General features: G+C 60.4%; 80 protein-coding genes, 2 tRNA genes, 3 rRNA genes and 2 pseudogenes (2 of these 87 cut by a window edge). 47 read left to right on the top strand and 40 right to left on the bottom strand.

The window, feature by feature from the left end:
- Nucleotides 1-668, top strand: partial view of a hypothetical protein gene (locus tag M8Q45_RS21475; RefSeq protein WP_249876300.1) — the 3' portion only. 157 nt of this gene lie to the left of the window's left edge; the window shows 668 of its 825 coding nt (coding positions 158-825); its start codon lies off the left edge, out of view; the stop codon is at nucleotides 666-668.
- A 5-nt stretch (nucleotides 669-673) separates the two neighbouring features.
- Here M8Q45_RS21475 and tspR read toward each other — a convergent pair whose 3' ends face one another.
- The 8 genes from tspR to prmA form a co-directional block, all read right to left on the bottom strand.
- Entirely contained in the window at nucleotides 674-1,270 is a 597-nt protein-coding gene (tspR, locus tag M8Q45_RS21470; RefSeq protein WP_181287315.1) for a type III secretion system genes modulator TspR, read from the bottom strand.
- Nucleotides 1,271-1,333: 63 nt separating this feature from the next.
- Nucleotides 1,334-4,108 (bottom strand): hybrid sensor histidine kinase/response regulator, encoded by a 2,775-nt coding sequence (locus tag M8Q45_RS21465; protein WP_249876299.1) that lies wholly within the window; start codon nucleotides 4,106-4,108, stop codon nucleotides 1,334-1,336.
- A gap of 102 nt (nucleotides 4,109-4,210) precedes the next feature.
- Nucleotides 4,211-5,503: a phosphoribosylamine--glycine ligase gene (gene purD / locus M8Q45_RS21460; protein WP_249876298.1), complete on the bottom strand. Its 1,293-nt coding sequence runs from the start codon at nucleotides 5,501-5,503 to the stop codon at nucleotides 4,211-4,213.
- A gap of 151 nt (nucleotides 5,504-5,654) precedes the next feature.
- On the bottom strand, nucleotides 5,655-7,262 hold the full coding sequence (gene purH, locus M8Q45_RS21455; RefSeq protein ID WP_249876297.1) for a bifunctional phosphoribosylaminoimidazolecarboxamide formyltransferase/IMP cyclohydrolase: 1,608 nt from the start codon (nucleotides 7,260-7,262) through the stop codon (nucleotides 5,655-5,657).
- An 83-nt stretch (nucleotides 7,263-7,345) separates the two neighbouring features.
- Entirely contained in the window at nucleotides 7,346-7,666 is a 321-nt protein-coding gene (gene fis / locus M8Q45_RS21450) for a DNA-binding transcriptional regulator Fis (protein WP_025211617.1), read from the bottom strand.
- Nucleotides 7,663-8,670: a tRNA dihydrouridine synthase DusB gene (dusB, locus tag M8Q45_RS21445; RefSeq protein ID WP_249876296.1), complete on the bottom strand. Its 1,008-nt coding sequence runs from the start codon at nucleotides 8,668-8,670 to the stop codon at nucleotides 7,663-7,665. The genes fis and dusB overlap by 4 nt, the downstream gene beginning before the upstream one ends.
- A 185-nt stretch (nucleotides 8,671-8,855) precedes the next feature.
- Nucleotides 8,856-10,082 (bottom strand): DUF3426 domain-containing protein, encoded by a 1,227-nt coding sequence (locus M8Q45_RS21440; RefSeq protein WP_249876295.1) that lies wholly within the window; start codon nucleotides 10,080-10,082, stop codon nucleotides 8,856-8,858.
- Nucleotides 10,083-10,112: 30 nt separating this feature from the next.
- A complete protein-coding gene (gene prmA / locus M8Q45_RS21435; RefSeq protein WP_249876294.1) occupies nucleotides 10,113-10,991 on the bottom strand; it encodes a 50S ribosomal protein L11 methyltransferase in 879 nt (292 codons plus the stop codon).
- A 195-nt stretch (nucleotides 10,992-11,186) separates the two neighbouring features.
- Between prmA and M8Q45_RS21430 the strand changes: the two genes are divergently transcribed.
- On the top strand, nucleotides 11,187-15,095 hold the full coding sequence (locus tag M8Q45_RS21430) for a dermonecrotic toxin domain-containing protein (protein WP_249876293.1): 3,909 nt from the start codon (nucleotides 11,187-11,189) through the stop codon (nucleotides 15,093-15,095).
- Nucleotides 15,096-15,174: 79 nt separating this feature from the next.
- On the opposite strand, the gene accC is transcribed toward M8Q45_RS21430, so the two are convergent.
- The 5 genes from accC to M8Q45_RS21405 form a co-directional block, all read right to left on the bottom strand.
- Entirely contained in the window at nucleotides 15,175-16,530 is a 1,356-nt protein-coding gene (accC, locus tag M8Q45_RS21425; protein WP_249876292.1) for an acetyl-CoA carboxylase biotin carboxylase subunit, read from the bottom strand.
- Nucleotides 16,531-16,547: 17 nt separating this feature from the next.
- The gene (gene accB / locus M8Q45_RS21420; RefSeq protein WP_053118072.1) at nucleotides 16,548-17,012 is read right to left on the bottom strand and encodes an acetyl-CoA carboxylase biotin carboxyl carrier protein; all 465 of its coding nucleotides are present in this window, start codon (nucleotides 17,010-17,012) and stop codon (nucleotides 16,548-16,550) included.
- Nucleotides 17,013-17,060: 48 nt separating this feature from the next.
- Nucleotides 17,061-17,513 carry a type II 3-dehydroquinate dehydratase gene (gene aroQ, locus M8Q45_RS21415; protein WP_018605716.1) on the bottom strand — a complete coding sequence of 151 codons (453 nt, stop codon included), beginning with the start codon at nucleotides 17,511-17,513 and terminating at the stop codon, nucleotides 17,061-17,063.
- Between the two features lie 514 nt (nucleotides 17,514-18,027).
- Nucleotides 18,028-19,071, bottom strand: coding sequence for a methyl-accepting chemotaxis protein (locus M8Q45_RS28690; protein ID WP_431147425.1), 1,044 nt, complete (start codon nucleotides 19,069-19,071; stop codon nucleotides 18,028-18,030).
- Between the two features lie 955 nt (nucleotides 19,072-20,026).
- Nucleotides 20,027-21,697, bottom strand: a complete 1,671-nt coding sequence (locus tag M8Q45_RS21405) for a response regulator (protein WP_249876290.1) — start codon at nucleotides 21,695-21,697, stop codon at nucleotides 20,027-20,029.
- A 426-nt stretch (nucleotides 21,698-22,123) separates the two neighbouring features.
- Here M8Q45_RS21405 and M8Q45_RS21400 point away from each other — a divergent pair, with 426 nt between their 5' ends.
- From M8Q45_RS21400 to M8Q45_RS21375, 6 genes are all read left to right on the top strand, one after another.
- Nucleotides 22,124-23,191 carry a DUF2333 family protein gene (locus M8Q45_RS21400; RefSeq protein ID WP_030138032.1) on the top strand — a complete coding sequence of 356 codons (1,068 nt, stop codon included), beginning with the start codon at nucleotides 22,124-22,126 and terminating at the stop codon, nucleotides 23,189-23,191.
- 3 nt (nucleotides 23,192-23,194) lie between these two features.
- Nucleotides 23,195-23,752 (top strand): NUDIX hydrolase, encoded by a 558-nt coding sequence (locus M8Q45_RS21395; protein ID WP_249876289.1) that lies wholly within the window; start codon nucleotides 23,195-23,197, stop codon nucleotides 23,750-23,752.
- Between the two features lie 171 nt (nucleotides 23,753-23,923).
- Nucleotides 23,924-24,295, top strand: coding sequence for a translation initiation factor Sui1 (locus tag M8Q45_RS21390; protein ID WP_249876288.1), 372 nt, complete (start codon nucleotides 23,924-23,926; stop codon nucleotides 24,293-24,295).
- 212 nt (nucleotides 24,296-24,507) lie between these two features.
- The gene (gene speA, locus M8Q45_RS21385) at nucleotides 24,508-26,421 is read left to right on the top strand and encodes an arginine decarboxylase (protein WP_181287302.1); all 1,914 of its coding nucleotides are present in this window, start codon (nucleotides 24,508-24,510) and stop codon (nucleotides 26,419-26,421) included.
- A gap of 227 nt (nucleotides 26,422-26,648) precedes the next feature.
- Nucleotides 26,649-27,956 carry a contractile injection system protein, VgrG/Pvc8 family gene (locus tag M8Q45_RS21380; protein ID WP_249876287.1) on the top strand — a complete coding sequence of 436 codons (1,308 nt, stop codon included), beginning with the start codon at nucleotides 26,649-26,651 and terminating at the stop codon, nucleotides 27,954-27,956.
- Nucleotides 27,953-28,750 carry a DUF4123 domain-containing protein gene (locus tag M8Q45_RS21375; protein ID WP_249876286.1) on the top strand — a complete coding sequence of 266 codons (798 nt, stop codon included), beginning with the start codon at nucleotides 27,953-27,955 and terminating at the stop codon, nucleotides 28,748-28,750. Before M8Q45_RS21380 ends, M8Q45_RS21375 begins: the two co-directional genes overlap by 4 nt.
- A 3-nt stretch (nucleotides 28,751-28,753) precedes the next feature.
- Here M8Q45_RS21375 and M8Q45_RS21370 read toward each other — a convergent pair whose 3' ends face one another.
- Nucleotides 28,754-30,103, bottom strand: coding sequence for an MATE family efflux transporter (locus M8Q45_RS21370; protein WP_249876285.1), 1,350 nt, complete (start codon nucleotides 30,101-30,103; stop codon nucleotides 28,754-28,756).
- A 232-nt stretch (nucleotides 30,104-30,335) separates the two neighbouring features.
- Complete coding sequence (locus tag M8Q45_RS21365) at nucleotides 30,336-30,629, bottom strand: hypothetical protein (RefSeq protein ID WP_030138039.1); 294 nt, start codon at nucleotides 30,627-30,629, stop codon at nucleotides 30,336-30,338.
- Nucleotides 30,630-30,793: 164 nt separating this feature from the next.
- Here M8Q45_RS21365 and M8Q45_RS21360 point away from each other — a divergent pair, with 164 nt between their 5' ends.
- From M8Q45_RS21360 to M8Q45_RS21345, 4 genes are read left to right on the top strand one after another with little or no spacing between them, the layout of a single operon-like run.
- Nucleotides 30,794-31,102, top strand: coding sequence for a MazG-like family protein (locus tag M8Q45_RS21360; RefSeq protein WP_181287298.1), 309 nt, complete (start codon nucleotides 30,794-30,796; stop codon nucleotides 31,100-31,102).
- Nucleotides 31,095-31,844 (top strand): methyltransferase, encoded by a 750-nt coding sequence (locus M8Q45_RS21355; protein WP_249876284.1) that lies wholly within the window; start codon nucleotides 31,095-31,097, stop codon nucleotides 31,842-31,844. Before M8Q45_RS21360 ends, M8Q45_RS21355 begins: the two co-directional genes overlap by 8 nt.
- A gap of 24 nt (nucleotides 31,845-31,868) precedes the next feature.
- Nucleotides 31,869-32,477 carry a DUF4136 domain-containing protein gene (locus M8Q45_RS21350; protein ID WP_249876283.1) on the top strand — a complete coding sequence of 203 codons (609 nt, stop codon included), beginning with the start codon at nucleotides 31,869-31,871 and terminating at the stop codon, nucleotides 32,475-32,477.
- A gap of 20 nt (nucleotides 32,478-32,497) precedes the next feature.
- Nucleotides 32,498-33,055: a DUF4136 domain-containing protein gene (locus tag M8Q45_RS21345; protein WP_249876282.1), complete on the top strand. Its 558-nt coding sequence runs from the start codon at nucleotides 32,498-32,500 to the stop codon at nucleotides 33,053-33,055.
- A gap of 118 nt (nucleotides 33,056-33,173) precedes the next feature.
- Here M8Q45_RS21345 and M8Q45_RS21340 read toward each other — a convergent pair whose 3' ends face one another.
- Both M8Q45_RS21340 and M8Q45_RS21335 read right to left on the bottom strand, forming a co-directional pair.
- Nucleotides 33,174-34,028, bottom strand: coding sequence for a MaoC family dehydratase (locus tag M8Q45_RS21340; RefSeq protein WP_249876281.1), 855 nt, complete (start codon nucleotides 34,026-34,028; stop codon nucleotides 33,174-33,176).
- A 2-nt stretch (nucleotides 34,029-34,030) separates the two neighbouring features.
- Nucleotides 34,031-35,383 (bottom strand): 3-oxoacyl-ACP reductase, encoded by a 1,353-nt coding sequence (locus tag M8Q45_RS21335; protein ID WP_249876280.1) that lies wholly within the window; start codon nucleotides 35,381-35,383, stop codon nucleotides 34,031-34,033.
- A gap of 145 nt (nucleotides 35,384-35,528) precedes the next feature.
- Between M8Q45_RS21335 and M8Q45_RS21330 the strand changes: the two genes are divergently transcribed.
- Nucleotides 35,529-36,806, top strand: coding sequence for an acetyl-CoA C-acetyltransferase (locus tag M8Q45_RS21330; RefSeq protein ID WP_249876279.1), 1,278 nt, complete (start codon nucleotides 35,529-35,531; stop codon nucleotides 36,804-36,806).
- On the opposite strand, the gene M8Q45_RS21325 is transcribed toward M8Q45_RS21330, so the two are convergent.
- Nucleotides 36,793-37,821, bottom strand: coding sequence for a bile acid:sodium symporter family protein (locus M8Q45_RS21325; RefSeq protein ID WP_249876278.1), 1,029 nt, complete (start codon nucleotides 37,819-37,821; stop codon nucleotides 36,793-36,795). The two genes, M8Q45_RS21330 and M8Q45_RS21325, sit on opposite strands and share 14 nt — an antisense overlap.
- 79 nt (nucleotides 37,822-37,900) lie before the next feature.
- Here M8Q45_RS21325 and M8Q45_RS21320 point away from each other — a divergent pair, with 79 nt between their 5' ends.
- Nucleotides 37,901-38,692, top strand: a complete 792-nt coding sequence (locus M8Q45_RS21320; protein WP_249876277.1) for an AraC family transcriptional regulator — start codon at nucleotides 37,901-37,903, stop codon at nucleotides 38,690-38,692.
- Nucleotides 38,693-38,902: 210 nt separating this feature from the next.
- Nucleotides 38,903-39,796, top strand: a complete 894-nt coding sequence (locus M8Q45_RS21315) for a PA4780 family RIO1-like protein kinase (protein WP_249876276.1) — start codon at nucleotides 38,903-38,905, stop codon at nucleotides 39,794-39,796.
- Between the two features lie 412 nt (nucleotides 39,797-40,208).
- On the opposite strand, the gene cueR is transcribed toward M8Q45_RS21315, so the two are convergent.
- The 3 genes from cueR to M8Q45_RS21300 form a co-directional block, all read right to left on the bottom strand.
- Complete coding sequence (gene cueR / locus M8Q45_RS21310) at nucleotides 40,209-40,604, bottom strand: Cu(I)-responsive transcriptional regulator (RefSeq protein WP_249876275.1); 396 nt, start codon at nucleotides 40,602-40,604, stop codon at nucleotides 40,209-40,211.
- Complete coding sequence (locus M8Q45_RS21305) at nucleotides 40,601-42,994, bottom strand: heavy metal translocating P-type ATPase (protein ID WP_249876274.1); 2,394 nt, start codon at nucleotides 42,992-42,994, stop codon at nucleotides 40,601-40,603. Before M8Q45_RS21305 ends, cueR begins: the two co-directional genes overlap by 4 nt.
- 314 nt (nucleotides 42,995-43,308) lie before the next feature.
- Nucleotides 43,309-43,692 (bottom strand): hypothetical protein, encoded by a 384-nt coding sequence (locus M8Q45_RS21300; RefSeq protein WP_030138052.1) that lies wholly within the window; start codon nucleotides 43,690-43,692, stop codon nucleotides 43,309-43,311.
- A 147-nt stretch (nucleotides 43,693-43,839) separates the two neighbouring features.
- Between M8Q45_RS21300 and M8Q45_RS21295 the strand changes: the two genes are divergently transcribed.
- Together M8Q45_RS21295 and M8Q45_RS21290 are read left to right on the top strand one after the other, a co-directional pair.
- A complete protein-coding gene (locus M8Q45_RS21295) occupies nucleotides 43,840-44,037 on the top strand; it encodes a heavy-metal-associated domain-containing protein (RefSeq protein WP_249876273.1) in 198 nt (65 codons plus the stop codon).
- A gap of 95 nt (nucleotides 44,038-44,132) precedes the next feature.
- Complete coding sequence (locus M8Q45_RS21290) at nucleotides 44,133-45,335, top strand: multidrug effflux MFS transporter (RefSeq protein WP_249876272.1); 1,203 nt, start codon at nucleotides 44,133-44,135, stop codon at nucleotides 45,333-45,335.
- A 1-nt stretch (nucleotide 45,336) separates the two neighbouring features.
- On the opposite strand, the gene M8Q45_RS21285 is transcribed toward M8Q45_RS21290, so the two are convergent.
- Nucleotides 45,337-45,507: a hypothetical protein gene (locus M8Q45_RS21285; RefSeq protein ID WP_181287283.1), complete on the bottom strand. Its 171-nt coding sequence runs from the start codon at nucleotides 45,505-45,507 to the stop codon at nucleotides 45,337-45,339.
- 156 nt (nucleotides 45,508-45,663) lie between these two features.
- A complete protein-coding gene (locus M8Q45_RS21280) occupies nucleotides 45,664-46,677 on the bottom strand; it encodes a zinc-binding alcohol dehydrogenase family protein (RefSeq protein WP_249876271.1) in 1,014 nt (337 codons plus the stop codon).
- Between the two features lie 398 nt (nucleotides 46,678-47,075).
- Here M8Q45_RS21280 and M8Q45_RS21275 point away from each other — a divergent pair, with 398 nt between their 5' ends.
- On the top strand, nucleotides 47,076-47,810 hold the full coding sequence (locus tag M8Q45_RS21275) for an ArsR/SmtB family transcription factor (protein WP_249876270.1): 735 nt from the start codon (nucleotides 47,076-47,078) through the stop codon (nucleotides 47,808-47,810).
- An 86-nt stretch (nucleotides 47,811-47,896) separates the two neighbouring features.
- Nucleotides 47,897-49,279 carry an MFS transporter gene (locus tag M8Q45_RS21270; RefSeq protein WP_249876269.1) on the top strand — a complete coding sequence of 461 codons (1,383 nt, stop codon included), beginning with the start codon at nucleotides 47,897-47,899 and terminating at the stop codon, nucleotides 49,277-49,279.
- Between the two features lie 117 nt (nucleotides 49,280-49,396).
- Here the strand turns inward: M8Q45_RS21270 and M8Q45_RS21265 are convergent, their stop codons facing one another.
- Nucleotides 49,397-50,350 (bottom strand): adenosine deaminase, encoded by a 954-nt coding sequence (locus M8Q45_RS21265; RefSeq protein WP_249876268.1) that lies wholly within the window; start codon nucleotides 50,348-50,350, stop codon nucleotides 49,397-49,399.
- A gap of 199 nt (nucleotides 50,351-50,549) precedes the next feature.
- Between M8Q45_RS21265 and M8Q45_RS21260 the strand changes: the two genes are divergently transcribed.
- Nucleotides 50,550-51,641: a calcium:cation antiporter gene (locus M8Q45_RS21260; protein ID WP_249876267.1), complete on the top strand. Its 1,092-nt coding sequence runs from the start codon at nucleotides 50,550-50,552 to the stop codon at nucleotides 51,639-51,641.
- Nucleotides 51,642-51,759: 118 nt separating this feature from the next.
- Here M8Q45_RS21260 and M8Q45_RS21255 read toward each other — a convergent pair whose 3' ends face one another.
- The 5 genes from M8Q45_RS21255 to M8Q45_RS21235 all read right to left on the bottom strand — a co-directional run bounded on the left by M8Q45_RS21255 (nucleotide 51,760) and on the right by M8Q45_RS21235 (nucleotide 56,770).
- Entirely contained in the window at nucleotides 51,760-53,118 is a 1,359-nt protein-coding gene (locus M8Q45_RS21255) for an 8-oxoguanine deaminase (protein WP_249876266.1), read from the bottom strand.
- A gap of 263 nt (nucleotides 53,119-53,381) precedes the next feature.
- A complete protein-coding gene (locus tag M8Q45_RS21250; protein ID WP_249876265.1) occupies nucleotides 53,382-54,068 on the bottom strand; it encodes an SDR family oxidoreductase in 687 nt (228 codons plus the stop codon).
- A gap of 429 nt (nucleotides 54,069-54,497) precedes the next feature.
- Nucleotides 54,498-55,088 (bottom strand): IMPACT family protein, encoded by a 591-nt coding sequence (locus tag M8Q45_RS21245; RefSeq protein ID WP_030138062.1) that lies wholly within the window; start codon nucleotides 55,086-55,088, stop codon nucleotides 54,498-54,500.
- A 6-nt stretch (nucleotides 55,089-55,094) separates the two neighbouring features.
- Entirely contained in the window at nucleotides 55,095-55,745 is a 651-nt protein-coding gene (locus M8Q45_RS21240) for a TetR/AcrR family transcriptional regulator (protein ID WP_249876264.1), read from the bottom strand.
- Between the two features lie 104 nt (nucleotides 55,746-55,849).
- Nucleotides 55,850-56,770 (bottom strand): LysR family transcriptional regulator, encoded by a 921-nt coding sequence (locus M8Q45_RS21235; protein ID WP_249876263.1) that lies wholly within the window; start codon nucleotides 56,768-56,770, stop codon nucleotides 55,850-55,852.
- 122 nt (nucleotides 56,771-56,892) lie between these two features.
- Here M8Q45_RS21235 and aptA point away from each other — a divergent pair, with 122 nt between their 5' ends.
- The 13 genes from aptA (at nucleotide 56,893) to yfiB (ending at nucleotide 77,511) form a co-directional block, all read left to right on the top strand.
- Nucleotides 56,893-58,242 (top strand): omega-aminotransferase AptA, encoded by a 1,350-nt coding sequence (gene aptA / locus M8Q45_RS21230; RefSeq protein WP_249876262.1) that lies wholly within the window; start codon nucleotides 56,893-56,895, stop codon nucleotides 58,240-58,242.
- 61 nt (nucleotides 58,243-58,303) lie between these two features.
- Nucleotides 58,304-59,797: a CoA-acylating methylmalonate-semialdehyde dehydrogenase gene (locus tag M8Q45_RS21225; RefSeq protein WP_249876261.1), complete on the top strand. Its 1,494-nt coding sequence runs from the start codon at nucleotides 58,304-58,306 to the stop codon at nucleotides 59,795-59,797.
- Nucleotides 59,798-60,436: 639 nt separating this feature from the next.
- Nucleotides 60,437-61,973, top strand: a 16S ribosomal RNA gene (locus M8Q45_RS21220).
- An 81-nt stretch (nucleotides 61,974-62,054) separates the two neighbouring features.
- A tRNA-Ile gene (locus M8Q45_RS21215) sits at nucleotides 62,055-62,131 on the top strand.
- 30 nt (nucleotides 62,132-62,161) lie between these two features.
- Nucleotides 62,162-62,237: transfer RNA gene (locus M8Q45_RS21210), tRNA-Ala, on the top strand.
- Between the two features lie 246 nt (nucleotides 62,238-62,483).
- Nucleotides 62,484-65,375, top strand: a 23S ribosomal RNA gene (locus tag M8Q45_RS21205).
- Nucleotides 65,376-65,524: 149 nt separating this feature from the next.
- Nucleotides 65,525-65,640 (top strand): 5S ribosomal RNA (gene rrf / locus M8Q45_RS21200).
- The 16S, 23S and 5S rRNA genes sit together here with 2 tRNA genes alongside, the layout of an rRNA operon.
- A gap of 155 nt (nucleotides 65,641-65,795) precedes the next feature.
- Entirely contained in the window at nucleotides 65,796-69,248 is a 3,453-nt protein-coding gene (gene recC, locus M8Q45_RS21195) for an exodeoxyribonuclease V subunit gamma (RefSeq protein ID WP_249876260.1), read from the top strand.
- Nucleotides 69,245-72,934: an exodeoxyribonuclease V subunit beta gene (gene recB / locus M8Q45_RS21190; RefSeq protein ID WP_249876259.1), complete on the top strand. Its 3,690-nt coding sequence runs from the start codon at nucleotides 69,245-69,247 to the stop codon at nucleotides 72,932-72,934. Before recC ends, recB begins: the two co-directional genes overlap by 4 nt.
- Entirely contained in the window at nucleotides 72,931-75,027 is a 2,097-nt protein-coding gene (gene recD, locus M8Q45_RS21185) for an exodeoxyribonuclease V subunit alpha (RefSeq protein ID WP_249876258.1), read from the top strand. Before recB ends, recD begins: the two co-directional genes overlap by 4 nt.
- Before the next feature lie 138 nt (nucleotides 75,028-75,165).
- Nucleotides 75,166-75,738 carry a regulatory sequestration protein YfiR gene (yfiR, locus tag M8Q45_RS21180; protein WP_249876257.1) on the top strand — a complete coding sequence of 191 codons (573 nt, stop codon included), beginning with the start codon at nucleotides 75,166-75,168 and terminating at the stop codon, nucleotides 75,736-75,738.
- Entirely contained in the window at nucleotides 75,735-77,003 is a 1,269-nt protein-coding gene (dgcN, locus tag M8Q45_RS21175; protein ID WP_249876256.1) for a diguanylate cyclase DgcN/YfiN, read from the top strand. The genes yfiR and dgcN overlap by 4 nt, the downstream gene beginning before the upstream one ends.
- A gap of 4 nt (nucleotides 77,004-77,007) precedes the next feature.
- Nucleotides 77,008-77,511 (top strand): outer membrane lipoprotein YfiB, encoded by a 504-nt coding sequence (gene yfiB / locus M8Q45_RS21170; protein ID WP_249876255.1) that lies wholly within the window; start codon nucleotides 77,008-77,010, stop codon nucleotides 77,509-77,511.
- Here the strand turns inward: yfiB and M8Q45_RS21165 are convergent.
- Nucleotides 77,508-78,455, bottom strand: a complete 948-nt coding sequence (locus tag M8Q45_RS21165; RefSeq protein WP_030139717.1) for a LysR family transcriptional regulator — start codon at nucleotides 78,453-78,455, stop codon at nucleotides 77,508-77,510. The genes yfiB and M8Q45_RS21165 overlap by 4 nt on opposite strands.
- A 139-nt stretch (nucleotides 78,456-78,594) precedes the next feature.
- Here M8Q45_RS21165 and M8Q45_RS21160 point away from each other — a divergent pair, with 139 nt between their 5' ends.
- Together M8Q45_RS21160 and mmsB are read left to right on the top strand one after the other, a co-directional pair.
- Nucleotides 78,595-80,121, top strand: coding sequence for a CoA-acylating methylmalonate-semialdehyde dehydrogenase (locus M8Q45_RS21160; RefSeq protein WP_249876254.1), 1,527 nt, complete (start codon nucleotides 78,595-78,597; stop codon nucleotides 80,119-80,121).
- A gap of 10 nt (nucleotides 80,122-80,131) precedes the next feature.
- A complete protein-coding gene (gene mmsB, locus M8Q45_RS21155; protein WP_249876253.1) occupies nucleotides 80,132-81,019 on the top strand; it encodes a 3-hydroxyisobutyrate dehydrogenase in 888 nt (295 codons plus the stop codon).
- A 202-nt stretch (nucleotides 81,020-81,221) separates the two neighbouring features.
- Here the strand turns inward: mmsB and M8Q45_RS21150 are convergent, their stop codons facing one another.
- Both M8Q45_RS21150 and M8Q45_RS21145 read right to left on the bottom strand, forming a co-directional pair.
- A complete protein-coding gene (locus tag M8Q45_RS21150) occupies nucleotides 81,222-81,566 on the bottom strand; it encodes a cupin domain-containing protein (RefSeq protein WP_003177747.1) in 345 nt (114 codons plus the stop codon).
- A gap of 99 nt (nucleotides 81,567-81,665) precedes the next feature.
- Nucleotides 81,666-82,547, bottom strand: a complete 882-nt coding sequence (locus tag M8Q45_RS21145) for a LysR substrate-binding domain-containing protein (protein WP_249876252.1) — start codon at nucleotides 82,545-82,547, stop codon at nucleotides 81,666-81,668.
- A gap of 213 nt (nucleotides 82,548-82,760) precedes the next feature.
- Between M8Q45_RS21145 and M8Q45_RS21140 the strand changes: the two genes are divergently transcribed.
- Nucleotides 82,761-83,525: a sulfite exporter TauE/SafE family protein gene (locus M8Q45_RS21140; RefSeq protein WP_249876251.1), complete on the top strand. Its 765-nt coding sequence runs from the start codon at nucleotides 82,761-82,763 to the stop codon at nucleotides 83,523-83,525.
- On the opposite strand, the gene M8Q45_RS21135 is transcribed toward M8Q45_RS21140, so the two are convergent.
- Complete coding sequence (locus tag M8Q45_RS21135) at nucleotides 83,515-83,829, bottom strand: putative quinol monooxygenase (RefSeq protein ID WP_249876250.1); 315 nt, start codon at nucleotides 83,827-83,829, stop codon at nucleotides 83,515-83,517. The two genes, M8Q45_RS21140 and M8Q45_RS21135, sit on opposite strands and share 11 nt — an antisense overlap.
- 199 nt (nucleotides 83,830-84,028) lie before the next feature.
- Between M8Q45_RS21135 and mdaB the strand changes: the two genes are divergently transcribed.
- The 3 genes from mdaB (at nucleotide 84,029) to M8Q45_RS21120 (ending at nucleotide 86,701) form a co-directional block, all read left to right on the top strand.
- On the top strand, nucleotides 84,029-84,619 hold the full coding sequence (gene mdaB / locus M8Q45_RS21130; protein WP_249876249.1) for an NADPH:quinone oxidoreductase MdaB: 591 nt from the start codon (nucleotides 84,029-84,031) through the stop codon (nucleotides 84,617-84,619).
- A 174-nt stretch (nucleotides 84,620-84,793) separates the two neighbouring features.
- Nucleotides 84,794-85,705: a LysR substrate-binding domain-containing protein gene (locus M8Q45_RS21125; protein ID WP_249876248.1), complete on the top strand. Its 912-nt coding sequence runs from the start codon at nucleotides 84,794-84,796 to the stop codon at nucleotides 85,703-85,705.
- Between the two features lie 102 nt (nucleotides 85,706-85,807).
- Nucleotides 85,808-86,701, top strand: coding sequence for an NAD-dependent epimerase/dehydratase family protein (locus M8Q45_RS21120; protein WP_249876247.1), 894 nt, complete (start codon nucleotides 85,808-85,810; stop codon nucleotides 86,699-86,701).
- A 199-nt stretch (nucleotides 86,702-86,900) separates the two neighbouring features.
- On the opposite strand, the gene M8Q45_RS21115 is transcribed toward M8Q45_RS21120, so the two are convergent.
- Nucleotides 86,901-88,346 carry a SulP family inorganic anion transporter gene (locus tag M8Q45_RS21115; RefSeq protein WP_249876246.1) on the bottom strand — a complete coding sequence of 482 codons (1,446 nt, stop codon included), beginning with the start codon at nucleotides 88,344-88,346 and terminating at the stop codon, nucleotides 86,901-86,903.
- 335 nt (nucleotides 88,347-88,681) lie between these two features.
- On the opposite strand from M8Q45_RS21115, the gene M8Q45_RS21110 reads away from it, so the two are divergent.
- From M8Q45_RS21110 to M8Q45_RS21095, 4 genes are all read left to right on the top strand, one after another.
- On the top strand, nucleotides 88,682-90,031 hold the full coding sequence (locus M8Q45_RS21110; protein ID WP_249876245.1) for a GntT/GntP/DsdX family permease: 1,350 nt from the start codon (nucleotides 88,682-88,684) through the stop codon (nucleotides 90,029-90,031).
- 21 nt (nucleotides 90,032-90,052) lie between these two features.
- Nucleotides 90,053-90,913 (top strand): MurR/RpiR family transcriptional regulator, encoded by an 861-nt coding sequence (locus M8Q45_RS21105; RefSeq protein ID WP_249876244.1) that lies wholly within the window; start codon nucleotides 90,053-90,055, stop codon nucleotides 90,911-90,913.
- Nucleotide 90,914: 1 nt separating this feature from the next.
- A complete protein-coding gene (locus M8Q45_RS21100) occupies nucleotides 90,915-92,381 on the top strand; it encodes an N-acyl-D-amino-acid deacylase family protein (protein WP_249876243.1) in 1,467 nt (488 codons plus the stop codon).
- Nucleotides 92,382-92,522: 141 nt separating this feature from the next.
- Nucleotides 92,523-92,891 carry a glyoxalase superfamily protein gene (locus M8Q45_RS21095; protein ID WP_030139730.1) on the top strand — a complete coding sequence of 123 codons (369 nt, stop codon included), beginning with the start codon at nucleotides 92,523-92,525 and terminating at the stop codon, nucleotides 92,889-92,891.
- 103 nt (nucleotides 92,892-92,994) lie between these two features.
- On the opposite strand, the gene M8Q45_RS21090 is transcribed toward M8Q45_RS21095, so the two are convergent.
- The 6 genes and pseudogenes from M8Q45_RS21090 to M8Q45_RS28680 all read right to left on the bottom strand — a co-directional run.
- Nucleotides 92,995-95,784: an RHS repeat-associated core domain-containing protein gene (locus M8Q45_RS21090; protein ID WP_249876242.1), complete on the bottom strand. Its 2,790-nt coding sequence runs from the start codon at nucleotides 95,782-95,784 to the stop codon at nucleotides 92,995-92,997.
- On the bottom strand, nucleotides 95,781-100,268 hold the full coding sequence (locus M8Q45_RS21085) for a SpvB/TcaC N-terminal domain-containing protein (protein ID WP_249876241.1): 4,488 nt from the start codon (nucleotides 100,266-100,268) through the stop codon (nucleotides 95,781-95,783). Before M8Q45_RS21085 ends, M8Q45_RS21090 begins: the two co-directional genes overlap by 4 nt.
- Entirely contained in the window at nucleotides 100,265-104,050 is a 3,786-nt protein-coding gene (locus tag M8Q45_RS21080; protein WP_249876240.1) for a Tc toxin subunit A-related protein, read from the bottom strand. The genes M8Q45_RS21085 and M8Q45_RS21080 overlap by 4 nt, the downstream gene beginning before the upstream one ends.
- A 29-nt stretch (nucleotides 104,051-104,079) precedes the next feature.
- Nucleotides 104,080-106,596: a Tc toxin subunit A gene (locus M8Q45_RS21075; protein WP_249876239.1), complete on the bottom strand. Its 2,517-nt coding sequence runs from the start codon at nucleotides 106,594-106,596 to the stop codon at nucleotides 104,080-104,082.
- A 178-nt stretch (nucleotides 106,597-106,774) separates the two neighbouring features.
- Nucleotides 106,775-107,371, bottom strand: a pseudogene (locus M8Q45_RS28685) (methyl-accepting chemotaxis protein); the annotation flags it as partial.
- Between the two features lie 309 nt (nucleotides 107,372-107,680).
- Nucleotides 107,681-108,661: pseudogene (locus M8Q45_RS28680) on the bottom strand (methyl-accepting chemotaxis protein); the annotation flags it as partial.
- 291 nt (nucleotides 108,662-108,952) lie between these two features.
- Here M8Q45_RS28680 and pmrG point away from each other — a divergent pair.
- The 4 genes from pmrG to M8Q45_RS21050 form a co-directional block, all read left to right on the top strand.
- Complete coding sequence (gene pmrG / locus M8Q45_RS21065; protein WP_249876237.1) at nucleotides 108,953-109,624, top strand: lipopolysaccharide core heptose(II)-phosphate phosphatase PmrG; 672 nt, start codon at nucleotides 108,953-108,955, stop codon at nucleotides 109,622-109,624.
- Between the two features lie 24 nt (nucleotides 109,625-109,648).
- Complete coding sequence (locus tag M8Q45_RS21060; protein ID WP_249876236.1) at nucleotides 109,649-110,497, top strand: phosphatase PAP2 family protein; 849 nt, start codon at nucleotides 109,649-109,651, stop codon at nucleotides 110,495-110,497.
- 312 nt (nucleotides 110,498-110,809) lie between these two features.
- Complete coding sequence (locus M8Q45_RS21055; protein WP_283939064.1) at nucleotides 110,810-112,516, top strand: ShlB/FhaC/HecB family hemolysin secretion/activation protein; 1,707 nt, start codon at nucleotides 110,810-110,812, stop codon at nucleotides 112,514-112,516.
- A gap of 22 nt (nucleotides 112,517-112,538) precedes the next feature.
- On the top strand, nucleotides 112,539-115,343 hold the start of the coding sequence (locus M8Q45_RS21050) for a two-partner secretion domain-containing protein (RefSeq protein WP_249876235.1). The gene runs 4,632 nt beyond the window's last position; the window shows 2,805 of its 7,437 coding nt (coding positions 1-2,805); the start codon lies at nucleotides 112,539-112,541; its stop codon lies beyond the right edge, outside the window.

Here is a 115,343-nt window from a genome sequence, read left to right as displayed (position 1 = left end):
TCATGCTGGGCGATGCGTTGGTAGGCTATGGCAATAACATGTCGCTCAATAACATGGCGATCATGGAGAACGTCATGACCATGGCAATCATGGAGGCCAACTATCTTGTGCCTGGCGGGAAAAATACCCATGCGTGGTACATCGAGTTCATCCAGTGCCTGCAAGAGCTCGGCTGTTTCGTGGCGGATGACGGTTACTCCCGTTACACCGAGAGTTCCCTGCAGGTGGATATGGACTTGGTGATCAGCGATATCGTCAAAGGAATCATCGATGGCGTGAAAGCCAGCATCCCGGCGGCGACGGTGTTGGGTTCCGTGGTCAACACGACAATTGATGGCTTGAAGCAGGATAAGGAAATCCTCAATCTGTTCGGCAGCCAAGCCAAGTCGGCCGATGGCGCACGCTTATCCGTCATCCCCTGTGAGCAACTGGCCAACGGTGTTCTGATTGCCTCTTCCAGCTCGATAAAACAGACCGGTACTTCGAATAACGGTGGCGTTCTATTTGTGAACTGGCGCTCTTCGGCGCGAGAAATTTTCCGGGGCAAGTCGTTCGTGACCTTCAACCCGGCGCGCTATGAAGACTTCAGGCAGGACATCGAGGAGTACCTGGGCGAACATCGCCGGGAAGTGTTGAGCAAGCGCTTCAGCCGTCGCAAGCGCGCCTGAGTCGGTCACTGCACCAAGTAACCTCTTACCCCGGTGAAGATGATCTGCGCTGCCAGGGCACAGACAAATAGCCCCATCAAGCGGCTGACAATCTGCAAGCCCTGGTCGCCGAGAATCCGCTCGATGCGGCTGGACAGGTACAGCACCACGCCAACGGTGAAGCTGGCCAGGGCGATACTGATGATGGCCATGAGTTTGTCGTCCCAGTGTGGCTGGCTTACGCCCATTACCAGCAGGGCGCCGATGGTGCCGGGGCCGACGGTCAACGGAATGGTCAGCGGGACGATGGTCACGTCCTGCTGCACATTATCGGTCTGTACGGCCGATTTGCCCTGGGCCATGCCCAACGCCGAAATGAACAACACGCTGCCAGCGCCGATGCGGAAAGCATCCACCGTAATGCCGAACACACTGAAAATCACCCGCCCGAACAGATACAGCAACACGCTGGAAACCAGCGTTGCGGTCGCGACCTTCCAGGCCAGGCGACGTTGTTCCTTGCGTGAATAGCCACGCGTCAGGCCGATAAAGCACGACAGGACGAAGAAGGGGCTGTAGAGCACCAACATTTTCAGGTAAACGCTGAACAGCACGTGAAGCATGGTCGAGGGCTCAGGGCGGAGGAAGACGACCGGAGTCTATCAGGCGTTTTGGCGTCTGTCGGCTCAGGACGTATGTGCTGTACGGTTCTGCTGGTCGCGCTGTGCCACCCAATGCTCGATCAGCTCGCGCAGTTGCGACAATTCGACCGGCTTGGCCATGTGCCCGTCCATGCCTGCCTGGCGGGCGCGCTCCTTATGCTCGGCCAGGATATGCGCCGTGAGTGCAACCACCGGGGTGCGGGTGCGCTTGTTGCCGACTTCCCAGGCGCGAAGTTGCTGGGTGGCGGAAAACCCGTCGAGGATCGGCATTTCACAATCCATCAAGACCAGGTCGTAGCGTTGTTCCTTCATGGCCTTGAGGGCTTCCTCGCCGTTGCTGGCCGTGTCGGGTTGCAAGTTGAGCTTGCCGAGCATGCCGCGGATGACCTTGGTGGAAATGGTGTTGTCTTCAGCCACCAGGATGCGGAAGTCGGCGGGGACTTTCACTGGCGCGGGAACGCCGGCACTGGCCGGGACGTTTGGTGCCTGGCCTTTGTTGCGCTGGTTCAGTTCATCCGCCAGGGTGGTCTTGAGCGTATAGCCGGCCACCGGTTTGGCGAGGATGCGCTTGACGCCGCTGTTGCGCGCCACGATCTTGCTCGGGGCGTTGCTGATGCCAGTCAGCATGATCAACAGGATGTCGTGGTTCAGGCTCGGGTCTTCCTTGATCTTGGCGGCCAGTTGCGTGCCGGTCATGCCGGGCATGTTCTGGTCAAGCAGTACCACGTCGAAGTAGTCGCGCAGGTGGGCCTTGGTGCGCAACAGCGCCAGCGCCTCCTTGCCCGATGGTACGGCGCTGACGTTCAAGCCCCAGGCGCTGCATTGCTGGACCAGCACCTTGCGGCAGGTATCGTTGTCGTCAACGACCAGCACCCGTGCCCCTTGCAGCGGGCCATCGAGGTCGGAAGTCGGGTGTTCGAGGCGATCCGGGTCCAGTGGCAGGGTCAGCCATAACGTGCTGCCCTGGCTGCTGCCGCTCTTGATGCCGAATTCGCCATGCATCAGCATGATCAACTGACGGGCGATGACCAGGCCCAGGTTGCCCCCCAGGCGCGTGGCCGAAAGGAAATTCTTGCTGTGCAGTTCCGCGTGCATCAGCGTATCGCGCTCCTCGGCATCCATGGGCGACCCGCTGTCCTGCACGGCGATGCGCAGGCGAGGCTGGTTGCTGCGTTCATCGAGGGCCACGACGATCAGCACTTCGCCTTCGTCGGTTTTCTTCAGGGCATGCTCCAGCAGGCTCAGCAGCGCCTGGCGCAGCCTTGTGGGGTCACCGCTGATGACCCGTGGCACCTGGGGCTGAATGAAACTGATCAGCTCGACGTTCTGCTGTTCGGCCTTGGCGCGGAAGATGCTCAGGCAGTCCTCGATCAGCGCGTTGAGGTCGAACTGCACGTCATCCAATTCGATCTGGCCGGATTCGAGACGGGAAATGTCGAGTATCTCGTTGATCAGGGTCAGCAGTTCATTGCCTGCGCTGTGGATCGTCTGCACATAATCACGCTGCTTGACCGACAGTGGCGTGCCCAGCAGTAGTTCGGTCATGCCCAGCACGCCGTTCATCGGGGTGCGAATCTCGTGGCTGATCTTGGCCAGGAACTCCGCCTTGGCATTGATTTCCGCGTTGCTAGCCGCCAGATCGCGGCTGATGCTGAAACGGCTCTCGTTGATTGATCGCTGTCGTTCGCCCAGGGCAACGCTCATCAGCAGGCCGCTGATGCAGATGAACACCAGTAGGGTGATGATCAGCCCTTGGGGCGCGACTTCCGTCAGCCCTTGCAGGGCCGGCAGAATGATCAGCGTGCCGAGGTTGAACACGACCATGGCCGCGACAAACAGCCGTGCCGGGCGGTAGCCTTTCTGCCAATGCCAAGCGCTGACGAACAGCATGCTAAGGCCGGCCAGTGCCACCAATGTGTAGGTCATGATGTTGAGGGGCAGCGTGTTGACGAACAGCAGCAACAGGCTGCATAGCATGATGAAGACGATTTCGCCCAGCAGCAGCCGGTTCAGCGGGTGCGGCCCTAGCGGCGCGAAGTAACGATAGGCGAACATCAAGCCGCAGGGCGCTGTCAGCAACAGCGCCAGATAGGCCCCCGGCGTTTGGATCGCCGGCCAGTCCGGAAACCAGGCCCCAGCCAGGTTCAACAGCAATATCAGGCTGAGCATCAACAGCCCTTCGCAGGCTGCCAGCCACAGGCAACTGCGTGAGCGGGTGTAGGCGTAGCGGGTGAGGTTGTGCAGGATCAGCATTGCGATACAACCGAACAGCAGCCCATAAACCAGGGTCTGGTTCTGGTTGGCGGCTGCCATCACCGCCGGTTGCAGTGAGACGAACGGGCGCAATTCATATCGCGAGGCCAAGCGCAGGTAGACGTCGAGTGGTTTATCGCTGCGGGGCAGCGCCAGCATGAAATCGCTGCTGGGCACGGACTGTTCGGTGCCTGCCGTGGCGTTGCCGCTGATCTGCTGGTCGACCAGGGTATCGCCGTCCAGCACATAGAGATTGAGGCGTGAGAGGTCCGGCGCGAAGATGCGCAGTATCTGTTCATGCTTGTCGGGTGCCAGCCGGAAGCGCAGCCACAATGCGCCGCCAGGTTCGGCGGCCTTGAGGTGATCAAGGTCGATGGGGCTGAATTGATTGGTGTAGCGAACAGAGCGAATGTCGCTCAGTTTCAGGTCGCCCTGTTCGTCGAGCAATACCGCCCAGGCACTGCCCGGCGCGGCCTGGGCCGGGAGCACGCAGAGCAGCGTCAGCAGGGTAACGGTCAAGCCTATGGCAATCCTGAGCCAGCGCACGGCGAAATCCCTTCGTAGGTTGATGCCAGATTATAACTATGCGCGGCGCCCGAGCCGACAGGCAAGGGCCATGGACCCTTGCCCGGCTGAATGGCCAGGTTATTACAGGTTTTCGCCACGCTCGCGGGCAATGGCGCGGTAGCCAATGTCCTTGCGATAGAAACAGCCTTCCCAATCAATCTGTGCGGCTAGCTTGTAGGCCTGCTCTTGAGCGGCACCGACACTGTCGCCCATGGCTGTGGCGCACAACACGCGACCGCCTGCGGTAACCACTTGGCCATCCTTCAATGCCGTACCCGCGTGGAACACCTTGCCTTCCAATTGTGCCGAGGCTTCCAGGCCCTTGATCGCACGGCCCTTGGCATAGTCGCCAGGGTAACCACCGGCGGCCAGTACAACGCCGACGCTCGGACGCGGATCCCATTGAGCTTCAACCTTATCCAGCGCCTGGGCCAGGGCGGCTTCCACCAGCAGCACCAGGCTCGATTGCAGGCGCAACATGACCGGCTGGGTTTCAGGATCGCCGAAACGGCAGTTGAATTCGATGACTTTTGGGTTACCAGCCTTGTCGATCATCAGGCCAGCATAGAGGAAGCCAGTGTAGACGTTGCCTTCCTCGGCCATGCCACGCACGGTTGGCCAGATGACCTGGTCCATGACGCGCTGGTGCACGTCGGCGGTGACCACTGGAGCTGGGGAGTAGGCGCCCATGCCGCCGGTGTTCGGGCCGCTGTCGCCATCGCCGACACGTTTGTGGTCCTGGCTGGTGGCCATTGGCAGGACGTTCTTGCCATCGACCATGACGATGAAGCTGGCTTCTTCGCCATCGAGGAATTCCTCGATTACCACGCGGGAACCCGCGTCACCGAAGGCATTGCCGGCCAACATGTCGCGCACGGCGTCCTCGGCTTCGGCCAGGGTCATGGCCACGATCACGCCTTTACCGGCGGCCAGGCCGTCGGCCTTGATCACGATCGGTGCGCCTTTTTCGCGCAGGTAAGCCAGGGCCGGTTCGATTTCGGTGAAATTCTGGTAGTCGGCGGTCGGGATCTTGTGGCGTGCCAGGAAATCCTTGGTGAAGGCTTTGGAGCCTTCCAGCTGCGCTGCGCCGGCGGTCGGGCCGAAGCAGTCCAGGCCGCGGGAGCGGAACAGGTCGACGACGCCGGCCACCAGCGGTACTTCCGGACCGACGATGGTCAGCGAGACGTTTTTCTCGGCGAAATCAGCCAGCTGTTCCAGGGCCAATACATCGATGGCTACGTTTTCGCACTTGGCTTCGATGGCGGTGCCGGCATTGCCCGGCGCGACAAAAACCTTTTGCACGCGGGGATCCTGAGCCACTTTCCAGGCCAGGGCGTGTTCGCGGCCACCGCTGCCAATGATCAAAACATTCATTTCAAAAACCTCAAAACTGTGGGAAGCGCTGCAATCCCCTGTAGGAGCTGACGAGTGAAACGAGGCTGCGATCTTTGATTTTGCTTTTACAGCCAGATCAAAAGATCGCAGCCTCGTTTCACTCGTCAGCTCCTACAAGGGGAGCGGTGTATCAGTGACGGAAGTGGCGCATGCCCGTAAAGACCATCGCGATGCCAGCCTCGTCGGCTGCGGCAATCACTTCAGCATCACGCATCGAACCGCCCGGCTGGATCACCGCAGTGATACCCACCTTGGCCGCATTGTCGATGCCATCACGGAACGGGAAGAACGCATCGGAAGCCATGACCGCGCCCTGTACCTGCAAACCGGCGTGTTCAGCCTTGATGGCGGCGATGCGGGCCGAGTTCACGCGGCTCATCTGGCCGGCGCCGACGCCGATGGTCTGGCGGTTCTTGGCGTAGACGATAGCGTTGGACTTGACGTACTTGGCGACTTTCCAGGCGAAGATCAGGTCGTTGATTTCCTGCTCGCTCGGAGCGCGCTGGGTCACGACCTTGAGGTCTGCGCTGCCAATCATGCCGATGTCGCGGCTCTGGACCAGCAGGCCGCCGTTGACGCGCTTGTAGTCCCACGCCGGCGCACGATCAGCCGACCATTGGCCGCAGGCCAGCAGGCGCACGTTGGCCTTGGCGGCGACGATGGCGCGGGCTTCTTCGCTGACGGAAGGGGCGATGATCACTTCGACGAACTGGCGCTCGACGATGGCCTTGGCGGTCTCGGCGTCCAGCTCACGGTTGAAGGCGATGATGCCGCCGAAGGCCGACTCGGTGTCGGTGGCGTAGGCCAGTTCGTAGGCCTGGCGGATGCCGCCTTCGGCGTCCGGGCTCACGGCCACGCCGCACGGGTTGGCGTGCTTGACGATCACGCAGGCCGGCTTGACGAAGCTCTTCACGCATTCCAGCGCGGCGTCGGTGTCGGCCACGTTGTTGAACGACAGTTCCTTGCCTTGCAATTGCGTGGCGGTGGCGATGCCGACTTCGGCAGGCTTGGCTTCCACGTAGAACGCCGCGCTCTGGTGCGGGTTCTCGCCGTAGCGCATTTCCTGGGCCTTGACGAATTGGGTGTTGAAGGTACGCGGGAATTCGCTGCGGCCTTCGGTACTCAGGGTGTCGGCCGCCTGGTTCACGGTGCCCATGTAGTTGGCGATCATGCCGTCGTAGGCGGCGGTGTGTTCGAAGGCCTTGAGCATCAGGTCGAAACGCTGGGCGTAGGTCAGGCCACCGGCCTTGAGGTTTTCCAGGACGCTGGCGTAGTCGCTGGCGTTGACCACGATCGCCACGTCTTTATGGTTCTTGGCGGCCGAGCGGACCATGGTTGGACCGCCGATGTCGATGTTCTCGATGGCGGTCGGCAGGTCGCAGCCAGGCTTGTTGATGGTGGCTTCGAACGGGTAGAGGTTGACCGCAACCAGATCGATCGGCTTGATGCCGTGCTCGTTCATGATGGCGTCGTCGATGCCGCGACGGCCGAGGATGCCGCCGTGGATTTTCGGGTGCAGGGTCTTGACGCGACCGTCCATCATTTCCGCAAAACCGGTGTAGTCCGCGACTTCCACTGCGGCGACGCCATTGTCCTGCAGCAACTTGAAGGTCCCGCCGGTAGAGAGGATCTCGACGCCCAGCTGTTGCAGCTCGCGGGCGAATTCAAGGATCCCGGTCTTGTCGGAGACGCTGATCAAGGCGCGGCGGATCGGCAGGCGGGTGGTCTGGTCGGTCATTTCAAGTTCCATCAAAAGCAAGGGAAGTCAGCAAAAAAGGCGACCGTTTTTTACGCGGGCGCCTTTCTGGTTTGATTGAATGCTTACAGCAGATCGTACTGCTTGAGTTTCTTGCGCAGGGTGCCGCGGTTCAGGCCCAGCAGCTCACTGGCCTTGGTCTGGTTGCCCTTGACGTAGTTCATCACGCTTTCGAGCAAAGGCGCCTCGACTTCGGAAAGCACCAGGTTGTACACATCCGTGACGGCAGCGCCCTCAAGGTGGGCGAAATAATTGTGCAGCGCTTTCTCGACACTCCCGCGAAGGGTCTGGCCTTCTTCGCTGGGCGTGTTGAGGTGCTGTTTCAAATTCACGTTGTCGCTCACGGGTGTTATTCCACTCACTAAAGTCTCGGTCATCATCGTCATGCGGCCACCCCTTCGTCCCCTGTCAGGCTCTTGTAACGTTCGGCGAAGAACGCCTGAACGTCGGCGCATTGTGCTTGCGTACCATCCAAACGATTGAAACGGGCGCGAAACTCCCTGGCGCCCGGCAGGGTTGCGAGATACCAGCCCACATGCTTGCGAGCGATGCGTACGCCCATGACTTCTCCATAGAAGGCATGCAGCGCGGCCAGATGCTCTAGCAGAATACGTTCCACCTCGGACAACAACGGCGCAGCGAGCTTTTCGCCGGTGCGCAGATAGTGTTCGATTTCACGAAAAATCCATGGCCGCCCTTGGGCGGCCCGGCCGATCAACAGGCCATCGGCACCGGTCGCGTCCAGCACGTACCGGGCCTTCTCGGCCGAATCGACATCGCCGTTGGCAAAGACCGGGATCGACACCGCCCGCTTGATCGCAGCAATGGTGTCGTATTCGGCCTCGCCGGTGTACAGGTCGGCACGGGTGCGGCCATGGACCGCCAGCGCCGTGATGCCAGCCTGTTCGGCGATCTTCGCCACCGTCAGGCCGTTCTTGTTCTCCCGGTCCCACCCGGTGCGGATCTTCAGCGTCACCGGCACATCGACTGCGGCGACAACCGCCTGCAGGATCTCGGTGACCAGCGCTTCGTCCTTCAATAGCGCCGAGCCCGCGGCCTTGTTGCAGACCTTCTTTGCAGGACAGCCCATGTTGATATCGATAATTTGCGCCCCCAGCTCTACGTTGGCCCGGGCCGCTTCCGCCAGCATCTGCGCGTCGCCACCGGCGATCTGTACCGAGCGGGGCTCGGGATCGCCTTCGTGGATCATGCGCAGACGCGATTTGCGGGTGTTCCACAAACTCATGTCGCTGGTGACCATTTCCGACACCACGAGACCGGCACCCAATCGTTTGCATAACTGACGAAAGGGCTGGTCGGTGACGCCCGCCATGGGGGCGAGGACCAGACCGTTCTGCAATGTATAAGGGCCGATGCGTACCGCCGACATAGGACTTCCCTGAAGTGGGGCCGGATCATGAGACTTCGAAAAAGGGTTGGCATGATACCCGCTCTCGATGACTGGATAAAGGTCGAATTGGATAAAATCTGAACAGCTATTTTGTTATCGCCAGCGGTTTGGTCCGGGCGGGGTGAGTCAGAAAGCTGCCGTCAACGGATCGACCCTGGCGCGTCTCATTCAGGCGAATGGAAGCTCAGGCTGTAGTTCACCGCTTTCGGGCCAGGGTCCAGGATGTCCAGCGCGATATGGATCGGCGTCTGCGGTGGCATTTCCCCCAGGCCTTCAAGGTCGCCGCCCAGGTATTCGCCCGGCTTGAAGCGCCGGCTGGCGATCAGGTGGCCGTTGAGGTCGGCAAAGCGCAGTTCCAGCAGCGGGAAGGGCTGGGAGAAGGGCGCACGGTTGTAGATGATCGCGTCGACGATCAGCGCACCGCTGAATTCCGGATGGCTGCGCACCACCAGGTTGCTGCTTTTGATCTTGGCGATGTCGACCTTGGACGGTACGTCGCAGCCAAGGGTCGGACAGATTTGCAGGAACCATGGACGATACTGGTCCTGGCGGGCCAGCTCCTCGAAGTGGTAGGCAATGTACTGGCCGGCCAGGGCTGCGGCACCCAACAGGATCAATAGGCTCCAGAGCAGGCGTCGGCCCCAGGGCGAGCGGCGTTTGCGCCAGTCCAGTTGCAGCGGATCATCGTCCAGGTCTTGAAGGGCTTCGGCGCGTAGGCCCGGTTCTTGGCGCTCGCGTTTCCTGGGTGACGTTTCCAGTGGCTCCGGTTCGTCGTCCAGATCGTCCGTGGCCGACAAGCGCTCGAGGTGTTCGTGAGGCTCGTCATCCGGCGCGAGGCTGAGCGGGGCGACAGGGTCGTCGTCCGGTTCCAGCGGTTCGAGGGCCAGGGACAAGGACGGCTCGGTGCGTGGCGGTCGGGCAGGTTCATGGGGAGCGAATGGCTCGACGGGGGGCAGGGTAGCGGCTTCGGCGCGTTCGACAGGGGATTCGCTATACAGGCTGTCGACCCAGGGCTCCTGCTCGTTCGAGGGATGCTCGCGCTGAGCGCTCAGGTTGTCCTCACGGCGTCGCCCAAAGGTGTCGGGCGCGCGTTTGTCGCGCCGTTCCAGGCGAGCCAGTTCCTTGTCCAGGTCATCAAGGTCCAGCTCGGCGGCCGTCCATTGTTTCTGGCTGATGGCGCGGGGCGGTGCGTCGACGGCAGGCTTGGGGGGCGGAGCCAGGGGGGGCGCGCCGTTATTGCCCGTGCGTTGCTCCAGCAGTTGCCGCGCGGCATTGAACACTTGCAGGCACGAGCCACAGCGAACCACCCCGCGGGCCACGCTCAATTGAGCATGGCTGACGCGAAAACTGGTGTGGCAATGCGGGCACTGGGTGACGAAGCTGTCGGTCATGCGGCAATCCGGTTGATACAGGCGGCCATTCTAGCGCCGACGTCCGGTGATGCGCACCCAGCCATCACGATTGGCGATCGGGTCCAGGTCAAAATCCGCAGCATAAGCGGCGGCGACTTCTTCGCCCTGTTCGGCGAGGATGCCCGACAACGCCAAGCGTCCGCCGGGCTTGACCAGGCTCGACAATTGCGGCGCCAGCGACACCAGCGGGCCAGCGAGAATGTTGGCCACCAGTACGTCGGCCTGCACGTTCGGCAGATCCTGCGGCAGGTACAGCGGGAACAGATCTTCGGCAATGTTGTTGCGTCCGGCGTTGTCGCGGGATGCTTCCAAGGCCTGGACATCGATGTCGGTGCCGACCGCTTCCTTGGCGCCCAGCAGCAGCGCGGCGATGGCCAGGATTCCCGAGCCGCAGCCGAAGTCCAGCACATTGCAGCCCTTGAGGTCCTGGCCGTCGAGCCATTCCAGGCACAGCGCGGTGGTGGGGTGGGTGCCGGTGCCGAACGCCAGGCCCGGGTCCAGCAGCAGGTTCACCGCGTCAGGTTCCGGCGCGGCATGCCAGCTCGGCACGATCCACAGGCGCTGGCCGAAACGCATCGGCTGGAAGTTATCCATCCAGCTGCGTTCCCAGTCCTGATCCTCAATCACTTCGCTGTGATGCTCGGGCAACGGGCTGCCGGTCAGCAGCTCCAGATGGGCGAGCACGCTGGTCGCCTCGGTGCCACCTTCAAACAGTGCCAGCAGGTGAGTGTGGGACCACAGTGGAGTGGTATTGAGCTCGGGCTCGAAGATCGGCTGGTCTTCGGCGTCCATGAAAGTCACCGAAACGGCACCTACTTCAAGAAAAGCGTCTTCGTAGGTTTCGGCTTGTTCCGGGCTGATGGCCAGGCGTACTTGCAGCCAAGGCATGGTGGGCACCTTTGAAAAAATCGACAGGGGGCAGCGCGGGGCTGCAAAGGCGCGCAGTGTACGCCAGGTCGCTATCAAAGTGGATAAGCGAGTCCTGGCCGGTCCGGTTGGTGTTTCGATATATATATATATGTATGGCATCGGCGTGTTGCAGGCCGGATAAGGTGCGCGTCCACACAACAGGGAGGAATGTGTATGGGCAATACGGCCGAATGGCAACGAAACAGGGATGGCGTGGGGGCGGTATCGTCCTCACAAGAGGCCACTGCTCAAGCGGTTCTGGACAAGCTGACGCGTTGGCGGGCTGTTATCGACGCCCGGATGCAGGCGCAAATGACCTTGCTTGAGGTGCTGGAGGAGTTTCTGCTGGTCCAACTGCGCACCCATTATTATCAAGGTAACGTAGACGTTCACTTTCTCGGCGCCTTGCTCGATACCACGCTGCTCCGGATGAGCGGCCAGGCATTCGAAGCTTATGACGCGGAGCGAGATGCACCCTACCGCTGGCCCGGGGGAGCTGATTTCAGTTTTCCGGCCGAGCGCAGGGATGTCGTCACCCAGGCAGTGGAGGGTGCTGCCTTCGGCTTTATCAATCACTACGAGGACTATCTGCGCCGGCATTGGAAACTGTCGGGGGGCGATGCCTCGCTCCACGATGTACTCCACGAAAAACTTGAAGGCCATATGGCGGGAGTCGCCGCGATTTTCCAGCCAGATCGCCTGGCTGGGCGAGACGTGGACGAACTGCGCGAGGCAATTGAGGCGAGGGAAGACGCGTGGCGTCGCATGGGGCAACTGAGCGCGCTGGCAACCCGCCAGGAACGTCACGAATTGGCGGCGCTGGCGAGCCGGCAGGTACCTGATTGGTTGCGCGGGCTGGGCGAAGCTGACCGTAAACGGCTGGAAGACTTGCACGAGGAGGCCTTGCAAGCACAGGCACTGGTCGACGAACAGCTCGACGGCTTGGGCTCGCTGAAGGATTTTGCCCGAAGCCTGGCCAAGGACTATGTCCGGCATGAGTTGGACATGGAGGTCGAGCCGGATGGCGTTCGTGTGAAATTACAGTGGCGAACCATCATGGGGCAGCCAATGCGAACCTACAGCCTGAGCGAGCTGGTGGCTGGCGGGGCGATCAGGCCGGACGCGATATCGGTGGTCCTGGTTGAAAACGGCACTATGCTCCGCAACGAGCCCATTTCAGCCCCGTTCATGGCGCAACTGTTGGCGAACGTGGACGCCCCGGCCGAATATCTTCCTGCACTCTCGACCCGATATCACCGGGCGGACCTGAAGAACGCCATGTTCGATTGGTTTTTGGCGCGATTGCAGCACAGCGCGTTTGTCGCGCGGTGCGCCGGCCAGATGACGACGGCCAGCCATGATCGTCTTGGCACTGCATGGAGCAGTGAATCCTCGGAGCAAGCCATCGGTGGGCTGCGAGTCTCCAATGTCGAGCTGCCTGACAGGTCCGGATGTGCGGACCTGTTGTTGTTCTACTGCGAAGATCCGCGGGAGGGCGTCACCAACCTGTTGCTCTACGCCCCCGGCAAACCGGATGGCCAGGAGTGGATTTCCTTGCCGTCGCTGCGTGCCGTGAGTGCAGAGATTGGCGGGTGGGCCGCCAGCGAAGCCGGCCGTGAATATTTGCTGCAGCAAATGACGCCAGGCGATCGGGTCCGGGCTCGGGAATATCTCGTCAATGTCATGCAGAAACCGACGTCATGGGACTTGAGCAAGGATCCCCGAAGGGCGGCAAGTGGTTTCAAGACCTGTATTGAACAGGCTGTGCTGACAGGGCTGAGCAACAACCTGATGCAGGTGGAAATGAGCGAATCGCCTCGCTGGTACTCAAGGCTGTCCCTTGATTCGCGCAGGACCATCAGTGGCTTGGGCCAAGAGCTTCTGGTCCATCAGCAGCTTTTCGGGGAGCAGTTGGCCGGTTATGAAGTCTTCCTGGATTTCGCCAAGCGTACTGTCACACAAGCCATTGCGCCTTATATGCGCAGCAAGGGCGTGGACGAATCGGTGGATCCTTCGACGGTTCTCATCGAGTTCTACCCAGGGCTGACGGGCAGCAAGAAGGTCGCCAGTCTGCTGGAGCTCGCCATTTATGGCTACGACGACAACGCGGGAATCGACCACCCCGCGAGGGGCGTGCGCTCCACGGTTGGACAGGACCTGAGGCAGGTTCGCAGCGCCGATCTGGCGCGCTACATTCGTAGTGCCTACTTGGGAGAGCGGTACGCCAGGGAGGTTCGCAGCAGGTTCCTTGATGCCAATGACCCCGCGTACCTGAGGCGTCGCGATGTTCACCGCTACATGTTGCTGGCGAGGATGGAACGCGACCTGCGCATCGCCTACGGCCAGTCGGCGTTAAGCGTCGATGCGTTTCGCTGGCTCACCCGGCAAATCACATTATTGGGCGAGAGGAAAGTCGTTGGCGGCCCCACGTCTCCATCGGCTGTTGTGGCGCGAGAGGGTGTGCACAGGCTCACGGTCAATGGCCATGTGGTCCTGGGCGTCTACCTCTTCACTTACTTCGACCCGAAGGGCGTCTGCTGGCTATACACGCCCGATGCTCCGGACGGCCTATTGTTTCGCAACTACGGAGCGTTTCGTGGACGCACCGCAGCGCAACTGCATGACTACATCCTGGAACGAGTGGCATTGACCGCGCGTGCCTCAGTGGCGCGCTCGCTGCTGGCCCTGGCGGCCGACGCTTCGCCGGTCGATACGTTGCGTGAATTCAATCGGGTGGTTGATATCGGTGCCGAGTTTGACGCTTTTATCGAGCGTGCCATTACCGATGTGGAGGACATCACCACCAGTCGTGCCGAGGTCATCCAGCATCAGGTCGTCAAGGGGCTGCTCTTTGCGGCTGCGCCCGCCTGCATGATCTATCCGCCCTTTGCCGTGCTTTTGGACGTCGCCTTTGTCGGCATCAGCACGTCGCAGGCAATCGAGGCGCATGCGCGGGGCGATACGCAGGAGGCGCTCGAGCAGTGGCTGGTCGCGTCCTGGGGATCGCTGTTCGCCGTGCTCGGCGCGGCCAGCGTGGCTCCACTGCTCGGGCGCTCGGCAATGAATCTGAAACTCATGCTCAGGCCGCTGTCGTTGTCGGCGCAGCGCTTGAGGAGGGCGACACCGGTCGCGGCCAAGGAAACCGGTCTGCTGATCCGGCCCATACGCTTGAAGCCAAGACAGGCGGTCCAGGCAGTGCCTGAAAATCTGCAGCCCGTGGTCGATGATGGGATTTTCCACGGCACCTACCGCAGCGCACCCAGCGCATCGCAACCGCGAGCGACTTATTACATTCGGAGCCAGGGGCGATATTTCCAGGTGCGGGAGGACCCTTACTTCGGCGGCCTGTGCCTGGTGGATTCCAGTCGTCCCGGCGCGCTATACCAGTTGCCCATACGCAGGATGACGGATGGTAGGTGGGTCCATGACAAGGTTGGCTTGAGAGGGGGCAACAATGTTCGCAACCTGGGCCGAGTGAGAAGTCTGCACGAGGCGTTTCCTGGGCATGTATCGCCGAATGTGACAAGGGGCGCGTTACAGGGCGAAGCTGTGGTGGCAGCGTCCAACGCCGCGGCAGCGGACAATTATCTGTTTTCCCTGAACGCTCAGACGTGCGTCGTCGCTTCGCTGTACAACCCGACCACGCGGGTGGGCGCCGTTATTCATTTCGACCACAATATCCATTCACTGATCGAGCGAAGTGTGCGGGACGTGATGGGACGTCTGGGAGGGCGTGGAAGAGATATACGAGTCACCTTGGTGGGGGGTGACTGGCTGACGGGGGGCGATATTGGTGGGGTCGTCAGGTCCGTGATGAGGCGCCGGGGCCTGAGGCCAACCTGGGATTACTGGTCGTATTCTTCCTGTTTCGGCAATACCTATGGCATATCACTGGATCTGGGCACGGGCGTTACCTCTGTATTCAAGATGCAACCGGCACTCACCTCGCATTATCTCTGGGGGCAGCAAGGCCTGATAAGAAGTCGTATGGATAGGTTCAAAACCCGTTTCCGGAGGCCCGCCCTGCCAACGACGCCCGAGGAGACGGAACTCTATGCCTTCCCTACGGTGGTGCTGCGCTGACCCTGATACCTGTCCGGCAAGAGACAAAAAAGGCCCCGGTCCAAATGGACCGGGGCCTTTTTCTACATCCCTTGGAGCATTAGTGCTGGTTGCCCAGCTTGTGTTCCAGGTAATGAATGTTGACGCCACCTTTGCAGAAACCTTCGTCACGGACCAGGTCGCGGTGCAGCGGGATGTTGGTCTTGATCCCGTCTACCACGATTTCGTCCAGCGCATTGCGCATGCGCGCCATGGCTTCGTCACGGGTCGCCCCGTAGGTGATCAGCTTGCCGATCAGCGAGTCGTAGTTCGGCGGAACCGCATAACCGCTGTACAGGTGCGAGTCGACGCGAACGCCGTTGCCGCCTGGTGCGTGGAAATGCTTGACCGTACCTGGGCTCGGCATGAAGGTCTTCGGGTCTTCGGCGTTGATCCGGCACTCCAGCGCGTGACCGCGGATGACCACGTCATCCTGGGTGAACGACAGCTTGTTGCCGGCGGCGATGCTGAGCATCTCCTTGACGATGTCGATACCGGTGACCATTTCCGAAACCGGGTGCTCCACCTGAACACGGGTGTTCATTTCGATGAAGTAGAAACGACCGTTTTCGTACAGGAACTCGAAGGTACCCGCGCCACGGTAGCCGATGTCGATACAAGCCTTGACGCAGCGGGCCAGGACTTCCTGGCGAGCCTGCTCGTCGATGCCCGGTGCCGGCGCTTCTTCGAGGACCTTCTGATGACGACGCTGCAGCGAGCAATCGCGGTCGCCCAGGTGGATGGCATGGCCTTGACCGTCGGACAGAACCTGGACTTCGACGTGACGCGGGTTGGTCAGGAATTTTTCCAGGTAGACCATCGGGTTGCCGAACGCCGCGCCTGCTTCGGAGCGGGTCAGTTTGGCCGAGGAAATCAGGTCTTCTTCCTTGTGGACAACACGCATGCCGCGACCACCGCCGCCGCCAGCGGCCTTGATGATCACCGGATAACCGACTTCGCGACCAATGCGCAAAGCAGTTTCTTCGTCTTCAGGCAGCGGGCCGTCGGAACCCGGAACGGTCGGCACGCCGGCAGCGATCATGGCGTGCTTGGCCGATACCTTGTCGCCCATCAGGCGGATGGTGTCGGCTTTCGGGCCGATGAAGGCGAAACCGGAGTTTTCCACCTGTTCGGCGAAGTCGGCGTTTTCCGCCAGGAAGCCGTAGCCAGGGTGAATGGCGGTGGCACCGGTCACTTCGGCGGCGGCGATGATCGCCGGGATGTGCAGGTAGGAATGCGCAGCCGACGCCGGACCGATGCAGACGGATTCGTCCGCCAGGCCCAGGTGCATCAGTTCTTTGTCGGCCTTGGAGTAAACGGCGACGGTCTTGATGCCCATCTCTTTGCAGGCACGCAGAATCCGCAGGGCGATCTCACCGCGGTTAGCGATCAGAACTTTTTCCAACTTCGCAGTCATCAAAGGCTCTCCGCGGTTCAAACGATGGTGAACAGCGGTTGGTCGTACTCAACCGGCTGGCCGTCTTCAACGAGGATGGATTCGATCACACCGCTGGTTTCAGCTTCGATGTGGTTCATCATCTTCATGGCTTCGACGATGCACAGGGTGTCGCCTTTCTTCACGGTCTGGCCGACTTCAACGAAGGACGGCGAGGATGGCGAGGACTTGCGATAGAACGTACCCACCATTGGCGAACGAGCGACGGTGCCGTTCAGCGTTGGCGCCGCAGGTGCGGCTGGTGCGGCAGCGGCTACTGGCGCGGCGGCCGGAGCCGGTGCGGCAGCCGGGGCTTGCATCGGGGCCGGTGCATAGAACTGCTGGGCCGGGGTCTTGCTGTGGCGGCTGATGCGTACGGACTCTTCGCCTTCCTTGATCTCGAGCTCGTCGATGCCGGACTCTTCCAGCAATTCGATCAATTTCTTAACTTTACGGATATCCATGAATCATCAACTCCCAAGGGTCGGTCAGGGGCGTTTAACGCTTGTTGTTCAAGCTGTTGCCTGTTTTTCAAGCTGCTCTAGAGCGGCCTCCAGGGCCAGTCGGTAACCGCTGGCGCCAAGGCCGCAGATCACTCCCACCGCTACATCCGAGAAGTAGGAGTGATGGCGGAAAGGTTCGCGTTTGTGCACGTTGGACAAATGCACTTCGATGAATGGGATGCTCACCGCCAGCAGCGCGTCACGTAATGCGACACTTGTATGTGTAAAAGCTGCTGGATTGATCAAAATGAAATCCACGCCTTCGCCACGCGCGGCATGGATGCGGTCGATCAGCTCATATTCGGCGTTGCTTTGCAGATAGAGCAAATGGTGGCCGGCGTTGCGGGCCCGCTGCTCCAGGTCCTGGTTGATCTGGGCCAGTGTCACCGCGCCGTAGACGCCCGGTTCGCGGGTGCCCAGCAGGTTCAGGTTGGGTCCGTGCAGGACCAAGAGGGTCGCCATCTGCTGTTCCTTGTTATCTGTGAGCAGGTATCAGAACCCGGCGACTATGCCGCAAAGCCTTAATGACTGTCCAGTTCTCAGCAATAGCCAGCACGATGACCGATGTTTGCGCGAAATTTATGACCAAGGTCTCTTATCCGGTCATGTCGCTGGAAACCGAGTCACTGCGGGAGCGAGCCCGCTCGCGAAGACGGCGGCACATTCAACATCGATGCAGGCTGAACCCATCCTTATCGCGAGCAAGCTCGCTCCCACAGGCGGTGGCGGTTGACGGTGAGTGTTCACTTTCTCTCGGAATCGACCCTGTGGCGAGGGAGCATGCTCGCGCTGGGCTCTGTAGGCGCTGGCGAATCCTCGGGCCGCGTTCGGACGATCTTTTGATCTTGATCTTGATCTTTCGCTTGATATTCAAGTGTCCTTGGAAAGATCGCAGCCTCGCTTCGCTCGGCAGCTCCTACACGCCACCGAGCGGGAGCAAGCTCCCTCGCCACGGTGATTCATAGGGTGCCTAGTGCTAAACCCGAAACGCCTGCACTGCGGTATGCAGCCGTCCGCCGAGCACCAGCAGGTTGTCGCCCTGCTCTCGCCCTTGGCCGATGCGCTGCAGATTGTCTCCACCCAGTTGATGTATCCGCTCGCTGTGGTCGCGGATCTCGCTGACGGCGTCGCTTTGCTGGGCGGTGACATCGGCGATGCGCACGGCCGTATCGGCAATGGTCTGGATGGCCCCGACGATGGTATCCAGTGCGCCGTCGGCTGCTTGTGCCTGGTTGGCGGTGGCTTCGGCGTGCTCGACCTGGGCACGCATGCCGTCCACCGACTGGCGCGCGGCCAGTTGCAAGCGGGCGATCAGCGCCTGGATTTCCGAGGTGGCGCCAGCCGTGCGCTGGGCCAGGGAGCGGACTTCCTCGGCCACCACCGCAAAGCCACGGCCCATTTCCCCGGCGCGGGCGGCTTCGATGGCGGCGTTGAGGGCCAGCAGGTTGGTCTGGTCGGCAATCGAGCGAATCACGGTCAGCACACCGCCAATGGTCGCCGACTCCTCGGCCAGCTGTTCGATCATCTGCGCATTGCCCTGTACCTCGCCTACCAGCGCATGGAGGCCAGCGAGGCTCTGGCCGATGACTTTCTGGCCGTGCTCCACGGCGTTCCCGGCGCTGCGGCTGGCATCTGCGGCCTGGCTGGCGTCGCCGGCCACCTGTTGGATGGTCGCCTCGAGTTCGCTGAGGGAGTCACGAATCAGCGCAGTATCGCCCGCCTGGTGTTCGGCGCCGCTGTGCAGCTCGCCGCTCAGTTCGGCCAAGGCCCGGCTGCTGCCGGCCACTTGCTCGGCGTTCTGGCGGATGGCGCCCACCAGGTCCACCAGATAAGCCCGCAGGCGGTTGAGAGAGGCTTCGATATCCTTCAGTTCGCGGTTGCTGGCACCCACGTGGATATCGCCGCTGAAATCTCCTTCTGCCCAAGTCGACAAGGCTGGAGCGAGGCGGGTCAACGTCCGGGCCAGGCGCCGCTGCAGGGTATCGATGAGCAGTGCGATCAGCAGGATCAGGCCGATCATCACGCCTTGGATCATGCGCACCTCGCCCTGGATTCGTCCATGCTGGGCGCGCACCGCGGGCTCCATGGCATCGATCGCTTGTTGCACATCGGTGGTTTTCAGGTGCGAAGCATTGCTCAGTTCGGTGCGTTTCTGAATCAATTCGCGGGTGCGGGCCAGTTCCGCCGGGTAACGTCCGAGCAGGCTGTTGAGCTCACGCTTGAGCGCGATACCGGCGTCTTCGGTAGCGGTCTTTTCCTTGGACTCCAAACCCATCATGGCGGCAAAATCATCGCTGCCCGATTCGCTGCTGGCGGTGACGCCGAGCAATGGCAGGCTATCGAGCCGTTGGGCCTGGGCGCGGATACTGGCAAGTTCCCTTTCGACGTCGTCGGCCAATTCACTGCGGCCACTGCTGACGAGTTTGTCTCGGGCGAGGGACAACCGGCCCAGATGCTGCGACGCGGCGAACAGCGGCGGCAGATAAGCTGGCGCGCCGTTGGCGTACTGGGCCAACTGATCGAGGCTGGCGCTCAGCTCTCGTTCGGCCTGTAGCAACAGGGCCTGAGGATCGCCGGCCAGTTTGCCGGCGGCCAGCAGGTCGGTCTTGCTGAAGCTGTCGAGGTTCGCCAGGCTCGGGCGCAGGGTCTTGGCCAGGTCCGGCGGGAACTGGTCCAGCTCTTTTTGCAGGTTTTCCAACGCCTGGGTGGCCGCGCTGAGGCGCAGGGCGTCGCCGCTGGCCAGGTAATCTTCGATGTTGCGTGCCACTTCGCCCTGGAACTGCCGCGACAGGCCCAGGTAGCGTTCCATTAGCAGATACGGACGTTCCAAGGCGATCTGCGACCACCAAAGGGTGGCGCCGAGGCCAAGGCACACGGCAACCAAAAGAAGGGTGTTGAGATTGGTCAGCAGCTTCAGGCGCATCAAGGGTCTACCGGGGGCAGAATCGTAAGTGCCTGAAGTTATTGCGTTTGCGTTACACGTTTATGACCGAATCAGTGGATTCCGATGAAAAAGTGGCACTTTGCTTTGATTGCCTGGCGCTCTGTACGCGGTTGCGCCCGGCATGCTTGGCACGGTACAGCGCTTCGTCCGCCTGGCTGGCCATCATCAGGCTGTCGGACTCTTCGGTCATCTCCACCACCCCGGCGCTGAAAGTGCACCACAGGTCTTGCGGTTGGGCCGGGTAATGGATTTCGGCAAAGCGCTGGCGTATTTCGTCCAGTACCTTGCAGGCCGCATCGATGTCGGTATCGGGCATGACGATGGCAAACTCTTCGCCGCCGTACCGTCCGATGAAATCGGTCTTGCGCAGCCGCTGCTTGAGGAACAGCGCCAGGCTCTTGATCACCCGGTCGCCCATGGGGTGGCCATGGCTGTCATTGACTCGCTTGAAATGGTCGATGTCCAGCATGGCGAAGCTCAGGGGCTTGCCTTCGCGACGAGCGCGGAAACTGCAGTCTTCGAGCAGTTGCAAGATGTGGGTGTGGTTGTAGAGGCCGGTGAGGCTGTCGCGGACCATCCGCGCCTTGAGATTGCGCGCCCGGGCCGCGCGGTTGCGCACCGTGGTGATCAGGTGCCGGGGCTTGATCGGTTTGGTCAGGAAGTCATCGCCACCTTCGCTCATGGCGTCGAGCTGCTTGTCCAGGTCGTCTTCGGCGGACAGGTAGATGATCGGCACGCTGACATAGCGGTCGTTGTGGCGAATCACCTTGGCCAGTTCCGTGCCGGTGCAAGCGGGCATGTACATGTCGAGAATGATCAGGTCGGGCTGGAAATCCGCCAGTTCGGCCATGGCCTGGATCGGCTCGATGAGCGTGCGGGTGACGATGCCGGCGCTGTTGAGCAAGCGCTCGGTGTGCAAGGCCTGGGCGCGGGAGTCATCGATGATCAGTACTTTATAAGGTTCGTACTGGGCGACGCAGGTCAGCACTTCGATCTTTTCCAACAGGCTCGAGGCTTCGAGCGTGCCGGTGAGAAATTCCTGGCCACCGGCGCGCACCGCTGCCAGGCGGGTGGGCGTATCGGTTTCAAGCAGGCTGAAGAACAGCAGTGGAATGGCCTGGTCGAGTCCTTCCTGGGCTTGGGCCGCCAAGGTCAGGCCCGCGCCGGGGCCACTGAAATCCACATCCATGACAATCGCCGCGGGCAGGCGCTCGATCATCGAGGCCCGGAACGCCGCGACGCTGTCCAGCGCCTGGGCACTGAGGCCGAAGAACTCCAATTGCTTGGCTAGCCGTTCGGCGCGGTCGTGGTCTTGCAGCATCACGTAGATCGGCTTGCGCAGCGGCGGCAGGAACGTTTGCTCGAGCTGGTCGCCGTGGCGCAGGCCGGTGCGGGACAGGCGTTGCATCAAGCGATTGATCTCGGTGATCAAATGGCTGCTGAGGCGCCCACGATTGGCGTCCACTGCCTGCAGCGACTGGCTGATGCCTTGGGCAAGCTGGCAATGCTCGGGCTGTTCGAAACGCTCGGCAAAGCGCAGCAGGCGCAAATTGGCTTCGCTGAGCTCGGACAGGTCGTTACTCGACCACTCGCTGCGTTGCAGGCGCTGCCATATCTCGAGGATCTGGCGAGCCTGATGAATTACCCGCTGGGCAAAGTGGTGCTTGAGGCGCTCACGGCTGGGGTCTTCTGACTCGGTCATATCCTGACTACTAGTTAGGGGGCATGCTGAGGTCGACTGGTGGCTCTATGCTAGCACCTCTTTTCCCTTACATGAGTGTCGTACGTCAATAAACTGCCAAGAGATGCCATTCAGTTTCTGACCGAGCGGTTTCCAATCGGCTGGCCACTGTCCGTCAATGCCCTGGAATCAACAGGTGTAGCGGTTTTTTGGATCCGATTTGCATGCCGGCTCCGCTGTGTGAAAAGAACCGACCTGCCCGCACGTAGGTGTATGTGGAGATGACCGCCCTGAATTTTCGGCCGGCAGAGTTAAGGGAAACCCTTAGGAGTCACTAGGCTTACTGGTGGTAATTCTCCGATAAGCCCAACGACGGATGCCGGCCAAGGCACGTTGATGTAAGGTTGTGGTCGAACCGTGAACTCAAGTGATTGAAGGGACATCGCCATGCTGGACTGGAAAAACCGCGCGGGCAGCGCGCCTGAACGCGCCGCCGAGCCGAAATCGGACACCCGCAGCTACCTGGGCGGGCTGTTTTTCAGCCGGGCACTGGCCACGCTCATCGGTCTTTATCTGCTGGTGACCATTGCGGTGGGCTGGTACTGGAGCCAGGAGCCGGCGTTGTTCCCGGTGCAGCAGAATGCCCAGGCAGCGGCCGAGAAGGATGGCAAACAAATGGTGGTCGGCTACACCACCGTCGAAACCCTCAAGACCGTGGCCGGAACCCTGCTGACCAAGCAGGGCGGCTACATCTCCAACGACCGTTTCCCCCCAGGCCTGTGGATGGACAACATGCCGAGTTGGGAATACGGCGTCCTGGTCCAGGTTCGCGACTTGAGTCGCGCCCTGCGCAAGGATTTCGCCCGTTCCCAATCGCAGTCCGCAGAGGACGCCGACCTTGCCAAGGCCGAGCCGCGCTTCAACTTCGACAACCGCAGTTGGGTGCTGCCCTCCAGTGAGTCGGAATACCAGGAAGGCATCAATTCCCTGAGCCGTTATCAGGCGCGCCTCTCCGATCCGGCCCAAAAGAGCGCCTTGTTCTATGCCCGCGCCGACAACCTGAACAACTGGCTGGGCGATGTCGGCACTCGCCTGGGTTCGCTGTCCCAGCGGCTGTCCGCCAGCGTGGGCCGGGTGAAGCTCAACACTTCGCTGAAAACCGAGGTCCCGGCTCCAGGCCAGGTACCGCAGGTGGATGAAGAAGTGGTCGAGACGCCATGGCTGCAAATCGATAACGTGTTCTACGAAGCACGCGGCCAGGCCTGGGCACTGTCCCATTTGTTGCGCGCCATTGAAGTGGACTTCGCCGATGTATTGGCGAAGAAAAACGCCACGGTCAGCGTGCGGCAGATCATTCGCGAGCTCGAGGCTTCCCAGGAACCGGTGTGGAGTCCGATGATCCTCAACGGCAGCGGTTTCGGTGTGTTGGCGAACCATTCGCTGGTCATGGCCAATTACATCTCCCGTGCCAACGCAGCGGTAATCGACTTGCGGCAATTGCTGAACCAGGGCTGACCGATGGACGAAAGCACCCGGGAGGTCGCTCACCGAGCGGCCTCGGATGCCGAGCTGATCGCTTGGGTCGATGAGCATGACAACCTGCTCGGCAGCCTGGTGCGTTCGGACTTGCGCGAGCGCGGCCTGATCGGGCGCGGCACCTACATCATGCTGTTCAATTCGGCCGGTGAGTTGTGCGTTCATCGCAGGACGTTGAGCAAAGCCATCTATCCCGGCTATTGGGACGTCGCGGCCGGTGGCATGGTGCAGGCGCACGAGAGCTACGCCGAGTCGGCCGCCCGTGAGCTTGAGGAGGAGCTGGGTGTAAGCGGGGTGGAACTGGTTGCCCATGACCATTTCTATTTCGAGGACACCGGCAGTCGCCTGTGGTGCTCGGCGTTTTCGGCCGTGTGGGATGGTCCGTTGATCCTGCAGCCGGAAGAGGTGCTGGAGGCGTGTTTCCTGCCCGTCGAACAAGTGCTGGAGGAAATCCGCCACAAGCCTTATTGCCCGGACTCCCTGGCGGCGCTAGGACGCTATTTGCGAGCCCGGGAGGCCGGTGTCGCAAAGAAGCTGTAAATTGGCGCCGATTGGCCCTTAGCAAGTCGCCTTTTTGTCGTTACACTGCGCGACTTTTCAAGCTTGGCCGACATCGTTCGGCCCAGTTGCGCTGCCCCTGCCTGAGTGGGGCTTCGCGGTCGAGGCACTTTCGCCCCTCGACCAGTCTTTGTCCTCCCAAGAGGATTGCCGGTGGCCAAAAAAGCCGCATCCTTCGCCGCCCTGGGCGGCCTGGTATTTTCTACCGACGCCGGTCGTCATTGCCCTGATTGCCGCCAGCCGGTGGATGCCTGCATCTGCAAACAGACCGCCATTCCCGCCGGCGACGGTATCGCGCGCGTGCGCCGCGAAAGCAAAGGTCGCGGTGGCAAGACAGTGACTACCATTACTGGCGTGCCGCTGGCCGAAGACGCCCTCAAGGAACTGGCGACGACGTTGAAGAAACGTTGCGGCACGGGTGGCGCGTTGAAGGACGGCGTCATCGAGATCCAGGGCGATCACGTCGAGCTGCTGTTGGCGGAACTCACCAGGCACGGCTTCAAGGCAAAGAAATCCGGCGGCTAGCAGCCTCTGTGAAAACCACCCCCGGCTTGATCCGAACCCCCGGGTTCGCCAGTCGCCCGCATGGTTTTCACAGAGCCTGTTCTGAACGGGTTTTAAACTCAGCGCTGCGGGCAGGGTCTACCTTGCTTACAGGCAAATCGTCATTTCCATTCTCTAGACTGCGCCAGCCTCCGATCGGATGGTGCTTTTTGACTTCTTTATAGGGGACTTCGATGTCCGTACGACGCACACGCAAAGACGATGGCAGCCAATGGACAGTTGCGGACAGCCGCAGTGTTTACGGGATTCGCCATTGGGGGGCCGGGTATTTCGCGATCAACGACGCCGGTCGCGTCGAAGTCCGTCCGAATGGCCCCGACAGCTCGCCGATCGATCTGTACGAGCAAGTCGACCAGTTGCGCCAGAGTGGCCTTTCCCTGCCGTTGCTGGTGCGCTTCCCGGATATCCTGCAAGACCGGGTGCGTCAGCTCACCGGCGCGTTCGACAGCAACATCGCGCGCCTGGAATACCAGAGCCAGTACACCGCGCTTTACCCGATCAAGGTGAACCAGCAGGAAGCGGTGATCGAGAACATTATCGCGACCCAGAACGTCTCCATTGGCCTGGAAGCCGGTTCCAAGCCCGAGCTGCTGGCGGTGCTGGCCCTGGCGCCGAAGGGCGGGACCATCGTCTGCAACGGCTACAAGGACCGGGAGTTCATTCGCCTGGCGCTGATGGGCCAGAAGCTCGGCCATAACGTCTTCATCGTCATCGAGAAAGAATCCGAAGTCGGCCTGGTGATCGAAGAAGCCGCCTCGCTCAAGGTCAAGCCACAGGTTGGCCTGCGGGTGCGCCTGTCATCCCTGGCCTCGAGCAAGTGGGCCGACACCGGTGGCGAGAAATCCAAGTTCGGCTTGTCGGCCGCGCAGTTGCTCTCGGTGGTCGAGCGCTTCCGCGCCGCCGGCCTGGACCAGGGTATTCGCCTGCTGCACTTCCACATGGGTTCGCAGATCGCCAACCTGGCGGACTACCAGCATGGCTTCAAGGAAGCGATCCGTTATTACGGCGAGCTTCGCAACCTTGGCCTGCCGGTGGATCACATCGACGTCGGCGGCGGCTTGGGCGTGGACTACGACGGTACGCACTCGCGTAACGCCAGCTCGATCAACTACGACATGGACGATTACGCCGGTGTCGTGGTGGGCATGCTCAAGGAGTTCTGCGATGCCCAGAGCCTGCCGCATCCGCACATCTTCTCCGAAAGCGGCCGTTCGCTGACTGCACACCACGCCATGCTGGTGGTGCAGGTGACCGACGTCGAGAAACATCACGATGACGTGCCGGTGATCGAAAACAAGGAAAGCCTGCCGGAAACCGTGCAATGGCTGGTGGACCTGTTGGGGCCGACCGACATCGAGATGGTCACCGAGACCTACTGGCGCGCCACCCACTACATGAGCGACGTGGCTGCCCAGTACGCCGACGGCAAGCTGACCCTGGCAGAAAAAGCCCTGGCCGAGCAGTGCTACTTCGCTGTGTGCCGCCGCCTGCACAACTCGCTGAAGGCCCGCCAGCGCTCGCACCGCCAGGTGCTGGACGAGCTCAATGACAAGCTGGCCGACAAGTACATCTGCAACTTCTCGGTCTTCCAGAGCCTGCCGGACACTTGGGCCATCGGCCAGGTGTTGCCGATCCTGCCGTTGCATCGCCTCGACGAAGAGCCATTGCGCCGTGCCGTGCTGCAAGACCTGACCTGCGACTCCGATGGCAAGATCAAGCAGTACGTCGACGAACAGAGCATCGAGACCAGCTTGCCGGTCCACTCGCTCAATCCGGGTGAAGACTATCTGCTGGGTATTTTCCTGGTGGGTGCCTACCAGGAAATTCTCGGCGACATGCACAACCTGTTCGGCGACACCGACTCGGTGAACATCTACCAGAACGCCGACGGTAGCGTGTACCACGCCGGTATCGAAACCCACGACACCATCGAAGACATGCTGCGTTATGTGCACCTGTCGCCGGAGGAGCTGATGACGCATTACCGCGACAAGTGCGCCAGCGCCCGGATCACCGCCGCCGAGCGCACGCAATTCCTGGATGCGCTGCGACTGGGGCTGACGCGTTCGTCCTACCTGTCTTCCTGACAGGGCCGCGTAGCGGTTGCGTTATTGAATATGGCGAGGGCGCGTGCTCCCTCGCCATATTGTTTTGCGTGGAAGGATATTTCTCGCATTCGGCTACGTACTTTGATGCGTTTGACCGGGCGAGGTCCTTATTTCATGTAGTCCCTTTCCTAATTTGTCCTTGAGCTCTCTACTCGACCAAAGCTCTCAGCGAGAATGCCCGGTCGCCCTCCTGTAGAGAAACGCCGATGTCCGATCCAGCCTGCGAACTGTCATTTCGTCTGGAGATAGCTGGTCTGCCCGACCCCTTCGTCGTCGTTGCCTTCACGGGCAGTGAAGCCATCAGCGAGCCCTACGTTTTTGAGGCGCAGGTGCTGACCGACGACCCGGCCCTGGATTTGGCGGGTCTGTTGCACCGAAGCGTCTGGTTGAGTTTTGGCGCCTCCGGGCGAGGCATCCACGGGCAGCTCCATGAGCTCGTGCAAGACCGACATGGCATCGGTTGCCGTGTGCGTATCGGGCCGAAGCTGGCATGCCTCGCCCTGCGCTTCAGCCAGCGCGTGTTCAATGCGCGCTCGGTGCCGCAAATCATCCGCCAGGTGCTCAAGGAGCACGGCATCAACGGCCGCGACGTTTGCCTGGACCTGAGTAGCGATTATCCCGTGCAGGATTTCTGTACCCAATATCGTGAATCCGACCTGCAGTTTCTCCAGCGTGTGTGCGCCCAAGCGGGCATTCATTTTCATTTCGAGCAGGGCCGAGACGGACACAGCGTGGTGTTCGCCGATACCGTGGGCAGCGCTTCCCCTGCAGGCAAGGCCGTTTACAGCAGTGAAATACAGGCTTCGGCAGTGCATGCTTTCAGGGTCGATATTGACGCGTCGAGAAGACACGTTGCCCTTGGAAGCAGCGATCTCACACATTTGTACGGCGGCCAGATCCTGTCGTTGACGGCGCATCCCTATAAAGAGTGGAACCAGCGTTGGTTATTGACCGAGGTTGAACATCAAGGGACGGGGGGGGCGTATACCAACCAGTTTCGAGCCGTCCCGTGGGGGGTGCCGTTCGTGGCGGGCAGGATTCCCGAAAAACCTGTCATGGTGAGCCGGCAACGTGGATGGGTGGTGGACGTCGAGGCACTGGCGGGACAGGTGGCCGGGCGAGTGGCGGTGCAGTTCGACTGGGTTTATCAGGGGGAAGGGGCCAGCCCCAGCCATTGCTGGTTGCCCTTGGCGCCGGAGCTGGCAGGCTGTGCGGTGGAGGACATCCGCGAGGGCACCGAGGTGTTGGTGAGCTTCATCGAGGGTGATCCGGATCGTCCCTTGGTCAGTGCATTTCTTGGCCCTTTCGCCAGAACAACGACTTCTCGCGACGCGCGCTCAAGCGTGATGTCGAAGGACACACCTATGCCGAACGGTGTTGATTCGCCGTTGCTGGCCATGATTCAAGAGGGTGAGCCCCTGGTCCTGCTCTGCCTGCTGCCCGGAGGAGGACGCTTCAGCCCTTGTGCCCGGTCGATCTGCACCTGCCGCATGGTCACGGGCGCAGCGCGATGAGTGTGGCGGTCATGCCCGGCTCCGCGCCTCAATGGTTATTGCTCGATGTGCCGCAGACCCCCGACGCCCCGCAGCGTCTGCGGGCGCAATTTTCCCAAGCCCGGCACTTCGCCTTGTTCGAAGACACTGAATTTCACGAGTTACGAGCGCACGGTCCGCTGCTGGTGGATCTGCGGCAGTCGCCTGCGCTGGCCAGTCTGTGTCATCTGGACGCGCGGTCCTGGCCGGGTTTGCTGTTGATCACCGCCACGCCCGCCGAGCATCTCCTGGCGCACCTTCGCAGGATGTTAACGGTGTCGCTGGGCCTGCATCACAAGGCCTTGTTGAGTTACTACAACCCTTACACCGCCAGTTATTTCTTTGATGGTTGCGATCCACGGGAACTCAGTCGCTGGCTGGGGCCGATAAACCAGTTGCGCTGGTTCGGCGGTACCTGGGCTGATCGGTCGATGGGGTGTCAGGGCTGGCAACAACTCTTCAACCCCGGGCTGCCGGTGTCGGCACTGGAAAATGAACAGGGTCTCAGCGACAGGCAGCAGGGCAAGTTGCAGGCGTGCCTGCTGGAGCGCCACGTCTGGCGATGGTCGCGCTCCACCGGGCGCGACTATTGGTTGCTCTGGGGGTATCTGCAACAGGGCTTGGCCCTTGGCTTCAGCGAACAGGCTGTGCTCGACGGCTGGCTGTGGCTGCGCTTGCAATACCCTGACGCCCGGCCAGTGTCGAGCTTGCCTGGTGAGTCGCAGCGCGAACGTCTCGATCATCTGCGCCGGCTATGGCAGGGCAAGCATCGCTGAATGTCATGCGCTACGGGGCTCGAGCCAGCCGTCACGGCGTTGCAAGCGCCAGGCGACGGTACCCAGCGTCAGGCTGCGCAATGACATGAACAGCAGGAAGGTGATCCACAAGCCGTGATTGCCCAAGCCTTGCAACACCCAGGCGAACGGCAGCACGAGCAACAAAGTCAGGAGCATGCCGTTGCGCATTTCCCGAGCGCGAGTGGCGCCGATGAACAGGCCGTCGAGCAAATAACTCCAGACCGCAATCAACGGTAGGGCCGCCAGGTAAGGCAGGTAGCGGTAGGCGGTGTCGCGCACGTCGGCGATGTTGGTTTGCAGGTTGATGAACAGATGCCCGGCGAGCAGGAACAGCAGGGCAAACCCCACACTGGCGATCAAGGACCAACCGCAAGCGACCACCAGCGAGCGGCGCAAGGCCAGGCGATCGCGGGCGCCGATAGCGTGGCCGCACAGCGCTTCGACGGCATGGGCCAGGCCATCCAGGGCATGGGCGGTCAGCAGCAGGCCGTTGAGCAACAGGGCGTTGGCCGCGACGGTGGCGTCTCCCAGGCGCGCGCCCTGCACCGTGATCAGGAAAAACACCGATTGCAGCACCAGGCTGCGAATGAAAATGTCCCGGTTAACCGCCAGCAGCGGCTGCCAGCTTTTCCATAAGCCCAAGGCTGCCCAGGCTATTTGCCCCGGCCAGGCGCGCAGTGTGTTGCGCGCCAGGGCCAGGCCGACCAGCGCACCGGTCCACTCGGCGATCACCGACGCCCGGGCCGAACCGACCACGCCCCAGTCCAGGCCAATCACGAACCAGAGGTTCAGGGCGATGTTCACCAGGTTGGTCACCAGCAGGATCGCCAGCGGCGCCCGGGCGTTCTGGGCGCCGAGGAACCATCCGACCAGTGCGTAACTGGCCAGGGCCGCGGGCAAACCGAAGAGGCGGGTGTGAAAGAAGTCCCGGGTCAGTTGATTGAGTTCTGCCGACGGCTGCATGAAATGCAGCGCTACATCGCTCAAGGGCACCCCGACAGCCCCGAGCATCACCGCCAGCCCCATCGCCAGCAGCAATCCTTGCAGCAGGACTTGTCGCAACGCCGCGCCGTCACCACGCCCGGCGGCCTGGGCGGCGAACCCGGTGGAGCCCATGCGCAAGAACCCCATGGCCCACGCCAGGACCGTATACAGACTTGCGCCGACCGCCACCGCGCCCAGTTGATGGGCATGAGGCAAGTGGCCGATGACAGTGCTGTCGACCAACGCCACCAACGGCACGGAAATATTGGAGAGAATCATCGGTGCGGCGAGCGCCCAGACCCGGCGATGGGTAAGGCGGTCGCGCCAGTCGGCGATCAGGTTGGACATGCGGGCTCCTTGATGGAGCGCGATTGTAACGGTTATCGCAGCGTTCGTTTCCGATGACGACGGGGCTTTCGTGGCGAGCTTGCTCCCGCTCGATTGCGCCGTAGGAGCTGCCGAGTGCAACGAGGCTGCGATCTTTCCCTAGCTACTTGGGTCTCATGCGAACGATCAAGATCGCAGGCTTCGCCAGCGCCTACAGAGTCCAGCGCGAGCAATCGCCTCGCCATGCTTGTATTCAGTGAATGATCCAGCTCAACAACCACAACCCCAGCACCAGCCAGATGATGCCCATGACGATCGACGCGCGCATGAACGCGCGGATCGCCGAGTACAACAGCATCAGCCCGAGGATCAGCGCGACGATGCTGATGATCGAGGTGTCCATGCCCAGCGTGCGGGACAGCCCATCGACAAAATTGCCGCCCGCATTGGCCAAGGTGTTGAACAGGCCGCTGAGCAGGTCGACGATGAAACGGATCACCGAACCGAGCGCCTGGCCGAGCCATTCGAAAAAGCTTTCTGCCTGCATGTGTGCATCCTGATGAAGAGGAATCGAAATCGAGCCGTTGGCTCCTGATTGTAGGAGCTGCGACGGCTGCGATCGTTCGATTATGAGGCAATTCGCCGCTTCGTACCGAGACGCTTGCCTTCCCCCGTCATCCCCCCGAAGCTATGCGCATTCAGGAGAGCCCGATGAACCTTGTTGAACTGACCGAACGCCTGCATGCCATTCGTGACCGTAACGATTGGCGGCAATTCCACAGCCCGAAGAACCTCGCCATGGCCGCCAGCGTGGAGATGGCCGAGCTGGTCGAGATTTTCCAATGGTTGACCGAGGATCAATCGCGGCAGTTGTCGGCGGATAAGCTGGCCCACGCGGGTCAAGAGGTGGGCGACATCGTGTTGTACCTGTTGCTGCTGTGCAGTGAGTTGGGCCTGGACATGGACGCCGTGGTGCGAAGCAAGTTGGCCGACAGCGAGCGGCGGTTCGCCCATGAGTGACCGTCATTTCGATCAGCTCGCCACGCGTTTCGCGGAAAAAATCTACGGCGGGGCCAAGGGCGCGATCCGCCTGGCCGTGCTCCAGGCCGATTTGCTGGAAAGCCTGCCGGAGCGGCCCCTGCGCGTATTGGACATAGGCGCGGGCCTGGGCCATATGTCGCTGTGGCTGGCCGAGCGCGGTCATCAGGTCACCTTGGCCGAGCCGGCCGAACCCATGCTCGAAGGCGCCCGTCAACGCTTCGCCGAGGCCGGCCAGCACGCAACGTTCATCCAGGCGCCGTGGCAGGATCTGCTTGGCCAGCTCACCGAACCTTACGACCTGGTGCTGTGCCACGCGGTGCTCGAATGGCTGGCCGAGCCTCACGCGATCCTGCCGGTGCTGCATCAGCTCACGAAGCCGGGCGGCTGGTTGTCGCTGGCGTTCTACAACCGCGACGCGCTGGTCTATCGCAACCTGCTCAAAGGGCATTTTCGCAAGCTGCGTAAAAATGACATGGCCGGCGAGAAACAAAGCCTGACGCCGCAACAACCCCTTGATCCTCGGGAATTGGCGGCGCAACTTGAGGACCTGTGGCAGGTCGAAAGCCAAAGTGGCGTGCGGGTTTTTCACGACTACATGCCAGTGGAATTCCAAGGACGCGTGGAGCTTGCGCAGCTGTTGGAAATGGAACTGGCCCACCGTCGCCATCCGGCCTTTGCCGGTTTGGGACGTTATCTACACTGGGTCTGTCGGCCGCTCTGACCTGAAGAGCCATCGGAGAGCGAAATGAAAGGTCGTTCAGGATTATTGGCGTTATGCCTCGGGCTCGCAGCCTGCCAGGGCAGCAACCCGTACGTCGCCACGTCCAATCCGCTGCCGCCGGCACCGCCCGAAGCCGCCACGGTGTTCGATCGCAGCGCCTACCCGGCGCCGCCCCGTGATTATGGACGCTATCGCAGTTGGGCCTGGCTCAACGGCCGGCTGCCACCGGGAACCGCCTGGGCGGATTCGGCCCAGGTCGCCGAAGCGGTGAGCGAAGCCTTGGACCAGCGTGGGTTGCGTCCACTGCATGACAACCGCCCCGCTGATCTCTTCGTCACTGCCGAACTGCGCCTGGAGACTCGCATCCGCCAGGTCCGGGACGATTACGACTCGGGATACTACGGCGGCTACAACCGCTACGGACCGGGTTACGGCATGTACAACACCGTTCCGATGGTGCGGACTTACCAGGAGCAAGTGGTGGTGGTTCGAGTGGATCTGTTCGACGCCCGCAACGGCCAGCCGGTGTGGAGCGCCAGTGCCGAGACCAGTCAGCGGGGCCATCAGAGCGAGCGCACCGATGCCATTCGTGAAGCAGTGGAAAAGGCCATGTCGGCTTATCCTCCCAGTTGATCACGCAACGGAGAAAAACCATGTTCCGCCGTCTTGTTCCGTTTGCCCTTGTCCTGCTCCTCGGCGCTTGCGCCAATAACCAGGTCAACCATGACTTCGACACCAGTCGGGATTTCGCGGCCTACCGCAGTTGGAGCTGGAAAGAACCGGCCCTGCAATATCGCCCGGATGACCCGCGTATCAAGAGCGACCTGACCGAGCAGCGGATCCGCCAGGCGGTTACCGATCAGCTTGACCAGCGCGGCTTGCGCCCGGCGCAGGCGGGGGCTCGGGGCGACATGCAGGTCCAGGCCTATCTGATCGTCGAAGACCGCCAGCAGCAAGTGACGACAAACTATGGCGGCGGTTGGGGTGGCCCGTGGAATGGCTATTGGGGCGGGCCGATGTACAACGAGACCCGCAACGTCAGCTACAAGGTCGCCACGGTGCAGATCGACCTGCTCGATGGCAAGGACGGCAAGCTGGTGTGGCGTGGCAGCGACGAGCAACTGCTCAGCGATTCGCCCAACCCGGCGGAACGCAGCACGAAGGTGCGTGAGACGGTGGGGCGGATCTTGTCCAATTATCCTCCTCACTGAATGAAGGAGCCGTGTGGGAGCGAGCTTGCTCGCGATGGCGAAGGATCGGTTGCACATGTGTTGAATGTGCCGCCGTCATCGCGAGCAAGCCCGCTCCCACAGGATGGGTGCAACTCTTTCAGGCAACCGGCTGCCAACGTCCCAGCATATGCTCCAGCGCTCCAGCCCCCTCTAGTCGAAAATGCCCACTGGACCCCGCCGCACTTGCCAGCAACGTCACCTCGCTGGGCAGGCGTACCGGTTTCTTGAAGGTTACGTTGATTTCGATGTTGGCCTCGGGCAAATGGTCATCCAGCGCCGCCAGGGCCCGGGCCTTGTTCCACAGCCCGTGGGCGATGGCGGTGGGAAAACCGAACAATCGGGCGCTGGCGCCGCTCAGGTGGATCGGGTTGTAGTCGCCGGAAACCTTGGCGTATTGCCGGCCAATGTCCGCAGGCGCTGTCCAACGCGCCACTTCGGTCAGGTCGAGGGGCGACGACGGCGGCTCCTCGACGAGCGCACCATCGAGCTGGACACCCTTGCACAGCATCTGGCTCTCGGCTTCCCACAGCGGTCCCAACTGATCTTCGATACGGGTCACCAGATCGAACACCGCACCCTTGGCGTGAGGTTGCAGGTTCTCGACGTTGACGCTGGCTCGCACCTGGCTGACTCCGCCCATGGGCCGCAGCACACGGATGCGGTTGCTCAGGTGAACCAGTCCCAGCAAGGGGAACGGGAACTCCCGGGCGGTCAGCAACTGCATTTGCAGGGCGAACGCCAGGACATGGGGATAGGTCGGTGGCAGCAACCCGCTTTCGGCGAAGCCACAGACCTTGCGATACGCCGCGAGGCGTTGCGGCTGGACTTGGACCATCTGGCGCAGCCCGATGTCGGGCAAGGTCGTGCCGGTTATCTTGCGGCGTGTCGCGGCCTTGGCGTACAGCCCGGACATCGACGGTGCGGTGTTTACCTCATGCCATTGGATCGTCATGCTCACGCCCCCAGCAGGCTTTGCCCGCAGACCCGCAGCGCCTGCCCGGTCACGGCGCCCGTGCCCGGTTGCGCGAGCCAGGCCACGGCTTCGGCTACGTCCTGGGGCAAGCCGCCCTGGCCCAGCGAACTCATGCGCCGCCCGGCTTCGCGCAGGGCGAAGGGGATGTCGGCGGTCATGCGCGTTTCAATGAAGCCTGGCGCCACGGCATTGATGCTGATTCCCCGGGCCTGCAAGGTCGGGGCCCAGGCCTGCGCGAGGCCGATCAACCCGGCCTTGCTCGCGGCATAGTTGGTCTGGCCGCGATTGCCGGCGATGCCGCTGATGGAGGCCAGCAAGACGATCCGGCCGTTGTCCCGCAGGGTGCCGCTGTCGAGCAGTGCCTTGGTCAGGACTTGTGGGGCATTGAGGTTGACCGCCAGCACGGCGTCCCAGAATTCCGGGGTCATGTTCGCCAGCGTCTTGTCCCGGGTGATGCCCGCGTTGTGCACCACGATATCGACACCCTCGGCCAAGTGTTCGATCAATTGCGCAGCGGCGTCTTCGGCACAGATATCCAGCGTCACGCTGCGCCCGCTCAAGCGTGCGGCCAGCGCGTCCAGGTCGGCCTTGGCCTGTGGAACGTCCAGCAGGATCACGTCGGCGCCGTCCCGGGCGAGGGTTTCGGCAATCGAAGCGCCGATCCCGCGTGCGGCGCCGGTCACCAGCGCCTTGAGCCCGGTGAGCGGTCGCGTCCAATCCTGGACCTGGGTCTCACAGGCCTTGAGGCGAATCACCTGCCCGGAAACGTAGGCGCTCTTGGGCGACAGGAAAAACCGCAGTGCCCCCTCCAGCTGCGTTTCGGCGCCCTCACCGACGTACAGCAACTGCAGCGTGCCACCGTGGCGAAGTTCCTTGGCCAGGGAACGGCTGAAGCCTTCCAAGGCGCGTTGGGCGCTGGCGGCGAAGGGATCATCGAAGCTTTCCGGGGCACGGCCGAGGATGACGACATGGGCGCTGTGGTCGAGATTTTTTATCAGTGGCTGGAAAAATTCGCGCAACTGCTTGAGCTGGTCAACCTGTACCAGATGGCTGGCGTCGTACACCACTGCCTTGATTTTCGGGCCGTGGCCGGGGATCCACTCGGTCGCCAGCGTCGGTTCGCCGCCGTAGATGAAGATCGCATCGGTCAGGCGCTTGGCGAATGTGCCGACCTGTTCGGTCAAGGGACCGCCGCCCAGCAACAGGGCGCCCTCGATCGGTCGCAACCGCCCGGCTTGCCAGCGCTCCAGGCGCACCGGCGATGGCAAGCCCAGAGCGCCAACCAGACGCAGGCCAATGGGCGAATTGGCGAAGTCTATGTAACGGTCTGACATGGAACACACTCCAGCTGATGAGGTTCCAAGTGTGGACCATGTTTGGCAATCAGACGTTCGATCGCCCGGATAAAGCCTAAACTTGTGGCTGGGCATGTTACAGCAGGCTTATTTCGCACCTTTCGCGCATACAGGGGAGTTCTTCATGGCACAGCTACGCCGCGTTGCGATCATCGGTGGTAACCGCATTCCTTTCGCCCGCTCCAACGGGCCCTATGCCACCGCCAGCAACCAGGCGATGCTGACGGCCGCGCTTGAAGGATTGATCGAGCGCTACAACCTGCACGGTGCACATATCGGCGAAATGGCCGCTGGTGCGGTGCTCAAGTTTTCCCGGGACATGAACCTGACGCGTGAATGCGTGCTGGGCTCGCGCCTGTCGCCAAGCACGCCGGCGTATGACGTACAACAGGCCTGCGGCACGGGTCTGGAAACCGTGCTGCTGGTGGCCAATAAAATCGCCCTGGGGCAGATCGACAGCGCCATCGCCGGCGGCGTCGACACCACCTCCGACGCGCCTATCGCGGTCAATGAAGGGCTGCGCAAGATCCTGCTGCAAGCCAATCGGGCCAGGACCACCGGCGACAAGATCAAGACGTTCCTGCAACTGCGTCCTCGGCACCTGATCCCCGATCTGCCGCGCATCAACGAACCGCGCACGGGCCTGAACATGGGCCAGCACTGTGAATTGATGGCGCAGACCTGGCAGATTCCCAGGGAAGAACAGGATCAATTGGCCTTGGAAAGTCATCAGAAAATGGCCGCCTCCTACGCCGAGGGCTGGCATAACGATCTGATGACGCCGTTTCTCGGCCTGACCCGCGATAACAATCTGCGTCCGGACCTGACCCTGGAAAAGCTCGCCTCCCTCAAGCCAGCCTTCGAGAAAAGCGCCAAGGGGACGATGACGGCGGGCAACTCCACGCCGCTGACTGACGGCGCTTCGCTGGTGCTATTGGGCAGTGAAGAATGGGCCAGGGCTCGCGGGCTGCCGATCCTGGCTTACCTGCGTGACGGTGAAACCGCTGCGGTGGATTTCGTCAACGGTGCCGAAGGCCTGCTGATGGCGCCGGTCTATGCCGTGCCGCGGTTGTTGGCGCGCAACGGCCTGGCGTTGCAGGACTTCGATTATTACGAGATCCACGAGGCGTTCGCCGCCCAAGTGTTGTGCACGTTGAAGGCGTGGGAGGACCCCGGCTACTGCAAGACTCGCCTGGGCCTTGATGCCCCGCTGGGCGCCATCGACCGCAGCCGGTTGAATGTGAAAGGCAGTTCGCTGGCCGCCGGGCATCCATTTGCCGCCACCGGCGGGCGCATCGTTGCCAACCTGGCCAAATTGCTGGACGCGGCGGGGAAGGGCCGGGGGCTGGTATCCATTTGCGCCGCCGCCGGCCAAGGCGTCACGGTCATTATCGAGCGCTGACAATGGCCTCGTTTTGTCGAGCGACCTGGGCGCGCTGGCGGCTGACGTAGCGTTCGGCAAGGATCGAACAGACGATCAGTTGCAGTGGGTGGTAGATCATGATCGGCAGCAGGATCAGCCCGAGCCCGGGATTGTTGCCGAAAATCAACGCCGCCATCGGCACCCCGGCGGCCAGGGATTTCTTGCTCGCGCAGAACACCGCGGCGATTTCATCGGCGTTGCTGAACCGCAACGCACGAGCGGTACGGGTGGTCATCCAGAGAATGATCGCCAGTAACACCGCGCTGCCGAGCACGGCGCTGAACAGCATGCCATTGCCTTGTTCACGCCAGATCCCCGAAACCATCGAATTGCAGAACGCCGCGTAGACCAGCAGCAGGATGACCAGTTTGTCGATGACACTGGTGTAACGCTTGTATCGAGCAAAAAAAGCGCCCAGCCAGCGCCGCAGGAACTGCCCAAGCACCAATGGCAGCAGCAACATCAGGCACAGGTCGAGAAGGGTCGAGCCCAGGTCGATGCCACCGGCACCGCTGCCGACCACGAAGCTGACCAGCAGCGGGGTCAGGAAAATCCCCAGCACACTGGACAGGCTGGCGTTGAGAATCGCCGCCGGTACGTTGCCGCCCGCACTGCCGGTCAGGGCCACCGATGACGAAATGGTCGAGGGCAGGGCGCACAGGTAGAAGAAGCCCAGCATCAACAGCGACGGTACGTGGCTGCCCAACGACCATTCGCTGATCAGCCAGATCAACGGAAACACCCCAAAGGTAAAACCTTGCACCATCAGGTGCAGCCGCGTGTTCCTCAAGCCGTGGCGGATCTGTTCGCCGGACAGGTTGACGCCATGGAGGAAAAACACCACGAAGATGCCGATGTTCACGACCCATTCCGCATGCATCGCGCCACCCGTGGCGCCGAAGCGGGGGAAGAAATACGCCAGCAGCGTGGCGAGCAACATGCCGCACAGGAACCAGTCGGTCACCATGCGTTTGAGGTGTCTGAAAATGTGCATAGGGCACCGCAAGTTGTAAGAAGAGTCGACTTAGCCTACCGTCGCTCAACACAGTCGTCTTGCGATATAAGGCCAATCAATGCCGACTAACGGACACCTTCAGCTCGAACGACGCATTCCCGACCTGACGGAACTGCCCCGACCACTCTATGCCCGGGTCGAAAGCTTGAACGCGGGGTCGTGGACCCAGGCTCATCGTCACGATTGGGTGCAATTTTCCTACGCCATCAGCGGTGTGCTGGGCGTCCACACGGCCGAGGGCAGTTTCTTTGCGCCACCGCAACGGGGCATCTGGATTCCTGCCGATCTTGAGCACCAGGTCGTGACGTCTACCCGCGCGGAAATGCGCAGTCTTTATGTACATCGCCAGGCTTGCCAGTGGGCCGAGGCGCGCTGCCGGGTGCTGGAAGTGACGCCACTGGCGCGAGAGTTGATCAAGGTCTTCTGCCAATTTCCCGCCACCTATCCACAGGGGGACACCGAGGAGGCGCGCCTGGTCCAGGTGCTGCTGGATCAACTGGCAGCACTGCCGGAAGTGGGCTTTTCCCTTCCATTACCCCGACACGCACGCTTGCTTGCGCTGTGCAACGAGTTGATCGCACAGCCCGAAGACAACGTGACGCTACATGCCTGGGCCGCCCGCTTGGGCACTTCGGAGAAAACCGTGATGCGTCTGTTCCAGCGGGAAACCGGCCTGAGTTTTCGCGCCTGGCGCCAGCGTATGCGGCTGCTGTCTTCCCTCGGCTCACTGGAAAAGGGCGACAGCGTGACCAGCGCGGCGTTGTCCTGTGGCTATGATTCGACGTCCGCCTTTATCGCGGCATTCAAGGGCCTGTTCGGTTTCACCCCGGGCGAGTTGTTCAAGCATTGACCGGTGGCTTGCTCGCTTCGCCAAGGCCTGCCGGTTCCACGAGCAGCGTCACATCCAGTCTCGGTTATGATTTGGCTCCACTGAGCTGATCCGGCACATTGTGTGCATTCAGGGTTCATAGGTCGGACCCCCCTCCCCGTGAAGGGTGGATTGCCGTATAACGACCTGTCATTCGCGTGTTTGGTAATAAAGGACCCAGAATAAAAGCTGATGAAGACTCCAAAACGCATTGAACCCCTGATCGAAGACGGTCTGGTCGACGAGGTGCTGCGCCCACTCATGAGTGGTAAAGAAGCAGCTGTTTATGTGGTGCGCTGCGGCAACGAGCTGCGTTGCGCCAAGGTCTACAAGGAGGCGAACAAGCGAAGTTTTCGCCAGGCGGCCGAATACCAGGAAGGCCGCAAGGTCCGGAACAGCCGCCAGGCCCGCGCGATGGCGAAAGGCTCGAAATTCGGGCGCAAGGAAACCGAAGACGCCTGGCAGAACGCTGAAGTCGCTGCGCTGTTTCGGTTGGCCAGCGCGGGTGTTCGAGTGCCCAAGCCGTACGACTTCCTGGAAGGCGTGCTGCTGATGGAGCTGGTGGCCGACGAATACGGCGATGCCGCGCCGCGCCTGAACGACGTGGTTCTGGAGCCGGATCAGGCTCGTGAGTACCACGCCTATCTAATTTCCCAGATCGTCCTGATGCTGTGTACCGGCCTGGTGCATGGCGACTTGTCGGAGTTCAATGTCCTGCTGACGCCGACAGGCCCGGTCATCATCGATCTGCCGCAAGCAGTGGACGCTGCGGGTAACAACCACGCCTTCAGCATGCTGGAGCGGGACGTTGGCAACATGGCGTCCTACTTCGGTCGGTTTGCGCCGGAGCTGAAGCGCACCCGGTACGCCAAGGAAATGTGGGCGTTGTATGAAGCCGGTACCTTGCACCCGGGCAGTGTGTTGACCGGAGAGTTCGACGAGCCGGAAGAGCTGGCGGATGTTGGCGGGATCATGCGTGAAATCGAGGCCGCGCGGCTGGACGAAGAACGACGCCAAGCTGTACGCGCCGCCGACGATGCGCCGCCAGGCAAGACCGAGGAACCGCCTCCGCCTTGGATGCAATGATCGGCTGACCCAGAAACCCGGCCTTGGCCGTAATGCGGTTTACTCAAAGCACTGTGGCGAGGGCGCTTGCTCCCGCTCGGCTCTGTAGGCGCTGGCGAAGGCTCGGGCCGCGTTCGGACGATCTTTTGATCTTGATGTTTCGCTCTCGATTTAATGTAGGAGCTGGCGAAGCCTGCGATCTTTTGATCTTTGTTTCGCTCTCGATTCAATTGGCGGTGGAAAGATCGCAGCCTCGTTTCACTCGGCAGCTCCTACACAGCTCCTACACAGCTCCTACACAGTTCCTACTCAAGCTCCTACAGGCCCGGCGGGAGCACGTGCCCTCGCCACGGCTCATCGTTTTTTCAAGTGAACAGCATTAGGCCTTGGCCGGGTTTTTCATGTCCAGGCTCGTTCCCACAGGGCATGAGTGCTAGCAGCATCCCGACGCCAGCTCCTTGAGAATCGGGCAGTCGGGACGATGATCGCCTTGGCAATGTTCCACCAGGTCCTGGAGGGTATCGCGCAGTTCCGCCAGCTCGCGGATTTTCTGGTTCAGCTCGTCGACATGTTGCCGAGCGAGCGCCTTGACGTCGGCGCTGGCGCGTTCGCGGTCCTGCCAGAGCGTCAGCAATTTACTGACCTCTTCCAGTGAAAACCCCAGGTCGCGGGAGCGCTTGATGAAGGCCAGCGTGTGCAGATCGTCCGTGCCGTAGATCCGGTAGCCGCTGTCGGTGCGATGGGCCGCCCTGAGCAGACCGATGGATTCGTAATACCGGATCATCTTCGCGCTAAGGCCGCTCTGGCGGGCCGCTTGGCCGATGTTCATCGCTTGTCCTCCAAGTGCTTGGGTGTCCAGAATTTCAACAATAATGCATTGCTCACCACGCTGACGCTGGACAGCGCCATCGCTGCGCCGGCCAGTACCGGATTGAGCCAGCCGAAGGCTGCCAGCGGGATGCCGATCAGGTTGTAGACGAAGGCCCAGAACAGATTCTGGCGGATCTTGGCGTAGGTCTTGCGGCTGATGTCCAATGCCGCTGGAACCAGGCGCGGATCACCGCGCATCAGGGTGATGCCGGCGGCGTGCATCGCCACGTCCGTGCCGCCGCCCATGGCAATGCCGATGTCGGCGGCGGCCAGCGCGGGGGCGTCATTGATGCCGTCACCGACCATGGCCACCACCGCGTTCTTTTTCAATGCTTGAACAATGGCGGACTTATCAGCCGGCAACACTTGCGCGTGGACATTGGCGATCCCCAGCGCTTGCGCGACCACCTGGGCACTGCCGCGATTGTCCCCGGTGAGCAAGTGGCTTGTGATATCGCGTTGATTCAACGCTTGCACGGCGGCGCTGGCGCCGGGCTTCAGGGTATCGCCGAAGGCGAACAGGCCCAGGACCCGTGGGGCGGCACCTTGTTCGATCAGCCAGGAAAGGGTCCGACCTTCGGCCTCCCAGGCTTGCGCCGATTCCCCCAGCGAACCGGGTGTCAGGCCCAGCTCCTCCAGCAGGCGTTGATTGCCCAAGGCCAGGCGGCGTCCGTCGAGGCTGCCGGCAATGCCGCGCCCGGTCAGGGACTGGCTTTCGCTGATGGCCGGTACGGTCAGGCCACGCTCGGTGCAGGCGTCCAGCACCGCTTTGGCCAAGGGATGTTCGCTGCCGCGTTGCAAGGCGCCGGCCAAGCTCAGCAGGGTGTCTTCGTTTCCATCGAGGGCGGCCAGGTGAGCGATGCGCGGCGTGCCGGACGTCAGGGTCCCGGTCTTGTCGAAGACCACCGTGCTGACTTCATGAGCGCGTTCCAGCGCCTCGGCATCCTTGATCAGAATCCCATGGCGGGCGGCCACGCCGGTACCGGCCATGATCGCCGTCGGCGTCGCCAGGCCCAGGGCGCATGGGCAGGCAATCACCAGCACGGCGACGGCATTGATCAGCGCGGTTTCCAATGGCGCCCCATACAGCCACCAGCCGACCAATGTGGCGAGGGCCAGGACCAATACGACCGGCACGAACACCTGGCTGACTTTATCCACCAGTTTCTGGATAGGGGCCTTGGCTGCCTGGGCGTCTTCCACCAGCCGGATGATGCGCGCCAGGACCGTCTCGGCGCCCAGGGCCCGGGTGCGCACCAGCAAGCGGCCTTCACCATTGATCGCGCCACCGGTGACTTTATCGCCGGGCTGCTTGGGCACGGGCAGGCTTTCGCCGCTGATCAGCGCCTCGTCGGCATGGCTCTGCCCTTCGATCACGTCACCGTCCACCGGGAAACGTTCGCCGGGCTTGACCAGCACCAGGTCATCCAAGCGCAGGGCGCTGATGGCCACGTCCCGTTCTTCGCCAGCGATGACTTGGATTGCCCGCTCCGGCCGCAAGGCTTCGAGGGCGCGGATGGCGCTGGCGGTTTGTCGTTTGGCGCGGCTTTCCAGATATTTACCGAGCAATACCAGGGCAATCACCACGGCTGACGCTTCGAAATACAAATGCGGCATGCTGCCGGGTTGGGCAATTGCCCATTCGTAGAGGCTCAGGCCGTAACCGGCGCTGGTCCCCAGGGCCACCAGCAGGTCCATGTTCCCGGCTCCGGCGCGAACTGCTTTGAACGCCGCGACGTAAAAACGCCCGCCGAAGATGAATTGCACCGGCGTCGCCAACGCGAATTGCACCCAGGCCGGGAGCATCCAGTGAACGCCGAACGGCTGCAAGAGCATTGGCAGGACCAGCGGGATGGACAGCAGGATCGCCATCAGCAAGGCCAGCCGCTCACGGTGCAGGTGATCGGCTTGGTTTTTTGGAGCCGTCTCGGACTGCCACACGCTGGCGTCGTAACCGGCGCGCTTGACCGCATCGATGAGCGCTTGCGGATCAACCTGGCCGAGCAGTTCGAGGTGCGCCCGCTCGTTGGCGAGGTTGACGCTGACCCGGTTCACTCCGACGACTTTACCCAACGCTCGTTCGATGCGCCCGACGCAGGACGCGCAGGTCATGCCTTCGATGCTCAGTTCCAAGGTGTGGACGGGGACGCTGTAGCCGGCCTGTTCAACGGCTTGCATCAGCGCCGGCAAGCTGTCCGCCGGGGCCCGGATTCGTGCCTGTTCGGTCGCCAGGTTGACACTGACGGCGCTGGCGCCGGTGACTTTGCTCAAGGCTCGCTCGACCCGTCCGGCACAACTGGCGCAGGTCATGCCGGAGATCGGCAGATCGAAGGTGGTGGATTCGGACATGGGTCAGGCTCCCTGTAGTGGATGACCACAGGATCAACCTTGCCATGCTGGCAAGGTCAAGCGCCAATGCAAAAGTTACAGGGAGGGAGCTTGCTCGCGAAAACGGTGGGTCAGTCAATGAAGATTTTGGCTGTGATACCGCCTTCGCGAGCAAGCTCGCTCCCACAGGGTTTTGTGTTGTTGCCTGTGCCGCATGTCCGCCGCGGATCCAATGTGGGAGCGAGCCTGCTCGCGAAAGCGCTGGCACAGCTCGCAAAGCGCTTGAAGCTGCTGGCCTCTTCGCGAGCCGGCACGCTCCACATGGATTCGCAGGGTCAGTAACCGAGCCCAGCCTGCTTCAGGTACATGCCTTGTTCATTCATGGCGATGCGGTATTTCAGAATGTCGCCGGCCTTGAGCGTAATCTCCTGCGACCCGGGGGCGAGCATGCCTGGATTACAACCCGGCGCCTGGCCTGGCAACAACTTGAGTCGCAAGGAGAACCGACCCGGCGGCAGATTGAAAGACGTGCTGGCCTCTTGGAACAGCCGGGCGGTGAGTTGGTCCTGGATGTAGATGCCGATTTCGCAGGACGTCGCCACTTCCAGGCGCTCGCGGGAAATGATCAGCACGCCGTAGTCTTCTCCGGCCGCCGATGCCTGGGGGGCCATTGCTGAAAGACCGAGCATGCAAAACAGGCTGAACGCTGACCAGCGCATGGCTGAACCTCCGGTGTGAAATCTTGAATAAGTGCAGCTTGGCCGAGCGCGGCGCCGAATGCCAGCCCGGCAGTTTTTGGCAAAACTTGACCTTGCCATGATGGCAAGCTTGAGACTGTGGGCAACCCAATCCCAAGGAGTCATTTCATGCAAATTTTCAACGTTCAAGGGATGTCTTGCGGACATTGCGTCAAAGCCATCACCCAGGCGCTTCACGCCAAGGATCCTGAAGCCGAAGTTGAGATTGATCTCGGCAGCAAGACCGTCAAGGTAGACAGTGCGTTGCCGCCCGGCGCCGTGATCGCAGCAATCAGGGAGGAGGGGTACGAGGCCAGCCCGGCTTGAAGTTTTTTAATCGTTAGCGACCTATCGGAATGTTCAAGCGCGCGTGGCCCGGCTAGACTGTCGGGCTGCCGACTGACGCATGACCTGGACGCCCGATGAACCTTCGTACCATTCTGATTCTTGGCGCCTTGAGCGCTTTCGGTCCCTTGGCGATCGATTTCTATTTGCCCGCCTTCCCGGCAATGGCCATGGCCTTCGGCACCGATGAAAAACATATCCAGTTGACCTTGGCGGCCTATTTTCTAGGGCTGTCCCTCGGGCAATTGGCCTACGGGCCAGTGGCGGATCGCTTCGGACGGCGCATCCCGCTGCTGACGGGGGTCGGCTTGTTTACCGTGGCGTCCCTGGCTTGCGCCTATGCGCCGAGCCTCGAATGGCTGATCGGCGCCCGCTTCGTCCAGGCCCTGGGCGGTTGTGCCGGAATGGTGATCTCCCGGGCGGTGGTCAGCGACAAATGCGACGCAGTCGGTTCGGCCAAGGTGTTCTCGCAATTGATGTTGGTGATGGGGCTGGCGCCCATCCTCGCGCCGATGCTGGGCGGCTTGCTGGTGAACCTGTACGGATGGCAATCGATATTCGTGGGCCTGACGTTATTCAGCGCGCTGGCGGCGGCCGCGGTTGCCTTGTGGTTGCCTGAAAGCCTGCCTGACCACGTGCCCCGCCAACCGTTATCCGGCGCGTTGCGCCAATACGGGCGTCTTCTGAGGGACTCGGTCTTCCTCGGTCACGCCCTGACGGGAGGCATCGCGATCGCCGGGATGTTCGCCTACATCGCGGGTTCACCGTTCGTCTTCATCAAGCTCTACGGCGTCCCCGCCGAGCATTTCGGCTGGCTGTTCGGCACGAACGCGGCGGGCTTCATACTGGTGGCGCAAGTCAATGCCCGGCTGTTGTCCAAACGCGGCCCGGCATTCCTGCTGGCTCGTGCGGTATGGGTGTATTGGCTTGCCGGGCTCAGTCTGTTGGCGGTCAGCGCCTTGCAGCCGGAACGCTTGTGGCCGTTGTTGATTCCGTTGTTCATCTGCATCGCCAGCCTGGGCTGCATCATTCCCAATGCCTCGGCCTGCGCCATGAACGGGCAGGGCGCCCGGGCGGGGAGTGCTTCGGCCATGTTGGGTTGCCTGCAGTTTTCCGTCGCCGCAGGAGCCGCCGCGCTGGTGGCGGCATTGCATGACGGCACGGCGGTGCCGATGGCAATCGTCATCAGCCTGTGTGGATTATTGGTGGTGAGCGCCGCGATGCTGACCCGCCGTCTGCAAAACGCCCGGGCGCTTGCTCAGGCGGGTCGGCAGGAATGATTCATCCAGCCGCGCGCTGCTGATATTCGGGGAAATGATGCGGTGCGTGAATACGCGCTTGCAGGGTAGTGGCGAAAGCCTGGGCTTCAGCCTCGGTGCGAAAAGTCACGACGTGCTGGTCAAGGCGCACTTGCCATTGTGATTTTGCCACTTCTTTTATCAGGATCTTCATTGCTGACCTCCTCACGTAAAAGACTGCGTTGCAAAGGCCTCGAGTGTAGACCGGAATGCAAGCGCAATTGTGACAACGGTCAATTGTCGGACTGACGGCGCATATTTTTTGTGACGAGGGAGCAACTCCCTCGCCACGCTCGACAAGCCAGGCTGATCAGAACCCTTCGAGCACGATCTTGCCCTTGGCCTTTCCACTTTCAAGCAAGGCATGGGCCCGGCGCAGGTTGGCGGCATTGATGGTGCCGAAGTGCTCGCCAACCGTTGTCTTCAGCGTGCCTGCGTCGATCAGTTCGGCCACTCGATTGAGCAGTTTGTGCTGTTCAAGCATGTCAGCCGTCTCGAACAGAGAACGGGTGTACATGAACTCCCAATGCAAAGAGAGGCTCTTGCGCTTGAGCTTGGTCACGTCCAGCGACTTCGGATCATCGATCAGCGCCAGTTTGCCTTGCGGTGCCAGGGCCTCGACCAGTTGATCCAGATGCTGGTCGGTCTGGGTCAGGCTGGCCACATGGGTCACTTGGGGCTGTCCCGCTTTCTTGAGGGCCTCGCTCAGTGGCTGACTGTGGTCGATCACCAGGTCGGCACCGAGGCCGCGCACCCATTCCTGCGTCTGCGGCCGGGAGGCGGTGCCAATCACTTTCAGCCCGGTGAGCTGGCTGGCCAGTTGCGTCAGGATCGAACCCACGCCACCGGCGGCGCCGACGATCAGAAGGCTCTGGTCCTGATTGCTATGGCCTTCCTTGACTTGCAGGCGATCGAAGAGCAATTCCCAAGCGGTGATGGCGGTCAGCGGCAGCGCGGCCGCTTCGGCGAAACCGAGGGTCTTTGGCATGTGGCCCACGATGCGCTCATCCACCACATGCAATTCGCTGTTGCCGCCTGCCCGGGCAATCGAGCCTGCGTAGAACACCTTGTCACCCGCCTTGAACAAGGTGACTTCGCTGCCAACCGCCGTGACCACACCGGCCACGTCCCAGCCCAGCACCTTGGCGGCTCCTCCTTCGGGCTGCACGTTCTGGCGGACCTTGGTGTCGACGGGGTTGACCGAAATGGCTTTGACTTCCACCAGCAAATCCCGGGGGCCGGCGATGGGGGCAGGCAGGTCGATGTCCTGCAGCGATGTCGGATCGGTGATGGACAACGATTGGTAATACGCGATGGCTTTCATGGAGCGGCTCCGTGATTGAGTTCGATGGCGCCCATATTTAGCTATTAATGGCCTTGATAAAAGCGCCAAGAACAACAGGCTCTTTCAATGATTTTTTGATAATCAAGGCTGCTGTTTTCGCGCTGGGGACGGTGCCGGGTAATAGTCGCTGGCAAATAGAGATTTTTCCCTCAGGAACTATCGCCTCCAAAGGTTTCCGGAGGACAGGAAACCGTGAGCCGCACGCTTATACTAGCGGCCGCACGTATCGGTGCGGTTTCAACGGTCTTGGATCCTGCCGACTTCGCTGATACATGGCTGCGGCACAAGCGGGCATGCCGTTCGTTCGGGCGGTACTTGAGGTCCGGGGTCACTATGCCCCAGAGCGGTAGACGAATGATTCAACAGGGAGTGAATACATGGAACATGCACCTTGCATCAGCCAGATCGCCACGCTGCTGGCTGACCCCAAGCGCAGCGCAATGATGTGGGCATTAATGGACGGTACGGCACGACAGGCTGATGAGTTGGCATTGCTGGCCGGATTGTCGCCATCCTCGGCCAATGCCCATCTGGGGCGGCTATGCTCCGGTGGGCTGTTGAAGGTCGAGACCCGGGGCCGCAAACGTTTTTTCCGCCTGGCGGCCCCGGAGATCGGTGCTGCCGTCGAGGCGTTGGCGAGCGCAACCCTGGCAAGTACACCGCGTCAGGTCCCAGAGGTTTTCAAACGCGGTCTCATGCCGACCAAGGCGCCGACGGCCCCCGCCTCGCTGATGCGGGCAAGGCTTTGCGATGACCATCTGGGTGGCCTGCTAGCGGCGGACCTGTATCAGCGACTGTTGGATTCCGGTTGGATCGAGCAATGCGAGCAGCGCGTGATCGTTACCCACAAGGGCTCCAATGAGTTCGCCGGGCGTGGCTTGTTCATCCAGGCGCTGGCCCATCGCAACGCTCGCATCGCATGCGCCTGCCCCGACTGGAGTGAGCGTCGCCCGCACTTGGGGGGAGCCTTGGGGGCCGGATTGCTGCAACTTTTCATGCAATCGGGCTGGCTGAGCTTGCCTAATGATTCCAGGGCCTTGCAGGTGACGGCTCTAGGTCAGCGGGAAATTCATCGTTTCGCCAGGCAGGAAGACTTGGAAATGGCGCTCTAGAGCTGAGACAGGTCGCAATCAGCAATCGTCGCCAGTGTGGTTCGCGCACACTCGGTCCGGGGATCTATCGGATTGGGGGAAGGCATATGGACACTCACGTCTACAGCGCGGCAGAGCGCCTGGAACGGCTGCCCATCAGCGGCTATCACCGGGTCATTTTCATCATCATTGCCCTGGCATTTTTTTTTGACTCCATGGACCTGGCCATGATGACGTTCCTGCTGGGCTCGATCAAAACCGAGTTCGGCCTGAGCACCGCCCAGGCCGGGTTGCTGGCCAGTTCCAGTTTCTTCGGCATGGTGCTGGGAGCGTCGCTGTCAGGCATGCTGGCCGATCGTTTCGGCCGCAAGCCGGTGTTCCAGTGGAGCATCGTGTTGTGGGGGCTTGCCAGTTATCTCTGCTCCACCGCCCAGGACATCGAAGCGCTGATACTGTTTCGCATACTGCTGGGCATCGGCATGGGCATGGAGTTTCCGATTGCCCAATCCATGCTTTCGGAGCTGATCCCGGCAAAGCGCCGGGGGCGCTACATTGCCTTGATGGACGGCTTCTGGCCCTTGGGTTTCGTGGCCGCGGGTGTGCTGTCTTACTTCCTGCTGCCGGTGATCGGCTGGCGTGACATTTTCCTGGTGCTGGCCGTGCCAGCCGTATTTGTCCTGGTGATTCGCTTCTTCATTCCAGAGTCGCCGCGTTGGCTTGAACAGGCCGGGCGAGGCGATGAAGCGGATGCCGTGCTCCAACGGATCGAAGAGAAGGTCCGGGCCTCGTTGGGGCACAGGGACCTGCCCGAGCCCATCCGCCTGCCGAGACTGGCGACCCAACCGGGCAATTTCTTTTCCGCCCTGGCGCAGATCTGGTCTCCTCTTTATCGCCAACGCACGGTGATGATCTGGAGCGTCTGGTTCTTTGCGTTGCTTGGGTTCTATGGCTTGACGTCCTGGCTCAGTGCGTTGCTGCAGCAGTCCGGGTTCGCGGTGACGCAGTCGGTCTACTACACCGTGCTGATTTCCCTGGGCGGGATTCCCGGTTTCCTGATGGCGGCCTGGCTGGTGGAGCGCTGGGGGCGCAAGCCGGTATGCGTCATCACGTTGCTCGGCGGTGGAGGCATGGCGTTTTTGTATGGCCAGAGCGCGGTATTTGGCGGCAACGTTGGCCTGCTGGTCGGCACCGGGCTGCTGATGCAGTTTTTCCTGTTCGGCATGTGGGCAGTGCTCTACACCTATACGCCTGAGTTGTATCCCACCTCGGCGCGGGCCACGGGATCGGGCTTTGCCTCGGCGGTCGGTCGCATCGGTTCGCTGTTGGGGCCTCTGGTCACCGGGCTGGTTTTTCCCATCACCGGCCAGGGTGGCGTGTTCGCCCTGGGCGCCTTGTGCTTTGCCGTGGCGGCGGGCGTGGTCTGGCTGTTTGGAATGGAGACGCGGGGCAAGACGCTGGAGGAGTTGAGCGAAGGCGCAGTCGCTGATTGAACACGATCCCCTGTGGGAGCGAGCTTGCTCGCGATAGCGGTCCGACATTCACCATTGATGTCGACTGGTAGACCGCCATCGCGAGCAAGCTCGCTCCCACATGGGGCATCACTGGGCTTAAGGTTTTACTAGTCGCGCATCCAGGCTGTTTTGCGCCAGTCGCTTGGCTTGGTCCTGGGTCATGCCCAGATGCGTGTGCAGCGCGTGGAAGTTTTCGGTGACGTAGCCGCCGAAATAGGCCGGATCATCGGAGTTCACCGTGACCTTCACGCCGCGTTCCAGCATGTCGAGGATGTTGTGCTGCGACATGTCGTCGAACACGCGCAACTTGGTGTTGGACAGCGGGCAGACCGTCAGCGGGATCTGCTCGTCAATGATCCGTTGCATCAATCGCTCATCCTCGATGGCGCGCACGCCGTGGTCGATGCGCTGGATCTTCAGCAGGTCGAGGGCTTCCCAGATGTACTCGGGCGGACCTTCCTCGCCCGCGTGGGCGACGGTCAGGAAGCCTTCGTTGCGAGCGCGGTCGAATACCCGCTGGAACTTGCTCGGGGGGTGGCCCATTTCGGAACTGTCCAGGCCGACGGCGACGAATGCGTCGCGGAACGGCAGCGCCTGGTCGAGGGTCTTTTCGGCTTGTTCTTCGCTCAGGTGACGCAGGAAACTCAGGATCAGGCCGCTGGTGATGCCCAGTTGCTGTTCACCGTCCTTGAGCGCGGCGGCGATGCCGTTGAGCACCACTTCGAACGGAATCCCTCGATCGGTGTGGGTCTGTGGATCGAAGAACGGTTCGGTGTGGATGACGTTCTGCGCCTTGCAGCGCAGCAGGTAAGCCCAGGTCAGGTCATAAAAATCCTGGGAAGTGCGCAGCACATCGGCACCCTGGTAATACAGGTCGAGAAATTCCTGCAGATTGTTGAAGGCGTAGGCCTGGCGCAGGGTGTCCACGTCGTTCCACGGCAGGGCGATCTTGTTGCGTTCAGCCAGGGCAAACAGCAGTTCGGGCTCCAGCGAACCTTCCAGGTGCAGATGCAGTTCGGCCTTGGGCAAGGCGTTCAGCCAGTCGTACATGTTCTTTTCTCATCAGCGAATCGATGGCGGCATTCTACAGGGGCGGGCGCCGATGTCTGAGTAAAACCTGACCGGCTGATCCACTACGGCCTCGTCCCGGCAATAATCCTCGGACTACGGCTACGTCACATTCGGACGAAACGTTCCCGGTCCGTCACAGTCTAGTAGCTCATGACCCGTCCATGGTTATAGGCTCGCGATGCTCTCGTTGATCAAGCAAGAAAAACTGCTACTGCTGGCCCTGCTCGCCGCATTTGCCGCCTACCCACTTGAGCATTGGCTGCTGGGCAGCGGCCAGGTCGTTGCGCTGATGGGCGGGTTGGTGCTGATTGGTTTTATCGTCTCGGCCTCCATGCGTGTGGCCCATCACGCGGAATTACTCGCGGAAAAAGTGGGCGATCCCTACGGCACCATGATCCTGACTTTGTCGGCGGTGCTGGTGGAAGTCGTGATCCTGGCGATCATGATGAGCAACGAGGCGTCGCCGACCCTGGTACGCGACACGATTTATTCGGCGGTCATGCTCGACATCAACGGTATTCTCGGACTCGCGGCGCTGATGGGCGGGCTCAAGCATGGCGAGCAGGTTTACAACGACGATTCGGCGCGTACCTACAGTGTGATGATCCTCACCGCCATGGGAGTGTCGATGGTGGTGCCGGAGTTCATTCCGCGGGAAAGTTGGAAAACCTATTCGGCGTTTACCATCGGCGCGATGATGGTGCTCTATGCCCTGTTCCTGCGCATGCAGGTGGGCCCCCACAGTTATTTCTTCAGCTATAGCTACCCCGAAAAGCGCCGCAAGAAAGAGCCGGTGGAAGCCGAGCCGAAGCCCATCAGCCTGGCTTTTTCCATCGGTGCGCTGGTGTTTGGTGTGATCGTGATCGGTGCGCTCGCCGAGATCATGTCCAAGGCTATCGACCTGGGACTGGAGGGCTCCGGCGCCCCGCCGGTCGTCACGGCGATCCTGGTGGCGGCCATTTCCGCCGCGCCGGAAATCCTCACTGCGCTGCGGGCAGCCCTGGCCAACCGCATGCAGTCGGTGGTCAACATCGCACTGGGGGCGTCGCTGTCCACGGTGATTCTGACCGTGCCGGTGATGGAAGCGATGGCGCTTTACACCGGCCAGCCATTCCAGATGGCAATGACGCCGGTGCAGACGGTGATGATCTTCATCACCTTGATCGTCAGCGCCATCAACCTCAACGATGGCGAAACCAACGCCATCGAGGGCATGACCCACTTTGTGTTGTTTTCGACGTTTGTGATGTTGTCCTTGCTGGGGCTTTAATTGTTCATAGTCCTTGTGGGAGCGAGCTTGCTCGCGATAGCGCCGGGTCAGTCAACATCGATGTTGAATGTTAGGCCGATATCGCGAGCAAGCTCGCTCCCACAGGGTGGTGGTTTGATCAGGAGGCTGCTATCAATTCCCGCGCCGCCTGGCTGTGATCGGCGATCAACCCTTTCAGGTCAAGGCCCTCGACCTGTCCGTCAATCACTCGCCACTCGCCGGCAATCATCACTCGATCCGCCCGATCCGCGCCGCACAGCAGTAGGGCGGAGATCGGGTCATGGCTGCCGGAGAAGCGCAACTCATCGAGCTTGAACAGCGCCAGGTCGGCCTGTTTGCCCACCGCCAGTTCACCGATGTCGCTGCGTCCCAGCAGTTGCGCCGACCCTCGAGTTGCCCAGCCGAGCACCCGTTCCGGGGTGATCGCTTGGGCGCCATAGCGCAGGCGCTGGATGTACAGCGCCTGGCGGGTTTCGAGGATCAAGTTCGAAGCGTCGTTGGACGCCGAGCCGTCCACGCCCAGGCCAAGCGGTGCGCCGGCGGCCGTCAATTCAAGCGTCGGGCAAATGCCCGAGGCCAGGCGCATGTTCGAACTCGGACAGTGGCAGATGCCGGTACCGGCGGCGCCGAGGCGGCTGATTTCGTCCGCGTTGAAATGAATGCCGTGGGCCAGCCAGGTGCGAGGGCCGAGCCAACCGACACTGTCCAGGTAATCCACGGTGCGCAGGCCGAATCGTTGCAGGCAGAAATCCTCTTCATCGAGGGTTTCGGCGAGGTGTGTGTGCAGGCGCACATCGAGCTCTTCGGCGAGTTCGGCGCTGGCGCTCATGATTTCGCTCGTGACCGAAAACGGCGAACACGGCGCCAGGGCGATCTGGATTTGCGCGCCCGCACCGCGTTCATGGTATCGAGCGATCAGCCGCTGGCTGTCATCGAGAATCACCTGCCCCTGCTGCACGGTCTGCTGCGGCGGCAAGCCTCCGTCGGCCTCGCCCAGGCTCATCGAGCCGCGGGTCAACATGGCGCGCATGCCCAGCTCGCGGACGCTTTGCACTTGCACGTCGATGGCGTTTTCCATTCCTTGCGGAAACAGGTAGTGGTGGTCGGCCGCCGTGGTGCAGCCCGACAGCAGCAGTTCGGCGAGTGCCACTTTGCTGGCCAGGGCGAGTTTTTCCGGTGTGAGTCGCGCCCATACCGGGTAAAGCGTCTTCAGCCATGGGAATAGCGGCTGGTTGACCACAGGCGCCCAGGCGCGGGTCAGGGTCTGATAGAAGTGATGATGAGTGTTGATCAGCCCAGGCAGGATGACGTGCTCGCGGGCATCGAAAATCTTGTCGCACGGCCGGGCAGGTTGCTGGCCGGCTCCCAGCAGTTCGACGATCACGCCGTCCTGCAACACGAGGCCACCACGGGCATCAAGATCGTTGGCGGTAAAAATGGCGAGGGGGTTTTTCAACCAGGTACGGGTCGCAGGCATGATGGCCGGCTCCTCTGAAAATGGGTTCAGGTTAGCCAGCTCAGTGATGCCCTGTCTGCTGATCCAGGGGCGCCGTGGGAGGGCGCGGTTCGGAGTTTACTCAGGTTGCCGGACGCATTTCCAGTGCCCGATAAGAATCCATGTGTGTGCGAGCTTGCTCGCGAAAGCGGCCTGACATCGAGCATCTCTGTTGGTTGATACGGCGCCATCGCGACCAAGCTCGCTCCCACAGGATTATTGGTGTTCCGCACAGGTCGGAGGGTTTACCAGGGAATCGACTCGCCTCTGTAATTGACGAAGTGATGTCCGCCCTTGCCGGCGAAGGCATTGACCTGATCGATCAGTCCGCGGGTGCTAGTCTCCACATCGATTTGCGCATCTTCCCCGCCCATATCGGTTTTCACCCAACCCGGATGCAGCGACAGTACGGTCAATGACTGCCCGTCCAATTGGCTGACAAAACTGTTGGTCATCGAATTGAGCGCGGCTTTGCTTGCCTTGTACAGCGCCAGTTCCGGCGCGTCGGGCATGGTGACGCTGCCCAGCACGGAGCTCATGAAGGCCAGCACGCCGCTGCCTTCGCGAATTTGCCCGACGAAACGCTGAGCCAGGTTGATCGGGGCCACGGCATTGGTGAAAAACAATTGGCCGACCTCAGCCAGCGTCGCGCCGCCAGGGCTTTGGTTCGCGGGGCCCTTGACCCCTGCATTGACGAAAAGCAGATCAAAGGTTTCGCCTTTGAGCTGCTGGCTCAGGGCGATGACGGCTTGCTGGTCGTCCATGTCGAGCTTCTCGACGCGTACCGGCCCCAGCGCTTTCAAGGACTCTGCGCCCTGCGGGTTGCGCACGGTGGCGGTTACGTGCCAGCCATCACTCAGAAGCGTCTTCACCAAGCCAAGGCCCAAGCCTCGGGAGGCGCCGATGATCAATGCTTTTTTTGCCGAATTCATGAGTGCTTCCTTGAGAAGAAAAAGTCACGGATTTAATGGACAGCGTTTCTTGTGCCGTTGTTTCAACGCGTGACGCCACGCGTCGGATTGGGCCAAGCTGCCCCGTAACGCCTGGTTAAAAAATGAACAAGCGGCTGCGAGCCATGCTGCTCTTGGTGATGCTGGAGCCATGAACGGGTTATCCACAGGTTGCTCCACAGTAATTGTGTGCAAGCCTTATCGTCAGGCATAAGCCCTGTACGGCTTTCTTCTAAAGGTGATAAAGCGCCGCAACCGCTTGTTTTTGGTGTGGATTTGGACAATCTTGATTTCCCTGTACGAAAAATGAACAAACCTCTGGAAGCCGCATGACAGAAGGGTTACAGCGTGATGCGCCCAGGTTATCCACAAGCGGGTGCACAGCGCATGTGGGCAAGTCCGGGACGTACATCATGGGGTTTCGCGCTCCAGGCGTATCTGCCCGCGGCTCAAGTCGGCCAGCCGCGCCTGCAATGTTTCGATGTGTTCTTCGCCCACCGCTAATTGAAGTTCCACACCATTGGCAGTGAAGCGCTCGGCATTCACCACGCCACCGCATTCGGCTGTGCGCAGTTTTACCAGGGCCAGCTCCGCGAACCCGCAAACACACTGCAGCGATACGCGGCTGATCAATTCAACTTTCTCAGCGTTTTGCAGGCATTTGTTTGCTCCGCCGCCATAGGCCCGGGCCAACCCGCCGGTACCCAGTTGGATTCCGCCGTACCAGCGAATGACCAGCACCACGACTTGGTCGCAGGCCTGGGCCTGGATGGCTGCCAGGATCGGACGTCCGGCGGTCCCGCCCGGTTCGCCATCGTCGCTGCTGCGATACTGCTCACCCAGTTTCCATGCCCAGCAATTGTGGGTGGCATCGAGGTCGCTGTGCTGCTCGATAAAGGCCTGGGCTTCGGCAGGGCTGGTGATGGGTGCGGCGAGGGTGATGAAACGGCTTTTGCGAATCTCTTCTCGGTATTCGCAAAAACCGACGAGGGTATAAGGCATGTAATCCTAGAGGTCAGGTGTCAGGCCGCAGCCTTTGAGAATGATACGGATGAGGTTGTCACCGGCGTCGATCATGTCTTGCTTGGTCAGCTTGCTACGACCGGTCACGCGACAGATCTGGGTGGCGAAGTCAGCGTAATGTTGAGTGCTGCCCCAGAGCAGGAAAATGAGGTGCACTGGATCGACCGGGTCCATTTTGCCCGCATCGATCCAGGCCTGGAAAACAGCCGCCCGGCCCGTGAACCAGGCGCGATAGTCCTGGTTGAAATACTCGCTCAGGCATTCGCCGCCGCTGATCACTTCCATGGCGAAGATCCGTGACGCCTGGGGTTGGCGGCGCGAGAACTCCATCTTGGCGCGAATATACCGGGTCAATGCCTCTGCTGGATCGTCTTCGGCTGTCAGGGAATTGAACGTGCTGTCCCATAACTCAATGATGTTGCTCAGCACCGCCACATAGAGCCCGAGCTTGTTGGTGAAGTAGTAATGCAAGTTCGCCTTGGGCAATCCGGCCTTCAAGGCGATGGTGTTCATGCTGGTGCCCTTGAAACCGTGACGGGCGAACTCATCCTCGGCGGCCCTGAGGATGGTCTCTTCGTTCTGTTGACGAATGCGGCCGGTAGGCTTGCCACCATGGGCGGGAACTTCAAAGGTCATGGACATTTCCGGGCTGGGTCTGTGGGGCGGGCAAATGCGTTCATAGCGCACCGGCGCGGATCCGACAAGTGTCGCGGCTATAAAAGCCATGCGGTGGCGGAGAATCAGCGCGTGGCGGCCAGGCTTTCGAGGAAACTTTCCAGCACCAAATGAGGACGACGCCCCTTTCGCGTGACCGACGCCAGGCTCAGGTCGTAGAAACGCGCCAAGGGCTTGAGCGCTCGCAACCGTCCTTGCTGGACCCAGAGACTGGCATAGTGGTCTGGCAGATAACCGATATAACGCCCGGTCAGGATCAGGAACGCCATGCCTTCGCGATCCGATGCGCTGGCGGTGCAGTTCAACGCCTGGTAATGGGCCTGGATGTCGGCCGGCAAACGGAACGTCGGCGCGATGGCGTCCTGGCTGTTAAGGCGCGCATCCTCGAGTTGCTGGTCATCCACATAAAACAGCGGGTGCCCCACGGCGCAATACAGCAACGAGCGCTCACTGTAGAGCGGTTGGTACTCGAGCCCGGAAAGTACACTGGCCTGGGGAACCACACCGACATGAAGGCGACCATCCAGCACGCCTTGCTCGACTTCGTTGGGGGCGATCATGCGAATCTGGATCTGCACGTCCGGCCCGCGTTCTTTCAACTGAGCCAAGGCGTGGGTGATGCGCATGTGGGGCAGGGTGACGAGGTTGTCCGTCAGGCCTATGGTCAGTTCGCCGCGCAGATGCTGGTGAAGACCGTTGACCTCGGTGCGGAAACTTTCCAGCGCACTCAATAGTTGCAGGGCCGATTGATAGACCTCACGGCCTTCTTCGGTCAGTGAAAACCCCGCACGGCCACGCTGGCACAAGCGCAGCCCAAGGCGTTGTTCCAGATCGTTCATCTGTTGGCTGATGGCCGAGCGACCGATACCAAGCACCGTTTCGGCGGCGGAAAATCCACCGCATTCCACCACGCTGCGAAAGATCCGCAGCAAGCGGATATCGAAGTCACTGACCTGGGCCAGCGGATCGGGACGACGAATGCTCATAGTTTAGTGATCCGCTGACTGAAGGTTAGAAAAGCTGGATTTCACCGACTTTATCGCCGTGGCAACTTAGCCGCAAGAACGCTTCTGATTTCATACTGTTTATGTCTTGCGAGGTTTTGTCGATGAACATGCCCGAACACGCTGTCGGTTCCCTGGCCAGCCAGCTCAAGCTGGATGCCCACTGGATGCCTTACACAGCCAATCGCAATTTCCAACGCGACCCCCGGCTGATCGTCGCGGCCGAAGGCAGTTGGCTGACGGATGACAAGGGACGCAAGGTCTACGATTCGCTGTCGGGATTGTGGACGTGCGGCGCCGGGCACACCCGCAAAGAGATCCAGGAGGCGGTCGCCAAGCAACTGGGCACCCTCGATTATTCGCCGGGATTCCAATATGGGCATCCACTGTCGTTCCAGTTGGCGGAAAAAATCACCAGCCTGACCCCGGGCAACCTCAACCATGTATTTTTCACCGACTCCGGTTCCGAGTGCGCCGATACCGCGGTGAAGATGGTTCGCGCCTACTGGCGCCTCAAGGGACAGGCCACCAAGACCAAGATGATCGGACGGGCCCGCGGTTATCACGGCGTGAACATCGCCGGCACCAGCCTGGGTGGCGTCAGCGGTAACCGCAAATTGTTCGGCCAGGCCATGATGGACGTCGATCACTTGCCCCACACCCTGCTTGCCGGCAACGCGTTCTCCCGTGGCATGCCGAAGGAGGGTGGCATCGCCTTGGCCGATGAGTTGTTGAAGCTGATCGAGTTGCACGACGCTTCGAATATCGCCGCAGTGTTTGTCGAACCCATGGCAGGGTCCGCCGGCGTCCTGGTGCCGCCAGAGGGATATCTCAAGCGTCTGCGGGAAATCTGCGATCAGCACAACATCCTGCTGGTGTTTGACGAAGTGATTACGGGGTTTGGTCGTACCGGCTCGATGTTTGGCGCCGACAGTTTTGGTGTAACGCCGGACCTGATGTGTATCGCCAAGCAAGTCACTAATGGCGCGATTCCCATGGGGGCTGTGATAGCCAGTTCCGAAATCTATCAGACGTTCATGAGCCAGCCGACGCCGGAGTACGCCGTCGAATTTCCCCATGGCTATACGTATTCGGCGCATCCGGTGGCGTGCGCGGCAGGCTTGGCTGCCCTGGACCTGTTGCAAAAGGAAAACCTGGTGCAGAGCGTGGCCGAAGTCGCGCCGCATTTTGAAAACGCCTTGCATGCTTTGAAGGGCTCGAAAAACGTCATCGACATTCGCAACTTTGGCCTTGCGGGCGCGATCCAGATCGCACCGCGCGATGGCGACGCGATCGTTCGCCCATTCGAGGCGGGCATGGCGCTGTGGAAGGCTGGGTTCTATGTGCGATTCGGTGGTGACACGCTGCAGTTCGGGCCAACGTTCAATAGCAAGCCGCAGGACCTTGATCGACTGTTCGATGCGGTTGGCGAAGTGCTGAACAAAGTCGACTGATTCCTCTTTATATAAGGACGCTCCTCGGGGGCGTCCGCTGTCCGATTTGTCTGGAGTCCCCATGAGTCTCATTCCGCATTTGATCAATGGCGAGCTGCTGAGCGACAACGCGCGCACCGCCGACGTGTTCAACCCATCCACCGGACAGGCGATCCATAAGGTACCGCTGGCGGATCGCGCAACCATTCAACACGCCATCGACGCTGCCAAGGCGGCTTTCCCGGCCTGGCGCAATACGCCGGCGGCGAAGCGCGCCCAGGTCATGTTTCGTTTCAAGCAGTTGCTGGAGCAGAACGAGTCGCGTATCGCGCAGTTGATCAGCGAAGAACATGGCAAGACTCTGGAAGATGCCGCCGGTGAGCTCAAGCGCGGTATTGAAAACGTCGAGTTTGCCTGTGCCGCGCCGGAAATCCTGAAGGGCGAATACAGTCGCAACGTAGGACCCAATATTGACGCCTGGTCAGACTTCCAGCCTTTGGGGGTCGTGGCGGGTATCACACCGTTCAACTTCCCGGCGATGGTGCCGTTGTGGATGTACCCACTGGCTATCGTCTGTGGCAACTGCTTCATTCTCAAGCCTTCCGAGCGCGATCCGAGCTCGACACTGCTGATCGCCCAGCTGTTGCTGGAGGCCGGTTTGCCCAAGGGCGTTCTGAGCGTGGTCCACGGTGACAAGGCGGCGGTGGATGCATTGATCGAGGCACCGGAAGTGAAGGCGCTGAGTTTTGTCGGATCGACGCCGATTGCCGAATACATCTATGCCGAGGGGACTCGCCGCGGCAAGCGTGTGCAGGCATTGGGTGGGGCGAAGAACCATGCGGTGCTCATGCCTGATGCTGACCTGGACAATGCGGTCAGTGCGCTGATGGGCGCGGCGTACGGTTCGTGCGGCGAGCGTTGCATGGCGATTTCGGTGGCGGTGTGTGTCGGCGATCAGGTGGCGGATGCGCTGGTCGCCAAGTTGGTGCCGCAGATCCAGGCGCTGAAGATCGGCGCGGGGACTTCGTGTGGACTGGACATGGGGCCGCTTGTTACTGGCCAGCATCGCGACAAGGTCAGTGGCTATATAGAAGAAGGTGTGTCGGCGGGGGCATCATTGATTGTCGATGGCCGTGGCTTGAAAGTTACCGGGCACGAGGAAGGCTTTTTCCTGGGCGGCTGCCTGTTCGATCGCGTGACCCCCGAGATGCGCATCTATAAAGAAGAAATCTTTGGACCGGTGCTGTGTATCGTCCGCGTCAACAGCCTCGAAGAGGCGATGCAGTTGATCAACGATCACGAGTATGGCAACGGCACCTGCATCTTCACCCGTGACGGCGAAGCTGCGCGGTTGTTCTGTGATGAGATTGAAGTCGGCATGGTCGGCGTCAACGTCCCGTTGCCGGTGCCTGTGGCTTATCACAGCTTTGGTGGTTGGAAGCGTTCGCTGTTTGGCGACCTGCATGCCTACGGCCCGGATGGGGTGCGCTTCTACACCCGTCGCAAGGCGATTACCCAGCGCTGGCCGCAGCGTGCCAGCCACGAGGCTTCACAGTTCGCATTCCCCAGTTTGTAATCGATAAAGTACAGAAGCCGGTACCCTTGGGTACCGGCTTCTGTGTTTACAGGGGCTTTTTGACTGATATGACAGAATTATGAAAATAACGGTTGACGGCAGATTCCAGGTGTCTATAATTCGCCCCACTTCCGGCGCAGTCGAAACGGAAAACTCCTTGAGTTTCAATGAGTTAAGTAGGTTTCGACAGGCTAGGTGCTTCAGTTCATCGAAGCGCTGAAGGAGTTGATAGAGTGGTGTTGTTTGGCTCTATCGGCGATTCGATCTTCTCGATCGAAAGCGGTGAAAAAGAGGTGTTGACAGCAGCGAGTAACGCTGTAGAATTCGCCTCCCGCTAACGAGAGATCGAAAGCGCAAGTGGTTGAAGTTGTTAAGGATTTCCAGGCGAAACTTTGAAAGCTTCTTAAAATAACCGCTTGACAGATACACGGGGCGCTGTAGAATGCGCGCCTCGGTTGAGACGAAAGGCTCAATCCACCGCTCTTTAACAACTGAATCAAGCAATTCGTGTGGGTGCTTGTGGAGTCAGACTGCTAGTCAACAGATTATCAGCATCACAAGTTACTCCGCGAGAAATCAAAGATGTAACCAACGATTGCTGAGCCAGGTTTAGGGTTTTCTCAAAACCCAAAGATGTTTGAACTGAAGAGTTTGATCATGGCTCAGATTGAACGCTGGCGGCAGGCCTAACACATGCAAGTCGAGCGGTAGAGAGGTGCTTGCACCTCTTGAGAGCGGCGGACGGGTGAGTAATGCCTAGGAATCTGCCTGGTAGTGGGGGATAACGCTCGGAAACGGACGCTAATACCGCATACGTCCTACGGGAGAAAGCAGGGGACCTTCGGGCCTTGCGCTATCAGATGAGCCTAGGTCGGATTAGCTAGTTGGTGAGGTAATGGCTCACCAAGGCGACGATCCGTAACTGGTCTGAGAGGATGATCAGTCACACTGGAACTGAGACACGGTCCAGACTCCTACGGGAGGCAGCAGTGGGGAATATTGGACAATGGGCGAAAGCCTGATCCAGCCATGCCGCGTGTGTGAAGAAGGTCTTCGGATTGTAAAGCACTTTAAGTTGGGAGGAAGGGCATTAACCTAATACGTTAGTGTTTTGACGTTACCGACAGAATAAGCACCGGCTAACTCTGTGCCAGCAGCCGCGGTAATACAGAGGGTGCAAGCGTTAATCGGAATTACTGGGCGTAAAGCGCGCGTAGGTGGTTCGTTAAGTTGGATGTGAAATCCCCGGGCTCAACCTGGGAACTGCATTCAAAACTGTCGAGCTAGAGTATGGTAGAGGGTGGTGGAATTTCCTGTGTAGCGGTGAAATGCGTAGATATAGGAAGGAACACCAGTGGCGAAGGCGACCACCTGGACTGATACTGACACTGAGGTGCGAAAGCGTGGGGAGCAAACAGGATTAGATACCCTGGTAGTCCACGCCGTAAACGATGTCAACTAGCCGTTGGGAGCCTTGAGCTCTTAGTGGCGCAGCTAACGCATTAAGTTGACCGCCTGGGGAGTACGGCCGCAAGGTTAAAACTCAAATGAATTGACGGGGGCCCGCACAAGCGGTGGAGCATGTGGTTTAATTCGAAGCAACGCGAAGAACCTTACCAGGCCTTGACATCCAATGAACTTTCCAGAGATGGATTGGTGCCTTCGGGAACATTGAGACAGGTGCTGCATGGCTGTCGTCAGCTCGTGTCGTGAGATGTTGGGTTAAGTCCCGTAACGAGCGCAACCCTTGTCCTTAGTTACCAGCACGTTATGGTGGGCACTCTAAGGAGACTGCCGGTGACAAACCGGAGGAAGGTGGGGATGACGTCAAGTCATCATGGCCCTTACGGCCTGGGCTACACACGTGCTACAATGGTCGGTACAGAGGGTTGCCAAGCCGCGAGGTGGAGCTAATCCCACAAAACCGATCGTAGTCCGGATCGCAGTCTGCAACTCGACTGCGTGAAGTCGGAATCGCTAGTAATCGCGAATCAGAATGTCGCGGTGAATACGTTCCCGGGCCTTGTACACACCGCCCGTCACACCATGGGAGTGGGTTGCACCAGAAGTAGCTAGTCTAACCTTCGGGGGGACGGTTACCACGGTGTGATTCATGACTGGGGTGAAGTCGTAACAAGGTAGCCGTAGGGGAACCTGCGGCTGGATCACCTCCTTAATCGACGACCGCAGCTGCTCCATGAGCTCCCACACGAATTGCTTGATTCATTGAAGAAGACGAAAGAAGCAGCCCGAAATTGGGTCTGTAGCTCAGTTGGTTAGAGCGCACCCCTGATAAGGGTGAGGTCGGCAGTTCGAATCTGCCCAGACCCACCAATTTTGTGTGGGAAACGCCTGTAGAAATACGGGGCCATAGCTCAGCTGGGAGAGCGCCTGCCTTGCACGCAGGAGGTCAGCGGTTCGATCCCGCTTGGCTCCACCACTACTGCTTCGATTGTATAAAGCTTAGAAATGAGCATTCCATCGGTTCGATGGTGAATGTTGATTTCTAGTCTTTGACTAGTTCGTTCTTTAAAAATTTGGGTATGTGATAGAAAGATAGACTGAACGTTACTTTCACTGGTAACGGATCAGGCTAAGGTAAAATTTGTGAGTTCTCTTAGTTGAGAAATTCGAATTTTCGGCGAATGTCGTCTTCACAGTATAACCAGATTGCTTGGGGTTATATGGTCAAGTGAAGAAGCGCATACGGTGGATGCCTTGGCAGTCAGAGGCGATGAAAGACGTGGTAGCCTGCGAAAAGCTTCGGGGAGTCGGCAAACAGACTTTGATCCGGAGATGTCTGAATGGGGGAACCCAGCCATCATAAGATGGTTATCTTGTACTGAATACATAGGTGCAAGAGGCGAACCAGGGGAACTGAAACATCTAAGTACCCTGAGGAAAAGAAATCAACCGAGATTCCCTTAGTAGTGGCGAGCGAACGGGGACTAGCCCTTAAGCTTCTTTGATTTTAGCGGAACGCTCTGGAAAGTGCGGCCATAGTGGGTGATAGCCCTGTACGCGAAAGGATCTTAGAAGTGAAATCGAGTAGGACGGAGCACGAGAAACTTTGTCTGAATATGGGGGGACCATCCTCCAAGGCTAAATACTACTGACTGACCGATAGTGAACTAGTACCGTGAGGGAAAGGCGAAAAGAACCCCGGAGAGGGGAGTGAAATAGATCCTGAAACCGTATGCGTACAAGCAGTGGGAGCCCACTTTGTTGGGTGACTGCGTACCTTTTGTATAATGGGTCAGCGACTTATTTTCAGTGGCGAGCTTAACCGAATAGGGGAGGCGTAGCGAAAGCGAGTCTTAATAGGGCGTCTAGTCGCTGGGAATAGACCCGAAACCGGGCGATCTATCCATGGGCAGGTTGAAAGTTAGGTAACACTGACTGGAGGACCGAACCGACTACCGTTGAAAAGTTAGCGGATGACCTGTGGATCGGAGTGAAAGGCTAATCAAGCTCGGAGATAGCTGGTTCTCCTCGAAAGCTATTTAGGTAGCGCCTCATGTATCACTGTAGGGGGTAGAGCACTGTTTCGGCTAGGGGGTCATCCCGACTTACCAAACCGATGCAAACTCCGAATACCTACAAGTGCCGAGCATGGGAGACACACGGCGGGTGCTAACGTCCGTCGTGAAAAGGGAAACAACCCAGACCGTCAGCTAAGGTCCCAAAGTTATGGTTAAGTGGGAAACGATGTGGGAAGGCTTAGACAGCTAGGAGGTTGGCTTAGAAGCAGCCACCCTTTAAAGAAAGCGTAATAGCTCACTAGTCGAGTCGGCCTGCGCGGAAGATGTAACGGGGCTCAAACCATACACCGAAGCTACGGGTATCACGCAAGTGATGCGGTAGAGGAGCGTTCTGTAAGCCTGTGAAGGTGAGTTGAGAAGCTTGCTGGAGGTATCAGAAGTGCGAATGCTGACATGAGTAACGACAATGGGTGTGAAAAACACCCACGCCGAAAGACCAAGGTTTCCTGCGCAACGTTAATCGACGCAGGGTTAGTCGGTCCCTAAGGCGAGGCTGAAAAGCGTAGTCGATGGAAAACAGGTTAATATTCCTGTACTTCTGGTTATTGCGATGGAGGGACGGAGAAGGCTAGGCCAGCTTGGCGTTGGTTGTCCAAGTTTAAGGTGGTAGGCTGGGATCTTAGGTAAATCCGGGATCTCAAGGCCGAGAGCTGATGACGAGTTACCCTTTGGGTGACGAAGTGGTTGATGCCATGCTTCCAAGAAAAGCTTCTAAGCTTCAGGTAACCAGGAACCGTACCCCAAACCGACACAGGTGGTTGGGTAGAGAATACCAAGGCGCTTGAGAGAACTCGGGTGAAGGAACTAGGCAAAATGGCACCGTAACTTCGGGAGAAGGTGCGCCGGTGAGGGTGAAGCACTTGCTGCGTAAGCCCACGCCGGTCGAAGATACCAGGCCGCTGCGACTGTTTATTAAAAACACAGCACTCTGCAAACACGAAAGTGGACGTATAGGGTGTGACGCCTGCCCGGTGCCGGAAGGTTAATTGATGGGGTTAGCTAACGCGAAGCTCTTGATCGAAGCCCCGGTAAACGGCGGCCGTAACTATAACGGTCCTAAGGTAGCGAAATTCCTTGTCGGGTAAGTTCCGACCTGCACGAATGGCGTAACGATGGCGGCGCTGTCTCCACCCGAGACTCAGTGAAATTGAAATCGCTGTGAAGATGCAGTGTATCCGCGGCTAGACGGAAAGACCCCGTGAACCTTTACTATAGCTTTGCACTGGACTTTGAATTTGCTTGTGTAGGATAGGTGGGAGGCTTTGAAGCGTGGACGCCAGTCTGCGTGGAGCCATCCTTGAAATACCACCCTGGCAACTTTGAGGTTCTAACTCAGGTCCGTTATCCGGATCGAGGACAGTGTATGGTGGGTAGTTTGACTGGGGCGGTCTCCTCCTAAAGAGTAACGGAGGAGTACGAAGGTGCGCTCAGACCGGTCGGAAATCGGTCGTAGAGTATAAAGGCAAAAGCGCGCTTGACTGCGAGACAGACACGTCGAGCAGGTACGAAAGTAGGTCTTAGTGATCCGGTGGTTCTGTATGGAAGGGCCATCGCTCAACGGATAAAAGGTACTCCGGGGATAACAGGCTGATACCGCCCAAGAGTTCATATCGACGGCGGTGTTTGGCACCTCGATGTCGGCTCATCACATCCTGGGGCTGAAGCCGGTCCCAAGGGTATGGCTGTTCGCCATTTAAAGTGGTACGCGAGCTGGGTTTAGAACGTCGTGAGACAGTTCGGTCCCTATCTGCCGTGGACGTTTGAGATTTGAGAGGGGCTGCTCCTAGTACGAGAGGACCGGAGTGGACGAACCTCTGGTGTTCCGGTTGTCACGCCAGTGGCATTGCCGGGTAGCTATGTTCGGAAAAGATAACCGCTGAAAGCATCTAAGCGGGAAACTTGCCTCAAGATGAGATCTCACTGGGACCTTGAGTCCCCTGAAGGGCCGTCGAAGACTACGACGTTGATAGGCAGGGTGTGTAAGCGCTGTGAGGCGTTGAGCTAACCTGTACTAATTGCCCGTGAGGCTTGACCATATAACACCCAAGCAATCTGTAGACTCGAAAGAGACCAGATTGCGGTGTGTGAAGACGAGATGAACCGAAAGTTCGAGTCAAAACCCACAAACTATCGCATACCCATTCGCTGGAACGTGACCGTAAGGCACGCGCTGGCTACCGAATTTCTTGACGACCATAGAGCATTGGAACCACCTGATCCCATCCCGAACTCAGAAGTGAAACGATGCATCGCCGATGGTAGTGTGGGGTTTCCCCATGTGAGAGTAGGTCATCGTCAAGATTAAATTCCGAAACCCCTATCTGCTGACGCAGGTAGGGGTTTTGTTTTGCTCGCAGGAAAGTTCTTACGACAAGCGCAGACAGCTCCCGGCTGTCACAGCCCCCCGACAGTGCTAAGGTTCTGCCCTAGCTTTTGCATTTTCAAGGATGCCTTTCATGCCGGACGCAACGTCCCTTAGCCCAGCTTTCATGGTGGTTCACGGGAATCGCCTTGATGAGTTGCGCAGCCTGGTGATCAGCCTGATGCGGCGTTATCCGCTGGCCCCTCTTGAAAATGAAATCGCGCTGGTACAGAGCAATGGTATTGCCCAATGGCTTAAGCTCGCGCTGGCTGAAGACCCGGAAGACGACGATACCGGCGGTTGTGGCATTGCGGCAGCCATCGACGTGCAGTTGCCAGGTAGCTTCATGTGGCAGCTCTATCGAATGGTGCTCGGGCGTGATGAAATCCCTGCCAAGTCCCTCTTGGACAAGGCCCCGCTCACATGGAGGCTGATGCGTCTCCTGCCACAGCTGATTGAACAGCCTCATTTCGAACCCCTGCGACGTTTTCTCACTCATGACGCTGACTTGCGCAAGCGGTACCAACTGTCCGAGCGTCTGGCGGACCTGTTTGACCAATATCAGGTCTACCGAGCCGACTGGCTCGAGGATTGGGCACAGGGACGACACCAGACGAGAAACGTCCGCGGTGAAATCAAGCCGCTCGCGGCGGCCAATTGCTGGCAAGCGGAACTGTGGCGAGCCCTGTTGCTGGATGTAGGTGAGAAGGGCATGGCCCAAAGTCGTGCCGGTGTTCATCAGCGCTATCTGGAGTGCATCAACAGCCTGGAAGCCGCTCCACAAGGACTGCCTGCGCGAGTAATTGTCTTTGGCATATCGTCATTGCCCGCCCAAGTCCTCGAGGCTCTCGCCGGGCTCTCACGGTTTAGCCAGGTTTTGCTGTGTGTCCACAACCCATGCCGACATCATTGGGCTGATATCGTGGCCGACAAGGACTTGCTTCGCCATCAATACAAACGGCAGGCACGCAAGAGCGGCATGCCGGAAATCCTCGACTCGCAAACGTTGCATCAACATGCTCATCCTTTATTGGCGGCCTGGGGAAAACAGGGGCGCGACTATATCAATCTGCTCGACAGTTACGATGACCCCACGACCTATCGCTCGGTGTTCCGCGAAGGGCGAATCGATCTGTTCAGCGACGGCCAACCTGCCACCCTCCTCAGCCAGTTGCAGAATGACATTCTTGAATTGCGTCCCTTGGACGAAACTCGAGAGCAATGGCCAGCGGTCGATACCCAGCAAGATGAGTCCATCCGCTTCCATATCGCCCACAGCGCGCAACGCGAAGTCGAGATCCTGCATGATCAGCTCCTTGCTCAGTTCAGCAAGGATCCGACCTTGCGTCCTCGCGACATTATCGTCATGGTCCCGGATATCGACAGTTACGCGCCGCATATTCGTGCGGTGTTCGGTCAACTTGATAAATTCGATAGTCGTTTCATTCCATTTACCCTGACCGACCAAGGCCAGCGTGGACGTGACCCGCTTCTGATCGCAGTCGAACATCTGCTCAAGCTTCCTGATAGTCGCTTTCCAGTCAGCGAGATCCTTGATCTGCTCGACGTCCCGGCGTTGCGCGAGCGGTTTGGCATTGGCGAGTCCGATTTGCCAACGCTGCACCGTTGGATCGAGGGGGCCGGCATCCGTTGGGGAATGAGTGCCGAACATCGTGCCGGGCTGGGTTTGCCCGCAGAGCTTGAACAGAACAGCTGGCGTTTCGGCCTGCGTCGCATGTTATTAGGGTATGCGGTCGGCAATTCGCAGGCTTACGAAGGCATCGAGCCGTACGACGAAATCGGCGGTCTCGATGCGGCGTTGATCGGTCCTTTAGTGGCGTTGCTGGATGCCTTGGAAGTCGCTCATCAGGAGCTCAGCCAGCCAGCATCGCCCCAGGAATGGGGCGCGCGCCTGCATGACCTGGTGCAGCTGTTCTTCCTGGCAAGTAATGAACACGACGATTATCTACTGACCCAGCTCGAAGACCTGCGTGAGAGCTGGCTGGAAACCTGCGAGTCGGTTGCCCTGCACGATGAGCTGCCATTGACGGTCGTAAGGGAGGCCTGGCTGGCCGGGTTGGACCAAGGGCGATTGTCCCAGCGCTTCCTGGCTGGGGCGGTCAACTTTTGTACCCTCATGCCGATGCGAGCAATCCCTTTCAAACTGGTCTGTTTGCTGGGAATGAATGACGGTGACTACCCTCGCGCCCAACCGCCCTTGGACTTCGACCTGATGGGCAGCGATTATCGGCCTGGCGATCGCTCCCGGCGCGAGGATGATCGGTACTTGATGTTGGAAGCGCTTCTTTCAGCACGGGAGAAACTCTACATCAGTTGGGTGGGACGCAGCATTCGTGACAATAGCGAACGACCGCCCTCCGTTCTCGTCGGCCAGCTACGCGATCATCTTGCCAGTGGCTGGCGGTTGGCAGATGGCAAGGGAAGCCTTCTTGGCGCGCTCACCCAGGAGCATCCTTTACAACCGTTCAGTGCCCGCTATTTTTACCAGGGCGATCAGCTATTCAGTTATGCCAGCGAATGGCGAGTGCTGCACGACGCCCAGGATCACACGCAGATGTCTCAGCGATTGGCCCCCTATGTCCAGGAAGAACCCTTGGGACTTGGTCAGTTGCAGGATTTCCTGCGCAATCCTGTCCGTCATTTTTTCAGCCAGCGACTCAAAGTGTTTTTCGAGACCATCGAAGCTCCCCTGGCGGATGATGAGCCTTTCGTGCTTGATGCGTTGCAGCGTTACAGCCTGAGTGACAGCCTGCTCGAGGCAGCTCTCGTTCGCCTCGATCAACCGGATCTTGCATTGCAGGCGCATGCCAAACGACTTCAGAACAGCGGCCTGTTACCCATGGCTGGTTTTGGTGAAAGCATGCAGCGTGAATTGATCGAGCCATTGCCTGACCTGCTCCAACGTTACCAACAACTCCTGGCGCTGTGGCCGACTCCATTGACGAGCGCCGTACCCATCAGTCTGCAATTGGAAGAAGTCAGTGTCGAAGGCTGGCTCAGTGGTCTGCACCAGCGATCTGATGGTGCTGTGTTGGCGATTACCGCCATCCCCAACAGCATCGGTTCCACCAAGACTCGAAAATGGCATCGCCTGATACGACCTTGGGTGAACCATCTGGTCGCCTGTGCCAGCGGTCTCTCAATGACAACTGCATTGGTCGCCAGTGATGACAGCTTGCTGTTGGCGCCTTTTGACGAAGCCGTTTCGCAAAGACTGCTCGGTGATCTGTTGCAGGCCTGGCAGACAGGCATGCGTGAGCCGCTGCCGATCGCGGTGAAGACTGCTTTTGCCTGGCTCGGTCAGAGCGACCCCGGAAAGGCAGAAGCCGCGGCTCGAAAAGCCTACGAAGGCGACGGTCTGAATTTCGAAGGCGAGCGGCGGGAAAGCCCGGCCCTGGCCCGACAGTTCGCTGACTTTGACGCGCTCACCGCAGACGAAACGTTTCCCGACTGGTGCGATGCGCTCTATCGACCGTTATTCGAAGCGCCCTGGCGTTCACTGGTCGAAGAGGACGCGCGTTCATGAGTCGGCAAGCTCCGTTGGCCCTGGCCTTCCCACTGCGTGGCAGTCAGTTGATCGAGGCCAGCGCCGGTACTGGCAAGACCTTCACCATTTCGGCTTTGTACTTGCGCCTGGTATTGGGCCACGGCGGATCGGCGGCTGGATTCGGTCGCGAACTGCTTCCCCCGCAGATCCTGGTGGTGACCTTTACCGACGCCGCCACCAAGGAGTTGCGTGACCGTATCCGTACGCGCCTGGCAGAGGCGGCGCGTTTTTTTCGCGACGAAATTCCTGCTCCGGACTCGTTGGTAACGGCGTTGCGTGACGAGTTTGACAAAGGGCAATGGCCTGCCTGTGCCAACCGGCTCGATATTGCCGCGCAATGGATGGATGAGGCCGCTGTTTCGACTATCCATGGCTGGTGCCAGCGCATGTTACGCGAGCATGCTTTCGACAGTGGCAGCTTGTTTACCCAGACCCTGGAAACCGATCACAGCGAATTGCTCGGCGAAGTGCTACGCGACTACTGGCGGCTGTTCTGCTACTCGATGCAAGGCGAGGCGTTGGATTGGGTGCGCACCCACTGGGGTGGACCTGCGGCGTTGTTGCCACGAGTGAAAGGCCTGTTTTCCAACGGGCGTGGCAATGATGATGGGCTTGAGCCCGCCGAGCTTATCGCCGCATCCCTGCAGGAGCGCAGCGCTGCCCTGCTTGATCTCAAGGCGCCGTGGCGTCAATGGGCAGTGGAATTGCTGGAGATATGCCAGCAAGGCGTTGCGAGTAAAAGCGTCGATGGTCGCAAGATGCAAGCTCGTTATTTTGAGCCGTGGTTTCAGAAGATCACGGCCTGGGTAGAGGATGAAAGTGTTGAGCTTTTGGACATCGGCACGGGATTCACGCGGTTGACACCAGAGGGGATGGCCGAAGCCTGGAAGGGGGAAGTGCCAAGTCATCCCGGCCTGGACGCGATGTCAGGGCTCAAGGCGAGCCTGGATGCATTGCCGACACCCGATGCCGCCGTGTTGCAGCATGCCGCGCAATGGGTAGGGGAGCGCTTCGAGGCGGAAAAGCGTCGCCGAGCGGAAATGGGCTTCGACGATATGTTGTTGCGTCTGGACGCGGCTCTGCAGGCTGAAGGCGGGGAACGTCTGGCGAGCGTGATTCGTGAGCAGTTTCCGGTCGCTCTGATCGATGAGTTCCAGGACACCGACCCGGTCCAGTACCGGATCTTCGAAAGTATCTATCGCATCAAGGACAACGACCCCGAAACAGGGCTGTTCCTGATCGGCGACCCGAAACAGGCCATTTATGCTTTTCGGGGCGCCGACATCTATACCTACCTGCGCGCCCGGGAAGCCACTGCCGGCAGGTTGCATACGCTGGGAACGAACTTCCGTTCCAGCCATGCCATGGTCGGCGCCGTGAACCATATTTTCCAGAACGCAGAAACCCGTAAAAAAGGGCGCGGGGCTTTCCTGTTCCGTGAGCCATCGGGTGAGAATCCGGTGCCGTTCCTGGCAGTGGGATCCCAAGGGCGAAAGGAGTCCTTGCTGATCGCAGGACAAACCGTCCCCGCATTGAATATCTGGCACCTGGCCTCGGACCAACCGCTCTCTGGCGCGATGTATCGGCAACACATGGCCGCTGCCTGCGCCAGCGAGATCACTGCGCTGCTCAACGGCGGCCAGTCGGGGCGTGATGGGTTTGTCAGTGACGGGGATACCTTGCGTGGGTTGCTGCCGGCGGATATCGCCATTCTGGTTCGAGATGGCAAGGAAGCGCAGGCCGTGCGCGGCGAATTGTCTGCACGAGGCGTACGAAGCGTCTACCTGTCCGACAAGGATTCGGTGTTTGCGGCGCAGGAGGCACGGGACTTGCTGACCTGGCTGAAGGCGTGCGCCGAGCCGGATGCCGAACGTCCATTGCGAGCGGCGCTGGCCAGCATCACATTGGACTTGCCGCTTACGGAGCTGGAGCGACTTAACCAGGATGAGCTGGCATGGGAAAGTCGCGTAATGCAGTTTCGTGGCTATCGGCTGGTCTGGCGTACCCAGGGTGTGCTGCCGATGTTGCGACGCCTGCTGCACGATTTCAAACTGCCCCAGGCCTTGATGACGCGTGGCGACGGCGAGCGGGTGCTGACCAATTTGCTCCATCTGTGCGAACTGTTGCAGCAGGCTGCCGTCGAGCTGGATGGCGAGCAGGCGCTGATTCGATACCTGTCCGAGCATCTGGCGTTGACCGGGCAGGCCGGCGAAGAACAGATCCTTCGCCTGGAAAGCGATGAGCAGTTGGTCAAAGTGGTGACGATCCACAAATCCAAGGGGCTTGAATATCCGTTGGTCTTCCTGCCGTTCATTTGCTCGACGAAACCGGTGGACGGCAGCCGATTGCCTTTGCATTACCACGACGAAGCCGGCCAGGCGCAAATCAGTCTCACGCCGACCCCCGAATTGATCGCCAAGGCCGATGACGAACGCTTGGCCGAAGACCTGCGCCTCCTGTATGTGGCGCTGACTCGCGCCCAACACGCCTGTTGGCTGGGTGTCGCCGATCTCAAGCGTGGCAGCAACAGCCGCTCCATCCTGCACCTGTCGGCGCTGGGTTATCTGTTGGGCGGCGGCGCACCGTTGACGGAGTCGGTGGCGTTGCGGCAATGGCTGGAAGATTTGCAACAAGGCAGCCAAGCGGTGAACTGCCAGGATATGCCCCAGGCCAAGGACGAACACTACCGGCCTGCGCAAAACGAAGCGGTATTGCATGCACCTTTGTTGCCGGTACGCAAAGCCAGCGAGAACTGGTGGATCGCTTCCTATAGCGCATTGCGCCTGGGCGAAACGCTTAGCGCAGGAGGGGACACCGCACCGGAAAACCCACAGGCGCAGAAACAGTTCGATGATGAGCGTCTTGACCCGGATGCCCCCAGGGAAGTGGTTGCTGTCGGCGGCGACATCCATCGCTTTCCACGTGGCCCGAACCCGGGCACGTTCCTGCACGGTCTTCTGGAGTGGTCGGCCAGGGAAGGATTTACCACCACGCCAGCGTTAATCGAGGATGCTATTGCCCGGCGTTGCAACCGCCGAGGCTGGAAAGGCTGGATCACCACGCTTGGCGACTGGTTGCAGCACCTGATCACAACGCCTTTGCATATCGGTGGCGGCCAGGCTCCGGTGTTGTTGACGCAACTGACTCGCTTCCAGGTCGAAATGGAGTTCTGGTTCGCCAGCCACAAAGTCGATGTGCTCAAGCTTGACGAACTTGTCTGCCGATTCACCCATGGCGGCGTGGCTCGCATCGCGGCGGAGCCGGTGTTGCTCAACGGCATGTTCAAGGGTTTCATCGACTTGACCTTCGAACATGACGGTCGGTACTACGTCGCTGATTACAAGTCCAACTGGCTGGGGGCTGATGACACGGCCTACACCGTGCAGGCGATGGAGCAATCGATCCTGGATAATCGCTACGAGTTGCAATACGTCCTGTACCTGTTGGCGCTGCATCGCCAGCTCAAGGCACGCTTGCCCGACTATGACTACGACCGGCATGTCGGCGGAGCGTTGTATATATTCTTGCGTGGCACGCGCGCAGCCAGCCAGGGCGTGTATTTCACCAAGCCCCCGCGAGCCTTGATCGAACAACTCGATCGCCTGTTCCAAGGGGCGCCCGAACCCAAGGCCGAACCGGCGTGGGTACAGGGAGAACTGTTATGAGTCGTTCCTTTGCCGACCTGCTCCCCAAACCGTCCGAAGACGAGAGCCTGGCCAACCTTGCGCCGCTGAGTCAGGCGAGTGATCTGTTGCTGCTGCTCACGCGCTGGGTGGAGCGCGGCTGGCTTCGAGCCCTGGACAAGGCGTTTGTCGCGTTCCTCCATGAGCTGGAGCCCGACGATGACCCGCTGGTACTGCTCGCCGCGGCACTGACCAGTCACCAACTGGGTCATGGGCACGTCTGTCTGGATCTGTTCGAGACACTCAGCGAGCCGGACTTCGCACTGTCGCTCCCGCCCGAGGGCGACGTTCAGACAGGCGCAACGCTGTTGCCGTCGCAAATACTGCAAGCCCTGGACCCCGCCCATTGGTGCAAGGTCCTGGCATCCAGCCGCCTGGTTGCCTTGGCGGTCGACATGGCTGAAGAGGCACAGCAGCGGCCGTTGGTGCTGTCGGGCAAACGCCTCTATCTGCGCCGTTACTGGGCCTATGAACGGCGGATCGATGAAGCATTGCGTCAACGGCTGGCCGATCATGGCGCAGCGCCCAATGACCTGCGCGAACGCCTTGCGGGATTGTTCGGAGAGGCCAGTGCCACAGGACCGATCGACTGGCAGAAGCTGGCCTGCGCGCTGGCGACCCGGAGCGCTTTCAGCATCGTGACTGGCGGCCCGGGTACCGGCAAGACCACCACGGTTGTGCGTCTGCTTGCCTTGTTGCAGGCACCGGCTGTCGAGGCTGGGAAACCGCTGCGTATTCGCCTGGCCGCGCCCACTGGCAAGGCAGCGGCGCGCTTGACCGAGTCCATCAGCCAGCAAGTCCGGACGCTGGATGTGACCGATGGCGTGCGCGAGCGCATTCCCTGCGATGTCACCACCGTCCATCGATTGTTGGGCAGTCGCCCTGGCACTCGGCATTTTCGCCATCATCGGGGCAATCGCTTGCCACTGGATGTGCTGGTGGTTGATGAAGCGTCAATGATCGACCTGGAAATGATGGCGAATTTGCTGGATGCGCTGCCGTCCCATGCACGGCTGGTGCTGCTGGGTGACAAGGACCAGTTGGCGTCGGTGGAGGCGGGGGCGGTACTGGGGGATTTATGTCGAGATGCCGAGGAGGGCTGGTATAGCCCGCAGACCCTGGCGTGGCTCGAGGCCGTCAGCGGTGAGAACCTGGCGGCCAGCGACCTGAAGCAGGACCTCCATGGCGCTCATCCTTTGGCCCAGCAGGTGGTCATGCTCAGGCATTCCCGGCGCTTTGGCGAAGGCAGCGGTATTGGGCAATTGGCCCGCAGCGTGAATCAGCAACAGCCGGAGAAAGCCCGTCAGGTACTGCAGGGCGGTCACTATGCGGACCTGTTTTTCCTTGGGCTCAAAGGCGAGCATGACGGAGTGCTGGAGCGTTTTCTGCTCGATGGCCAAGCAGACGGCCCGCAAGGGTATCGGCATTACCTGAATCTGCTGCGGCAACGGCGCCCGGACATTTCTCGTCCGTTGGAAGATGGTTGCTGGACGGATTGGGCCAGGGATGTCCTGGCGGCATTCGACGAGTTCCAGTTGCTCTGTGCCGTGCGCAAGGGCCCGTGGGGTGTCGAGGGGCTGAATCAGCGGATCACGGCTGCGTTGCTCAAGGCTCGCTTGATCGACAGCGACCATCTCTGGTACGAGGGACGCCCTGTACTGATGACTCGCAACGACTACGGACTGGGGTTGATGAATGGCGATATCGGCATCGCCCTCAAGCTGCCTGAGCGTGACGGGCCTGATGCGGGCAGACAGGTGTTGAGAGTGGCCTTCCCCCGTAACGATGGCCAAGGTGGCGTGCGTTTTGTCCTGCCCAGTCGCCTGAATGATGTGGAAACCGTATACGCCATGACGGTGCACAAGTCCCAAGGCTCGGAGTTCGCCCATACGGCGCTCATCCTTCCCGATGCGTTGAACCCCGTGTTGACCAAGGAACTGGTATACACCGCGATTACCCGGGGCAAGCAATGGTTCAGCCTCATAGAACCGAGAGCCGGGGTATTCGAGGAGGCCGTCCGCCGCAAGGTCAAGCGCCTGAGTGGGTTGATGTTGGAATGGGAACAAGGTGGCTGATTGCTCAACGTTCACCTTTAATGCTTCGATCGCGATTCTGCCTGTTTTTTGTCGGAAATCGCCGTAGGTCACTGTCTCGCTGGCTTTTTGACACTGTGTTATCGTTTCGGCACTTATCTTAATCAGAGATCATCCAGGATGGTGGCAGTTCGGGGGGCAGCGTACAGCAAGGACTGGAAGCCTCATGTGCTTGCCGGCTTCCTGTGGGTGCTGTCATTCGTGGTGGGCGCTCAAGAACAGGCCGCCACCGACCGAGCCGACCAGCGCGCCGAAGCGGTCACCCAGGTCGTGCTGGGTATCCTCAGCTATGCCCGGTGGCCTGTGGAGCCGACACAACTACAGCTCTGCATCGTTGGCCCGACCCAATACACCGATGTGCTTGTCAAAGGTACGACCCAGGCCACGGGCCGGCCGGTGTCCGTGCAACGGGTGCTGGCCGATCATCCTGGCATCGCCAACGACTGCAACGCCGTCTACATCGGCAGGCTGACCAGCGATGAACGCTCGCGCCTGTTCGCCTCATTGATTGGCAAGCCTGTGTTGAGCATCAGTGAGGGGGGAGACCAATGCACCGTGGGCAGTCTGTTTTGCCTGCGGGTCGGCGATGAACAGGTCTCGTTCGAGGTCAACCTTGATTCGGTGGCGCGCAGTGGCGTGCGAATCCATCCGAGCGTTCTCCAGCTATCACGTCGCAGGCCGGCCGTCCCATGAGTTCGTCAAAATCACGAATTCGTCCCACGTTGGGCTCGGTCATCGGTCGCGGTCATTTGATCGTCGCGCTGGTGGCGATCTCCATGGCCAGCATTTCGTTGACGTTGCTTGGCGTGCTCGCGTTGCGGGTCTACGCCGATCACAACCTGCATTTGATCGCCCGTTCAATCAATTACACCGTGGAAGCCGCCGTGGTGTTTGATGACGCGGCCGCCGCCACGGAAGCGCTGGCACTGATTGCCGCCACCGAAGAAGTCGCCGATGCGCAGATATTCAACGAGCACGGTCGGCTTCTGGCTCACTGGCAGCGACCGGACACCGGTCTCTTGTCGGGGCTGGAATTGCATATTGCGAAGGCATTCCTGGAAAAACCGATCAGCCTTCCCATCGTCCACCAAGGACAGAATATCGGCAGAATCTTGTTGGCGGGACATGGCGGAAGCCTGTTGCGCTTTTTGCTCAGTGGCCTGGCGGGCATTGTTTTATGTACGGCGATAAGCGCCTGGGTCGCGCTGTATCTGGCGAGACGCCAGTTGCGCTCGATTACCGGGCCGCTGCGCAGCCTGGCTGAAGTGGCTCACGCGGCGCGTTGCGAGCGCGCTCTGGATCGCCGCGTGCCGCCGGCCGCCATCGCTGAGCTGGACAACCTGGGCAACGACTTCAACGCCTTGCTTGCCGAACTGGAGTCCTGGCAGACCCACCTGCAAAGTGAAAACGAAACCTTGGCGCACCAGGCCAGCCACGACAGCTTGACCGGGTTGCCGAACCGGGCATTCTTCGAAGGTCGATTGATCCGCGCCTTGCGCAATGCCAGCAAGCTCGACGAGCAGGTCGCTGTCCTGTACCTGGACAGCGACCGCTTCAAGGGCATCAATGACAACTTCGGCCACGCTGCCGGCGACGCGGTGCTGACTGCCGTGGCGACCCGGGTGCGTGCGCAGTTGCGAGAGAATGACTTGGTCGCGCGCCTGGGGGGCGATGAATTTGCCGTGCTGCTGACGCCGCTGCACAAGGTCGAGGATGCCGAGCGGATCGCTGAAAAAATCATTGCCAGCATGGACATGCCGATTCAGTTGCCCGGCAATGCCTCCGTCCTGACCTCCCTCAGTGTCGGTATCGCGGTTTTTCCCGAACATGGTGCCACGCCGGGCGCCTTGCTGAGTGCCGCCGATGCGGCGATGTACCAGGCCAAACGCCTCGCCCGAGGCGGCCAACACACGGCAGGGTCGGAGCACCCGGTCGCGGATCTTCAAACCAGGAGCTGATTGCATGCGTTCAAATGCTCGTTTCCCCCTGCTGCGATTCGCAGCATTTTTATTGATCGCCGTTTTTACCCTCGCCGGGTGCCAGACCACACCGCCGAAAGGCTTGACCCCAGCGCAAATCGCCGTCCTCAAGGAGCAGGGTTTCAAGTTGACGGAGGAGGGCTGGGCCTTCGGTCTCTCCGGCAAAGTGCTGTTTGGCAGCGACGTGGAAAGCCTCAATCCGGTCAGTACCGAAATTGTCGAGCGGATCGGCAAGGCACTGCTGGGCGCGGGTATCGAGCGAGTACGTGTCGACGGTCATACTGACGCATCAGGCTCCCAAGCCTATAACGAACAACTGTCGGTACGCCGGGCCAACAGCGTTGGCAAGGTCCTGACAGGCGTGGGCATGCGAGAAGAGAACGTCCAGCTGCGCGGCCTGGGCAGCAGCCAACCCGTCGCATCCAACGACACGGCCAGCGGCCGCACCGAAAACCGCCGCGTCGCCATCGTGGTCATTGCCGACTAATCGGCAAACACCATCTCCCGGCTGTCGCCCATCAGCAACAGCCGGTTCTGTTCAGTCACCTCGCGAATGTAATCCCACAACAGGGTGATCCGCTTGAGCTTCCTGAGGTCTTCTCTACAGTACATCCAGAACTGCCGGGTAACCGTGATTTCCTCCGGCAGCACCGGCAACAGGCGCGGGTCCTGGGCCGCCAGGAAGCACGGCAGGATCGCCAGCGACCGCCCCTGTTGGGCCGCGACAAATTGCGCGATCACGCTGGTGCTGCGCAGGTGGGCATGCGCGCCGGGCAACACGTTTGCCAGGTAAAGCAGCTCGGAACTGAAGGCCAGGTCATCCACATAGCTGATGAACGAGTGCTTGCCCAAGTCCGCCGGACGGTGGATGGGCGGGTGGTTGTCCAGGTATTGCTGGGTGGCGTAGAGCTGCAGTCGGTAGTCGCACAGCTTGCAGCATACGTACGGGCCGTGTTCTGGGCGTTCGAGGGCGATGACGATGTCGGCTTCGCGCTTGGAGAGACTGATGAAGTGCGGCAGCGGCAGGATGTCCACGGAAATGGCCGGGTAGGCATCGACGAAGTGGCTCAGTTGCGGCGTGATGAAAAAGCTGCCGAAGCCTTCCGTGCAGCCCATGCGCACATGGCCCGACAGCGCGACGCCGGAGCCTGAAACCTGTTCGCAAGCCATGTGCAGCGTGCTTTCAATCGATTCGGCGTAGCCCAGCAATCGCTGGCCTTCAGCCGTCAGGACAAAACCGTTGGTCCGGGATTTCTCGAACAGCAGCGTACCCAGTGAAGCTTCCAGCGAGCTGATGCGTCGCGACACAGTTGTGTAGTCGACCGCCAGGCGCTTGGCGGCCGTACTGGCCTTGCGGGTACGGGCCACTTCGAGGAAAAACTTGAGGTCATCCCAATTCAGCGACCCCAGGGAGGTGATGTTTTTTTGCATGATGGACCGGACTTTATGTGCGTTCTTATTAGAAGTTTGCACATCTATACTCCAAAAACCATCTTCTCACCAAGGTGTCCGTTCACCTTGGTCGTTGCTGAACCAGCGCTCTCTTATAAGAACAATCCCGGAGGCCAGCATGAACGTTTCCCTTACGCCCAGCGACACTGCCCTGCAAACCGTCAGACTGTTGATCGATGGCGAGTGGGTTGAATCCCAATCCAACGAATGGCATGACATCGTCAACCCGGCCACCCAGCAGGTATTGGCGAAGGTTCCGTTCGCCACGGCTTCGGAAGTCGATGCCGCCATCGCTGCCGCCCAGCGTGCTTTCCAGACCTGGAAACTGACGCCCATCGGTGCGCGGATGCGCATCATGCTCAAGCTCCAGGCCTTGATTCGCGAGCATTCCAAGCGCATCGCCGCGGTGCTCAGCGCCGAACAAGGCAAGACCATTGCCGACGCCGAGGGCGATATTTTCCGTGGCCTGGAAGTGGTCGAGCATGCCTGCTCCATCGGCACCCTGCAGATGGGCGAGTTTGCCGAGAACGTCGCCGGGGGCGTGGATACCTACACGTTGCGCCAGCCGATCGGGGTGTGCGCGGGCATCACGCCGTTCAACTTCCCGGCGATGATTCCGCTGTGGATGTTCCCGATGGCCATCGCCTGCGGCAACACCTTCGTGCTCAAGCCGTCGGAACAGGATCCCTTGTCGACCATGCTCCTGGTGGAACTGGCCATCGAGGCCGGCGTACCGGCGGGTGTGCTCAACGTGGTGCACGGCGGCAAGGACGTGGTGGATGCGCTCTGCACCCACAAGGACATCAAGGCCGTTTCCTTTGTCGGTTCGACGGCGGTCGGTACCCACGTGTATGACCTGGCGGGTCGTCATGGTAAGCGCGTGCAGTCGATGATGGGCGCCAAGAACCACGCGGTGGTGTTGCCTGATGCCAATCGTGAGCAGACCCTCAACGCCTTGGTCGGTGCGGGTTTTGGCGCGGCGGGGCAACGTTGCATGGCCACCTCCGTGGTGGTGATGGTGGGCGCGGCCAAACAGTGGCTGCCGGAGCTCAAGGCCCTGGCACAGAAACTCAAGGTCAACGCCGGCAGCGAGCCGGGCACGGACGTCGGCCCGGTGATTTCCAAGCGGGCCAAGGCACGGATTCTCGAGTTGATCGAGAGTGGGGTGAAGGAAGGGGCGAAGCTGGAACTCGATGGCCGTGGCATCAGCGTGCCGGGCTTCGAACAAGGCAATTTTGTCGGCCCGACCCTGTTTTCCGGCGTGACCACCGACATGCGCATCTACACCGAAGAAATCTTCGGCCCGGTGCTGGTGGTGCTGGAAGTCGACACCCTGGACCAAGCGATTGCCTTGGTCAACGCCAACCCATTCGGCAACGGCACCGGCCTGTTCACCCAGAGCGGTGCGGCGGCGCGAAAATTCCAGAGCGAAATCGACGTCGGCCAAGTGGGCATCAATATCCCGATCCCGGTCCCGGTACCGTTCTTCAGCTTCACCGGTTCCCGTGGTTCGAAACTCGGCGACCTCGGCCCTTACGGCAAACAAGTGGTGCAGTTCTACACTCAGACCAAGACCGTGACCGCACGCTGGTTCGATGACGACAGCGTCAATGACGGTGTGAACACCACCATCAATCTGCGTTGAGGAGCCGGACATGAACATTGCATTTATCGGCCTGGGCAACATGGGCGCACCCATGGCGCGCAACCTGCTCAAGGCCGGCCATTCGCTGAACCTGTTCGACTTGAACCAGGCGGTGCTGGCTGAACTGGCGGCGTTGGGCGGCACCATCAGCGCCTCGCCCCGCGACGCGGCCCAGGGCGCGGCGCTGGTGATGACCATGTTGCCCGCCGCTGCCCATGTGCGCAGCGTCTGGCTGGGCGAGGATGGGGTGTTGGCCGGTATCGCCGCCGGTACGCCGGCTGTGGATTGCAGCACCATCGACCCCCAGACCGCCCGCGACGTCGCGGCTGCCGCGGCGAAGCAAGGGGTGGCGATGGCCGATGCGCCTGTCTCGGGCGGTACCGGCGGCGCGGCGGCGGGCACGCTAACCTTCATGGTTGGCGCCACGGACGAGCTGTTCGCCACCCTGCAACCGGTGCTGGCGCAAATGGGCCGCAACATCGTGCATTGCGGCGAAGTGGGCACCGGGCAGATCGCCAAGATCTGCAACAATCTGCTGCTGGGGATTTCCATGGTCGGTGTCAGCGAAGCCATGGCATTGGGCGATGCCTTGGGGATCGACACCCAGGTGCTGGCCGGCATCATCAACAGTTCAACCGGGCGATGCTGGAGCTCTGATACCTACAACCCGTGGCCCGGCGTGATCGAAACGGCGCCGGCATCCCGTGGCTATACCGGCGGTTTCGGCGCGGACTTGATGCTCAAGGACCTGGGCCTCGCCACCGAAGCGGCGCGTCAGGCCCGTCAGCCGGTGATATTGGGGGCGGTGGCGCAGCAGCTGTATCAGGCGATGAGCCAGCGGGGCGAGGGTGGCCAGGACTTCTCGGCAATTGTGAACAGCTATCGCAAGCCGCAGTAAACCTGTGATATCGAGAGGCTTTTGTGGCGAGGGAGCTTGCTCCCGCTGGGCTGCGTAGCAGCCCTGTTTGTTGGCGGTTGCTGCGCAACGTGGAACTCAAGTGTCTTGGGAAAGATCGCAGCCTCGTTGCACTCGTCAGCTCCTACAGGGCAACCGAGCGGGAGCAAGCTCCCTCGCCACAGGTGGTCTCGGCTTTTTTGTTTCAGGCAAACACGAAATATTTGCGCACGGTCTCGACCACTTCCCAAGTACCTTTCATGCCCGGCTCGACGACAAAGATGTCACCGGCCCGCAGATGGATCGGTGCCATGCCGTCCGGGGTGATCACGCAATAGCCTTCCTGGAAATGGCAGTACTCCCACTTCACATAGTCCACACGCCATTTGCCGGGCGTGCAGATCCAGGTACCCATGATCTTGCTGCCGTCCTCGCTGGTATAGGCGTTGAGGTTGACGGTATGCGGATCGCCTTCAAGCTTTTCCCATTTGCAGGCGTCGAGTACGGGCAACGGATGGGTGTCGCGCAGGACGGTGATGGGTGCGGTCATGTGAGCTCCGGAAAAGGCGCAAGAAAGAACCTGCACCCTAGCGCGGAGCAAGAGTGGGCAGATGCCTGTGCTCGACACCGGGCTATCCAGAAGCGCGCATCAATCAGCCAGATGCCGAGCCAGGGCTTTGGCATAGGCAGGCAGGCCTTCGAAGTGGCGGGCGCAGAGCAGCAACGTCCGGTGGGCCCATGCCTCTTGCAGCGGGATACAGTGATACGCAGGCTCGGGCGGGCGCCGGTCGATGGCCGCCTTCGGCACGATGGCGATGCCCGCACCGTGCGCGACCATGCGAATCACCCCGTCGAAACCGTCGGCGCGAATGCGGATCTGCATGCGTGAGCCGATGTGCAGGGCCTGTTCTTCCAGGTGGATCGCCAGGGCACTGGAGGCGTTCAGGCCGACATAGTCGTGCCCGAGGGTCTCGCTGAAACGCACGGCTCGGTCGTCAGCCAGTGGGTGTCCGGCCGGTAGGATCAATACCAGCGGGTCGTCGCGAAAAGGCCAGGCCTGTAGGCCGGCGGTGTCCACAGCGTCGGAAATGATCCCAAGATCCGCCGCGCCTTGGTGCAGGGCGTGGGTGATGCGTGAACTGGGCAGCTCCTGCAAATCGATATCCAGGTTCGGATGGGCCTTGAGAAAATCGGCCAGCGGTTCCGGCAGGTACTCGGTCATGGCGCTGGTGTTGCACAGCAGCCGCACCCGGCCTTTGACGCCTCTGGCGTATTCGGCCAGGTCTTGTTGCAGATGTTCGGTGTGCTGCAAAAGGGTTCGGGCATGTTGGGCCAGGGCTTTGCCGGCCGGTGTTGGGGTAACGCCACGTCGCCCGCGTTCGAGCAAGTCGATGCCCAGGGACGCCTCCATGGCGCGAACTCGAGCGCTTGCCGCGGCCAGGGACAAATGGCTGCGGGCTGCACCGGCGGTGATGTTGCCGGCGTCGAGGATATTCAGGTAGAGGCGCAGGTCGGTGAGGTCGAAGTGCATGAGGCAGGGTCCTGTTTCAAGTGCCGTGGTGACTGGTTCATCGCCATCGCGAGCAAGCTCGCTCCCACAGTTTGGAACGCAATCCCCTGTGGGAGCGAGCTTGCTCGCGATGGCGCCAGTAGCGTCAACAGAGTCTTAGCCTCTTGCCGGAAAAGAGGCACCCTCAGTATATGGCACATTTCCAAACCAACGCCCCGGGCGCACGATAACCCCATGGACACCCTCATCGCGTTCTACCAAAACCTCGGCCCGGCCCTTTCCCTGCTGGTCATCGGTACCTTCCTGCTGGCCGGCACGATCAAGGGCGTGATCGGCCTCGGCCTGCCGACGATCGCCATGGGTTTGCTCGGGCTGGCTATGGCACCGACGCAGGCTGCGGCGTTGCTGATCATTCCGGCGACCCTGACCAACGTCTGGCAATTGGCGTATGGCGGGCATTTACGGGGGCTTGTCCTGCGCCTGTGGCCGTTGCTGCTGGCAATTTTCATTGGCACCGGATTCGGTACGCTGTGGATCGGCATGGTGGGCGGGGCCTGGGCAATAAGGGGATTGGGCGCCGCGCTGATGGTGTACGCATTGAGCGGATTGTTTTTACCGACGTTGCGGGTCGGTGCCGGGCAGGAAAGCTGGCTTGCTCCGCTTTGCGGGTTGCTCACCGGTGTGATTACCTCAGCCACCGGTGTGTTCGTCATTCCGGCGGTGCCGTATCTCCAGGCGTTGGGCTTGAACAGAGATGAGCTGGTACAAGCCCTGGGCCTGTCGTTCACCGTTTCAACACTGGCCTTGGCGGCCGGACTGTTGTGGCGAGGCGCCTTGGGCGGCGGCGAGTTGAGTGCATCGTTGCTGGCGCTGATACCGGCGTTGCTGGGAATGTGGCTCGGGCAATGGCTGCGCCAGCGGATCAGCGCCGTGCTGTTCAAACGGGTATTTTTCATTGGCCTCGGTGTGCTCGGCGGCCATCTGCTGGTCAGCGGTTAGCCGAGGACCGGCTGAGCATGTCGACGCGACGAATCTCGAAATCGCGCTCCAGGTATTCCATGCGTTGTTCGAAGAATTGCTTCATGTGCGGCAGGTTCGAGTGCACGTCCAGATCAGCCTGGGACGCCCAGATTTCATAGAAGATGAACAGCGTCGGGTCCTGCTGATCCCGCAGCATGTGGTATTCGATGCAGCCGGGTTCGGCGCGACTCGGTTCGACGTAGGCGCGGAACAACGCTTCGAAGGCTTCGGCTTTTTCCGGGCGGGTCTTGGCGTGCAGGATGAAACCGTGCAAATCACTCATCAGGGTAGGCTCCTGGATTGGAAGTGCGGAGGATTCTAAGGCAACAATCAGGCGCTTATTCGTGCATCTGGATCAAAACAGTTTTGTCGTTGCGGCGCTTATTCCGCGCGAAGCTCGTCGGTACCCTGCCGCCATCATTTTTAATCTTCCACTCGGCGACGCCCCTAGCGGCCGCGCCGTGGAACCGATGAGGCTCCCGATGAAAAAAGTCCTGCTGCTCAATGGCGGTAAACAATTCGCCCATTCCGACGGTCGCTATAACGCCACCCTTCATGACGCCGCGCTGAGCGTCCTGGACCGTGGTGGCCTTGATGTGAAAACCACGTTCATTGACGGTGGCTACGACATCAAGGAAGAGGTCGCCAAGTTTCTCTGGGCCGATGTGATCATCTACCAGATGCCCGGCTGGTGGATGGGGGCCCCGTGGACCGTGAAAAAATACATCGACGAAGTCTTCACGGAGGGCCATGGCAGCCTCTATGCCAGCGACGGCCGCACTCGCTCCGATGCGTCGCAAAAATACGGCAGCGGTGGTTTGGTGCAGGGCAAGCAATACATGTTGTCGCTGACCTGGAACGCCCCGCAGCAAGCGTTCGATGACCCGACCGATTTCTTCGAGGCCAAGGGCGTGGACGCCGTGTATTTTCCCTTCCACAAGGCCAACCAGTTTCTCGGCATGACCGGCCTGCCAACGTTCCTGTGCGTGGACGTGATGAAGCGCCCGAATATCGAAGACGATGTGGCGCGGTATGAGCGGCATTTGGCCGAGGTGTTCGGCCTTTCGCGATAATCCGTTAGTATCAGGGTTCACCTGAAACGAAGGTGTAACCGTGGCGAGGGAGCTTGCTCCCGCTGAGGTGCGAAGCGCCTCCCAAAAGCGGTCGCTCCGCGCCCAGCGGGAGCAAGCTCCCTCGCCACAAAAGCATCCTTCACATTGGGTGTGCATTCCATCGAGAGGATGTCTGTGAAAGCCAGGTCCGACGAGTTGCAGATTTTCGTCTGCGTGATCGAATGCGGGTCGATCTCCGCTGCCGCCGAGCAGGTCGGGCAGACGCCTTCGGCGGTCAGTCGCACCTTGTCGCGCCTGGAAGCCAAGCTCGACACCACGTTGATCAACCGCACCACGCGGCGCATGGACCTGACCGAAGAGGGCCGGTATTTCTTCGAACAGGCCAAGGGCATTCTCGACCAGATGGACGCGCTGGAAGAGCGCTTGTCGTCCCGCCAGAAGAACCCTGCCGGGCGCTTGCGGATCAACGCCGCATCGCCTTTCATGCTCCACGCCATCGTTCCTCACATCGACGAGTTCCGCACGCTCTACCCGGACATCCAGTTGGAGCTCAACAGCAACGACTTGATCATCGATCTGCTCGAACAGAGCACCGACGTCGCCATCCGCATCGGCACCCTCACGGACTCGACGCTTCACGCCCGCTCGCTGGGTTGCAGCCCGTTGCACATCCTCGCCAGTCCGGCTTACTTGAAGGCCCATGGCACGCCCGCGAGCGTCGCCGAACTGGCGGAACATTCGCTGCTGGGGTTTGCCCTGAACGACGGCCTCAATCAATGGCCGCTGCGCCACACCCATGGCGACCGCTGGCCGATCCAGCCGGCCATCAGCGCGTCCAGTGGTGAAACGGTGCGTCACCTGGCGCTGCAAGGGCAGGGCATTGCCTGCCTGTCGGATTTCATGACCCGTGATGACATTCGTGCCGGTCGGCTCAAGGTGTTGCTGGTCGATTCCAATAGCGGCTATCGCCAGCCGATCAATGCGGTGTACTACCGCAACTCCCAATTGGCCTTGCGGATCCAGTGTTTCCTGGACTTCATCCAAGGCAAGCTCGCCGAATACGCTTCGCGAGATTTCAAGGGCTGATTCGTGACTTCAAGGCAAGAGTGATTTGGGCAATGTGGGCTGTTTCGGCACGGACTGGCCCTCGATACTCGTCCCATCACTTAGCTTCCCAAGGCGTTATCCATGAACGTATTCGTCACCGGGGCTGCCGGTTTTATCGGCGGTTCCATTGCCACTGGCCTCGTGCGGGCCGGGCATCACGTCACCGGCCTGGTGCGCAGTGTCGAGCAAGCCAACGAGTTGACCGCGTTGGGCATCACGCCGGTTATCGGTACCCTGGAAGACCGCGCGCTCCTGGCCGAGCAGGCCCGTGCCGCCGACGCGGTGATCAATGCCGCCAGCAGCGACCATCGTGGTGCAGCCGAGGCGTTGGTCGAAGCCCTCAAGGGATCGAACAAGGTTCTGCTGCACACCAGCGGTTCGAGCATTGTTGGCGATGCTTCGGGCGGTCGCGCCAGCGATGACATCTACCACGAAGACAACCTGCCACAACCCACCGCCGACAAGGCTGCCCGTGTCGCCATCGACAATCTGATCCTTGAAGCGGCCAAGCACGGTGTGAACTCGGCGGTCATCTGCAACACCTTGATCTATGGCCACAGCCTGGGCGTCAAGCGTGACAGCGTGCAAGTGCCGCGCCTGCTCAAGCAGGCCCGTAAGAGTGGCGTGGTGCGGCATGTCGGGCCTGGGCAGAACATCTGGTCCAACGTGCACATCGAGGATGTGGTCGAGCTGTACACATTGGCGCTCACCCGTAACCGGCCCGGCACGTTCTACTTCGTTGAAAGTGGCGAAGCGTCGTTTATCGAAATGACCACCGTGATGGCCCGTGCGATGAATCTCGACGCGCCACAGGATTGGCCGCTGGCGGAGGCCGAGGCCGAGTGGGGGTATGAAATGGCCAACTATGGCTTGGGCTCCAACAGTCGTGTGCGCGGCACGAATGCCCGTGAGTTGCTCGGGTGGACGCCGAGGCGGACGTCGGTAGAGGAATGGATTCTTCATGAGATGGTGTGAGTCACACCGGTAATGCCAGCGCAATCAGGCCCCCATGTGGGAGCGAGCCTGCTCGCGAAAGCGTAGGGCCAGGCAACATCAGCTTTGACGGGCAGACCGCATTCGCGAGCAGGCTCGCTCCCACATTTGACCTCCGACAATCACCTGGTCTCCGCCCACCCCAAAACCCCTGTGGGGGCGAGCTTGTGTCGGCATGTTGTCAGTCGTGCTGCACACCCGCTCGCTTGAGCATTCGCTTGCACCGCTCGGACAGGTGGAACACTCGCAGATGCTTGCCGGCCTTGCTGTAGCGTTCGCGCAGGGTCATCAGCGCGGCGACGGCGGAGTAGTCGACGAAGCGCAAGTGACGGCAATCGACCGTTACCAGGGCTGGGTCGCTGGCCGGGTCGAACTGGTTGAGGAACTGGGTTGTCGAGGCGAAGAACAACGTGCCGTGCAAGTGATAAAGCTTGCTGCCGTCCGCTTCCAGGTGTGCATCGGCGTAAAGCTCCCGGGCTTGTTGCCAGGCGAAATTGAGCGCCGCGATGATGATCCCGCAAAGCACGGCGACGGCCAGGTCGGTGAATACCGTAATGATCGTCACTGCAACGATGACCAGCACATCGTTCACCGGTACTTTGTTGACCACCCGCAGCGAAGCCCAGGCGAACGTCTGTTGCGACACCACGAACATCACGCCCACCAGCGCCGCCAGTGGAATGCGCTCGATCAGCGGCGACAGGAACAACACGAACAGCAACACCATCACCCCGGCCACCACCCCCGACAACCGCCCGCGTCCGCCCGAGCTGAGGTTGATCATTGTCTGGCCGATCATCGCGCAACCGCCCATGCCGCCCAGCAGCCCGGAGGCCATGTTGGCCGCACCCAGCGCCACGCACTCACGATCGGGATAGCCGCGACTCTCGGTAATTTCGTCGGTCAGGTTCAGGGTCAGCAGGGTTTCCAGCAAACCGACCATCGCCATGATCACCGCATAGGGCGCGACGATCTGCAAGGTTTCCAGGTTCCAGGGAATGTCCGGCAGAGCGAAAGCTGGCAAGCCGCCAGCGATGTGCGCCATGTCGCCCAGCGTCCGGGTCGGCAGGCCAAGCAGGTAGACCGCCAGGCCGACGCCGAGGATGGCCACCAGGGCCGGCGGCACACTGCGGGTCAGGCGCGGCAGCAGGTAGACGATGGCCATGGTCAGCGCCACCAGGCCCGCCATCAGGTACAGCGGGGCGCCGCTCAGCCAGGCGCCGTCGCGCTTGAAATGCTCCAGTTGCGCCAGCGCAATCACAATGGCCAAGCCATTGACGAAGCCCAGCATCACCGGGTGCGGCACCATGCGCACCAGCTTGCCCAGCCGCAACAACCCGAACGCCATCATGATCAGCCCGCCCAACAGCACCGTCGCCAACAGGTAGTGCACACCGTGCTGGACCACCAGCGCGACGATCACCACGGCCATCGACCCCGCCGCGCCCGACACCATCCCGGGCCGACCGCCGAACAACGCGGTCAGCGTGCAAATGATGAACGCGCCGTACAGCCCCATCAGCGGGTTGAGGTGGGCGACCAGGGCGAAGGCGATGCATTCGGGGAGCAGGGCGAAAGAGGTGGTGAGGCCGGCGAGGGCGTCGGCGCGAAGACGTGCTGGTTTCATGGTTTACCTGACTGGGCGCCGAAGGAGAGTCGGCTGCCGGGGAAGCGGTGTAAAAACAGGTGCGGATGGTACGGAATTGAGTGCGGGGCGAACAGCCGTTGGTCGATTGTGCTGGTGAATTTGGGGCTGCTGCGCAGCCCAGCGGGAGCAAGCTCCCTCGCCACGGAACGATGAAAGTCTTGCGCCGGATTTTCATCAGCGCCATGTCGCGATGTCCGTCAGCGACATCTTTTGTCTGTGCGCGAAAATTACTTTCAGTTGGTTTGAAAATTCCTGGTCGAAATGATTTATGAGTTTCACAACACATCGACGTCACCCCATTCGAGGAGTCACGCATGGCACCTGCTTTCGGTTATTGGCTGTTGGTCTACGCGGCTATCGCGATTATTGCGCTGATCGTCCTGATCGCGCGCTACCGGCTCAATCCGTTCATCGTGATTACCCTGGTGTCCATTGGCCTGGCGCTGCTGGCCGGGATGCCGCCCTCGGGTGTGGTGGGGGCGTACGAGGCAGGTGTCGGCAAGACCCTGGGACACATCGCGCTGGTGGTGGCCTTGGGCACGATGCTCGGCAAGATGATGGCCGAGTCCGGCGGGGCCGAGCGAATGGCGCAGACGTTGATCGAGCGCTTCGGCGAGCGCAACGCCCACTGGGCAATGGTGTGCATCGCCTTTCTCGTTGGGCTGCCACTGTTCTTCGAAGTCGGTTTCGTGCTGCTAGTGCCTATCGCGTTCACCATCGCCCGGCGCGTGGGCGTGTCGATCCTGATGGTGGGGCTGCCGATGGTCGCCGGCCTGTCGGTGGTCCATGCGCTGGTGCCGCCGCACCCGGCGGCGATGCTGGCGGTGCAGGCATTCCAGGCCTCGGTGGGGCAGACCTTGCTGTACGCGATCCTGATCGGCATTCCCACTGCGGTCATCGCCGGCCCGCTGTACGCCAAATTCATCGTCCCGCGCATCCAGCTACCCGCTGAAAACCCGCTGGAGCGGCAATTTCTCGATCGCGAGCCGCGAGCCAATCTGCCAGGCTTCGGCATAACCCTGGGGACGATCCTGCTGCCAGTGATCCTGATGCTGATCGGCGGCTGGGCCAACCTGATCTCCACGCCGGGCAGCGGTTTCAACCAGTTCCTGCTGTTCATCGGCAACTCGGTGATCGCTTTGTTGCTGGCGACCATCCTCAGCTTCTGGACTCTCGGCCTGGCCCAGGGCTTCAATCGCGAATCGATCCTCAAGTTCACCAATGAATGCCTGGCGCCGACCGCCAGCATCACCTTGCTGGTCGGTGCCGGCGGCGGGTTGAACCGGATCCTGGTGGACGCCGGGGTGACCCAGCAAATCGTCGGCCTGGCTCAGGAATTCCAACTGTCACCGCTGGTCATGGGCTGGCTGTTCGCCGCGTTGATGCGCGTTGCCACGGGATCGGCCACGGTGGCAATGACCACCGCGTCGGGCATCGTCGCTCCAGTGGCGATCGGTTTGGGTTATCCCCATCCCGAGTTGCTGGTCCTGGCGACCGGGGCCGGGTCGGTTATCTTTTCCCACGTCAACGACGGCGGCTTCTGGCTGATCAAGGAATACTTCAATATGACCGTCGCGCAAACCTTCAAGACCTGGACCGTGCTCGAAACGCTGATCTCAGTGGTCGCGTTCGGCCTGACCCTTGGGCTCGCGCGCGTGCTTTGATCGCCATTGCAAGGAACCGTCATGGACATCCTTTACCAGATCCGCTCCCGCCAGGATTCCTTCAGCGCCGGCGAAGGAAGAATCGCCCGGCTGATGCTCGACGACGTAGGATTTGCCGCCTCCGCCAGCCTGGAAGCGTTGGCCCTGCGCGCGGAAGTCAGCAGCGCCACGCTGTCGCGCTTTGCCCGCACCGTCGGCTGTCGCGACCTGCGGGACCTGCGCCTGCAACTGGCCCAGGCCAGCGGCGTCGGCAGCCGTTTCCTCGATCCTGCCGGTGCGCCGGAACAGTCGGCGTTTTATGGTCAGATCGTCGGCGATATCGAGACGACGTTGCGCCAGCATCTGTTGGGCTTCGAAGAGTCGCGATTCGGCGATGCCGTGCGGATGATCGGCAAGGCACGGATGATCCACGCGTTCGGCCTCGGTGGCTGGTCGGCGCTGTGCGGCGAGGAGTTGCAAGTGCGGCTGGTGCGTTTTGGCTACCCGATTGCCGCCTGCCGTGACCCGGTGATGATGCGCATCACCGCCACCTCGCTGAGCGACCAGCATCTGGTCATCGCCTGCTCACTGACCGGCATCACGCCGGAATTGTTAAGTGCGGTTGAACTCGCACGCAGCTACGGCACCCCGATCCTGGCCATCACCCGCGCCGACTCGCCACTGGCCCAATTGGCAGGCTGTGTGCTGCCCCTGCAAGGCGCCGAAACCCCATTTATCTACAAACCCACGGCGGCGCGCTACGGCATGTTGCTGGCCATCGACGTGCTCGCCACCGAGCTGGCGCTGGCACACCCCGAAGACAATCAAGAACGCCTGCGGCGGGTCAAACTCGCCCTGGACGATTACCGTGGCGGCGACGATCACCTGCCGCTGGGAGACTGACATGCTGTACGACACACTGATCCGCAATGCGCTGGTCATCGATGGCAGCGACACCCCTGGCTACCGTGCCGACGTAGCGATCCACGGCGGTCGCATCGAGCGCATCGGTGAGTTGCGCGAAGCGCGCGCGCGGGAGGAAATCGACGCCGCCGGCCGCGTGCTGGCGCCGGGTTTCATCGATGTGCACACCCACGACGACACGGTGGTCATCCGCCAACCGCAGATGCTGCCCAAGCTCAGCCAGGGCGTGACCACGGTGATCGTTGGCAATTGCGGCATTAGCGCATCCCCTGTCAGCCTGCGGGGCGATCCGCCTGATCCGATGAACCTGCTCGGCGCGGCCCCGGCGTTCGCCTACCCGCGCTTTGCCGACTATCGCGGTGCGGTAGAAGCGGCGACGCCGGCCGTCAATGTGGCCGCGTTGGTCGGTCATACGGCGTTGCGTAGCAATCACTTGGATGATTTGTTGCGCACGGCCTCGGTGGGAGAAATCACTGCCATGCGCCGGCAACTGCGCGAAAGCCTGGAGGACGGTGCGCTGGGTCTGTCCACTGGCCTGGCTTATGCCAATGCCTTCTGTGCATCCACCGATGAGGTCATGCAACTGACCGAAGAGTTGGCAGCGTTCGGCGCGGTCTACACCACCCATTTGCGCAGCGAATTCGAACCGGTGCTCGAAGCCATGGACGAGGCTTTCCAGATCGGTCGACATGCGCAGAGTCCGGTGATCATTTCCCACCTCAAATGCGCCGGTGCCGGTAATTGGGGGCGAAGCCCGCAGGTACTCGCGGCGTTGGAGAGCGCGGCGAAAATCCACCCCGTCGGTTGTGACTGTTATCCCTATGCGGCCAGCTCCTCGACCCTGGACCTCAAGCAAGTAACCGATGCCCATCGCATCACCATTACCTGGTCGACGCCGCATCCGCCCATGGGCGGTCGAGACCTGACGGACATCGCCGCTGAATGGGACGTGTCGCTCCTCGAAGCAGCACATCGCCTACAACCAGCGGGTGCGGTGTACTACGGCATGGACGAAAGCGACGTAAGACGAATCCTCGCGCACCCGTTATCCATGGTCGGCTCCGACGGCCTGCCCGAGGACCCGTTTCCCCATCCTCGTCTGTGGGGCGCTTTTCCGAGGGTGCTGGGCCATTTCAGCCGAGACGTTGGGCTTTTTCCATTGCACACCGCCGTGCACAAGATGACCGGTCTTTCAGCGGCGCGCTTCGGCCTGAAGGCGCGAGGAGAAATCCGTGAAGGGCACTGGGCGGACCTGGTGTTGTTCAATCCACAAACCGTTCGCGACGTCGCTGATTTCAACACGCCACAACGGGCCGCCGAAGGAATCGATGGGGTGTGGGTCAATGGCGTCCTGAGTTATCGCGAGGGGCACGCGAACGGCAAAAGGGAAGGACGTTTCCTGGCGCGCGAAGGCGATCTGCGCCGGGGATTTCAGTCCATTGAGTAGCGTTTGAACGCACGCAAGCACCTGATATCGCTTTAATTGGCGTCACGATAATGGCACTGCGACACTAAAGAACCCGGGATAAAGGCCGAAGCAATGAGTTCAACCCATCTAGACTGGGTCTTTTCAGCCAGGGAGCAACCCATGAGCTTCGGTAAAATCACTCCAATCCTGCGGATCTTCGATGAAGCCAAGGCGTTGGCGTTCTATGTCGACTTCCTGGGCTTTACCGTCGACTGGCAACACCGCTTCGGTGACAACTTCCCGCTTTATCTGCAAGTCTCGCGTGGTGATTGCGTGTTGCACCTGTCCGAGCATCACGGTGATTGCACGCCGGGCTCGGCGCTGCGAATCGAGACCGACGAGCTGGAAGCCTTCCAGCAGCAATTGCTCGCCAAGCAATACCGCTACGCCCACCCACAGATCCAGGCCATGCCCTGGGGTAGCCAGGACATGGCGATCAGCGATCCGTTTGGCAATCGGTTGGTGTTTACCAATGCGATCAGTGTGTGAGCCGCAAGGACGTTCATGGGCTAGCCCGTCAATGGTCGGTTCATCGACCTGATACGAACCGATCGAGGTTTGCCTCAGGAAGCCCGGTCACGACGTGCTGCCTTTACGTTGGAAGTCGATTTATTTCCGATAAGTGAGCGTTGTACAACCCATAGTCTCTAAGGCTACGGCCCGTCGGAATACTGACCTCTTCGGGGATAATGCCGCTGCAGTTGAAGCAGGCAATGAAAGGTTCCGGTTGCGTCACGCTGGTCAACTTTTCAGTGAACAGATGCGTATCCGACAGCACCCTTTCAACTTGATCCGGATAGAGCGCCACGATTGAGTTGAGCACACGGACTTCTCCGTGAGCCCCCGGTCCTCCTGCGCGCACGGGAATGATGCCGTTGGTTTTCTCGATGTGCGTGGCGATGAGGTGCCGGGTGTGTGGCTGGAGTTCGTACAGGTTCTCGACCGTCCTGCTCAGCGTCGGCGCGAGCTTCAGCAGGTCAGGGTCCAGTTCGAATTTATGGACTGGGTCGTTTTGCGTCGCGCTGTACCGTTCGCCCAGGTCCGCCAGGTATTCATGGGTATTGCCGATCTTGTAGCTTCCGAAGTTCAGGTAGAACCTGTCGCTTTTGGCGGCGCCGTCATAATTTTTGTCCACGCCGCGGTATCCCGTCGGGCCGGATTTCGGGCCGGTGAGGTTGTAGTACTCGTTGAGGCCTACATCGTTGTCGCCCTTTTGATCCAGGACCACGCCATAGGAGTGGACGACCAGGTCCTTGCGTTTTGTTTTGCTGAAACTGGGGCCGGCGTCGGGATCTTCGGTAGGGTCTTGTTTGCCTTTCTTCTTGGGGATGGGGGCTGTCATCATTTTTTTCGAGCGTTTCTCTCCATCCTGTCTCAGCCAATCGACAGGATCGATGCGTTCCCCTTGGGCGTCAGTCAGTACCAGTCCTTGGTGATCGACATACCTCACCGGGTTATTCCTGACCATGCAATACACGTTCAACCCATCAACCGTCCCCGCCGGGTCGGGACTGATCCAGCGTTGCAACCACGGCGCGTAATACCGGTGCCCGTAGTAATACAACCCGCTGGCATCGCGTTCCTTGCCGGAATAGCGAATGGTCCGGTAATCGGCTTCAACAGCCGAACGGGACGCCACCCAAGCGGTTCCTCCATAGGGCAGGTAACTTTCCTGGCTGATCAGGTCTGCCTTGTCGTCGAGTTCCAGTGAGCTGGAGCCCAGATGGTCATCGAGGCTGTAGCGCAATGGGTTGGTTGCGATGCGGGACGGTCGCCCTTCGGTCCAATGCAGGTAGCGTACGTTGCAGCGTCCGGCTTGCAGGGTCATGACTTCCAGGCGTTCGTTATGACGGGTGTGGATTTCGAGGCCTGGCAAGTAGCGGACTTCGCCAGTGTGGGTCATCGCCGCGGCATGGGTCGTCTTGACCTTGCGTACGCGTTGACCGCTGCTGTCGTAGCCATAGCGCTCGGTGTCATCGTGACCGACTTCACGCTGGACCCGCACCACGCTGTCGAGTTGGTTGCGGCTATTCCATGTCAGTGCCAGGCCTGGGCGTAGCGCCTGCAGGTTACCGTTGCCATCGAAGTCCATCATGGTTGTATCGTCGCCCTGGCTCCAAGAGATGAGGCGATTGCTGTCGGCGCCAGCGTTGAATGTGCGGGTGTAGTTGTTCCCCTCACGAACATGGCGCAGTTCGGTCAGGTTGCCGCCATCGTCGTATGTGTATTGCTCGGTAAAGTTGAACAGTTGCGTGTGATCGAATGGGATCGTTCCGGCGGATGGAAGGGCGGGGGGGCGGCTCAGGCCCGCCGCCTCACGCCCGGTGGCGCTGGTCAACTGGTAGAGGCTGTCGTAGGTGAAGGTGCTGACGGCTTCGACCCGTTGGTTGCTGTTGAATCGCTCCGGTTGGGCTTTGTCGGTAATTTGAGTCACGTTGCCCACGGCATCGTAGGCGTAGTGGAGGTCTTGCAAGGGTTTGCCAGGCGCCGATGCACTGAGCGAGGTCAGTCGCCCGCTGGCGGGGTCGAACACCGCGCGACTCGTCACGCCATTGCCGGCGGTTTGCGATTCGACCTGGCCGAATGTGTCGTAGACGAGGTCTTTGACGATGGTTTTTTTGGCCTCCATGCCGTTGATTTTCAGGCTCACGGATTTGAGTTGGCCCGCGACATCGAAGGCACAGTGTTGTTCGTGTCGGGCGGCGTCGGTCTGCAGGATGATTTTCCCCAGCGCGTCGTAGGCCCAGCTCGTTTTGTAGCCTTCTCCCTTTTCAAGCAGACCATCGCGATCTTTCTCATCGGCTGGCCAGTCAGGTAGTGCAACGTCAGCCAGAAAGCGCCTCGTCTGGCTACGCGGTTTGCCGCATAACGCATATTCCTCGACGACCAAGGTGCCCGCGCCGTCATCGTGGCGGATGAGCGCGCCGCACCGATTGAGCTTCGCTGATTCCTGCGAAGTGTCGCCATAGCTCAGGCACTCTACTCTACGCAGCTCATGTCCTGCGGCTTGCTCCTCGATGGAGGTCAGTCTCAGTTGGTTGTCGTAGGTCGATTGCCAGTGATGCCCTCGCTGATCCCAACTGCGCAGGATTTGTCCCGCGTCGCCGGGCAAGTTCAGGCGCCATCCAGCGTCGACACTGTCCAGGCGCAGTGGTTTGCCGGAGAGGCTATAGACGCTTGCAAGATTGGCGTCGGTTGCGTTGGCGAGCCGAGGGTCGCGCTGGGCGACCAACCGCCCGGCAACGTCGTACTCCTGCCGGCTGGCGCGCGTCTGGGCCTGTGCGCCTTCTTTGTCTCGGCAGTAAGCCACCTGGCGCACCGGCAGACCGCGGCCATCGACGGCGACGATGGAGGGCGTCCTGTGATGAAGGCGGGCGCTCATGCTTCACCTCCGGCGGCGACCGGCTGTTCGGCCATGACTTCTTCCAGCGTGTCATTCTCGTCCTCGTCCACCGTGTACCAAGGATGGCGAGTGTGTCGCCGCATCAGGGAGAGGCCGGCTTGCCTGGCCAGGCGCGTGAGGGTGGGGCGTCCCAAGGCGTCGTAGAACTGCCGGTCGCAATGACCGGATAAGCGCAATGACACATCGTTTATACGTCGATGCTGATCGGCGAAGTACGGGCGGTAGATGCGAATCGCCAAGCCGTGGCTGTTGTATTCCACCCGTTCGCTGACACGCCAGCGTTTCGCGGCGATCTGCTCCCGGGGCTTCCCATCCGCCAGCGTCAGGTCGCCCTGGGTGTCGATGACGTAAGCCATGCCCGGTTCGACCCGTTGCTTGCTTTGCAGTGTTCGCCCGAAGCCATCGAAGGAGGTGATGGCGATGCGGATTTGTTGCTGATCGTCATCGGGGTAGCGGTCGGCGACCAGTGTGACGAGGTGCACCGGTTCACGCGTCGCGGCATCCAGTTGGTGTTTCAGCTTGAGGTCGTCGGCAGAAAGTGTCTGCAGCTTCGACAGCCGGGCTCGAGCCGATGCGCAGATGTGCCCGGTAGGAAGCAGGTCGCCGTTATTCACGCAACGCGCGAGCCAGTTGCCGTCCGCTAGCGCAGCCCTCGATACGCAACCCATCCAACTGAAGGGCGCGTGATACAGGGCTGTGGCGGCGTCCTGCAGAGCTTCCTTGCTTTGGCTGATCGCCTCAGCCGGGCTGCTGAACGGTGGCCGTTCGAACAGCGCAATTGGCTTGAAACCTGTGGGCACCTGCTGCTCATCACCATAAAACGAGGTCGCCAATATTTGGCCAAAAGCGTCGATCAGGCTTTCCTGAACATTGCCGTTGGGGTCGGTAATGCGTCGGGGCTGGAGCGAGCGGTAATCGTAGCTCGCCTCGGTGACGCAGCCATCAGGCAGTTGGTATCGGGTGACCACACAGTGATGGTGGTCGTGGCTGATCTCGATCACGCCATGGCTTTCGCTCGGCCGTAGGGTTCGGATCTTGTAGAACCCGTCTTGTCGGGCATAGGTCACGAAGCCGCTTTTGACTGACCAGAGTCGTAGAGGGCGGTTGCTCGCGGGAAGAAAGTCGGCCATGCGGTGATAGTGGTTGCGTTCAAGCATGCGTCCTTTGGGGCGTGTTCCCTGGGGTAAAAGATGAAAGGCCTTCAGGGCGGTTTCATCCAGCTCGGCCGTTTCCAGATGGTCGGGCAGGGCCTGGAAGTCCGCGACGCCGTCCGCCAGGGTGACTGCGCTCGACGCGTGTTTGTAGCGTTGCACGGACAGGCCGGTCAGCACGCTCTGGTTCGTCCAGGCTGTTGTTTTCACGCGCTCAATGAGTGTTTCGAACATCACATCCTCGGGCGCCAGCCCATCGACCTCCGGGACCTTGGGCAAGCGCAACGCCTGGGTGCGCTGGCGATACGGCAGGCCCAGCCGCCACGCTTGAGGCGCTGGCAGGTGGATGAATTCGGAACGGGTTTCGTTCAGGTAGTAGAACTGCTGCGCTGGATCATGAGCGTCGTGCCACCATCGTTGCTGCTCGACGTCGCTGAACGGTGGCGTATCGTCGATGGTTTTCCTGCGTGCGTAATGGATATCCAGGCAGTGAGTGAGCGCACCGAACGGGTCGTGTTGCAGGTTCAAGGTGTGCTGGCATCGTGGGTCATCGGCCACGCCTTCGTATTGGTAGGTGATGGACTCCAGCCGTAGCGGGAGCATCCGGGCGTAGGCCCGATTGCCCCCCGGCGCTTGCAGCAGGCGTACCCGATAGCGGTGCTCCTGTACCGAATAGAGCGTCCTGGTTTTGCGGTGTCGATCGACACCGAATGTCTCGCTGCGCAGCACATGACCGATCAGGGCGCCGGCCATTTCGACGCGGGTGGCTGGGGCTGGCGCGACCACGGTTGTGTCGGTCCCGGTTCCGTCCTGGTATTGACAGAGCAGTGCCTTGCCCAGCGCAATCGCGTGCGGGTCGTCCTTGTTGTAACCGAGGCGGGGCATGTCTACTGATTGCCCGGTGTGAAACCAGGTCTTCTTCAGGCAGGGCATCGTGAAGTCTTGGGAATCGGCATCGTCGGGGTTGGTTTCATGGTCGGTTTCCAGCAACAGGCCGTAGCCGCGAAACTCGCGTTCGACGCCGTCGTAGTAGCCTTGCCGATAGGCAAATTTACGGCTCAGTCGATTGCCGGTGATTTCATCCAGCCGGGTATGGCTCGAAACCAGATGCAGCGCCATGGGCACATGACAGGCAAGGGGCTTGCCGGCTCTGGCGCTGGCGGCTTTTTCATCCAGCCATTCCTGCACTGAGCTGCGGTAGCTGAGGGTGTCGGTGGCGCCCATGTTGTTGTGGGTGCCGGTGAGCAGGTACGGTTTCGCGTCGACGAAGTCGTAGCGCCAATGTTGCGGCGTCATATGCGGCGCGCTCAGAACCAGGCTGGAGCAGCCGAGCCCTTGCAGGTCGGCGATGCTCACCTGGCACAGGTTGTCGTAACGCAGACCGGAGGGCCAGGGCAATGCGCGCGCAGGCTGGAAACCATGGCCGCCGCTGTTCATGAAGATCAGCGCGCGGTCGGCCTGTAGATAGAGCAGATCGACGGCACCTGAGCCATCCAGATCCGCCAGGCGGATATGCGAGGCATCGAACGTTTCATAGGCCAGCCCCGGAAAGTCCAGCACGATGCTCTTGCCGAAACGCCCGTGGCCCAGGTTTGGCCAGCACCTGACTTCGTTGTGACGAATGCGCACCAAATGCTGTTGGCCGCTGCCCAGCACATCGCTGAACGCCACCAGTTCGCTGGACCCCGGGCGGAATACCGCCAGGGCATCCTCATCCGCGTCGCGAGCGATTTCCTGCGGGGCGGCAAAACCAAGCTCCCGCTGGTTAACGTACAGGCGAATGCTGCGTGGACCGATCAGCGCCAAGTCGCCGAGCCCTTCGCCCGTCAGGTCGGCCAACTGCCCATGTGAGCTGAAGAAGTCTGTCGGAAACGCATTGAACATGACGAAATCCGACCAACTTCGATCAGCACCGAGGGAGAAAAAGCCGCTGAAGCCCGGTTGAGCGACAAGCCAGTCCAAACGACCGTCACCTGTGAGGTCGCTCAATGATTGGTGCACCGGTTTCGTACGGTCGGCAAGCGGGATCTCAGGGAGCTTTCGCCACGAGGCGTAGGCCACTTCGTTGCCCTTGGCCTTGGCCCGCACGGGTTCGCGGTAATGCCAGCCCGTGTCGCTTTGATAGAGCACTCCCGGCAAGCCCTCGCTGTACAGATCCACCAGTTGATAACGGTGACCGTCGTTGAGTCCCGGCAAATCTTCAAGGCGTTGCCAGGCGTGGCTGTCCAGCCGGAGCTTGAATTCGCTGTAGCTGAATTCGATGGGGGGCCGGCTGTCGGCGATTGCCCCGTCGCCAAAGGCCTGGTCGTGGGCGGCGCTCAACTGCTGATAACCCAGGGATGTCTGGCGATAATCGAGTAACAGGCGCCGCACCAGGACCGGGGCTGCCCCCAGTTCCTCGGGGAAATAATGGAACATCAGGACTTGGCGGCACAGGCGTTCGGTGCGCAGCTCAAAACCGTAGGCGAAGCTGGAAAAACCATCGCTACGAGTTGCCCACTGCTGGCCTTCATAGGGCGGTTTCTGTTCGTAGGCAGTGGTCCGTTCGCCGTAGTCGAACACCAACTCGAAGTGCCATTGCACCGACGCGAGTCGGTCTGTTTTCCAGGAATACAGGTGTGGATCGGCTTCGAAATTGCCATAGCTCACCCGGCTCAAATAGCGCTGGGCCGTTGCGTCTGCCTTGTATCGATAGAGGATGTGCTCGCCCAAGGCGTTCAGGCTCTCTTCCAGCAACCATTCGCCGACACGGCTCGTATCCAGGAGATCGGCTCGGCGTGAGGCAGGGTTCTTGCCGAACAGATGCAGGCTGCCATCGGCACCGTGTATCAGCCAGAAGCCCGCCGTGTCGTCGGGCGAGGACCAATGTTCGATTCGGTCGAAGCTGCTTTCGATCCGGGGAAAATACCGGGTGACGGTGTAGGTCGTTCCGAGGTGCAGATCGTTGTAATGGCCGATGGGGGTTGAGTGGATGACGTCTTGCAAATCTCGCTCGGGCAGCCAGACCACTCCGCTGGGACCGACTATTTCGTCATCCTCGGTATAGGCCGGCACGCCCTTGCTGGTGCGTCGCGCGACGCTGGGCAGCGACAGCCCCCAGCCGATGCCGAATACACCGTTGCCAAGCGAGCTGGCATAACCCAGGGACAAGGCTGGAGAAAAACCGCGTCCCGGCGAAATCGGCAGTCCGATTTCATAGGCCGCCGTACCGTGGGCGCCGATGTCGGCCCAGCCTTTACCGATACTTTGAATGGCGCCGCCGCCCTTGGGCAGTGACGGCGCGGTGACAGGCAGGAGGGCGTGTGCAGTCATTGCGAACCTCCGCCGACCCTGGCCGTATAGCCCACATGGAGGATGACATCAGTCAACGATTCCAACAGGTCTTTTTGTGCGTCAGGATTGGGAAAGGTCAGTAGCCACTTAGAGGCCGCACCGGTGTATTCGAACGGCAGGTAGCGTTCATCGTTGAAATTCAGGGTAAACAAGCCGTTGTCATCGACACCGGTGGAAAGGGCGATCTGTTGGTTGGCTCGTTGGCTCTTGATGACGGGGCCCTGGGGACCAGCAGACATGGACACTTCACTGGAGGTTTGGGTCAGCGTGGCTCGGACGTTTTCGTAAGGACCGACCACGGCCGGCAAAGAAACACTGATGGTTTTGATCCGTCGCAGGTAGTGGTCCTGATCCTTGTAGTCGTCCTCGAACAATTTGTGGGGTAGCTCGAACTCGCATTGGCCTTGCTTCAGTTCGGCATGGATGTCCTCCCATGATTTGTTGATCGTCGAGCCTGTGGTCTGGCTCTTCAATTGACGCAATGAAATCGTCTTGCGGATTTCCAGCTCTCGCCCGCTAAGGCGCAGATATTCGGCCCGCATGTTCAACAGGCTGAGTTTCAATTGCTCGCCTGCTCCCAATCCTCGATAGGTGGTGTTCCACGCGCCAGGTTGAATAAATCGCGTGTCGAAGCTGGCAATTTCGTATTGCCAAGCATGCTCGGCGGCCAAGCTCAGGGACAGCGTGGTGTCGTAGGCCTGGCGATAGAGCACGGCAAACTGGCTGTTCAGCCATTGGTACAGCTGTGCCTTGGTAAAGCGTTTGCTGAGAAAGTCGTAGTTGGCCTTGGTTTGGCTCAGGGTCGATTCGGCAAGGCGCAGTTGCAGGCGAGTGGCGGTTTCCTGCTCGGAAAACTGCGCCAGTTGTGCGTCAATCTGGGCCAGTTCAAGCTGTGACTGATCATAGGTGTGCTGCCAATCCTCACGGCGGCGATCGAATATGGCTTGACGGTCGAGGTCGGCGGCTATCGTGCGGTTTATGATCGCGCCGCTATGGGCGGCCGCAGAGGCCGCGAGCGCCGGTCCCTCCCAACGGCTGCCGCCAAAGCTGAAGCCCGCGACGTTTGGAACCAACATCAGCCCAGCGGCTGCGACTTGGAAGGCCATTGCAGCGGCCTCCATCGTGCCGCTGGTTATATGGAACGCGCTGACGCTTATTTCCTTGTCACTCACACCCCCGTCCAACAGTTTTTTGTAATGGGTTGCGCGGTGTCGAGCAATTGCCTGGCTGGCGAGCAGCGCCTTGCGGTTCTGACGATCAATATTCAAGGCTTGGCGTTGCAGGTCGACCGAAATTTTCGCCAGGTTCCAGGCTTGTTGCTGCTGCAGCTCTTGCACCTGCGCCTGCTCCTTGCGCTCGATCAGCGATAGCAGTGAGGCGCCAAATTGGCTGAGGCTATCGACTGCGCTCAAGGCCTGGCTGTGCATGACCGAGAACCGATAGTGCGGGATAGAGGTGGTCGGCAACCCTTGAACCGTATTGTTCGAAGTATTCAGTACGGAGGCGCTGGGCAATGCACGAGGATCCAGCGGGACTGGGAATACCGGGAGGTGCAGCGGCTTGCCGGCGATGTCGAGGTTGTGCCGCACGTTATGCAGGCGGCTTTCAGCCACATCCCAGCATCGGAGCAACTGCGGGTGGAATGGCAGGCGCAAATGGGGGCTGTCGATGGCTGGCAAGGACGCGTGCTCACCGCCCCCACGAACCGACAATGACGGCTGGGAATGGGCACGGGTTTGTTCAAATGTCCGTAAATCGCCACGGGTCGTTTTGCTCAGCGTTTGCAGGCTGATGCTCACCCAATGATCGATCGGTTGGACGATTGGGCGTGGTCCCAACAGATCCAGCACCCGCACGTACCACAGCTTTGCCTCGCTGAGGCCGTCGGGGGTCAATTCGCGGTAGGCGGCGTCGCCTCGATTGATCAGGATGTCGAGGTACAGGAAGTACAGTGCTTTGCGAAAGTGCACCGGATGACTGAGTGCGATCTGATGAGGGTCGTGGGGCGCTTGGTCGGCATATAAAGGCGTGTTGCTATCGAGTAAAGGCGCGGCCTTCCAGCAGCTTTCCTTGCCAAGACCTGGATCAAAGAGACGGCGCAACCAGCGCTCGGCTTCCTCATAACGCTGTTCGGCGTTCAGGCGATGGGCGACCAGCCATGGCAAGTGAAGGAACAATTCGGTGAAGTAACGGCCGTAGGGGCCGTGGAAGTCCATCTGGTTGTTGTCGCTGTCGGGTATGGTCGGTTCCGGCAGGTGTTGTGTCGTCCGGTTGAACAGCTCATCCAGGCCGTTCCCTGTAAGACGGATCAGTTCGGCGCCGAATGTGGTGTTCAACCTGATCGGCTGATCTGGTTTGTGACCTGAAGTGGATGCGGAAAAATCCAGAAATTGAACAGTGCCCTGGCCCTTTATCGATTTGTCGGTAATCGTTGGAGGAGAAAGATCGGAAATAAAGCCGGAGGATCCAGACGGAAAGATGCCGTTGTGTTCAGTTTTTTCAACCTGGATAAATGTAAGAGAGTTTCTTGTTTGAATACGTTTAGCCGCTGTATCGAAGAATTTTTTGCGGATCGCTTTATCGAGGGGCTCCAGTTCAACTTGCGTTTTTTCTGAAACAAGGTCCGCCACGTAGGGCTGGAAGCTCAGGTCTTTGTTGATGCAAGTGGTTCCAAGAAAAATGCAGTTGCTGTCGGATACAGGTTCCATGTCTGCCTTGGCTCCCAATGACAGGAAAAGCAGATCCTGCGTGTCGTCGCGATGGTGTTCGGCAACGGTAGATAACAACGGCTTGATAGCACCGACGTCCTTGCCATGAAGTGTTTTGTTCCCGCAGTGCCGTTGCAGGCCAATTCGCGGCGTGCTCCATGTTCCATCCTGCTTTTTGAAGCAGAAGCTCAAGCGCAAAAGCGGATGGCCCTTGGCCGACTGCATGGCAGGGGCATGATCAACACTGGAGGCCTTCGGATCCTGAAGTATGCATTCGGCCCAGACAACGAACAGGCGATTATTGAACCAGACAGGACGAATCGAGTGCTCCACCGCACTTTCGGGAATGGGCACGTCGGCTTTTTCCCAGTCCGACCAGGCAAACGGATCCGGCTGCGTACCGCCTGGCGGCCGTTGCGCCATGTTCAATGAGCGCCAGAAATAGGTATTTTCGGTGCGGGATCTGGCGATGAAGTAGTAGGTGCTGCTGGCGGAGTCTTCGCCGTCGATTTGATAGTTGTTGGTGACCGCCTCGCCATCGATGTAGCCATTGAGAATATTCAGGTTGGCGATTTCTTCGAATCGGGTCAGGTAGGCCATGACCGCCGATTGAACCGCTTCAGCCTGGATCCGGTTTTGGTTGAGGTCGTTTTCCAGTTGTTGGAAGTTGTCGCTCTTGTTGTTCCTCAGGACGGGGTCCAGGTAACTCGCCGGGAAATAAAGCAGATTTTGATGAGCCGCCCAAATGGAGTATTGATGCATCTCGTTGCGCCACGTTTGCAGGTGCTCGGGCGTAATGCTTGCCTGATCGTAGCCGGGCTCCATGTTCATCAGGATGCGATTGATGTATTGCTGAAGACTGGCAATGGCGCAGGCGACAGGCGTGGTGGGCACATCCTGGCTGACCAGCACGTCGAGTAGCCAATATTCGTAGAGGTCTTGGGCTGTCTTGAGGTTTGCTGTAGCAGAAGCCGGCGCGACCTTTTCCAGATAGAGCGCCAACAGCGCATCACGCAAGCGTTCATCGAGCTGCTTTTTTATAGCAACGGTCATATTCATTCCTTGAACAATTGAAGCGAATATCAGTGGCTGGTCGCGATTATTGCTTCGCCAACGATTTTCCATTCCTGCGTGGAGCTCTTGCCGCCTAGCGCTGTAGCCTTGAGCAGAAGGCTTGCTGACAGCCCGGTGCTCTTGCTGCATTCCTGGGAGCGAACGATCCAGTCCACTTCTTCCACTGACTGAGCGCGTTTTCCCTTCAAGTGGTCTGCCAGGCTTTGTACGTCGTAGTGGGTCCATCCCAGCAACTCGGCCAACTGCTTGTTGGCTGCGTCCGCTGTTTTTGGGTCCTCTTCTTGGTTGGCAAATTGCAAGTAATGCAACCATTGCTCTTCCGAACGGCCGGGCAGGCGAGCGCAATAGCTGAAGCGCTCGTACAAATACACGGCGTGAAGCGTCAATGAGTTGGAGGGGCTGGCGGACAGCCAGGTTGGCTGGGCCGCCAACTGCTGCAATGCGCTACCGCTCAGGTGCAGCTCCTGGCACAGCTTGGCGTTGCGCAATAATCTCGTCAGTACCGCAGGCATCTGCCCTTGGGATGTACTGATCGCCGTGACAACATCCGATGCGGTAGTCCCGGTCATTTCCAGCACGCATGGGAGGTCGTCTGCGGATAAATCGACGAGCTCATGCAGCAGGTTTTCAAGCAGATGTTGATCGTCTTCAGTGCTGCCACGCTTTGCCAGGAGGGCCTTGAACCGTTTATCCAGGTTCTGATCCAGCGGCAACTCGTCCAAGGATGTGGTGGATAGGTGGTACATCGATGCGACATCCCGGTTGGTCCGCTTTAACCAGTCGCTGGCCCAGTCCAACGCCATCAATACGTCGAGAATGCAGGTGCCAAAGGGTTGCACGGTGGAATCCAATGCCCCCTTCACCATTGCCGCGTTGAAATTGTCACCGCCTATCATGCGGGCCAGTGACGTGCATTCAACAAACGTGAGCCCGAACATCCGTGCGATGCGGGTCTGGCGATAAAATGACGAGATCGTAGGCAAGTCATGCTTTGGTTGAGCCAGGTGTTGTTTGGTTTGTTCGATGAGCCACGACAGTGAATCGGGCACCTTCGCCAGCCCAAGGCCGGCGGCCAGATAGATCAAATCCTGGGGCGCGTTGATCTCTTCCTCGGGACGTTTGAATAGTCGGGAGCTATCGAATATCTGGTCGAACAACGGCACTTGCAGACCACAAGCGTGAATCGGTATGTCGTGCAGCAAGCACGCAAACTCCTCAGGCGCTATGCCGTGGCGCCGATTGAGGTATCGATAGACGCCCAACGTGCGCAGCGTGTTGGCATTGAGCGTCATTGCCGTGTTTTTTTCCGAGCGTAAGGCGCTGGTAATCAGCGTATCGAGCTCAGTGAAAGGAATACCCGTCCAGCGCTGCAGTCGGATCATTTTCTGTAGGCGGGAAAGGCGTTCCGGGGTCCCATTTTCAAATCTGTTCGTTGACGAGTTAAGCGTCATGGGCGCCGTCGATTCCGGCCCATTGATATAGGCGGCGCCATAGTTTTTGTGCCTCGAAGCAGGACTATGGGGCGAGGCCCGGGCGGCATATTCGCCTTGCGCCAATAAGTGCCGGACTTGTTCCGTGGTCAGTCCGGTACGTTCCTTGAAGAACTCGATATCGTGCAGTTGTCTAGACGCTTCAGTGCCATAGGATTTCTCCAGACCGCTGAGGTCCGTGTCGGAGCTGAGCGGCGCGAGCAATAGCCTCTGCTGTTCCGGGCTGAGTCCCGACAACAGCTTTTGCGCCTCGACACGCGGCTGGACAACGCTTCCGTAAGTTAAATGAGCCGGGGAAAGCGGCAATATCCGGCTCATTCGATAATTCAGTTCGCCGAGCGCCGGTTTACCCGTGCCCAGCCCAAGCAGACATTGATGATGATGCAGCTCATAGGGCAGCGAAAACGGATAATGCGCAGTTGCAAGGTGCTGATGAACATCACTTTCAAAGTGCGCCTTGATCGCCTTGTCCAAGGTGTGATTGACGATCTCCAACATGGGGCGCGCAACGAAGGCGCTCTGCTGGTCGAGCATCAAGTCCTTCAGGTCCGGCCGTCGTTTATCAAGGGGGATTTTCTCGCTGGATGACGATGCACCTTCCAGCTGTCCGGCAAACAGATACAGCGCTCGCAAATAGGCCACCGGCGAATCGATTGCCGCGAGGTCGCCTTCTTTACAGAACTTATCCCAGTCCTCCTTGAACAGCGCTTGATAGCTTGCCGGATCTGATTTTGACTTCGAACGCAAGTCGCGCCTGTGGCGGGCAGGGGAGTCCTTGGGGGATACCAGATGTTCCAGATACAGGCGACAGACATGTCGAGCATAGCGCTGCGCGTTGTCGTAGGCCTGGTCGGCGTTCGCTTGGGTGTGCTTGCCCAGTTCGAGGGCGAACTGCGCCTTGGTCATGCGAGTGATGTCGAATACCGACGTCAAACCCATCCGCTGCAGGGCCGCGTGGACATCGGTTTGAGTGTCATCTCCATCGACGGCTGCGCCAATGAGCCTGTTCACCAATGGGTTGTTGTTTTCATCCATGTACAGTCCATCTCCTGTCGAACGGAAGGTTCGTGCTGGCGAAAACGGTACAGGAGCTTGCAGCTAAAGGAGGCCGGACGAGAGAACAGAACTTGTAGGAGAAGGCAATGCATGCAGGAAGAAAGCTGTGCGTAGGGAAGCCGCATGAGGCCGCACATCGGCCTCATGCGAGAGGGACTCAAACCCGGAAATGGCTGACCATTTGTTGCAACTGACCACCCAACCGCGCCAGCTCGACGCTGGACGCTGCGGTTTCATCGCTGGCGGCGGCGGTCTGCTCGGACACGTCGCGCACGTTGATGATGCTGCGGCTGATCTCTTCGGCCACGGCGCTTTGCTGTTCGGCGGCAGCGGCGATCTGCTGGTTCATCGACTGGATGTTGGACACCGTACGGGTGATGTTTTCCAGTGACGCGCCGGCCTTGCGGGTCAGGGCCACGCTGCTGTCGGTGAGGTTGCGGCTGTTGTTCATCACGGCGGCTACTTGCTGGGTGCCGTTCTGCAGGCCGGCCACCAGGCCTTCGATTTCCTCGGTGGATTTCTGTGTGCGCTGGGCCAGGCCGCGGACTTCATCGGCGACGACCGCGAAGCCACGTCCGGCTTCACCGGCGCGGGCGGCTTCGATGGCGGCGTTGAGGGCCAGCAGGTTGGTCTGTTCGGCCACGGCCTTGATCACGTCCATCACGGCGCCGATCTTGTCGCTTTCCTGTTGCAGCACGCTCATGGCGTCGGTGGAACGCACCACTTCGCTGGCCAGGCGTTCGATCTGGGCGATGGCTTCGTTGACCACTTGATCACCGGCCCGCGCTTCACCGTCGGCGGCTGCTGCTGCCTGGGAGGCTTCTTCGGCATTGCGCGCCACTTCCTGGACCGTGGCGGTCATCTCATGCATGGCGGTTGCGACCTGGTCGGTCTCGACTTTCTGGCTGTTGACCCCGGCGCTGGTCTGCTCGGTGACGGCGGACAGTTCTTCGGCGGCGCTGGCGATCTGGGTCACGCCGTCGCGGATGCCGCTGATCAGGTCGCGCAGGGTCACGCCCATGCGGGCAATGCCCTGTTGCAGCACGCCGAGTTCATCGCGACGGGTGACGATGACGTTCTGCGACAGGTCGCCACCGGCGATGCGTTCGACCACGGCGAGGGTTTCACGCAGCGGGCGAGTGATCTGGCGGGTGATGACCACGGCGGCAATGATGCCCACCAACAATGCCAACAACGTGCTGACCAATTGCAGCGTGCGGGCCTGGGCGCTTTCAGCATCGCGACGGTCGAGCTGGATCTGGTACAGCTGCTCGCTCAGGGAAACGATGGTGGCGCCCTGGTCGGTCATTTCCTTGCGCGCCTGCGCCACATCGGCCATGGCCATCTTGAAGGCCTGCACGGCGCTGCGGTATTGGGTCAAGGTTGTTTCCAGCTGACGCAGTTCATCCTGCCGAGCGTTGGCGAAATGTTCGCTGAGCGGCTTGAGCGAAGCGATGGCGGCGTCCAGTTGGGCGAAGGCCTTGCGTTCGGTATCGGCATTGCTGTTGGCGGTGTAGCCGCGTACTTCATAGCGGGCCAGCATGAACGCCTGCTTGGCCTGGGTGATGGCCTGGAATTGCGCAAAGCGCTCATCGCTGAGGGCCATCTGCCGCACGTCGGAATCGATGGCTTCGATCAGCTTGTAGGCCGTCTCGGCGTTCGCGCCCATGACATCCCGGGCACTGTTGCCGGTGCGGTAGGCACTGCGCATTTTGTTCAGCGACGTTTGGTAGGCGCTGATGGTCGCGCTCTGCTCCCTGAGCAGCTTGACGTTCTCGGGGCTCTTGAAGCTGCTGAGCAGCGCGTTTTGTTGCGCCACGAAACCATCGAGGGTGGTCTGCACATTCTGTGCGGCGGTCTCGTCACCGTTGGTCAGCATGTATTGCAGGCGAGTGACCCGCAGTTTGGTCAGGCCAGCGTTGAGCTGGGTGATGTCGCTCATCCAATTGCTGCGGTCGATCAAACCGCCCAGGCTGGTCCAACTGGTCAGGGCCAGGACGCAAGTCAGTACCAGCACCAGGCCAAAGCCCAGGCCCAATTTCATATTGACGCTAATGTTGCCAAACCAGTTATTCATCAAATTCCTCCAGGAACGTTGCGCTGCTTGATCATCGGTTGGCTGGAAGATTGTTGTTTTTAAGAGCCAGCAAAAACGTGTAACAGGGGTGTATCGGCGGCCGCCCATGAATCTGAAAGTTTTTTTGTGTCGGCAATCCAGGGGCGCCGCCGGGCGCGCCAAGCTTTTTTTCACATCGGTTTCACTGCCTGCCTACGTCTACGTCTTTACCGTCTCGCCATCGAAATGACTGGTTGGGTGCCGTCGGGGCGGCTTGATGTGGAACTGAGACTGAGCCTTTTTGGCGTGACGCGCTCGATTGATACGAGCTGGCTTGTCCGCTATCGAAACGTTGCGGTGATCCTGGCTTCGGCAATGTTGGTGATTGCGCTGACTCTCTGGCTGCTGGGGCCGGCAGCGGTGCCGGATCTGGCCCATGGCAATATCGTTGGCGCCCGGGCGCTGGCTGATGGCTGGGCCAAGGGTGAGATGATCGTGCTGGTGCGCCACGTCGAGCGATGTGATCACTCCAAGGCCGTGTGCCTGGGGGATCCTTCGGGAATCACCGACCGCGCCCGCGCCGTTGCAGTGGGCCTCGGCGCGCGGTACGAGCAACTCGGCCTGGAGAGTGCGGACATTTATAACAGTCCGTTGGTTCGAGCGTCCCAAACGGCTGGATACATGTTCAACAAGGTGGGCACCGGCGACGATTGGCTGAGCCATTGCCGCCATGACTTGCTGCGCAATGCCCTGGCCCACAAGGTGCCAGGGCGCAACCTGATCCTGGTCACCCACAGCGAATGCATGCAGGCGATGGAAACCGAGCTGCGCCGACCTGCTTCGGCGTTTGGCTATGGCGCTTCGTTGTTTGTATCCACCGCCCAGCCACAAGCCCCTCGGTTGCTGGGTTTTATCGAGGCGTCTGATTGGCGCTCAGTGATGTTCCAGTAACTTTTCCCACAATTAGGACCGCTCATGCTGACGTCTGCCTGCGCTCGTTTTTACCGGCTCAACCTCGGAATACCCCTGGTCTGTGCGGCGGTGGTGTTCCTGCTGTTCGACATGACCCGCATCGACATCGCCTTCAGCGATCTTTTCTACGACCCGCTGCACCAAATCTTTCCGCTGGGGCATGTGCGGCTGTTCGAACAAATCACCCATAAGTGGGCCAGGGTCATTCCGAACTGGACCGGTGAGGCGGCCATCATCGGGGCGCTGGTGTCGTTCGTCTGGCCGCTGTTCCGGCCGGAAAAGCGTCCAGGGCTGCTTCGTGTACTGGATAAGATCCGGCTGACCAAGCCACTACGGTTTGCCCACAGGCACCGTCGAGATTTTCTCTATGTGGTTTTCGCCTTTTCCCTCAGCACAGGCGTTATCCATTACCTCAAGGGCCACACCAGCGTGTATTGCCCGGTGGAAACCACCCAATACGCGGGGAAGATCGAGCACAAGGAGTGGTTCCAGAATTTCGATTTACTGAAAGTCGCGGGGGACGGTCGTTGCTGGCCCGGTGGCCATGCTTCCGGTGGTTTCACGATGTTGGCGCTGTACTTCGTTGCCCGGCGCTATCGCTGGCGTCATTCCAAGGCCGTGATGTACGGCGCGCTGGCCCTGGGATTTGTCTACGGCACGACGCGAGTCCTACAGGGTTGGCACTACATGTCCCACACGTTCTGGGCGGGAATCTTCGTCTGGTTGAGCTGTTGGCTGATGGCAATGTTTTTTTACGGGCGCGCCGTCTTGGAGCAACCCTTACTGAAGACCGCGTCGTCCAAGGCCGTACCCGGCAGGCCTGAGCTGGGCGATGCGCAGCCTGCTCCATGAATCGCGGGCAAAAAAAAGCCCGCGGGAGAGCGGGCTAAAACCTTAGTTTCTTGAATGAGCGAGGGGACTGTACCGGATCGCATAAACCCATGGGGTGAAGAAAAGTTCATGCGGGCTCAGCTTGATGGGTTCCTGATAGAGCTTTGTCAACGAGGTGATTTCGGACGTGTCCTGTGAGATACGTCTCTTTTTTGGATAGAAATATGCCCGCTCTCTGAACCGAAGGCGATACGCAAGGTCTGGTGTGCGCGAAGTAGGTCGATTTGTCCTGCTCCGCAATCTTGTTGTCGCTTTTGTATCGAGGGATCGAACATGTCCGTGTCTGCCTTAAGGACGAGGCTCGTCGTCGCGTCGCTGTGTTTTTTTGCGATGGACCTTGCCGTGGCCGCGCCAACCCCTGGCGACACAGACCTGATCCGCGAGCGCCAGAATCGCCTGCTCGAAGAGCAGCGTCGGCGCCTTGAAGAACTCAAGGACCTGCCAGGCAAAGAAGCAAAGCCGGTCCAGCCGACCAAACCTGCCGATACCCGTTGTTTCCCCATCAAGACCATCGAGCTCAAGGGCGCCGACGCCTTGTCCGAACGCGAGCGCCAACGCTTGCTCGAGCCCTATCTCAATCAATGCCTGGGCGTGCCGCAGCTTAACGAGCTGCTCAAGACCATTACCGATGCGTACCTGGAAAAGGGCCTGGTCACGAGCCGTGCCTATTTGCCGCAACAGGATTTGTCCAGCGGTCACTTGCAAGTGCTGGTGGTCGAGGGGCGACTTGAAGGCCTGAAGGGCGCCGAGGACAGCGGACTCTCCAAGCGGGAGCTGGCCATGAGCTTTCCCGGCAAGCCGGGCGATCTACTCAATCTGCGGGACATCGAGCAAATGGTCGATCAACTGAACCGTTTGCCATCCAATAGCGCCCGCATGGAGCTGACGCCGGGGCAGAACATCGGCGGCAGCGAAGTGCTGGTCCAGAACACCCCACAGAAACCCTGGCGCGCCGGCTTGTCACGGCATAACGACGGGCAGAAGAGCACCGGCGAGCAGCAGTGGGGAGCCTCCCTGGACTGGGACAGTCCCTTGGGCCTGGCCGATCAGCTGGCCTTGCGCGGTGGCCACGATGCCATAAGCGACCACCAGAAAACCTCACGCAACGCCATGCTCTATTACAACCTGCCCTTTGGCTGGTGGAACCTGAGCTACACCTACAGCGAAAGTGAGTACCGCGCGCTGGGCCAGGCCAACGGCTTCAATTTCAAGCAGAGCGGCGACAGCCAGAACCATCAGGTGCGCCTGGAGCGGGTGGTGCACCGTGACGCGGTCAGCAAGACCTCCCTGAACACGGGCCTTTCATACCTGCGCACCAACAACTTCATCGAAGACAGCAAGCTCGCCGAGAGCAGCAATCGCATCAGCGAAGCCCAGTTCGGCATCAACCATGGGCGACGGATCGGCAATGCCTTCGTCAACCTCGACCTGGGCCTGCAACAAGGTATCGGCGCCCTCGACGCCCAGGGCGATCACGAGCCGGGGCCTGGGCTGCCGGATGCCCGCTACCGCAAATACACCGCCACCCTCAGCTACTTGCAACCCTTCCAGGTGTGGGGCGAGTCCTTCAGCTTCAGCAGCCTGATGACCGGCCAGCGCAGCGAAGACGCCTTGTTCAGCGCGCAGCGCATGAGCCTCGGCGGGTTGTCTTCGATTCGCGGCTACAAGGACCAGACGCTGGCCGGCGACAGCGGCGGCTACTGGCGCAACGACCTGCGCTGGAGCCGCCCGGTGACGCTGGAGTGGCTGCGTCCGGTGTTCGCCGAGTACGGCACCAGCCTCGGTTATGACCAAGGCGTGATCCGCGGCACTCGCTACGACGGTGGCGAGCATGGCCGCATGTCGAGCAACTCCCTGGAGTTGTTCGCCCGCGGTGAGAACCTCAGCGCCAGCGTCACTTTCGCCCATTCCCTGGAACGTCCGGACGCCCTGACCGAGCGCGAAGCGCCGATCTACTTCCGCCTAGACGTATCCATTTAATTCGCTGCAACGAGACCCGATCATGGACGACCGCCAATACGCCTTCCTGGCCCGCCAGCCCTCTGCTGCCCTGAAACCCCGCGATGCCTTCTGGGGCATGCCCAAGCGCGGCCTGGCGTTGCTGCTCGTCAACGTCATGTTCTGGCAACCGCTGTGGGCCCAGGCCGACGGCATCGTGGTCAGCGCGCCAGGTACCCGCCTGGGCCAGGCGGGCAATGGCGTACCCATCGTCAACATCGCCAAACCCAACGGCAGCGGGCTGTCCCACAACAAATTCAGCGACTACAACGTCGGGAAAAACGGCGTCATCCTCAACAACGCCACCAACCCCGCTCAATCCACGCAACTGGGCGGGATCATCCTCGGCAACCCGAACCTCAAGGGCACGGCGGCCAAAGTCATCCTCAACGAAGTCAACGGCGGCAACCCCAGCCAGTTGCGCGGCTACACCGAAGTGGCAGGGCAGTCGGCCCATGTCATCGTCGCCAACCCGTATGGCATCACCTGTAACGGCTGCGGCTTCATCAATACACCGAAAGCGACGCTGACCACGGGCAAGCCGATCATCGAAAACGGCCAGTTGAGCCGCTATCAAGTGGATCAGGGCAGCGTGGCCATTGAAGGCGCGGGCCTCAACGCGAACAACGTCGACCGTTTCGAAATCATCACCCGCAGCGCCAGGATCAACGCCGAGATCCAGGCGAAGAACCTGACGATTGTTGCCGGGCGCAACGACGTCAACGCCAGCACCCTCAACGCCACCGCCCGTGCAGACGACGGTAGCGCCAAGCCCGAGCTGGCGATCGACTCTTCGGCGTTGGGCGGCATGTACGCCGGCGCGATAAAACTGGTGGGCACCGAAGCGGGTGTCGGGGTGAAGCTCGACGGCAAGATGGTGGCCAGTGGCGGGGATATCCAGCTTGATGCGGATGGGCATTTGAGTCTGGCGCAGACGGCGGCTGCCGGTGCCATCGACATCGAGGCCAAAAGCCTGGAGACCCGTGGCCAGGTGTATGCCGGTAGCCGGCTCGAAGTCAAAACCCAGGGTGACCTGACTAGCCAGCAGAACTTGGTGGCGCGCGACAGCGTTCACCTGGACAGCGGTGGCACGCTGACCAACAACGGCATTATCGAGGCCGGGGTCAACGCCGATAACAGCCGCAATACCGTGGGCGATGTCACGCTCACGGCAAGACAACTGAACAACGTCGGCAAAACCGTCATTGCCAGTCGCGACCTGACTGTCACGACGACCGCTGCGCTGAACAACCAGGGCGGTACGCTCAGCGGGCAGCGCAAGACCACGGTCGCCGCCGACGTTGTGGATAACCGCAACAAAGGTCGGATCCTCGGCAACAGCGAACTGCACCTGACCGCCAATCAGATGCTGAACAGCCAGGGTGGCTTGATCAACAGCCAAGGCGTCCTGACCGCCAACCTGGGCCGTCTGGAAAACAACGCGGGCGAACTGTCCAGCCTGAACAGCGCGACCCTGGTCCTCGGCAGCCTGGACAACCTCACCGGCCTGGTCATGGCTGGCAAGAACCTCGACATCACTAACACCGGCGCGATCAACAACCGGGGCGGCGAGCTATCCAGCCAAGGCGTCATGACCGTGCGCACCGCCAGCCTGGACAACAGCAACAAAGGCACCGTGGCCGCCAATGGCAAGTTGCTGGTCAGCGCCACCGGCGCGGTCAACAACGCCGAAAAAGGCCTGCTCGCTAGCCGTGCTGCCGAGGTCGAGTTCGATGCTGCCAGTCTGAATAACGCCAAGGGCACGCTGCAAGGCGAGGGCCTGGTCACCGTGGATGTATCCGGCGACATCGATAACCAGGGCGGCAGCATCATCGCCAAGGACGCCAAGCTGAGTGTCTTTGCCACCAACCTGGACAACCGTGGCGGCGTGCTGTCCAGCGTCAAGGCCGCGCTGGAAGCACGCACCACCGGCGTGCTGAAAAACGGCTACGACGTGAACCGCCAGGGCGGCACGATCCAGGCCCAAGGACTCAGCATCCAAGCCTTGGCTGGGCTGTTCAACGACGGCGGACGCATCGCTGCGCAAGCCGGCGATGTCGTGGTCACCAACGCAGCGGCGGATATCAACAATCGCAACGGCGGGATATACGCCACGGGCAAGGTCTGGGTCACTGGCCGGGGCATGGACAACAGCGGCGGCGGGCAGGTCAGCGCCAGTCGCATCGACTTTGACCTTTCGGGGGCGCTGAACAACAACGCCGGCATTATTGAAAGCCAGGACAGCCTGGACATTCTGGCCGCCAGTTTGAGCAACCAGAAAGGCCAACTGCGCACCCTGGACCAGAACAGCACCACGGCATTCAAAATCGGGGGGCTGTTCGATAACAGCGACGGCACCCTCGAAACCGCCAGTAATGATGTGGGCTTCATCACCGGCAGTGTCCAGAACGTGGGTGGCAAGCTGCTGCACACCGGCCTGGGACTGTTTGGCATCAGCCAGGCCAACCTGGGGCAGGCCGGTGGTCGCCTGGTGACCTACGGCAACTTGAGCGTGAAGGCAGATCGCTGGACCAACAGCACGGCGATCCAGGCCGGGCGCCTGGTGGTGGATGTCGACCAGCTGACCCAGACCGCCACGGGCCAGTTGCTCAGTACCGATAGACTGGAGGGTCGTGGCAGCAACTGGCGGGTTGACGGCCTGATCGGCAGCGACGGGGCGATCGATCTGCAGCTGACCGGTGCCTATACCGGCAATGGCCGCTTGAGCAGTCTCGGCACCTTGGGCCTCAAGGCGGCACTGATCAATCTGGAGCAAAACGGCAGTATCGCGGGCGGTGGCAACACAACC

It is taken from the genome of Pseudomonas sp. T1.Ur, from assembly GCF_023516725.1.
In the GTDB taxonomy this organism is placed as follows: domain Bacteria; phylum Pseudomonadota; class Gammaproteobacteria; order Pseudomonadales; family Pseudomonadaceae; genus Aquipseudomonas; species Aquipseudomonas alvandae.
The sequence above is the reverse complement of the archived record's forward strand: the minus strand, read 5'-3'. Positions and strand labels throughout refer to the sequence as shown.

What these genes read in the sequence shown, in the direction of transcription:
- accB (WP_053118072.1), bottom strand. Translation starts at nt 17,012, where the DNA reads ATGGATATCCGTAAAGTTAAGAAATTGATCGAATTGCTGGAAGAGTCC.
- M8Q45_RS21120 (WP_249876247.1), top strand. Translation starts at nt 85,808, where the DNA reads ATGAACGTATTCGTCACCGGGGCTGCCGGTTTTATCGGCGGTTCCATT.
- M8Q45_RS21400 (WP_030138032.1), top strand. Translation starts at nt 22,124, where the DNA reads ATGCTGGACTGGAAAAACCGCGCGGGCAGCGCGCCTGAACGCGCCGCC.
- M8Q45_RS21110 (WP_249876245.1), top strand. Translation starts at nt 88,682, where the DNA reads ATGGCACCTGCTTTCGGTTATTGGCTGTTGGTCTACGCGGCTATCGCG.
- M8Q45_RS21165 (WP_030139717.1), bottom strand. Translation starts at nt 78,455, where the DNA reads ATGCAAAAAAACATCACCTCCCTGGGGTCGCTGAATTGGGATGACCTC.
- M8Q45_RS21095 (WP_030139730.1), top strand. Translation starts at nt 92,523, where the DNA reads ATGAGCTTCGGTAAAATCACTCCAATCCTGCGGATCTTCGATGAAGCC.
- M8Q45_RS21335 (WP_249876280.1), bottom strand. Translation starts at nt 35,383, where the DNA reads ATGTCAGACCGTTACATAGACTTCGCCAATTCGCCCATTGGCCTGCGT.
- M8Q45_RS21115 (WP_249876246.1), bottom strand. Translation starts at nt 88,346, where the DNA reads ATGAAACCAGCACGTCTTCGCGCCGACGCCCTCGCCGGCCTCACCACC.
- M8Q45_RS21405 (WP_249876290.1), bottom strand. Translation starts at nt 21,697, where the DNA reads ATGACCGAGTCAGAAGACCCCAGCCGTGAGCGCCTCAAGCACCACTTT.
- M8Q45_RS21235 (WP_249876263.1), bottom strand. Translation starts at nt 56,770, where the DNA reads ATGAGCATTCGTCGTCCCGATCCGCTGGCCCAGGTCAGTGACTTCGAT.
- accC (WP_249876292.1), bottom strand. Translation starts at nt 16,530, where the DNA reads ATGACTGCGAAGTTGGAAAAAGTTCTGATCGCTAACCGCGGTGAGATC.
- mmsB (WP_249876253.1), top strand. Translation starts at nt 80,132, where the DNA reads ATGAACATTGCATTTATCGGCCTGGGCAACATGGGCGCACCCATGGCG.
- M8Q45_RS21085 (WP_249876241.1), bottom strand. Translation starts at nt 100,268, where the DNA reads ATGACTGCACACGCCCTCCTGCCTGTCACCGCGCCGTCACTGCCCAAG.
- M8Q45_RS21225 (WP_249876261.1), top strand. Translation starts at nt 58,304, where the DNA reads ATGAGTCTCATTCCGCATTTGATCAATGGCGAGCTGCTGAGCGACAAC.
- M8Q45_RS21240 (WP_249876264.1), bottom strand. Translation starts at nt 55,745, where the DNA reads ATGACCTTTGAAGTTCCCGCCCATGGTGGCAAGCCTACCGGCCGCATT.
- M8Q45_RS21395 (WP_249876289.1), top strand. Translation starts at nt 23,195, where the DNA reads ATGGACGAAAGCACCCGGGAGGTCGCTCACCGAGCGGCCTCGGATGCC.
- M8Q45_RS21440 (WP_249876295.1), bottom strand. Translation starts at nt 10,082, where the DNA reads ATGACCGACAGCTTCGTCACCCAGTGCCCGCATTGCCACACCAGTTTT.
- M8Q45_RS21260 (WP_249876267.1), top strand. Translation starts at nt 50,550, where the DNA reads ATGCTCTCGTTGATCAAGCAAGAAAAACTGCTACTGCTGGCCCTGCTC.
- M8Q45_RS21100 (WP_249876243.1), top strand. Translation starts at nt 90,915, where the DNA reads ATGCTGTACGACACACTGATCCGCAATGCGCTGGTCATCGATGGCAGC.
- M8Q45_RS21285 (WP_181287283.1), bottom strand. Translation starts at nt 45,507, where the DNA reads ATGAAGATCCTGATAAAAGAAGTGGCAAAATCACAATGGCAAGTGCGC.
- M8Q45_RS21250 (WP_249876265.1), bottom strand. Translation starts at nt 54,068, where the DNA reads ATGAATTCGGCAAAAAAAGCATTGATCATCGGCGCCTCCCGAGGCTTG.
- purH (WP_249876297.1), bottom strand. Translation starts at nt 7,262, where the DNA reads ATGACCGACCAGACCACCCGCCTGCCGATCCGCCGCGCCTTGATCAGC.
- fis (WP_025211617.1), bottom strand. Translation starts at nt 7,666, where the DNA reads ATGACGATGATGACCGAGACTTTAGTGAGTGGAATAACACCCGTGAGC.
- yfiB (WP_249876255.1), top strand. Translation starts at nt 77,008, where the DNA reads ATGCGTTCAAATGCTCGTTTCCCCCTGCTGCGATTCGCAGCATTTTTA.
- M8Q45_RS21255 (WP_249876266.1), bottom strand. Translation starts at nt 53,118, where the DNA reads ATGCCTGCGACCCGTACCTGGTTGAAAAACCCCCTCGCCATTTTTACC.
- M8Q45_RS21280 (WP_249876271.1), bottom strand. Translation starts at nt 46,677, where the DNA reads ATGAAAGCCATCGCGTATTACCAATCGTTGTCCATCACCGATCCGACA.
- dgcN (WP_249876256.1), top strand. Translation starts at nt 75,735, where the DNA reads ATGAGTTCGTCAAAATCACGAATTCGTCCCACGTTGGGCTCGGTCATC.
- M8Q45_RS21320 (WP_249876277.1), top strand. Translation starts at nt 37,901, where the DNA reads ATGCCGACTAACGGACACCTTCAGCTCGAACGACGCATTCCCGACCTG.
- M8Q45_RS21340 (WP_249876281.1), bottom strand. Translation starts at nt 34,028, where the DNA reads ATGACGATCCAATGGCATGAGGTAAACACCGCACCGTCGATGTCCGGG.
- recD (WP_249876258.1), top strand. Translation starts at nt 72,931, where the DNA reads ATGAGTCGTTCCTTTGCCGACCTGCTCCCCAAACCGTCCGAAGACGAG.
- M8Q45_RS21380 (WP_249876287.1), top strand. Translation starts at nt 26,649, where the DNA reads ATGTCCGATCCAGCCTGCGAACTGTCATTTCGTCTGGAGATAGCTGGT.
- recC (WP_249876260.1), top strand. Translation starts at nt 65,796, where the DNA reads ATGCCGGACGCAACGTCCCTTAGCCCAGCTTTCATGGTGGTTCACGGG.
- M8Q45_RS21090 (WP_249876242.1), bottom strand. Translation starts at nt 95,784, where the DNA reads ATGAGCGCCCGCCTTCATCACAGGACGCCCTCCATCGTCGCCGTCGAT.
- M8Q45_RS21080 (WP_249876240.1), bottom strand. Translation starts at nt 104,050, where the DNA reads ATGACCGTTGCTATAAAAAAGCAGCTCGATGAACGCTTGCGTGATGCG.
- M8Q45_RS21370 (WP_249876285.1), bottom strand. Translation starts at nt 30,103, where the DNA reads ATGTCCAACCTGATCGCCGACTGGCGCGACCGCCTTACCCATCGCCGG.
- M8Q45_RS21330 (WP_249876279.1), top strand. Translation starts at nt 35,529, where the DNA reads ATGGCACAGCTACGCCGCGTTGCGATCATCGGTGGTAACCGCATTCCT.
- M8Q45_RS21290 (WP_249876272.1), top strand. Translation starts at nt 44,133, where the DNA reads ATGAACCTTCGTACCATTCTGATTCTTGGCGCCTTGAGCGCTTTCGGT.
- M8Q45_RS21345 (WP_249876282.1), top strand. Translation starts at nt 32,498, where the DNA reads ATGTTCCGCCGTCTTGTTCCGTTTGCCCTTGTCCTGCTCCTCGGCGCT.
- dusB (WP_249876296.1), bottom strand. Translation starts at nt 8,670, where the DNA reads ATGTCGGCGGTACGCATCGGCCCTTATACATTGCAGAACGGTCTGGTC.
- M8Q45_RS21105 (WP_249876244.1), top strand. Translation starts at nt 90,053, where the DNA reads ATGGACATCCTTTACCAGATCCGCTCCCGCCAGGATTCCTTCAGCGCC.
- M8Q45_RS21360 (WP_181287298.1), top strand. Translation starts at nt 30,794, where the DNA reads ATGAACCTTGTTGAACTGACCGAACGCCTGCATGCCATTCGTGACCGT.
- M8Q45_RS21140 (WP_249876251.1), top strand. Translation starts at nt 82,761, where the DNA reads ATGGACACCCTCATCGCGTTCTACCAAAACCTCGGCCCGGCCCTTTCC.
- M8Q45_RS28690 (WP_431147425.1), bottom strand. Translation starts at nt 19,071, where the DNA reads ATGATCGGCCTGATCCTGCTGATCGCACTGCTCATCGATACCCTGCAG.
- M8Q45_RS21315 (WP_249876276.1), top strand. Translation starts at nt 38,903, where the DNA reads ATGAAGACTCCAAAACGCATTGAACCCCTGATCGAAGACGGTCTGGTC.
- M8Q45_RS21135 (WP_249876250.1), bottom strand. Translation starts at nt 83,829, where the DNA reads ATGAGTGATTTGCACGGTTTCATCCTGCACGCCAAGACCCGCCCGGAA.
- prmA (WP_249876294.1), bottom strand. Translation starts at nt 10,991, where the DNA reads ATGCCTTGGCTGCAAGTACGCCTGGCCATCAGCCCGGAACAAGCCGAA.
- M8Q45_RS21265 (WP_249876268.1), bottom strand. Translation starts at nt 50,350, where the DNA reads ATGTACGACTGGCTGAACGCCTTGCCCAAGGCCGAACTGCATCTGCAC.
- tspR (WP_181287315.1), bottom strand. Translation starts at nt 1,270, where the DNA reads ATGCTTCACGTGCTGTTCAGCGTTTACCTGAAAATGTTGGTGCTCTAC.
- M8Q45_RS21375 (WP_249876286.1), top strand. Translation starts at nt 27,953, where the DNA reads ATGAGTGTGGCGGTCATGCCCGGCTCCGCGCCTCAATGGTTATTGCTC.
- M8Q45_RS21145 (WP_249876252.1), bottom strand. Translation starts at nt 82,547, where the DNA reads ATGCACTTCGACCTCACCGACCTGCGCCTCTACCTGAATATCCTCGAC.
- purD (WP_249876298.1), bottom strand. Translation starts at nt 5,503, where the DNA reads ATGAATGTTTTGATCATTGGCAGCGGTGGCCGCGAACACGCCCTGGCC.
- recB (WP_249876259.1), top strand. Translation starts at nt 69,245, where the DNA reads ATGAGTCGGCAAGCTCCGTTGGCCCTGGCCTTCCCACTGCGTGGCAGT.
- M8Q45_RS21075 (WP_249876239.1), bottom strand. Translation starts at nt 106,596, where the DNA reads ATGGATGAAAACAACAACCCATTGGTGAACAGGCTCATTGGCGCAGCC.
- M8Q45_RS21055 (WP_283939064.1), top strand. Translation starts at nt 110,810, where the DNA reads ATGTCCGTGTCTGCCTTAAGGACGAGGCTCGTCGTCGCGTCGCTGTGT.
- M8Q45_RS21430 (WP_249876293.1), top strand. Translation starts at nt 11,187, where the DNA reads ATGGGCAATACGGCCGAATGGCAACGAAACAGGGATGGCGTGGGGGCG.
- M8Q45_RS21245 (WP_030138062.1), bottom strand. Translation starts at nt 55,088, where the DNA reads ATGCCTTATACCCTCGTCGGTTTTTGCGAATACCGAGAAGAGATTCGC.
- M8Q45_RS21295 (WP_249876273.1), top strand. Translation starts at nt 43,840, where the DNA reads ATGCAAATTTTCAACGTTCAAGGGATGTCTTGCGGACATTGCGTCAAA.
- M8Q45_RS21300 (WP_030138052.1), bottom strand. Translation starts at nt 43,692, where the DNA reads ATGCGCTGGTCAGCGTTCAGCCTGTTTTGCATGCTCGGTCTTTCAGCA.
- aptA (WP_249876262.1), top strand. Translation starts at nt 56,893, where the DNA reads ATGAACATGCCCGAACACGCTGTCGGTTCCCTGGCCAGCCAGCTCAAG.
- M8Q45_RS21060 (WP_249876236.1), top strand. Translation starts at nt 109,649, where the DNA reads ATGCTGACGTCTGCCTGCGCTCGTTTTTACCGGCTCAACCTCGGAATA.
- M8Q45_RS21350 (WP_249876283.1), top strand. Translation starts at nt 31,869, where the DNA reads ATGAAAGGTCGTTCAGGATTATTGGCGTTATGCCTCGGGCTCGCAGCC.
- M8Q45_RS21270 (WP_249876269.1), top strand. Translation starts at nt 47,897, where the DNA reads ATGGACACTCACGTCTACAGCGCGGCAGAGCGCCTGGAACGGCTGCCC.
- cueR (WP_249876275.1), bottom strand. Translation starts at nt 40,604, where the DNA reads ATGAACATCGGCCAAGCGGCCCGCCAGAGCGGCCTTAGCGCGAAGATG.
- M8Q45_RS21355 (WP_249876284.1), top strand. Translation starts at nt 31,095, where the DNA reads ATGAGTGACCGTCATTTCGATCAGCTCGCCACGCGTTTCGCGGAAAAA.
- M8Q45_RS21160 (WP_249876254.1), top strand. Translation starts at nt 78,595, where the DNA reads ATGAACGTTTCCCTTACGCCCAGCGACACTGCCCTGCAAACCGTCAGA.
- M8Q45_RS21365 (WP_030138039.1), bottom strand. Translation starts at nt 30,629, where the DNA reads ATGCAGGCAGAAAGCTTTTTCGAATGGCTCGGCCAGGCGCTCGGTTCG.
- yfiR (WP_249876257.1), top strand. Translation starts at nt 75,166, where the DNA reads ATGGTGGCAGTTCGGGGGGCAGCGTACAGCAAGGACTGGAAGCCTCAT.
- M8Q45_RS21325 (WP_249876278.1), bottom strand. Translation starts at nt 37,821, where the DNA reads ATGCACATTTTCAGACACCTCAAACGCATGGTGACCGACTGGTTCCTG.
- speA (WP_181287302.1), top strand. Translation starts at nt 24,508, where the DNA reads ATGTCCGTACGACGCACACGCAAAGACGATGGCAGCCAATGGACAGTT.
- aroQ (WP_018605716.1), bottom strand. Translation starts at nt 17,513, where the DNA reads ATGGCGACCCTCTTGGTCCTGCACGGACCCAACCTGAACCTGCTGGGC.
- M8Q45_RS21305 (WP_249876274.1), bottom strand. Translation starts at nt 42,994, where the DNA reads ATGTCCGAATCCACCACCTTCGATCTGCCGATCTCCGGCATGACCTGC.
- M8Q45_RS21150 (WP_003177747.1), bottom strand. Translation starts at nt 81,566, where the DNA reads ATGACCGCACCCATCACCGTCCTGCGCGACACCCATCCGTTGCCCGTA.
- mdaB (WP_249876249.1), top strand. Translation starts at nt 84,029, where the DNA reads ATGAAAAAAGTCCTGCTGCTCAATGGCGGTAAACAATTCGCCCATTCC.
- M8Q45_RS21275 (WP_249876270.1), top strand. Translation starts at nt 47,076, where the DNA reads ATGGAACATGCACCTTGCATCAGCCAGATCGCCACGCTGCTGGCTGAC.